Source organism: Parabacteroides chongii, from assembly GCF_029581355.1.
Taxonomy (GTDB): Bacteria; Bacteroidota; Bacteroidia; order Bacteroidales; family Tannerellaceae; genus Parabacteroides; species Parabacteroides chongii.
This window is the reverse complement of sequence record NZ_CP120849.1, coordinates 147,843-263,185: the sequence shown is the minus strand read 5'-3', so window position 1 is coordinate 263,185 and position 115,343 is coordinate 147,843. Positions and strand designations below refer to the sequence as shown.

General features: G+C 43.5%; 85 protein-coding genes and 5 tRNA genes (2 of these 90 cut by a window edge). 38 read left to right on the top strand and 52 right to left on the bottom strand.

Features of this window, described 5'->3' with window-relative positions; genetic code table 11:
- From P3L47_RS01180 to P3L47_RS01120, 13 genes are all read left to right on the top strand, one after another.
- A protein-coding gene (locus P3L47_RS01180) for a SusC/RagA family TonB-linked outer membrane protein (RefSeq protein WP_277782454.1) crosses the window boundary here: on the top strand, window positions 1-2,410 show its 3' portion. Its footprint begins 965 nt before the window's first position; only the last 2,410 of its 3,375 coding nucleotides appear in the window; the start codon falls outside the window, past its left edge; its stop codon occupies window positions 2,408-2,410.
- Between the two features lie 23 nt (window positions 2,411-2,433).
- Entirely contained in the window at window positions 2,434-4,068 is a 1,635-nt protein-coding gene (locus tag P3L47_RS01175) for a RagB/SusD family nutrient uptake outer membrane protein (protein WP_277782453.1), read from the top strand.
- A 112-nt stretch (window positions 4,069-4,180) separates the two neighbouring features.
- Window positions 4,181-5,749 (top strand): sulfatase family protein, encoded by a 1,569-nt coding sequence (locus P3L47_RS01170; protein WP_122362418.1) that lies wholly within the window; start codon window positions 4,181-4,183, stop codon window positions 5,747-5,749.
- 83 nt (window positions 5,750-5,832) lie between these two features.
- Entirely contained in the window at window positions 5,833-7,374 is a 1,542-nt protein-coding gene (locus P3L47_RS01165) for an arylsulfatase (protein ID WP_122362417.1), read from the top strand.
- Between the two features lie 28 nt (window positions 7,375-7,402).
- Window positions 7,403-8,842, top strand: a complete 1,440-nt coding sequence (locus P3L47_RS01160; RefSeq protein WP_277782452.1) for a sulfatase — start codon at window positions 7,403-7,405, stop codon at window positions 8,840-8,842.
- A 61-nt stretch (window positions 8,843-8,903) separates the two neighbouring features.
- Window positions 8,904-9,257, top strand: a complete 354-nt coding sequence (gene rpsF / locus P3L47_RS01155) for a 30S ribosomal protein S6 (protein ID WP_028726943.1) — start codon at window positions 8,904-8,906, stop codon at window positions 9,255-9,257.
- A 2-nt stretch (window positions 9,258-9,259) separates the two neighbouring features.
- Window positions 9,260-9,529, top strand: coding sequence for a 30S ribosomal protein S18 (gene rpsR / locus P3L47_RS01150; protein WP_007654155.1), 270 nt, complete (start codon window positions 9,260-9,262; stop codon window positions 9,527-9,529).
- A 21-nt stretch (window positions 9,530-9,550) separates the two neighbouring features.
- Window positions 9,551-9,994, top strand: a complete 444-nt coding sequence (rplI, locus tag P3L47_RS01145; RefSeq protein ID WP_122362415.1) for a 50S ribosomal protein L9 — start codon at window positions 9,551-9,553, stop codon at window positions 9,992-9,994.
- 239 nt (window positions 9,995-10,233) lie between these two features.
- Window positions 10,234-11,448: an N-acetylmuramoyl-L-alanine amidase family protein gene (locus P3L47_RS01140; RefSeq protein ID WP_277782451.1), complete on the top strand. Its 1,215-nt coding sequence runs from the start codon at window positions 10,234-10,236 to the stop codon at window positions 11,446-11,448.
- A gap of 23 nt (window positions 11,449-11,471) precedes the next feature.
- On the top strand, window positions 11,472-12,356 hold the full coding sequence (locus P3L47_RS01135) for an MlaD family protein (protein WP_122353848.1): 885 nt from the start codon (window positions 11,472-11,474) through the stop codon (window positions 12,354-12,356).
- A gap of 366 nt (window positions 12,357-12,722) precedes the next feature.
- Window positions 12,723-14,120: a chromosomal replication initiator protein DnaA gene (gene dnaA / locus P3L47_RS01130; protein WP_277782450.1), complete on the top strand. Its 1,398-nt coding sequence runs from the start codon at window positions 12,723-12,725 to the stop codon at window positions 14,118-14,120.
- A 255-nt stretch (window positions 14,121-14,375) separates the two neighbouring features.
- Window positions 14,376-16,913, top strand: a complete 2,538-nt coding sequence (locus P3L47_RS01125) for an adenosylcobalamin-dependent ribonucleoside-diphosphate reductase (protein ID WP_277782449.1) — start codon at window positions 14,376-14,378, stop codon at window positions 16,911-16,913.
- 125 nt (window positions 16,914-17,038) lie between these two features.
- Window positions 17,039-19,726 (top strand): 4-alpha-glucanotransferase, encoded by a 2,688-nt coding sequence (locus P3L47_RS01120; protein ID WP_277782448.1) that lies wholly within the window; start codon window positions 17,039-17,041, stop codon window positions 19,724-19,726.
- 36 nt (window positions 19,727-19,762) lie between these two features.
- Here the strand turns inward: P3L47_RS01120 and P3L47_RS01115 are convergent, their stop codons facing one another.
- The gene (locus P3L47_RS01115) at window positions 19,763-20,143 is read right to left on the bottom strand and encodes a bactofilin family protein (RefSeq protein ID WP_122353844.1); all 381 of its coding nucleotides are present in this window, start codon (window positions 20,141-20,143) and stop codon (window positions 19,763-19,765) included.
- A gap of 87 nt (window positions 20,144-20,230) precedes the next feature.
- On the opposite strand from P3L47_RS01115, the gene folB reads away from it, so the two are divergent.
- The 5 genes from folB to P3L47_RS01090 are packed head-to-tail and all read left to right on the top strand — an operon-like array spanning window position 20,231 to window position 24,726.
- The gene (gene folB / locus P3L47_RS01110) at window positions 20,231-20,593 is read left to right on the top strand and encodes a dihydroneopterin aldolase (RefSeq protein WP_277782447.1); all 363 of its coding nucleotides are present in this window, start codon (window positions 20,231-20,233) and stop codon (window positions 20,591-20,593) included.
- A gap of 56 nt (window positions 20,594-20,649) precedes the next feature.
- Window positions 20,650-22,086, top strand: coding sequence for a monomeric [FeFe] hydrogenase (locus P3L47_RS01105; RefSeq protein WP_277782446.1), 1,437 nt, complete (start codon window positions 20,650-20,652; stop codon window positions 22,084-22,086).
- 6 nt (window positions 22,087-22,092) lie between these two features.
- The gene (locus tag P3L47_RS01100; RefSeq protein WP_277782445.1) at window positions 22,093-23,334 is read left to right on the top strand and encodes a PNGase F N-terminal domain-containing protein; all 1,242 of its coding nucleotides are present in this window, start codon (window positions 22,093-22,095) and stop codon (window positions 23,332-23,334) included.
- Window positions 23,335-23,392: 58 nt separating this feature from the next.
- Window positions 23,393-24,037 (top strand): MarC family protein, encoded by a 645-nt coding sequence (locus tag P3L47_RS01095; RefSeq protein ID WP_277782444.1) that lies wholly within the window; start codon window positions 23,393-23,395, stop codon window positions 24,035-24,037.
- Window positions 24,037-24,726 (top strand): HAD family hydrolase, encoded by a 690-nt coding sequence (locus P3L47_RS01090; protein WP_427910561.1) that lies wholly within the window; start codon window positions 24,037-24,039, stop codon window positions 24,724-24,726. Before P3L47_RS01095 ends, P3L47_RS01090 begins: the two co-directional genes overlap by 1 nt.
- Window positions 24,727-24,733: 7 nt before the next feature.
- Here the strand turns inward: P3L47_RS01090 and P3L47_RS01085 are convergent, their stop codons facing one another.
- From P3L47_RS01085 to mtaB, 3 genes are read right to left on the bottom strand one after another with little or no spacing between them, the layout of a single operon-like run.
- On the bottom strand, window positions 24,734-25,762 hold the full coding sequence (locus P3L47_RS01085; RefSeq protein WP_277782442.1) for a glycosyltransferase family 2 protein: 1,029 nt from the start codon (window positions 25,760-25,762) through the stop codon (window positions 24,734-24,736).
- Window positions 25,755-26,642, bottom strand: coding sequence for a lysophospholipid acyltransferase family protein (locus P3L47_RS01080; protein ID WP_277782441.1), 888 nt, complete (start codon window positions 26,640-26,642; stop codon window positions 25,755-25,757). Before P3L47_RS01080 ends, P3L47_RS01085 begins: the two co-directional genes overlap by 8 nt.
- A 1-nt stretch (window position 26,643) precedes the next feature.
- Window positions 26,644-27,972 carry a tRNA (N(6)-L-threonylcarbamoyladenosine(37)-C(2))-methylthiotransferase MtaB gene (gene mtaB / locus P3L47_RS01075; RefSeq protein ID WP_277782440.1) on the bottom strand — a complete coding sequence of 443 codons (1,329 nt, stop codon included), beginning with the start codon at window positions 27,970-27,972 and terminating at the stop codon, window positions 26,644-26,646.
- Between the two features lie 235 nt (window positions 27,973-28,207).
- Here mtaB and P3L47_RS01070 point away from each other — a divergent pair, with 235 nt between their 5' ends.
- A complete protein-coding gene (locus P3L47_RS01070; RefSeq protein WP_277782439.1) occupies window positions 28,208-29,365 on the top strand; it encodes a 6-bladed beta-propeller in 1,158 nt (385 codons plus the stop codon).
- 108 nt (window positions 29,366-29,473) lie between these two features.
- Entirely contained in the window at window positions 29,474-31,138 is a 1,665-nt protein-coding gene (locus tag P3L47_RS01065) for an AMP-binding protein (protein ID WP_122362401.1), read from the top strand.
- Window positions 31,139-31,264: 126 nt separating this feature from the next.
- On the opposite strand, the gene P3L47_RS01060 is transcribed toward P3L47_RS01065, so the two are convergent.
- From P3L47_RS01060 to P3L47_RS01015, 10 genes are all read right to left on the bottom strand, one after another.
- Window positions 31,265-32,974 carry a RagB/SusD family nutrient uptake outer membrane protein gene (locus P3L47_RS01060; protein WP_277782438.1) on the bottom strand — a complete coding sequence of 570 codons (1,710 nt, stop codon included), beginning with the start codon at window positions 32,972-32,974 and terminating at the stop codon, window positions 31,265-31,267.
- 90 nt (window positions 32,975-33,064) lie between these two features.
- Window positions 33,065-36,085, bottom strand: a complete 3,021-nt coding sequence (locus P3L47_RS01055) for a SusC/RagA family TonB-linked outer membrane protein (protein WP_277782437.1) — start codon at window positions 36,083-36,085, stop codon at window positions 33,065-33,067.
- A gap of 73 nt (window positions 36,086-36,158) precedes the next feature.
- Window positions 36,159-38,189: a glycoside hydrolase family 36 protein gene (locus tag P3L47_RS01050; RefSeq protein WP_277782436.1), complete on the bottom strand. Its 2,031-nt coding sequence runs from the start codon at window positions 38,187-38,189 to the stop codon at window positions 36,159-36,161.
- 76 nt (window positions 38,190-38,265) lie between these two features.
- Window positions 38,266-39,138, bottom strand: a complete 873-nt coding sequence (locus P3L47_RS01045) for a DMT family transporter (protein WP_122362397.1) — start codon at window positions 39,136-39,138, stop codon at window positions 38,266-38,268.
- 13 nt (window positions 39,139-39,151) lie between these two features.
- Window positions 39,152-40,240, bottom strand: a complete 1,089-nt coding sequence (locus P3L47_RS01040; protein WP_233577169.1) for an amidohydrolase family protein — start codon at window positions 40,238-40,240, stop codon at window positions 39,152-39,154.
- Entirely contained in the window at window positions 40,237-41,325 is a 1,089-nt protein-coding gene (locus tag P3L47_RS01035) for an amidohydrolase family protein (RefSeq protein WP_277782435.1), read from the bottom strand. Before P3L47_RS01035 ends, P3L47_RS01040 begins: the two co-directional genes overlap by 4 nt.
- A gap of 28 nt (window positions 41,326-41,353) precedes the next feature.
- Window positions 41,354-42,178, bottom strand: a complete 825-nt coding sequence (locus tag P3L47_RS01030; protein ID WP_122362394.1) for a class II fructose-bisphosphate aldolase — start codon at window positions 42,176-42,178, stop codon at window positions 41,354-41,356.
- Between the two features lie 22 nt (window positions 42,179-42,200).
- The gene (locus P3L47_RS01025) at window positions 42,201-43,157 is read right to left on the bottom strand and encodes a carbohydrate kinase family protein (RefSeq protein ID WP_122362393.1); all 957 of its coding nucleotides are present in this window, start codon (window positions 43,155-43,157) and stop codon (window positions 42,201-42,203) included.
- Window positions 43,154-44,383, bottom strand: a complete 1,230-nt coding sequence (locus tag P3L47_RS01020) for a class II D-tagatose-bisphosphate aldolase non-catalytic subunit (protein ID WP_277782434.1) — start codon at window positions 44,381-44,383, stop codon at window positions 43,154-43,156. The genes P3L47_RS01025 and P3L47_RS01020 overlap by 4 nt, the downstream gene beginning before the upstream one ends.
- 11 nt (window positions 44,384-44,394) lie before the next feature.
- Window positions 44,395-45,561, bottom strand: coding sequence for an SIS domain-containing protein (locus P3L47_RS01015; RefSeq protein ID WP_277782433.1), 1,167 nt, complete (start codon window positions 45,559-45,561; stop codon window positions 44,395-44,397).
- Between the two features lie 231 nt (window positions 45,562-45,792).
- On the opposite strand from P3L47_RS01015, the gene P3L47_RS01010 reads away from it, so the two are divergent.
- The 3 genes from P3L47_RS01010 to P3L47_RS01000 all read left to right on the top strand — a co-directional run bounded on the left by P3L47_RS01010 (window position 45,793) and on the right by P3L47_RS01000 (window position 49,175).
- Window positions 45,793-46,593 (top strand): DeoR/GlpR family DNA-binding transcription regulator, encoded by an 801-nt coding sequence (locus P3L47_RS01010; protein ID WP_122362390.1) that lies wholly within the window; start codon window positions 45,793-45,795, stop codon window positions 46,591-46,593.
- A 187-nt stretch (window positions 46,594-46,780) separates the two neighbouring features.
- On the top strand, window positions 46,781-47,002 hold the full coding sequence (locus P3L47_RS01005; protein WP_277782432.1) for a hypothetical protein: 222 nt from the start codon (window positions 46,781-46,783) through the stop codon (window positions 47,000-47,002).
- A gap of 76 nt (window positions 47,003-47,078) precedes the next feature.
- Entirely contained in the window at window positions 47,079-49,175 is a 2,097-nt protein-coding gene (locus tag P3L47_RS01000) for an outer membrane beta-barrel family protein (protein ID WP_277782431.1), read from the top strand.
- 88 nt (window positions 49,176-49,263) lie between these two features.
- On the opposite strand, the gene P3L47_RS00995 is transcribed toward P3L47_RS01000, so the two are convergent.
- The 16 genes from P3L47_RS00995 to P3L47_RS00920 form a co-directional block, all read right to left on the bottom strand.
- Window positions 49,264-50,553: an NAD(P)/FAD-dependent oxidoreductase gene (locus tag P3L47_RS00995; RefSeq protein WP_277782430.1), complete on the bottom strand. Its 1,290-nt coding sequence runs from the start codon at window positions 50,551-50,553 to the stop codon at window positions 49,264-49,266.
- 718 nt (window positions 50,554-51,271) lie between these two features.
- Entirely contained in the window at window positions 51,272-52,225 is a 954-nt protein-coding gene (locus P3L47_RS00990; RefSeq protein ID WP_075558714.1) for an N-acetylornithine carbamoyltransferase, read from the bottom strand.
- Window positions 52,226-52,306: 81 nt separating this feature from the next.
- On the bottom strand, window positions 52,307-53,848 hold the full coding sequence (gene preA, locus P3L47_RS00985) for an NAD-dependent dihydropyrimidine dehydrogenase subunit PreA (RefSeq protein ID WP_277782429.1): 1,542 nt from the start codon (window positions 53,846-53,848) through the stop codon (window positions 52,307-52,309).
- Between the two features lie 20 nt (window positions 53,849-53,868).
- Window positions 53,869-56,814: a hypothetical protein gene (locus tag P3L47_RS00980; protein WP_277782428.1), complete on the bottom strand. Its 2,946-nt coding sequence runs from the start codon at window positions 56,812-56,814 to the stop codon at window positions 53,869-53,871.
- Between the two features lie 101 nt (window positions 56,815-56,915).
- The gene (locus tag P3L47_RS00975; RefSeq protein WP_277782427.1) at window positions 56,916-59,714 is read right to left on the bottom strand and encodes a hypothetical protein; all 2,799 of its coding nucleotides are present in this window, start codon (window positions 59,712-59,714) and stop codon (window positions 56,916-56,918) included.
- Window positions 59,715-59,805: 91 nt separating this feature from the next.
- Window positions 59,806-61,590, bottom strand: a complete 1,785-nt coding sequence (locus P3L47_RS00970; protein ID WP_242506907.1) for a helix-turn-helix domain-containing protein — start codon at window positions 61,588-61,590, stop codon at window positions 59,806-59,808.
- A gap of 95 nt (window positions 61,591-61,685) precedes the next feature.
- On the bottom strand, window positions 61,686-63,530 hold the full coding sequence (locus P3L47_RS00965) for a hypothetical protein (RefSeq protein WP_277782426.1): 1,845 nt from the start codon (window positions 63,528-63,530) through the stop codon (window positions 61,686-61,688).
- A gap of 140 nt (window positions 63,531-63,670) precedes the next feature.
- Window positions 63,671-65,665, bottom strand: coding sequence for a DUF5686 family protein (locus P3L47_RS00960; protein WP_277782425.1), 1,995 nt, complete (start codon window positions 65,663-65,665; stop codon window positions 63,671-63,673).
- A 158-nt stretch (window positions 65,666-65,823) separates the two neighbouring features.
- Window positions 65,824-66,210, bottom strand: a complete 387-nt coding sequence (locus tag P3L47_RS00955; RefSeq protein ID WP_075558709.1) for a helix-turn-helix domain-containing protein — start codon at window positions 66,208-66,210, stop codon at window positions 65,824-65,826.
- Between the two features lie 150 nt (window positions 66,211-66,360).
- Window positions 66,361-67,959, bottom strand: a complete 1,599-nt coding sequence (locus tag P3L47_RS00950) for a DUF6850 family outer membrane beta-barrel protein (RefSeq protein WP_277782424.1) — start codon at window positions 67,957-67,959, stop codon at window positions 66,361-66,363.
- A 16-nt stretch (window positions 67,960-67,975) separates the two neighbouring features.
- Window positions 67,976-69,169, bottom strand: coding sequence for a DUF4876 domain-containing protein (locus tag P3L47_RS00945; protein WP_277782423.1), 1,194 nt, complete (start codon window positions 69,167-69,169; stop codon window positions 67,976-67,978).
- 10 nt (window positions 69,170-69,179) lie between these two features.
- Window positions 69,180-71,681, bottom strand: a complete 2,502-nt coding sequence (locus P3L47_RS00940; RefSeq protein WP_277782422.1) for a Plug domain-containing protein — start codon at window positions 71,679-71,681, stop codon at window positions 69,180-69,182.
- Between the two features lie 156 nt (window positions 71,682-71,837).
- Window positions 71,838-73,088 (bottom strand): glutamate-5-semialdehyde dehydrogenase, encoded by a 1,251-nt coding sequence (locus P3L47_RS00935; RefSeq protein WP_277782421.1) that lies wholly within the window; start codon window positions 73,086-73,088, stop codon window positions 71,838-71,840.
- 139 nt (window positions 73,089-73,227) lie between these two features.
- The gene (gene proB / locus P3L47_RS00930) at window positions 73,228-74,313 is read right to left on the bottom strand and encodes a glutamate 5-kinase (RefSeq protein WP_122362378.1); all 1,086 of its coding nucleotides are present in this window, start codon (window positions 74,311-74,313) and stop codon (window positions 73,228-73,230) included.
- 14 nt (window positions 74,314-74,327) lie between these two features.
- Complete coding sequence (locus P3L47_RS00925) at window positions 74,328-75,983, bottom strand: AMP-binding protein (RefSeq protein ID WP_122362377.1); 1,656 nt, start codon at window positions 75,981-75,983, stop codon at window positions 74,328-74,330.
- 12 nt (window positions 75,984-75,995) lie between these two features.
- Window positions 75,996-76,550 (bottom strand): helix-turn-helix domain-containing protein, encoded by a 555-nt coding sequence (locus P3L47_RS00920; protein ID WP_075558702.1) that lies wholly within the window; start codon window positions 76,548-76,550, stop codon window positions 75,996-75,998.
- Window positions 76,551-76,799: 249 nt separating this feature from the next.
- Here P3L47_RS00920 and P3L47_RS00915 point away from each other — a divergent pair, with 249 nt between their 5' ends.
- The gene (locus tag P3L47_RS00915; RefSeq protein WP_277782420.1) at window positions 76,800-77,267 is read left to right on the top strand and encodes a helix-turn-helix domain-containing protein; all 468 of its coding nucleotides are present in this window, start codon (window positions 76,800-76,802) and stop codon (window positions 77,265-77,267) included.
- A gap of 422 nt (window positions 77,268-77,689) precedes the next feature.
- Here P3L47_RS00915 and P3L47_RS00910 read toward each other — a convergent pair.
- From P3L47_RS00910 to P3L47_RS00895, 4 genes are all read right to left on the bottom strand, one after another.
- Window positions 77,690-77,762: transfer RNA gene (locus P3L47_RS00910), tRNA-Gly, on the bottom strand.
- Between the two features lie 26 nt (window positions 77,763-77,788).
- Window positions 77,789-77,871, bottom strand: a tRNA-Tyr gene (locus P3L47_RS00905).
- Between the two features lie 55 nt (window positions 77,872-77,926).
- Window positions 77,927-78,409, bottom strand: a complete 483-nt coding sequence (gene ribH, locus P3L47_RS00900) for a 6,7-dimethyl-8-ribityllumazine synthase (RefSeq protein WP_122353820.1) — start codon at window positions 78,407-78,409, stop codon at window positions 77,927-77,929.
- A gap of 76 nt (window positions 78,410-78,485) precedes the next feature.
- Window positions 78,486-79,169 (bottom strand): tetratricopeptide repeat protein, encoded by a 684-nt coding sequence (locus tag P3L47_RS00895; protein ID WP_277782419.1) that lies wholly within the window; start codon window positions 79,167-79,169, stop codon window positions 78,486-78,488.
- A 138-nt stretch (window positions 79,170-79,307) separates the two neighbouring features.
- Here P3L47_RS00895 and recF point away from each other — a divergent pair, with 138 nt between their 5' ends.
- Window positions 79,308-80,411, top strand: coding sequence for a DNA replication/repair protein RecF (recF, locus tag P3L47_RS00890; protein WP_277782418.1), 1,104 nt, complete (start codon window positions 79,308-79,310; stop codon window positions 80,409-80,411).
- Window positions 80,408-80,701, top strand: a complete 294-nt coding sequence (locus P3L47_RS00885; protein ID WP_007654102.1) for a DciA family protein — start codon at window positions 80,408-80,410, stop codon at window positions 80,699-80,701. The genes recF and P3L47_RS00885 overlap by 4 nt, the downstream gene beginning before the upstream one ends.
- On the opposite strand, the gene P3L47_RS00880 is transcribed toward P3L47_RS00885, so the two are convergent.
- The 4 genes from P3L47_RS00880 to P3L47_RS00865 form a co-directional block, all read right to left on the bottom strand.
- Entirely contained in the window at window positions 80,691-81,212 is a 522-nt protein-coding gene (locus P3L47_RS00880; RefSeq protein ID WP_427910560.1) for a 5-formyltetrahydrofolate cyclo-ligase, read from the bottom strand. The genes P3L47_RS00885 and P3L47_RS00880 overlap by 11 nt on opposite strands.
- On the bottom strand, window positions 81,169-82,890 hold the full coding sequence (locus tag P3L47_RS00875; protein WP_122362371.1) for a S41 family peptidase: 1,722 nt from the start codon (window positions 82,888-82,890) through the stop codon (window positions 81,169-81,171). Before P3L47_RS00875 ends, P3L47_RS00880 begins: the two co-directional genes overlap by 44 nt.
- 12 nt (window positions 82,891-82,902) lie before the next feature.
- Window positions 82,903-83,337, bottom strand: coding sequence for a dCMP deaminase family protein (locus P3L47_RS00870; protein WP_007654099.1), 435 nt, complete (start codon window positions 83,335-83,337; stop codon window positions 82,903-82,905).
- 85 nt (window positions 83,338-83,422) lie between these two features.
- Window positions 83,423-85,498, bottom strand: coding sequence for a M3 family metallopeptidase (locus P3L47_RS00865; RefSeq protein ID WP_277782417.1), 2,076 nt, complete (start codon window positions 85,496-85,498; stop codon window positions 83,423-83,425).
- A gap of 595 nt (window positions 85,499-86,093) precedes the next feature.
- On the opposite strand from P3L47_RS00865, the gene P3L47_RS00860 reads away from it, so the two are divergent.
- From P3L47_RS00860 to P3L47_RS00850, 3 genes are read left to right on the top strand one after another with little or no spacing between them, the layout of a single operon-like run.
- Window positions 86,094-88,034 carry a glycogen debranching enzyme N-terminal domain-containing protein gene (locus tag P3L47_RS00860; protein WP_122362369.1) on the top strand — a complete coding sequence of 647 codons (1,941 nt, stop codon included), beginning with the start codon at window positions 86,094-86,096 and terminating at the stop codon, window positions 88,032-88,034.
- A 14-nt stretch (window positions 88,035-88,048) separates the two neighbouring features.
- The gene (locus P3L47_RS00855) at window positions 88,049-89,317 is read left to right on the top strand and encodes a glycosyltransferase family 4 protein (RefSeq protein WP_122362368.1); all 1,269 of its coding nucleotides are present in this window, start codon (window positions 88,049-88,051) and stop codon (window positions 89,315-89,317) included.
- 17 nt (window positions 89,318-89,334) lie between these two features.
- Entirely contained in the window at window positions 89,335-90,639 is a 1,305-nt protein-coding gene (locus P3L47_RS00850) for a glycoside hydrolase family 57 protein (protein ID WP_122362367.1), read from the top strand.
- A 64-nt stretch (window positions 90,640-90,703) separates the two neighbouring features.
- On the opposite strand, the gene P3L47_RS00845 is transcribed toward P3L47_RS00850, so the two are convergent.
- A complete protein-coding gene (locus tag P3L47_RS00845; protein WP_122362483.1) occupies window positions 90,704-92,083 on the bottom strand; it encodes a DUF4270 domain-containing protein in 1,380 nt (459 codons plus the stop codon).
- 14 nt (window positions 92,084-92,097) lie between these two features.
- Complete coding sequence (locus P3L47_RS00840) at window positions 92,098-92,916, bottom strand: glycogen/starch synthase (protein WP_122362482.1); 819 nt, start codon at window positions 92,914-92,916, stop codon at window positions 92,098-92,100.
- A gap of 101 nt (window positions 92,917-93,017) precedes the next feature.
- Between P3L47_RS00840 and panC the strand changes: the two genes are divergently transcribed.
- The 6 genes from panC (at window position 93,018) to P3L47_RS00810 (ending at window position 98,302) form a co-directional block, all read left to right on the top strand.
- Window positions 93,018-93,857: a pantoate--beta-alanine ligase gene (gene panC, locus P3L47_RS00835; protein WP_277782416.1), complete on the top strand. Its 840-nt coding sequence runs from the start codon at window positions 93,018-93,020 to the stop codon at window positions 93,855-93,857.
- 169 nt (window positions 93,858-94,026) lie between these two features.
- On the top strand, window positions 94,027-94,377 hold the full coding sequence (panD, locus tag P3L47_RS00830; protein ID WP_122362481.1) for an aspartate 1-decarboxylase: 351 nt from the start codon (window positions 94,027-94,029) through the stop codon (window positions 94,375-94,377).
- A 111-nt stretch (window positions 94,378-94,488) separates the two neighbouring features.
- Window positions 94,489-95,811 (top strand): MATE family efflux transporter, encoded by a 1,323-nt coding sequence (locus P3L47_RS00825; RefSeq protein ID WP_122362365.1) that lies wholly within the window; start codon window positions 94,489-94,491, stop codon window positions 95,809-95,811.
- A 79-nt stretch (window positions 95,812-95,890) separates the two neighbouring features.
- Window positions 95,891-97,216, top strand: a complete 1,326-nt coding sequence (gene ffh / locus P3L47_RS00820; protein WP_122362364.1) for a signal recognition particle protein — start codon at window positions 95,891-95,893, stop codon at window positions 97,214-97,216.
- Window positions 97,217-97,234: 18 nt separating this feature from the next.
- A complete protein-coding gene (folD, locus tag P3L47_RS00815; protein ID WP_122362363.1) occupies window positions 97,235-98,131 on the top strand; it encodes a bifunctional methylenetetrahydrofolate dehydrogenase/methenyltetrahydrofolate cyclohydrolase FolD in 897 nt (298 codons plus the stop codon).
- 97 nt (window positions 98,132-98,228) lie between these two features.
- Window positions 98,229-98,302: transfer RNA gene (locus P3L47_RS00810), tRNA-His, on the top strand.
- Between the two features lie 26 nt (window positions 98,303-98,328).
- Here the strand turns inward: P3L47_RS00810 and P3L47_RS00805 are convergent.
- Window positions 98,329-98,916 (bottom strand): Crp/Fnr family transcriptional regulator, encoded by a 588-nt coding sequence (locus tag P3L47_RS00805; RefSeq protein WP_122362362.1) that lies wholly within the window; start codon window positions 98,914-98,916, stop codon window positions 98,329-98,331.
- Window positions 98,879-100,237: an MATE family efflux transporter gene (locus tag P3L47_RS00800; protein ID WP_345799064.1), complete on the bottom strand. Its 1,359-nt coding sequence runs from the start codon at window positions 100,235-100,237 to the stop codon at window positions 98,879-98,881. The genes P3L47_RS00805 and P3L47_RS00800 overlap by 38 nt, the downstream gene beginning before the upstream one ends.
- 323 nt (window positions 100,238-100,560) lie before the next feature.
- On the opposite strand from P3L47_RS00800, the gene P3L47_RS00795 reads away from it, so the two are divergent.
- Window positions 100,561-103,053 carry a TonB-dependent receptor gene (locus P3L47_RS00795; RefSeq protein ID WP_122362360.1) on the top strand — a complete coding sequence of 831 codons (2,493 nt, stop codon included), beginning with the start codon at window positions 100,561-100,563 and terminating at the stop codon, window positions 103,051-103,053.
- Window positions 103,054-103,269: 216 nt separating this feature from the next.
- On the opposite strand, the gene P3L47_RS00790 is transcribed toward P3L47_RS00795, so the two are convergent.
- The 4 genes from P3L47_RS00790 to P3L47_RS00775 all read right to left on the bottom strand — a co-directional run bounded on the left by P3L47_RS00790 (window position 103,270) and on the right by P3L47_RS00775 (window position 107,730).
- Window positions 103,270-103,974: a LytR/AlgR family response regulator transcription factor gene (locus P3L47_RS00790; protein ID WP_122362359.1), complete on the bottom strand. Its 705-nt coding sequence runs from the start codon at window positions 103,972-103,974 to the stop codon at window positions 103,270-103,272.
- Between the two features lies 1 nt (window position 103,975).
- Window positions 103,976-105,025: a sensor histidine kinase gene (locus P3L47_RS00785; protein ID WP_277782414.1), complete on the bottom strand. Its 1,050-nt coding sequence runs from the start codon at window positions 105,023-105,025 to the stop codon at window positions 103,976-103,978.
- A gap of 18 nt (window positions 105,026-105,043) precedes the next feature.
- Window positions 105,044-107,476, bottom strand: a complete 2,433-nt coding sequence (locus P3L47_RS00780) for an outer membrane beta-barrel family protein (RefSeq protein ID WP_277782413.1) — start codon at window positions 107,474-107,476, stop codon at window positions 105,044-105,046.
- 181 nt (window positions 107,477-107,657) lie between these two features.
- Window positions 107,658-107,730, bottom strand: a tRNA-Phe gene (locus P3L47_RS00775).
- A gap of 186 nt (window positions 107,731-107,916) precedes the next feature.
- Here P3L47_RS00775 and P3L47_RS00770 point away from each other — a divergent pair.
- A tRNA-Pro gene (locus tag P3L47_RS00770) sits at window positions 107,917-107,990 on the top strand.
- A gap of 46 nt (window positions 107,991-108,036) precedes the next feature.
- Here the strand turns inward: P3L47_RS00770 and P3L47_RS00765 are convergent.
- The 6 genes from P3L47_RS00765 to P3L47_RS00740 all read right to left on the bottom strand — a co-directional run bounded on the left by P3L47_RS00765 (window position 108,037) and on the right by P3L47_RS00740 (window position 114,341).
- A complete protein-coding gene (locus tag P3L47_RS00765; protein WP_277782412.1) occupies window positions 108,037-108,942 on the bottom strand; it encodes a GNAT family N-acetyltransferase in 906 nt (301 codons plus the stop codon).
- A gap of 215 nt (window positions 108,943-109,157) precedes the next feature.
- On the bottom strand, window positions 109,158-110,783 hold the full coding sequence (locus tag P3L47_RS00760; protein ID WP_277782411.1) for an RluA family pseudouridine synthase: 1,626 nt from the start codon (window positions 110,781-110,783) through the stop codon (window positions 109,158-109,160).
- A complete protein-coding gene (locus tag P3L47_RS00755) occupies window positions 110,780-111,454 on the bottom strand; it encodes a DUF4476 domain-containing protein (protein WP_122362354.1) in 675 nt (224 codons plus the stop codon). The genes P3L47_RS00760 and P3L47_RS00755 overlap by 4 nt, the downstream gene beginning before the upstream one ends.
- Before the next feature lie 82 nt (window positions 111,455-111,536).
- On the bottom strand, window positions 111,537-112,172 hold the full coding sequence (locus tag P3L47_RS00750; RefSeq protein WP_122362353.1) for a nucleotidyltransferase domain-containing protein: 636 nt from the start codon (window positions 112,170-112,172) through the stop codon (window positions 111,537-111,539).
- Window positions 112,173-112,275: 103 nt separating this feature from the next.
- Window positions 112,276-113,091 (bottom strand): SDR family NAD(P)-dependent oxidoreductase, encoded by an 816-nt coding sequence (locus P3L47_RS00745; RefSeq protein WP_277782410.1) that lies wholly within the window; start codon window positions 113,089-113,091, stop codon window positions 112,276-112,278.
- Between the two features lie 326 nt (window positions 113,092-113,417).
- On the bottom strand, window positions 113,418-114,341 hold the full coding sequence (locus P3L47_RS00740) for a helix-turn-helix domain-containing protein (protein ID WP_277782409.1): 924 nt from the start codon (window positions 114,339-114,341) through the stop codon (window positions 113,418-113,420).
- 214 nt (window positions 114,342-114,555) lie between these two features.
- On the opposite strand from P3L47_RS00740, the gene P3L47_RS00735 reads away from it, so the two are divergent.
- Window positions 114,556-115,343: the 5' portion of an efflux RND transporter periplasmic adaptor subunit gene (locus tag P3L47_RS00735; protein WP_277782408.1), read on the top strand. The gene runs 316 nt beyond the window's last position; only the first 788 of its 1,104 coding nucleotides appear in the window; its start codon is at window positions 114,556-114,558; the stop codon falls past the right edge of the window.

The following is a 115,343-nucleotide window of genomic DNA, read 5'->3' as shown; positions in this document are numbered from 1 at the left end:
GATCTCCTACAATGGTTATGTCGGTTTTAACCGGGCAACGGAACTGCCTCAATATGTAGATTCATGGGATTATGCCCGCTTGTTGAATCAGGCTGAAGGTATTACCCGCTTTACCGATGCAGAAATCCAGGCCATGCGTGACGGTAGCCAGCCGGACCGTTGGGCTAATGAGAAGTTTGTCGATGATATTTTCTCCGGAAACGGTATTCAAACCGGTCATGATATATCTGTTACGGGCGGTAACGATCGCAGCCAGTATTTTACCTCATTCGGCTATTTGAGTCAGGATGGTATTGTTCCGGGGAATAACTATTCCCGATATACGGCTCGTGTAAACCTGACATCCAATTTGACTGATAATCTGAAAATGACGGTCCGCATGCGTGGTGATCATGCAACGACCAAAGAGCCGGGTACGGCAGGTGCAATCGATGGCGACGGAATGTTGTTGCTGATCCAGCAGGGATTACGTTTTCCTGGATATCGTCCCTCCATGCTTAGCGACGGGACCTGGGGGCCGGGTGTTAAAAACTTTGGTACTCCGAAAGCCTGGCTGGCTTCCGAATCTTTTTCGGAAAAACCCGTTAAACGCTTTAACGCTACTGTCAGTTTGGATTATGAACCGATAAAAGGGTTGAAGTTGACTGCTACCGGTGCATATAATTTTACGAATGCACAGGAGAAAGATTATAAAGCAACTCTTCCGGTGAATATCGATGGGACGATCAATACGTTAGGCCCGTCTAAATTGAAGGAGAAGAACACCAATACGGAATATAAGTCATTCCAGGCGACAGCTAATTATGTGAAGACTTTTAATGAACTGCATAACCTGGATGTATTGGTCGGTTATTCCTGGGAAGACGAAAGAGAACGTGACCTGGAAGCAGGACGTCAGAACTTCCCGAATAACAACTATCCGTATCTGACGGTTGGTTCGCCGGATGTACAGACGAATACCGGCGGTGGTAAAGATTGGGTGATCCAGTCTGTTTTCGGACGTGCTCAATATAACTATGCGGAACGTTATCTGGCAGAAGTAACCATGCGTTATGACGGTTCTTCGCGTTTTCCGTCGGATTCCCGTTATGCATTTTTCCCTTCGGGGGCTATTGGCTGGCGTATTTCGGAAGAAAACTTCATGAAGGAAAATGAAAAACTATCGTTCATTAGCAACCTGAAGTTGAAAGCTTCTGTCGGTATCCTGGGTAATAATAATATAGGTAATTATGCTTACCATTCTGTGTATGTGCTGGGTAATGAATATAACTATCCGCTTGGAGGTGTTATACAGCAAGGGGCACAATTGGTCAACTATACGGATCCTAAACTGAAATGGGAAACAACACGTACGGTCGATGCCGGTTTCGAGTCTATTTTGTGGAATGGCTTGCTGAGTGCCAATATCTCTTATTTCCATCGTTATACATACGATATTTTGTTTAAGCCGAATGCCAGTGCTTCTTCCATTTTCGGACTTAATATGAGCGAAGTCAATACCGGTGAAGCGCTCAATCATGGTTGGGAGTTTGAAGTAGGACACAGGAATACGATCGGCGAGTTCAGTTACGGCGTAAATGCTAATTTCAGTATTATCAATAACGAAGTGAAATCACTGGGAGTGGGTAATGTGGACCAGCCGAATGGTATGGTTGGTAACGGTTCTAATCTGTTCGTAGGCTATCCGATGCAAATGTATTACGGTTATCTGACTGATGGCGTATTCACGGACCAGGCTGATATCGATGCATGGTTTGCCCATACGGACCAGTCTGCTTTCGGTAGAAACCAGGCAAATACGAAGCCGGGTGATATCCGTTACAAAGATATTTCCGGTCCGGACGGTGTTCCTGATGGAAAAGTGGATGCTACCTATGACCGTGTTTATCTGGGTTCCAGAATCCCGAAATATACATTTGGTGTTTCATTGAATGCTGCTTATAAGGGTTTTGACCTGAATCTTTTCTTACAGGGCGTTGCCGGTGTGAAAGGTATGTTGAATAATTATTCTGCCTGGGCATTCTTCTCTGAAGGTAATGTACAGAAATGGCAGATGGAAGAAGCTTTCGATCCGGAAAATCCGAATCGTTATGCGAAGTATCCGCGTCTGGAAAATATCGGAACTGCAGGCGGACATAATACACAGACATCCGACTATTGGGTTCGTAATGCTTCTTATCTGCGTGTCAAAAATATACAGTTGGGATATACGCTCCCGAAGAAGTTGTTGCAAAATTCGGTGATTTCAAGTTTACGCATTTATGCGGCTGCAGAAAACCCATTTACATTCCATAGTTATCCGGATGGCTGGGATCCTGAAATTAACTCGGCTAAAGACGATGCCTATAGTGGTGGACAATTCTATCCTGTCTTGCGTAATTTTACATTTGGCGTGAATCTTAAATTTTAATGGAGGTTATGAGTATGTATACAATGATTAAATCAAATAAAATAATAAGAACGATTGGTCTGACGGCAGTTTCTCTGTTATTGCTGGGTGGTTGTGACATGGATCGCTATCCGTTGACTAGTTTTAGTGAAGAGACTTTTTACCATGATGAGGCGAATGTAAAATTAGCTTTGAATGGTTTATATCGCGGAGGTATTACTTTGGGAGTCGATTACAATGTCTCTGACTGGTGGGCATATAGCGCAACGATTCTTTTGGATGGTATATCCGATATAGGTTATGATCGTCGCGGTTTTAATAATGCGATAGGACAGTTGACTGCCGGAACAATTACGGAAACCAATCAGTGGATAACCAATCTTTATCAGAAACCTTATAAGCGAATAAGCGCTTGTTGTCGTTTTATCGATGGTTTGGATGCATTAGCCAATGAGAGTGCAGAGATGGAACGAATGAAAGCTGAAGCTCGTTTTATCCGTGCGGTTCAGTATTTTTATCTGGCTTCTTTTTATCGTGATGTTCCTCTTGTAACTAAAACAATGACCCTGGAGGAAGCGAATAGCGTGACGAAATCTACTCGGGCTGAGGTATTGAAATATGCAGCAGATGAGCTGAAAGCTGTTTCTGAAATACTGCCCCGTCATAAAGATTTACCTTCTGCGGAGCAGGGACGAGCTACGGCTCAGGCCGCATTGGTTTATCTTGCACGTACCTATCTGGTGATGGAAGATTTTACGAATGCTGCGGCTGCTTGCGAACAGATTATCTCCTGGGGTGATAATGCGCTGGATTCGAATTATCAAACTTTGTTCTATCAGTCCGGAGAAGGTAGCAGCGAACATATTTTCGCGACTCAGTTTGTCGACGATCTTGCCGGAACGGGTTTGCCGCAGCATGCTTATCCGATCAAAGACGGTGGTTGGTGTTTGATAAATATCTCGAACCATTTGTTTGAAGCATACGATTTTCTGGATGGAACGCCTTTCAGCTACGAGGATGCACGTTTCAACAAGGCTAATTTCGGAGCGAATCGTGATCCTCGTCTGGATTATACGCTTTATTATGAAGGTGCTACTTTTAGAGGTACTGTGTATCATTGTAATCCGGAGAGCACGACTGCTGATAAAATCGGACCGGGACAGACAACGCAAACGGGATATCTTTTACGTAAATATCTGGACGAGTCCTGGAGTGGAAATGTAAACTCTTATGGTGTGAATGTTCCGTTGGCGCGTTATGCCGATGTCTTGTTAATGTATCTTGAAGCCAAAGTTCGTGGTGGTGAAGCGATCACGCAGCAGTTGTTGGATCAGACGATCAATGCAGTTCGGGGACGTCAGAGTGTAGGTATGCCGGCATTGACAGAAACGAATCCGGATAAGCTGTTTAAACTGATTCAGAAAGAAAGAATGGTTGAGCTGGCTTTCGAAGGATGGAGATTGTGGGATTTGTTCCGTTGGGGTATTGCTGAAGAGAAGTTGAATGCTGATATTTACGGTTCGCCGTTTTATGTGTCGGATCAAAGCTTGATGAAGATGAAAGACGGGCAACCGGATCCGTATAACCGTTGGTATGTAAACACACGTAGTTTCCAGAAAGGACAGGATATCTGGCCGATCCCATTGGCTGAAAAGAATATTAATCCGAATTTACGTTGACACCTTTGAAGACTGATTTTGGATGATGATAGGAATCAAAGGCTGTCTCATGAGAGTGGGACGGCCTTTTGATTATAAAGAAAAGAAATACGAATAAAAAAATAGAGATAGTATGAATATTAAATTGGAGTTAATATACGGATTAAGCTTGGTCTCTCTTGCAGGCTGTGGTGGTTCAGCTTCCAAATCCGGTGAAAGTAAGCAGGCGAAAACACAACCCAATGTGATCTTTATTGTGGCTGACGATTTAGGATATGGTGATATGAGTTGCTATGGTGCCCATCGTATCAGTACACCGAATGTAGACCGGTTGGCTTCTGATGGGTTACGTTTTACAGATGCACATGCGGTCGCATCGACCAGTACTCCTTCCCGTTATTCTTTGTTTACAGGCCTTTATAGCTGGCGTCGCAACGATACCGGGATTGCGACAGGAGATGCGGGCATGGTCATTCGTCCGGAACAAACGACAGTTGCCGATATATTCAAGTCTGCCGGTTATACTACCGGTGCGATCGGTAAATGGCATTTAGGGATGGGAGCAGAAGCCGGTACGCAGGACTGGAACGGCACGGTGACACCCGGACCGGGTGATCTGGGCTTTGATTATTCTTATTTGATGGCTGCAACAGGCGACCGTGTCCCCTGTGTGTGGATGGAAAACCAGAAAGTCGCTAATTATGATCCGTCGGCTCCTATATCTGTCAGTTATAAAGAACCTTTCCCCGGAGAACCTTTAGGTAAAGATCATCCGGAGCTTTTAACCAAGTTGAAACCTTCTCTTAACCATGGGCATGACATGGCGATAGTGAACGGTATCTCTCGTATAGGTTATATGAAGGGAGGCGGTACGGCTCTTTGGGAAGATGAAAATATTGCCGATTCGATTGCGACTAAGGCTGTCCGGTTTATCGACCTGCATAAGGATGCTCCTTTCTTCCTGTATGTCGGAACGAATGATGTCCATGTTCCGCGTTATCCGCATGAACGTTTTCGTGATAAAAGCGGCATGGGGTATCGGGGGGATGCAATTCTGCAATTCGACTGGACTGTCGGTGAAATTATAAAAGCACTTGAAGCTGCCGGTATTTATGAAAACACGATGATTGTACTAACGAGCGATAATGGTCCTGTTGTCGATGACGGATATGCGGATCGTGCTGTGGAACTTTTGGGGGATCATCGTCCGTGGGGAGATTTTCGCGGTGGTAAATATAGTAACTTTGAAGCAGGAACACGCGTTCCATTTATTGTTTGCTGGCCCGAACAAGTAAAACCGGGTGTGTCCGATGCCCTATTTTCCCATATAGATATGTTCGCATCGATGGAAAAGCTGACAGGTCAGGAGATGAGTGCGGAAGCTGGATCGGATAGCCATGACTACCTGACGGTATTGACCGGCAAAAGCCAGAAGGGACGTGAATATGTAATCGAATCTTCCGGTTCATTATCTATCAGTGACGGCGAATGGAAATACATTACCCCGAACAATGGGCCTGCATATAATAAGCTGACAAATACGGAACTTGGCAATTCAAAAGAAGATCAGCTTTATAATCTTCGTGAGGATATTGGTGAAAAGAACAACCTTTCGTCTCAGTATCCTGAAAAAGTCTCGGCTTTCAAAAAGATACTTGAGCAAGAAAAGCAAAAAGGATTTCAGGAAGCATGGAAAAATTAAGATATAAGCTGAGGTTTTAGTTATGCACCATAAAATTCAGGCAGATATGTACTAAATCATATCTGCCTGTAAAAATTATTACCATGAAAAAAAACATATTATACTATACGGCTATTGCCGGTTTAGTTCCTTCCGGTGTGTTATGTAATACTCTTGACCTAAAGGAAAGTGAACAAACTAAACCCAATATTATTTATATTCTTGCCGATGATCTGGGATATGCAGAGTTGGGGTGTTTTGGACAGGAAAAAATAGAAACTCCGAATATCGACCAACTGGCTGCTGAAGGCATGCGTTTTACGAACCATTATAGCGGACAGGCTGTATCAGGACCATCGCGTTGTTCCCTGTTTACAGGACTCCATTCCGGTCATGCTTATATTCGCGGCAATGATCCGGTCGCTTCACGCGGAGATGTCTGGAATTATAGAGCGATGGTCGCAGATTCGACTTTAGAAGGCCAACGGCCTGTTCCTGCAAACACAATCATGATCCCCCGCAAGTTGAAGGAAGCTGGTTATGCCACTGCTTGCATCGGCAAATGGGGGCTAGGCTGGCCCGGGTCGGAAAGTACACCCAATAAAATGGGATTCGATTTCTTTTATGGGTATAACTGTCAGCGGATGGCGCATACGTATTATCCTCCGTTCTTGTATCGGAATGAATCCAGGGAATATATAGATAACGAGTTAGTAGTTCCTGGTACTAAACTGGATGAAGGAGCAGATGTATTGAATGAAGAGAATTATCGTAAGTTTACGCAGTCGGAGTATACTCCGGATCTGATGTATCATGAGTTACTGAACTTTGTGGAACATTCGGCAAGTGAACCTTTCGCATTGTTTTGGACAACGCCGGTTCCGCATGTTCCTTTGCAGGCTCCGGAACGTTGGGTAAAGTATTATGTGGACAAATGGGGAGATGAGAAACCGTATTTGGGAGAGGCTGGTTATTATCCATGCCGTTACCCACATGCGACGTATGCAGCAATGATCAGCTATTGGGATGAACAGATCGGTGGTCTGGTCCGGCAGTTGAAGGAGTTGGGTATATATGAAAACACAGTAATTATCTTTACCAGTGATAATGGACCGACTTTTAATGGCGGAGCAGACTCTCCTTATTTCGATAGTGCCAAGCCTTTTAAAAGTGAAGCAGGCTGGGGTAAGGCTAATTTGCGGGAAGGTGGAATCCGTGTGCCGATGATAGCTGTATGGCCCGGACATATAGAATCGGGGGTAACTTCTGATCTGTTGTCTGCATTTTGGGATATGATGCCGACAATGTGTGAGATAGCCGGTGTCGACTGTCCGCCGACGGACGGCATTAGCATGTTACCGGAAATGACCGGAAAAACTGAACAACAGAAAAAGCATGAGTTTCTTTACTGGGAATTTCCGGAGTCCGGAGGTCAACGGGCTGTTCGTATGGGAGAATGGAAAGCTTTTGTTGGTGATATAAAGAAAGGAAATCGGAACATAGAATTATATAATTTGACGAAAGATCCCCGCGAACAGCAGGATGTTTCTTCTGAACATCCTGATTTGGTAGAAAAGGCGTTAAACATATTCCGTTCACAACATACCGAACCGGTTGTTGAGGGATTTAGAATGCCAGTTTGGTAAAGAGTCAACTATTATACAAATTAATATTATGGGAATAAATAATACTTTACACCCTTATTTGTACTTCTGGGTCTGTTCTTTAGCTGCGGTTCCTAGTCTCGCAGTAGCATCCGATCGTCCGAATATCATATTGATCAATATAGATGATTTGGGATGGACAGATATGAGTAATAACGGAAGCCAATATTATGAAACTCCAAATATCGACCGTCTTCGTGAAAAAGGTATCTGGATGAATGAAGCGTATGCTGGTGCAGCGAACAGTGCTCCCAGTCGTGCTTGTTTACTGACCGGAAGGTATACACCTCGGCATGGTATTTATACGGTCGGGGAACCTAACCGTGGTGATGCCAGTAAACGTAAATTGGTTGCAATTCCGAACCGGACATCATTGGAACCGGGTATCCGGCTTTTTCCGGAAGTATTAAAAGATTCCGGTTACCAGACTTGCCATATAGGGAAATGGCATGTAACTGAAAATCCGTTACTAAATGGTGTTGATATTAATATTGCAGGAAATCATGCCGGACATCCTAAAAGCTACTTTTCTCCTTATTATAATGAAGATTTGACAGATGGTCCGGAAGGGGAATATTTGATGGATCGGTTAGGTTTGGAAGCTGTTGATTATCTTCGGAAAGTAGATAAGAGTAAACCATTCTTTCTATATTATGCGACGTATGCAGTGCATACTCCTTTACAAGCAAAAGCTGACCTGATTGATAAATATAGAAAAAAGCCGTCGACATCGGCTCACGATAATCCAGTTTATGCCGCTATGGTGGAGAATATGGACTGGAATATCGGAAGAGTACTTGATGAGGTACAGGCTTTGGGAATAGAGGAAAATACTTTTATTGTATTTACTTCAGATAATGGAGGAGTATATGGAATATCACGTCAGTGGCCTTTAAGAGCAGGAAAAGGTTCTTTTTATGAAGGAGGAATTCGAATACCGATGGTTATTTATCAGAAAGGTAAATATGAGAAACGGGAAATTTGTAATATACCGGTCATGCAGCTCGATTTGTTTCCCACATTTTTGGAAATAGCCGGAGTAAGACAGTCTGATTTACTGTTGGATGGAGTCAGTCTTCTTTCGTTATTGGCGGGGAATGAAACAGGTTTTAAGGGGAGGCCGTTGTTCTGGCATTTTCCTGCTTATTTAGAAGGGAATGAAAAAGAAACGGTTGAGACTGGTAATGATGGTTTCCGCACACGACCGGTTTCTGTGATCCGAGTGGATGATTGGAAGCTAATTGAAAATTATGAGACTGGGAATGTTGAACTGTATAATGTCCGGACGGACGTGTCTGAAAAGGAGAATCTGGCTTTGCAGAATAAAGACAAGCGAGATGAATTGTTCGATTGGTTGCAGGTATGGAAACAAAAGGTAGAAGCTCCGATTCCTACAATGCTTAATCCTGAGTATGAATGTAGTTTTTTTGAAACAAAGTTTGCAGAATAAAAAAAACTCCTTACCTTTGCCCCGCAAATTTTTAAGTACTAACAATATAAAACAGCGTTTTATGAACAATTATGAAACCGTTTTCATTTTAACTCCCGTTTTGTCTGACGCACAGATGAAGGAAGCGGTAGAAAAATTCACGAACATCTTGAAAGAACAGGGTGCTGAAATCGTGAACGAAGAAAATTGGGGATTGCGCAAATTAGCTTATCCTATCGACAAGAAAACAACAGGCTTCTATCAGCTGGTTGAATTCAAGGCAAATCCGGAAACTATCGCTACTCTGGAAGTTAACTTCCGTCGTGACGAACGTGTGATCCGCTTCCTGACTTTCCGCCAGGACAAATATGCAGCAGAATATGCCGCTAAGAGAAGAAATCTGAAATCATCTAAAGAAACAGTAAAGGAGAATTAATCATGGCAGCAACTCAATCAGAAATCAGATATTTAACTCCGCCTTCAGTAGACGTTAAGAAAAAGAAATATTGCCGTTTCAAAAAGAACGGTATCAAGTATATCGATTACAAAGATCCTGAATTCCTGAAGAAATTCCTGAACGAACAGGGTAAAATTCTTCCGCGTCGTATCACTGGTACTTCTTTGAAGTTCCAGCGTCGTATCGCTCAGGCTGTAAAAAGAGCTCGTCACTTGGCGTTGCTTCCTTACGTAACCGATTTAATGAAATAATAAAAAGAGAGGAGACAGAATATGCAAGTTATTTTGAAAGAAGACGTAATCAACTTAGGTTACAAAGACGATATCGTAACAGTAAAAGACGGTTACGGACGTAACTTTCTAATCCCCCAGGGTAAGGCAGTAATCGCTTCTGAGTCTGCTAAGAAAGTATTAGCTGAAAACCTGAGACAGCGTGCTCACAAATTGGCTAAGATCAAAGAAGATGCTCAGGCATTGGCTGCTAAGTTGGAAGGCGTTGCATTGACTATCGGTGCAAAGACCAGTTCAACAGGTACAATCTTCGGTTCTGTTACAAATATTCAGGTTGCTGAAGCTTTGGCAAAGGCCGGTTTTGAAGTAGAACGTAAGATCATCTATATTAAGGATGCTGTTAAGGAAGTAGGTAACTACAAAGCAATCCTTAAACTTCACAAAGAAGTTTCTGTAGAAATTCCTTTCGAAGTAGTTTCTGAATAATTCAGTAAACGATATAAAGTGAAAAGGGCAGTCCTTCGGGATTTGCCCTTTTTTATTTTCCGTCATTTCTTTTTATAAAACTGATTTGTTGCTTTCATGTTATTGGGCTAAATTTGTTTTCTAATATTGGATTCTCTTTGTTGTAAACAAGAGACGACCAATTATTTATAGAAAAAGACTTCGCTTAATCAGCAAAAAAATACTACATTTGCCCCGAATTTGCATAAAAATACTGTAAAATGGCTAGGATATCTTTTCTATGTATTAATCTGCTGATGGTCTTGTTTTTGACCCAGCCTGTACTTCAGGCGAGGGAGAAAACGTTTACTGTCGTGATTGATGCTGGTCATGGCGGAAAGGATCCGGGAGCGAGAGGTACGGTTATCAATGAAAAAGAAATCAATCTTTCAGTAGCTTTGAAACTGGGAGATAAGATATCTGCGAGCCACGATGATGTAAAAGTTATTTATACCCGCAAGACTGATCGCTTTATTGAGTTGGATGAACGTGCAAATATCGCGAATCGGAATAAGGCGGATCTTTTTATTTCTATCCATACAAATTCAGTTAAAAAGGGTAGTACAGCTCGGGGAACGGAAACATATACGTTGGGTTTGGCTCGTACTGATGAAAATCTGGCGGTGGCTATGCGTGAGAATTCGGCTATTTTACTGGAGGATAACTATGAACAAAAGTATGAAGGCTTTGATCCGAATTCTTCTGAATCCTATATTATCTTTGAGTTTATGCAAAATAAGCATATGGAACAAAGTATAGGTTTTGCCTCGGAGATACAAAAGTGTTTTGTGTCTGCTAAACGGGCTGACAGAGGGGTAAGACAGGCTGGCTTTTTGGTTTTAAGGAAAACGAGTATGCCGAGTGTATTGGTAGAACTGGGATATATTTCGAATCGCGATGAGGAACATTTTATGAAATCATCAGATGGACAAAATAAACTGGCAAATGCTTTGTTCGATGCATTTACTCGATATAAAAAAGAATATGACCGAAAGCAAGGAGGAGTATCGGGAGGAAATTCTTCTTCCGGAAGCGTAACGACATCGGTAGAAACTTCTTATTTTGCAGATGAGCAAGTAGAAGAAGGGGGAGCACCCGGTAGCGAACAGGATATTCTAAATAGAAAGAAGAAGTCTTCCGTCTCTTCACAAAAAAGGCAGAGTACAACTACCGCTGCGGGAACAAAATCAGTCACAACAGGTAGAATTGTCTATAAAGTGCAAATTCTTACCTCGGATAAAAAACTTTCTTCGGGGGCAAAAGTGTTTAAAGGATATAAGAATGTGGATTACTTCGTGGAAAAAGGAATCTATAAATATACTTGTGGTGAAACGACTGATTTTGATTCGATCAGGAAGTTGCGCAGGCAGGTAGCTAAAGATTTTAAAGATGCGTTTATCGTAGCTTTTAAAGATGGCAAAAAGGTGAAATATTAAAGAGAAACATATAATTTAAAGGGATGAAAAGTATATTGACCAAAGAGGCAAAGATCGGACTTGTGAGTATAGTCAGTCTGGCATTGCTTTATTTCGGGATTAATTATCTGAAAGGTATAAATTTATTTAAACCGGTAAATCATTATTTTGTCACATTTCATAATGTAAAAGATGTAACAGTCTCTAGTCCTGTTTTCATTGACGGTTTTAAAGTGGGGTTGGTGAGAAGTATTGTTTATGATTATGAGAATACTGATAAAATAACGGTTGAGATCAGCCTTGACGATGAGATGCGGTTGACTTCAGGGAGTTATATAACTATTATAAAGACGCTTTTAAGTGGTGGAGAGCTTCATATTCATCTAAATAAATATGTACAAGACTATTTGAAACCAGGTGCTACAATCGAGGGGCGCATGGAGGAGGATATGATGCAGGCCGTACAGGAAAAGATCTTGCCGGGGGTAGAAGTGCTTTTGCCTAAGCTGGATTCGATATTGGGCGGCTTACAGGCCTTGATCAATCATCCGGCAATATCTCAGTCCCTGGATCATATTGCGAAGACCACAGGGAACCTGGAGGTTTCCACCCGCCAACTGAATAGTTTGCTGAGTAAAGATGTTCCGGGTATCGTTTCTGACCTGAAAGTAATAACCGGTAATTTTAATGAAGTGAGTTCCGGATTGAAGGAGCTGGATTTGGCCACCACGGTCAATTCGATCAATGCAACTTTGGCGAACCTGCAACTAACTACAAACAAGCTGAATCAGAAGGATAATACATTGGGCTTATTGTTGAATGACAGGAGTTTGTATAATAATTTGGATAGTACGATGCTGAATGCTTCCAGGTTGTTGCTGGATCTGAAGCAGAATCCGAAAAGATATGTTCATTTTTCTGTTTTTTGACCAAAAAGATGATTAAAGAGTCTAATCTTATTTAGAAATTTTCCAATTAAGGAAAAATATATATAAACATAATTGTAGGCATGCATAAGGCCTTTAGATAGAGGAAAGTAACTTACTCTATAGGTCCTTTTGCATGGAAAATAGTGGGATAGCGTAGTTAATAAAAGTGCCCCAAAATAAAGGCTTCGTGAATAGATAAGTAGGTAAGTGGCTGTAAATCAGTTTTGTTTTTTATAACTGCTTGAAAGTAAATGGGATATTAAACATTCAAAAGAACCAAATAATTCGGCACTTTTTTTTTACGAATTAATTTCTAAACTTTGTAGTCGGAAAAATAAAAAAGTATAGTTGGGAGAGTAATAAATCATGCAAACTGAATATCAGACATTGTGGAATAAATGCCTCGCTGTCATAAAAGACATCGTGCCGGAGGCCGCTTTTAACACATGGTTCATGCCGATCGTCCCGTTATCCTACGAGGATAATAAGTTCACGATCCAGGTGCCAAGCCAGTTCTTTTATGAATATCTTGAAGAGAAATACGTCAATGTACTGAAAGTTACATTGTATCGTGTGATTGGTCAGGGTACAATACTTAACTACCGTGTGATGGTAGATAAGACAACTGGTGGTACGGTGGATTATCCGGCAGAAAATGGTTCAGTAGCAGTAAAGAAAATAACTCCCAAAGATGCAAATAAGGCTCCTAATCCATTTATTCAAGCTGCACCGCAGGATTTAGATCCTCAATTGAATCCCAAGTATAACTTTGATAACTATTTTGAAGGAACCAGTAATAAGTTGGTGCGTACAGCTGGTGAAGCCGTTGCTCAGAATCCTGGAAAAACAACATTTAATCCGCTGTTCATTTTCGGACCGTCTGGCGTTGGAAAGACACATTTGTGTCATGCTATAGGAACCCGTATCCGCGAACTCCATCCGGAAAAGAAGGTGTTATATGTTTCTTCCCACTTGTTTCGTGTACAGTTTACTGACGCGATCCGTAAAAATACGACGAATGACTTCTTGAATTTTTATCAGAATATCGACGTGTTGTTGTTGGATGATATCCAGGAATTGATCGGTATGGATAAGACTCAGAATACATTCTTTCATATATTCAATCACCTCCATCAGTTAGGTAAGCAGTTAATCCTTACTTCGGATAAGGCTCCTGTCGACCTGCAGGGTATGGAAGAGAGATTGATCACCCGTCTGAAATGGGGACTTACTGCTGAGTTAAGTCGTCCGGACCTGGATCTTAGAAAGAAAATCCTGAAGAATAAGATCAACCATGACGGTATCGTTATACCGGATGAGGTATTTAACTTCATTGCAAATAATGTAACGGAAAATGTTCGTGCCCTAGAAGGAATTCTTGTTTCGTTGATGGCAAATGCTGTTATCAATAATAAGGAAATAGATCTGCCTTTGACTAAGCGTGTCGTTAGTCAGGCTGTTCGCTTGGAAAAGAAGCAGCTTTCTGTTCAGATGATCCAGGAGATAGTTTGTAATTACTTCAATTTGGACCAGGCGGTTATTCAGACCCGTTCCAGAAAACGCGAAATAGTACAGGCTCGACAGATAACGATGTATCTTGCCAAAAAATATACGGATTCTTCATTCTCTCACATCGGTAAGATTGTCGGAAAGAAAGATCACGCAACTGTACTGCATGCATGTAAAACGATCAAAGATCAGATGGAAACGAGTAAATCTTTCCGTTCTTCGGTAGAAGAGATCGAAGTGAAGTTGAGAGGCTAATAAATCTCTACATATAAAGATTAAAAAGGATGTTATTTTTATAGCATCCTTTTCTGTTTTGGAAAACATAGGATTTGTCGATGTTTTCTTTTTGGAAAATAAATTTGATGATGTAAAAAGTTATTTTATTGATAATCATATGGTGTATAAAATGAAATGGAAAACCTTATATTTGTTTTGATTTTAGTTCTTGAATAATTTGGTCAATAAATAAAGTATTCTTAAACTTGCACTATTATTAATACAGTATTTATCGTGAACCATAAAACTTACACATTCGATGAAGCATTTAAAGCTTCACTGGAGTACTTTACAGGCGACGAGCTTGCCGCTAAAGTATGGGTAAACAAGTATGCCTTGAAGGATGCATTCGGGAATATTTATGAGGAATCTCCCGTAGATATGCACCATAGGTTAGCTAATGAAATTGCTCGTGTTGAGAAAAAGTATCCTAATCCATTATCGGAGCAGGAACTTTATGACCTATTTGATCATTTCCGTTACATCGTTCCTCAGGGAAGTCCGATGACGGGAATTGGCAATGACTACCAGATTGCCTCACTCTCTAATTGTTTTGTTATAGGATTGGATGGATCAGCAGACTCATACGGGGCAATTATCCGTGTTGATGAAGAACAGGTTCAGTTAATGAAGCGCCGCGGAGGTGTAGGACATGACTTGTCTCATATCCGTCCGAAAGGTTCTCCTGTGAAGAACTCTGCATTGACATCGACAGGATTGGTGCCGTTTATGGAACGTTATTCCAATTCGACACGTGAGGTTGCACAGGATGGGCGTCGTGGTGCGTTAATGTTAAGTGTATCGATCAAACATCCGGATTCGGAGTCTTTCATCGATGCAAAAATGACAGAAGGCAAAGTCACAGGTGCCAATGTATCTGTAAAGATTGACGATGATTTTATGAATGCTGTGGTTAGCGGCAGTCCGTATAAACAACAATACCCGATCGATTCGAATGATCCGACAACGGTGAAAGAAATTGACGCACCGGCTTTGTGGAAGAAGATCATCCATAACGCATGGAAGTCTGCTGAACCCGGTGTATTATTTTGGGATACAATTCTTCGTGAATCAGTTCCGGATTCGTATGCAGATCTTGGTTTCCGTACGGTTTCTACGAACCCTTGTGGTGAAATACCTCTTTGTCCGTATGATAGTTGCCGTTTGCTGGCTATCAATCTTTATTCTTATGTTGTGAATCCGTTTACAAAAGATGCTTATTTTGACTATGATCTGTTTAAAAAGCATGTAGAACTGGCACAGCGTATTATGGATGACATTATCGATCTGGAATCAGAAAAGATCGAAAAGATCCTGGAAAAGATCGACTCTGATCCGGAATCAATGGAAGTGAAGGAAACTGAACGTCATTTGTGGGAAAAGATCCAGAAGAAGACATTGCAGGGACGTCGTACAGGTGTGGGTATCACAGCTGAGGGCGATATGATTGCCGCTTTAGGTCTGCGTTACGGAACAGAAGAGGCTACGGAATGTGCAGAGAAGATCCAAAAAACGTTAGCTTTGGCAGCTTACCGTTCATCGGTAATGATGGCGAAAGAGCGTGGAGCTTTCGAAATTTACGATTCAAAACGTGAAGAGAAAAATCCGTTCATTAACCGTCTGCGTGAGGCTGATCCGGAACTGTATGCCGATATGCTAAAATACGGTCGTCGTAACATTGCCTGTCTGACGATTGCTCCGACTGGTACGACCAGTTTGATGACACAGACAACTTCCGGTATTGAACCTGTATTCCTTCCGGTATATAGACGCCGTCGGAAAGTAAATCCGAATGATGCGGAAGCCCGTGTCGATTTTGTGGATGAGACAGGAGACGCATTTGAAGAATATGTAGTATTCCATCATAAGTTTGTTACCTGGATGCAGGCCAACGGTTATTCCGTTACTAAGAAATATACACAGGAAGAAATTGATGAGCTGGTTGCTAAATCACCATACTATAAGGCTACATCGAATGATGTGGACTGGTTGCAGAAAGTCCGCATGCAGGGACGTATTCAGAAGTGGGTAGACCATTCTATCAGTGTAACCATCAACTTGCCGGCTGACGTGTCGGAAGAATTGGTAGATTCTCTGTATGTTGAAGCATGGAAGTGCGGCTGTAAAGGCTGTACGGTTTATCGTGACGGTTCACGTTCCGGTGTATTGCTGGCAACCGAAAAGAAGAAGAAAGACGATTGCAACTGTATGGAACCGCCGGTGATCGTTTCAACACGTCCGCGTGAACTGGAAGCCGATGTGGTTAAATTCCAGAATAATCGTGAGAAGTGGATCGCTTTCGTCGGTTTGCTGAACGGTCGTCCGTATGAGATCTTTACCGGGCTTGCAGATGATGATGAAGGTATTATGTTGCCGAAGAATGTTTCTAAAGGTACGATCATCAAGAGCTACGATGAAGATGGAAAGAAACATTATGACTTCCAGTTCAAGAATAAACGTGGTTATAAGATGACCATCGAAGGTTTGGACGGAAAGTTCGATCCTGAGTTTTGGAACTATGCAAAACTGATCTCCGGAGTATTACGTTACGGTATGCCTATCGACCAGGTTATCAAGCTGGTTCAGGGAATGGAACTGAATAATGAATCGATCAATACCTGGAAGAACGGTGTTGAACGTGCCTTGAAGAAATATCTGCCGAACGGTACGGAAGCAAAAGGACAGAAATGTCCGAACTGCGGTCTGGAAACCCTTATCTATCAGGAAGGGTGCCTGATCTGTACAAACTGCGGAGCTTCAAAGTGCGGATGATGGAAATTGAGAATTGAAAATTGAAAATTGAAAATGAGAGAAGAAGGTGCTTTCTTCCTTTAATTTTCAATTCTCAATTTTCAATTAATTTCATATCTTCGTGGCTGGAACTAAATTTGATACACATGAAAGTCACCTTTAATATAAACTTCCATACCGTTTGGGGTCAGAAGTTATGTGTGGTTGGATCTATTCCCGAGCTTGGCTCATGGGAGCCTGCTTTGGCGAAAGAAATGAACTACAAAGGGGATGGAAACTGGCAGCTTGAGCTGGAACTTACATCGCCTCAGCAGACCATAGAATATCGCTACTTTTTAAGTATAAACGACAAACAGATATTTGAAGAATGGGAGAAAAATCATCAGGTAACATTTGAAGGACATGCCAATCATTATACGCTATATGATTACTGGCAGATACGTCCGGCTAATCTGGCCTTTTACTCTTCGGCTTTTACCAAAAGCCTGTTTGCACATCCCTGCAATACATATGAAAGAGTTGTAAAAAGCGGAAAGAAACTGACCATTAAGATATCGGCTCCCCGTGTAGAGAAATCGCAAAGTATTGCCATTACCGGGAATCAGGAATGTCTGGGAAACTGGCATCCGGATAAAGCGTTGATACTTAGTTGCGATACATTCCCCGACTGGCACATCGACCTGGATGCGAATGACATCACTTATCCGTTGGAATATAAATTCCTGGTATATGACAATGATAAACATCAACCTTTATACTGGGAGGAAGATGAGAACCGGAAACTCGACTTGCCTTCGCAGGATTTCGGAGAAACGGTAATGATCTCCGGATTGTATTTCCGTGATAATTTACCTTTATGGCGGTGTGCGGGAACAGTTATCCCCGTATTTTCTTTACGTTCCGAACAAGGGTTCGGTGTCGGTGATCTGGGAGACTTGCGGATGCTGGTCGATTGGGCGAAGAAAACCCGCCAGCGTATTATTCAGGTATTGCCTATGAATGATACGACAATGAGTCATACCTGGATGGATTCTTATCCGTATAGTGCCATCTCCGTGTATGCCCTTCATCCGATGTATATCTGCCTGCCGCAGATGGGAGAGCTGAAGGATGCAGGCCGTGCCGCTTTTTATAAAACAAAACAAGAGGAACTGAATGCAAAAGACTTCGTCGATTATGAAGTTGCAGTAGGATATAAGCTGGCTTATTGCCGTGAGTTCTTCAGTCAGGAAGGACAGTCTGTTCTGTCGACTCCGGAATATCAGGAGTTTTTCGAACAGAACCAATCCTGGTTGATTCCTTATGCCGCTTACAGCTATCTGCGTGAAAAGTATGGAACGTCCGACTTTAACAAATGGGATAAGAATGCGATCTATAATAAATCTCAGATACGTGAATTATGTTCGGAAGACAGTGGAGCATATCCGGAAATATCGTTCTATTATTTTCTGCAATATATACTCCATGTACAATTCAAGTCGGTGTCCGACTATGCTCGTAAAAACGGTATTGTCCTGAAAGGTGATCTTCCGATCGGAGTGAACCGGACCAGTATCGATGCCTGGACGGAGCCGCAGTATTTTAATATGAACGGTCAGGCCGGAGCACCTCCCGACGACTTCTCTATGGACGGACAGAACTGGGGATTCCCTACTTATAACTGGAATATCATGGAGAAAGACAATTTCTCCTGGTGGAAGAAACGTTTCCGTAAGTTGAGCGACTATTTCGATTGTTTCCGTATCGACCATATATTAGGTTTCTTCCGTATATGGGAAGTGCCGTTGGATTATATCCAGGGGCTTTGCGGTCATTTTAATCCGGCTTTACCTCTTACCGAGGACGAGATAGAACAATATGGTATGGTATTCAACGAAGCCCGGTTTACGACACCGCATATTAACCGGAAGTTCCTGCCCGAACTATTTGGCGATTTAGCTGAAGAAGTGGAGGGAACCTATTTGGCTCAGTCTTCATCCAATCATTTTGTCTTGAAATCGTTCTGCGATACACAACGAAAGATTGAAACCCTGTTTTCCGGTAAAACAGACGGTGTTTCTTTGCGGATAAAACAGGGTTTGTTTGCCATAGCCAATGAAGTTCTGTTTTTGCGTGATCCGCAGGAAAAGGAAAAGTATCATCCCCGTATTTCCGCCAGTCATTCTTATATGTACAGTGAGTTGAATACTTCCGATAAGTATGCATTCGACCAGTTGTATTGGGACTTCTTCTATCACCGTCATAACGATTTTTGGAAAGCACAGGCATTTAAGCGTCTGACGCCATTGGTTGGAAGTACCAATATGTTGGTGTGCGGTGAGGATTTGGGAATGATACCTGATTCCGTACCCGATGTCATGAACAAACTTCAGATCCTTAGTCTCGAAATAGAACGGATGCCCAAGAGTCCGCAGAGTGAGTTCACCGATATGCATAACCTGCCTTATCATTCCGTTTGTACGACATCGACGCATGATATGTCGCCACTCCGGAACTGGTGGAAAGAAGACCGGGAAAAGATACAACGCTATTATAATAATGTATTACATTATGAGGGACAGGCACCGGAAGAATGTTCGTCGGAGATTGCTTCCCGTATTGTGGAAAATCATCTGGCGACAAACTCCATGCTGACCATTATCCCGTTACAGGATTGGTTTGCCATCGACGATACGGTAAAAAGGAAAGATATCGAATCGGAGCGGATCAATGTACCTGCCAATTCCAATCATTACTGGCGTTACCGGATGCATATCCCGTTGGAAAGACTGTTGTCGGAAGATCGTTTTAATGACAAGATTGCAGAATTGATTACTGCTTCAGGAAGAAAATAAGAACAGGATATAACAATAAAAAAGCCCGGTAGTAATTTACTGGGCTTTTGTTTTCTTTGTCGTATCGGGTGACATATTACAAACTCCGTTGAAACGGGCATTCGGTTCTATTTCGAGTGACTGTGCAAACACATCCCCTTTGATATTTGCCGTAGCTTTCAGGACTAATTTTTCACTGACACGTACGGAACCTTCTACTTCGCCCAGGATCTCGGCATTGGAAGAGACAATATTACCGATAACTTGTCCTTTCGGTCCGACAACGATCTTGCCGTTACAACTGATATCGCCTTCTACCTGGCCGTCTAATCTGAAATCGGTTTCTGTAATAATATTACCTTTTACGGTTGTTCCGGTGGCAAGGGTGTTATGTAGGCCACCAGCAGAGTTTTCGTCTTTTTGTTTTATTCCCATCATGATACTTTGTTGCTTGAATCGCAAATATAGACTATTTTTTTGCAGAAAGGTTTACTTTATCTACTTTTACAGATAAAATAACGAAAAATGACAGTACAAATAGAGCTGGAGGCCATGAAATTTTACGCTTACCATGGTGTCGCCCCACAGGAGACACGGGTTGGTAATACGTTCGTGGTGAACCTTGTTTTAACGGCACCTCTTGAAAAAGCGGTAGCCGACGATACCCTGGAAGATACGATAAATTATGCCGTTGTCTACGAGGTTGTTAAGAGAGAGATGGCAATTCCATCCAAACTGATCGAACATGCTGCCGGACGTATCCTGGCGGCATTAAAGGAAACGTTCCCCCAACTTCTTATGATCGAACTGAAACTCTCCAAACTGAATCCCCCTTTTGGCGGAGATGTTTACAGTGCCTCTGTAATTCTTAGAGAGACCTACAGTTAGTTTTTGGAGAACTTTCTCTATCTTTGCATAATTAAAGCACAAATAAACAAAACACCATGGCATTTACCAACAACGTAATGATTGTGCGCCACGGATTGATGGCGAAGTTAGTGAAACTTTGGAAAGAGAATCGTCTCCTGGACGAGATTGACCGTTTGCCCATAGAATTAAGTCCCCGTAAATCGAAAGTGATAGGCCGTTGCTGTGTACATAAGGAGCGTGCTGTCTGGAAATACAAGACACTTCCTCTGCTGGGATTCGATATGCAGGATGAAATAGACGAACTGACTCCGTTGTCCGAGTATGCAAAACAAGCTCTGTTGCGTTCGGAAAACAAGAAGGAAAACCTGATGTGCGTTGTTGATGAGGCATGTTCTTCCTGTGTACAGGTAAACTATGAAATTACAAACCTATGCCGTGGCTGTGTGGCGCGTAGCTGTTATATGAACTGTCCGAAAGACGCCATCCAGTTCAAGAAGAACGGACAGGCGCGGATAGACCATGATACCTGTATCAGTTGCGGTAAATGTCATCAGAACTGTCCTTACCATGCCATCGTATATATTCCGATCCCTTGTGAAGAAGTTTGTCCGGTGAAGGCGATCAGTAAGGACGAATATGGCGTGGAGCATATCGACGAATCGAAATGTATCTATTGCGGTAAATGTGTGAATGCCTGTCCTTTCGGTGCCATCTTCGAGATATCGCAGGTGTTCGATGTCTTGCAGCGCCTGCGTAATAAGGAGCAGATGATCGCCATTGTAGCTCCTTCTATCCTGGCACAATTCAGTGCGCCGGTGGAAAATGTATATGGTGCGATCAAGGCGATGGGATTCACGGAGATTGTTGAAGTAGCCCAGGGAGCGATGGAAACGACCCGCCGGGAAGCAGAAGAGTTGAAGGAGAAACTGGAAGAAGGACAACCCTTTATGACGACCAGTTGCTGTCCTTCTTATGTGCAGTTGGCGGAGAAACATATTCCGGATCTGAAGAAATATATCTCTTCTACCGGTTCCCCCATGTATTATACTGCCCGCATCGTCAAAGAGAAATACCCCAATGCCCAGGTTGTCTTTATCGGTCCGTGCGTAGCCAAGCGCAAGGAGGTGAAGATGGACCCGGCAGTCGATTTCACACTGACATTCGAAGAGATTGGTTCTATTTTGGAAGGACTGGATATCAAGGTAGAAGAAGCAAAACCCTTCTCCGTTCTCTATAATTCTGTGCGTGAAGCGCATGGCTTTGCCCAGAGTGGCGGTGTTATCAATGCCGTAAAAGTGTATCTGAAAGAGGAACAGGTGAACGCCGTACAGGTAGCCAACCTGACGAAAAAGAATGTCGCCCTGCTTCGTGCCTATGCCAAAACAGGCAAAGCCCCGGCACAGTTTATCGAAGTCATGGCTTGCGAAGGCGGTTGTGTAACCGGTCCTTGCATTCATGCGGATAAGGTTGCGGGACAGAAACAGCTGATCAAAGAACTTACTAAATTCTAAACAACAATGACAAAGAAAATCTTATTCTCATTTTCATTGGCAGGTGCCCTGTTGCTGACGGCATGCGGGCACCGCGAACTACCGGCAATGGGTGACTATTCCGTTCAGGTATTCCATGACACGCCGGTGAAGTTCACACCGGATCAGTATGCCGGTTATAGTGAGCCGGGACCGGATAGTATCTATCATCTGGTAAACGGACGTATCATTCTGAAAAAGGTCACGTTGCCTGACTATAAGCGCAATGTTTCTGTCAACCTGAAAGTGACGATCGCATCCAACGGCGACCGTTGGGATAAGTCGGGTTCCTGCTTTATCCTGCCGAAAGAGTCAGCGATCAATTTACTGAATATCGCTAAAGGGGAGAAACAATTTCCGGCTGTAGACAGTACGAAGCTGGAAAATATGATCGGTATCGTTTCCGGAGAAGATTATGAACCGACCGTCGAGCTGATGCGTTTTATGACACCGTTCGGGGTGGGCCATTACAGCAGTCCCGACGACTCGTTGAGCAGCAAACGCAAACCGGTTTATATCGACCAGTGGGCTGACAGCGTAAGCTGGGAGCAGAATATCACCGACTTGTATCCTTTGTTTGAAGGAGGCGCTTACGTAGGAATCTTTATCGATACCTGGACAGCCGAAGGTTATATTGCCAGTGTGACGATCGATGTAGATGAGTCGGATATTTCTTGCGATGCTTTGACGAAAAGACATGTCGAACCGTTGATGAATACGGTTTATTATATCGGCCAGTCTTATCCGGATATCTTTGCCCGCAAAGACGTCTCGACCGGTTTTACTATCCCGGAAGGTGCAAAGAACGTCCGCCTGAAATATATCGTAACTGGGCATGGCGGTCATAACGGTGGTGACGAGTTTGTCCAGAAGCAGAATGTTATCTCGGTAGATGGAGAGGAAGTTCTGAACTTCATTCCTTGGCGTAACGATTGCGCCTCTTTCCGCCGTTTTAATCCGGCGACAGGTGTTTGGCTGGAGAAACGTCTGGCTTCTTATATCGGTCCTAAAGGGTATGCCGAAAAAGAGGTGGAAGAGCCGGTCGCTTCTTCCGACTTCTCCCGTTCCAACTGGTGTCCGGGTTCCGATGTCGTTCCCGAAGAAGTGGAACTGACGGATATCCAACCTGGCGAACATACATTGATGGTCAGCATCCCCGAAGCTCAGGAGATAGACGGCAACAAGCTCAACCATTGGCTGGTTTCCGCTTATTTGGTGTGGGATGAATAAACATACGTAGGGGCGGGCAAACCCCGCCCCTACATAAACCTATTAAATCATTGTTATTATGGACACCTTACTCCCTTTCGCCCTTTTGTGCTTCACTTCCTTTTTTACATTGACAAACCCGTTGGGCACTATGCCGGTCTTTCTGACCATGACGAACGGGATGAGTGACGACGAACGTAAAACCATCGTCCGCCGTGCCACGATCGTGTCGTTTATCACCCTGATGGTCTTTACCTTCTCCGGACAATTCCTCTTTAAATTCTTTGGTATTTCTACGAATGGTTTCCGTATTGCCGGAGGTATTATTATCTTTACCATCGGATTTGACATGCTTCAGGCACGTTATTCCAAGGCAAAACTCAAAGACGAGGAGGTAAAAACCTATGTAAACGATATCTCTATCACTCCGCTTGCCATCCCGATGCTTTGCGGTCCGGGCGCTATCGCCAACGGGATCATGCTGATGGAAGATGCGAATACATTGATAAAGAAGATACTGCTGGTCAGTGTGATCGCATCCGTTTATTTTATCACCTTCCTGATCCTCCGGGCATCCACCCGGCTGAATAAGTATATGGGGGAAACAGGCAACAACGTGATGATGCGTCTGATGGGCCTTATCCTGATGGTTATTGCTGTGGTATGTTTTGTAAGCGGATTCAAACCCATAATGATTGACATACTACAACAAGCTAATTTATGATAGAAGGAATACAGGTCATCGGTTTCGATGCCGATGACACGCTTTGGGTGAATGAAACTTATTTCCTGGAGACGGAGCAGAAACTCCGTCTTTTATTGGCTCCTTATGTGGATGGGGAAACTGTTTCGGCCGAACTTTTCAGGACGGAAAGCCGGAACATGCCTCTTTATGGTTATGGGGTGAAAGCTTATATCCTTTCTGTGCTGGAAACGGCGATCCGTATCACGGACGGGAAAGTCCCGACAAACGTATTGGAGCAGATTCTTCTTTTGGGAAAAGAACAGCTGTCCAAACCGGTAGAACTTCTGGACGGAGTGGAGGAGACGTTGAATGCCCTTGTGGGCCGCTACCGCCTTATTGTGGTAACGAAAGGTGACCTGCTCGATCAGGAGCAAAAGTTACGCCGTTCGGGGATCGAACATCTTTTCCATCATGTAGAGATTATGAGTGACAAGACCGACAGGGAATATCGTCTGTTATTGAAACATCTCGACATACAACCCGAAGAGTTCTTGATGATAGGAAACTCTGTCCGTTCAGATATCCTTCCTCCGCTGGAACTGGGAAGCTATGCCATCCACGTACCTTATCAAACGACCTGGGCGCACGAAAAGGTAGATGAGTCCGTTGTCAGCCCTCGTTTTTTTACCGTCGATTCTTTATGGGATGTGATATCCTTGCTACCCTAAGCCCGGACTAAAGGTCGGTGAACTTCTTTTTCCCTTTCAGGTAGAAAGAGAGAATAAGGCTGTTGCGCATCAGTTCCGGGATAGTAGCTAGTGTTGTTTTAGCAAGGTTCTCTTTCCTTTTGACAACATAATCCGGCTTCATTTCGAAGAATGCTTTCCGGGCTTCATATACCGCTTTGGCATTCTGAATATGCCCGCATAGCAGGAATTTGGTGGCCGCAATATAATCCAGAAAGAAGCGCGCACGCATCACATGCTTCAGGTCTTTTTCGGAAAGATTCTTGTAAATCATCAGCAGGTTGTTTCGGAAATTGAGGAAGGTCTTCCGGGGACTTTCCACCTGTAAGGTAGCACCTCCAACATGATAAACAACCGATCCGGGCGTACATACCAGTCGATACCCGCGGGAACGCAGGCGCCAGCACATATCGATCTCTTCCTGATGGGCGAAGAAACCGGCATCCAGTCCGCCTACCTCCTTATAAATAGCTGTACGGATGAAAAGACAGGCACCCGTAGCCCAAAGGATATCGGCAGGTGTGTCGTATTGGCCATTATCTTTCTCTACAATATGCAGTACACGGCCCCGGCAGTAAGGATAGCCGTAAATGTCCATATAACCTCCGGCAGCTCCGGCATATTCGAAATATTCCTTATTACGCTGTGCCCTGATCTTTGGTTGAGCGGCTGCTATTGTCGGATCGGCTTCAAGAGTTGCCAGAGGGGCATCGAGCCAACTAGACGTAACTTCGACATCACTGTTCAGTAGAACGGTGTATTCATTGTCTATCTGCTTGATTGCCTGATTGTATCCTTCGGCGAAGCCGTAATTCTTATCGAGCTGAATGATTCGTACGGATGGGAACTTTTCTTTCAGCATAGCAATAGATGCATCCGTAGAACCATTGTCGGCAACGACTACTTCAGATAGTTCGGAAGGACTGTAATCAATGACGGACGGAAGGAATTTCTCCATCAGCTTGCAACCGTTCCAGTTCAATATAACAATAGCGACTTTTTTTGAATTACTATGCATCTTCTCGTTTGTATTTCCAACGTTTGTGAGTCCAGAGCCAATAAGCCGGATTACGAAGGATCATCTTCTCCGTCATGCGGGCATACGATTCGGTAATCTCGTTTTCGGCAGTTTGCTTGGCATGGGCTGTCATTAACTTCATTTCAACCGTGTAATATCCGCGCTTCACTTTTTGTACATCGAGGAAGATAACCGGCAGATCCAGTTTTCGTGCGATACGTTCGGCGCCGTTCAGCATCGGAGTGTCCTGGTTCAGGAAGTTTGTCCAGTAATGCAGGTTCGCCTTGCTTGGGGTCTGATCAGCAATGAAGATCACGATGTTCTTGTTGTTTTCGCGCTTCAATGTCATCATGTCGCGTACCGTGTCATTCTTTTTCATACCATACGAACCGAAGCGAGTGCGGAGAAAGATGAACAGGCGGTCGACTGCCTTATTGTTCAGGGGGCGGTAGATTTGCCATAGTCTGGATTCCGTGTATACCAGGCTGGAGGCACTGAACCATTCCCAGTTTCCGTAATGTCCCATCAACATCATAACCGTATTTTGTCCTTCCGCCTGTAGCTTGGTTGCGACTTCGGGGTTCTTGATGTGGGCACGGCGTAACACTTCCTCCGGCGATATGTGCGCCAGTTTGATCGTCTCGACAATATAGTCGGAAAAGTGATGATAGAAGGCTTTCTCCAGCCTGCGAAGTTCTATTTTGGACTTTTCGGGAAAGGAGGCTTCCATATTGCGGCGGACTACCCTTATCCTGTAACGGATTACCCTATAGATAAGTACATACAGGATATCTGACAGTACATATAATACCGGCATGGGCAGGAAAGCATGAACTTTGGCCCATGAATAGATCAATCCGTATTGAATTTTATTCCACATATCAGCTGTTTGTTACTAATTCACAATTCAGTGCGGTACGGTCTTCATTCCAGCCGGTCAATGTTACCCGTCGGGTCTCGTTTACCAGCGAACTGTCGTAAGGTATCTCTACTTTGATATAATTTTCCGTGAAGCCATGCATCATGCCTCCTTTCCGGGTATGTTCGAACAGAACTTCCGCCTGACTGCCGGTATGGGCATCATAGAAAGCATGTAGTTTCCTGTCGGAAATGTCCAGCAGTTGCTGGCTGCGGGCATGTTTTACTTTCGGGTCTACCGAATGGGCGATCTTCAAAGCCTGTGTTCCCGGACGTTCCGAGTAACTGAACACATGCAGTTGACTGATGTCCAGGCTGTCGATAAAGCTGCGTGCCTCTTCGAACAACTCGTCCGTCTCTCCTCGGGTACCGACAATCACATCCACACCGATAAAGGCGTGCGGCATGATCTCCTTGATCTTCTCGATCTTATGGCGGAAAAGGGCCGTGTCATAACGGCGGCGCATCAGTTTCAGAACTTCATCGCTTCCGCTTTGCAGGGGAATATGGAAATGAGGGGCGAATCGTTTGCTGGAAGCGACGAAGTCGATCGCTTCGTCTGTGATCAGGTTCGGTTCGATGGAAGAGATGCGGTAACGCACGATACCCTCCACTTCGTCGAGTGCACGGATCAGGTCGATGAATGTTTCACCGGTCGATTTACCGAAGTCACCGATGTTGACTCCCGTCAGTACAATCTCTTTACCTCCTTTGCGGGCTACTTCCTGTGCCTGTTCCACCATGCTGGCGATGGTACCGTTGCGGCTCCGTCCGCGGGCAAAGGGAATGGTACAGTAAGAACAGAAGTAATCGCATCCGTCCTGCACTTTCAGGAAATGGCGTGTACGATCGTCTGCCGAGCAAGAAGGGGAGAATGTGCGTATATCTTTCGTTTGTGAGGCGATCACTGCACCGCCTTCTTCTTTTTTCTTCAGGTCGTCCAAATACATTAATATATCCAGTTTCTGTTCGGCACCGAGAACCAGGTCGACACCTTCTATATGAGAAACCTCTTCCGGCTTGAGCTGTGCGTAACAACCCGTTACAACGATAAAGGCTCCCGGATGTTGTTTACTGATCCGGCGGATGGCCTGGCGGCATTTCTTGTCGGCAAGCTCTGTCACGGAACAGGTATTAACAACACAGATGTCTGCTTTCTCACCCGTACGGGCTTTGCGTACCCCCTGTTCGGCAAGGACCTTTCCTATTGTGGAGGTCTCTGCGAAGTTGAGCTTGCAGCCCAGGGTATAATAAGCAGCTATTTTGTTTTCAAATACGGTTTTGTCTATCATTGCGATTGAATTATCGCGCAAATTTAGCGAAAATATTCGGATAAAGTTTCTTGCGTGAGGAGTGAGAGACTTCTTTATGATGTGATGAGGTAAGTCTAACAATAAAGATTGTTAAAGGTTACGAGTGAAACAGGGATTAAGTTGTTTGTCTTTCGAATAGTACGTACATTTCGTACGAAATATCCGTATAAGTGTAAAGGTGTTCGTAGTATTTTATTATAACAAACAGAAAGAAATGAAAAAGTTAAATGCAAGTCTGGTAATGATTCTCCTTTCAATGGCAGGATTCACAGGATGCCAGCAGTCCGGTAGTCAACATGACGATCTTATCACAGTGGATGTCAGTGCCAGTTATCCCGAGAAGGAACTGGTTCTACAGGATTTTATGGATGTGGAATATGTTCCGTTGGAAACGAATGACGAATTTATTACGCAGGGCATTGTGGAAGCCATCGGTAAGAAGGTCATAATAGTAAGGAATATGCGGGATGGGAATATTTTCGTTTATGACAGGGCGACCGGGAAAGGGATAAAGAAGATAAACCGCTTTGGACAAGGTGCAGAGGAATATTCAAGTATTAACTCTATTATATTGGATGACGATAACAGTGAAATGTTTGTCTCTGACTATCCTGCACGAAAAATATCGGTGTATGATCTGTCCGGAAATTATAAGAGAAGTTTCAAGTATGCAGATACCGGCTATTATGACGATATCTTCAATTATGATCGTGATCATTTGATTTGTTATAAGAAATATTCGACACCGAAAGAAGATGAACAGGCATGCCATTTACTTGTTTCCAAGCAAGACGGAAGTGTCACCCGTGAAATCCGAATTCCTTTTAAAGCGTATAAGACACCGGTCATTACGAAAGATGATATGACGGTTGTGCCTGAGTTTCACTTGATGTTCCCCAATCAGAATAATTGGATACTTGTGAACACCTCGTCCGATACGTTGTACAACTATTTGGCTGATGGCAATATGTATCCTATCATTGTGCGGACTCCCTCCATCAATACCATGGAAACGGAAGTCTTTCTTTTCCCGACCGTTATTACCGATCGTTATTATTTTATGCGGGCTATGAAGAAAGAACTTGACTTCAAAACGTTTAGAGGATTCCCTGGTACCGATTTGTTCTATGACAAACAGGAAAAGACTCTCTCTCAGTTTACCATGTATAATGGTGATTATTCAAATAAGAGATCGATTTCATTCCTTTTTAAACCCCGCAACTCCGAAATTGCAATCAGCCAGTCTTTGCAGGCTCCTGACCTCGTCGAGGCTTATGAGAAAGGACAGCTGAAAGGCAAACTGAAAGAAATTGCAGCGGGTTTGGATGAGGAAGCCAATCCGGTGATTATGTTGGCAAAGTACAAAAAATAAGAATATAAACCGGCAGATGAATGTAGCGGTTAAGGGTTAAACTCTCCCTATCTGTTGTGTATCTGCCGGATAGTCCGTATTTTTGCCCGAAATTTAAGCATCTGTGCTATGATACAAGAGAACTTCATTAAGATATACGAGAACAGTTTCAAGGAAAACTGGTCGTTACCCGCCTTAACAGATTACAGCAAGAACGTCACTTTTACATTTGAAGATGTTGCGAAGGAGATTGCACGCATCCATATTCTGTTTGAGGAATGTCAGATACGTCGGGGGGATAAGATTGCCCTGATTGGTAAAGACAGTGCCCGCTGGTGTATTGTTTATATGGCGGCTGTAACCTATGGTGCTATCATAGTACCGATCCTGCAGGATTTCAATCCGAATGATGTGCATCATATTATCAACCATTCCGAGTCGGTGTTTCTGTTTGTCAGCGACCGTATCTGGGATTCGTTGGAAGAAGATAAGATCGAAGAGATACGCGGTGTATTCTCTCTTTCCGATTTCCGCTGCCTGCATCAGCGTGACGGCGAAAGTATTCAGAAGCTGATGAAGTCGATGGATGAAAAGATGGCAGAGAAGTATCCGAACGGATTTTCCAAGAACGATATTAAATATGCGGAACTGGATAACGACAAGGTTGTCCTGCTGAACTATACTTCCGGTACGACCGGTTTCAGTAAAGGCGTTATGCTGACCGGCAACAACCTGGCCGGTAATGTTACTTATGCCAAGACACTGGACTTGTTGTTCCGTGGCGACCGTGAATTGTGTTTCCTGCCGTTGGCGCATGCCTATAGTTGTGCTTTCAACTTCCTGGTACCTATGGCTGTCGGGGCACATGTATATATGTTAGGGAAAGTTCCTTCTCCGAAGATTTTGCTGAAAGCATTCGAAGAGGTGAAGCCGAACCTGATCCTGACCGTTCCGCTGATTTTGGAAAAGATCTATAAGAAAATGATTCTTCCCCAGTTGAGTAAGACGACGATGAAGCTGGCACTGAATATTCCTTTGCTGGATTCCCGTATCTATGCACAGATCCGTAAACATTTGGTGGATGCTATGGGTGGTCGTTTCCGTGAAGTGATTGTCGGTGGAGCTGCTATGAATCAGGAGGTAAGCGATTTCCTGTATAAGATCAAGTTCCCGTTTACGATCGGTTACGGTATGACGGAATGCGGACCGCTGATCAGCTATGACAATAATCGCGAATATGTACCAGGTTCTTGCGGGCAGATACTGAAAGGTATTATGGAGGTACGTATCGATTCTGATGATCCGTATAATAAGGTAGGGGAGATTCAGGTTCGTGGTGAGAACGTCATGAAAGGCTATTATAAGAATGAAGAGGCGACTAAAAATGTTTTTACCGAAGACGGCTGGCTTCATACCGGCGACCTGGGAACGATCGACCACGATAATCGTATCTTTATCCGTGGCCGCAGTAAGACAATGATCCTGGGTGCCAGTGGACAGAATATTTATCCGGAAGAGATTGAATCGAAGATAAACAACCTGCCTTTTGTCATGGAAAGTATCGTTATCGAGAAAAACGGTAAGTTGGTGGCTTTGGTTTATCCGGATTATGATACGGTGGACGGAACCGGTATTTCTCATACCGATCTGCCGGTCATTATGGAACAGAACCGGATTGAGTTGAACAAGCAGCTGGCTTCCTATGAAGTGGTATCTGAAATACAGTTATACCCGACCGAGTTTGAGAAGACTCCGAAGAAAAGTATTAAAAGATATTTATACAGTAACTATTGATAAATATTCAGGATAATTGCATCTAATATATTCGTTTGGATTTTATAGAAAAGAGAGTATGCTTAAAAGTTCTTATTGATATAAATTTTTAAGATACTCTCTTTTTTATGTATTTACCTCTCAGTATTATCTGGGATTAGGTAAGACACCGGGATTGATCAGTGTCTCGTCTCCGGATATCTGATGTGGTATTCGTAAGTCGCTTGGCTGGATAACCTCCCAGGGATGTGTACCGGCGTAACGACGATCCATCGGTTTATTATTACGGAAAAGATCTTTCCAGCGGAATCCCTCATAAGCTAGTTCAAGGCGACGCTCGTCAAGAACCACATCCAATATATTCGTATATCCCCGAGCCGTCATATTACTGGTTGTCATTAATTGCCCGCCGGAAAGACCGGCACGACTACGAATTGCATTCACGTCAGCTAATGCAGCTGTGGAATTGTTCAATTTTGCATAAGCTTCTGCTCGGTTTAAGATCACTTCTCCCCATCTGATCATTGGATAAGAACATAACATGGCGTCACCATCCTGATATGAGAACTTCGTGTTGAATATTTTTCTGTAGCTCATACGATTATTGGTTACAGGGGTAATCGTTACATTAATCTTATTCCCATTGTATGTGAAGAAATATTTGGGATAAGTATTTATTATTTCTTCCTCAATATATATTTTAGCACTAGTGTTAGTGAAATAATCATCAGGGACAGGATTGTTTAATCCGGGATTATTACTGAAGATAATATATTTTCCCCTGGCATCTTCTGCGAGATAACGATATTGAGACCCATAATACCAACTAGTGGGATTTGGAACCGGCCAATTGGCCATCCATTTGACGTTTTCACCATTGAAAGTAACTCCAGGAGTTGGGATCGGCTGGAAAAGATGGAAGTCTTTCCAACGTATATCATCGTCTGCATATCGGTTGAATAATTCGTACATAGGATCAGACGGGTAAATCTCACCCCAACCGGCACCACTTACCGGATCATTGAGATACATGGAGGCTACAGAACTGTTCCCTTGAGTTTCGTTGGCAAGATATCCAATGCACCAAAGTGTTTCCCGTGAGGTTTGTGTCCGTGTGAAGTAAGTGGCAAGATCAGGATCGAGAACGTCTTCCGGAGTTTTACCATTTAGCATTTCATTTACGATATTTACAACATCCTGATTTCGGCCCATATAGAGATATAATCTGGATAAAAGACCTTGAGCAGAACCTTTCCATGCGTAACTTGTATTGTCTGAACGACGATAATTACCCATTAGTTGAATTGCCTTATTAAGATCTTTTTCGATTTGGGCATAAACTTCTCTAATAGATGCTCTTGTAATTTCACCGGTTATAGGTTCTTCTGTACGAAGTACGACTGCGGGATTGTCTGCGCCTTGGGAATATGGACGAGCAAACAGGTCGCAAAGATTCATATATACTAGGGCGCGTAGAAAATAGTTTTCTCCAAGAATATGATCATTTTTTTCGGACAGTCCTTCTGTTCCTATTCTAATATTTGTATTTAAAATATTCAGTATAGAATAAGAAGAGTACCACATATAACGACATGTCGCTTCAGTATTCTGATCCGTATATTCATATGATTTCATAAAAGGGTCGGTGGTAACTCCGGCGATAAAAACGTTGTCACCACGGAATTCGTTCATTTGAAACCAATTTCTTGCATAAACGTCTCTACTGGATGAACCACCGGCCATTCCCGAACGATTTGTTTTGAACCATCTGTAAGCACCTATAGTAGCATATTCGATACCTGTCGGATCATTCGCCAATTGGTCTGAAGTCATAGTTGACTCAGGAGTCAAATCCATATCCACACAAGATGACAAGGATATGCCTAAAATAGTGGTTGCTAGTATTAAAAATTTATTTTTCATGATAAATGATCATTTTAGTTTATATTAGAAATTTAATTCAACACCGAGTGAAAAGGTACGGTTAGACGGGTATATATAGTTAATAGAACCTGCGACATCGGAAATACCACTTGCTGTAAGATCTGTTTCCGGATCAGGACCTGAGAATTTGCTGAATGTTAGTAGATTGTCACCACTGAGAAATACTCTGGCATTTTTGATATACAACTTGCTTAATACCTTTTCCGGTATATTGTACCCAATATTGATGTTACGTATACGTAAATAACTTCCATTTTCCAGGAAACGGGATGAGGGGTTTGTGGAATTTTTGTTACCTCCATAAACCGGTAACGGGTGAGTGGCAATATCTCCGGTTTTTTCCCATCTGCTCCATCCTAAACCATTATCTAATGACATCTGATTATATTGGGCTTGACGACCGTCGTTATCCATGGAAGCGCGTGCTCCGTTATAAATCTTATTTCCATATACGAATAAAATGTTCATACCGAAAGTGAAGCCTTTATAAGATAAGTTATTTAGTAAGCCTCCTGAAAATTTAGGAGTAGGAGAAGAGCCCAGCCAATCAATTTTAGCTTTTGAATAGTCATTGGTTACGCCTCCATCTTCTGTAGTCCAAAGGGGATCTCCGTTAGCCGGGTCTACTCCACGCCATTCCGGCATATACCAACCATATAATTCGTGTCCTTCTTCCAATCGTTGCCGTGCAGCGTCTGCCGCACCGACCATGATAGGTGTACCGGGTTTTCCTGGTTCACCTCCGGGTAATTTTTCCACTCGGTTTTTATTGAACCCGATATTGAATGAGCTTGTCCACTTTAGGTTTTTATTTTCAATATTTGTGCTGGTTAATTGAACTTCAATACCCTTGTTGCAGATCTTTCCTATATTTCTTAAGTAACTGTAAAAACCTGTGCTGGGAGCTTCTGGAGCACTAAACAGAAGATCCGAATTGAGGTTTCTGTAAAGATCAATGCTACCTTCAAGCCAGTTGAAAAGTTTAAAATCTATACCTCCTGATGTCATTAAACATTTTTCCCATCCAAGGTCTGGGTTTGCAAGGCTCAAGGGTTGAGCTCCCGGATTACCTAGATAAGTAACACCTGAAAATGTGTAAGCGTCCATATAGGCAAAATCACCAATATCGGCATTACCTGTTAAACCAAAACTTCCGCGAATTTTGAGGAATGTCAAAACTTTGTTCCCTTTCAGAAATTTTTCGTTGGAGGCTAGCCATCCGACACTCATGGATGGAAAGAAACCGACACGATTATTGGGGGCAAAACGACTGCTTGCATCTGCACGAAATGATGCTGTTGCGATGTATTTATCTGAATAAGAGTAGTTTAGCTGCGTAAAGACAGACCAGGTTGCTCTCGGAGTTGCATAACCTCCTGTTGCACGCATAGTGGTTGCCGCACCGGCAGATACAATTTCCATTCCTATTGGTTGTTGATCGGCAGTTGCTCCAAATCTATAATCCCCTTTGTCTTCACTGAACTCATATCCTACAAGACCTCCCAAATCATGGTTTCCTATGCGATGTGAAGCTTTGAGGAGCGTTGTGTTTTTATAACCACCTAGCGGATAGGAGGAGTTATCTTCTATGTGACTTCCTTGAGTGATACCGTTCCAAGTCTGGCTGGCATCTCGTGAATCATAATAAACTTTTTCCCAATGTTGTGCCCGTTCTAAACGTACGGTATTGGTCGCTGTTAACCATGGGAAAATATGCCAATTAAGCACAAGATCAAGGTTCATACGCGTGCCGCCTTCCTTGTTATAATTATATTGATAACCATGCCAGGGATTCTGGCGGTTCGCATAAAACCATCTTTGGTCTGCTGTCGGTATCCCTGCAATATTGACAGGATCGCCGTTTTCGTCAAATGGGTTATCCCAGGGAATACCGCGATAAGCCATTTCACTGAATGTGTTTGACCAAAGGTTGTTTTTTTTGTTTTCACGCATGTTCATGCGAACGCTTAGATCAAGAGTACTGGAAAGTTGTGCGTTGAAATTTAAACGTATGTTGCTTCGTTTATAGGATGTACCGGGCATTGTCCCTTTTTGATTGTAATGATTGAGACTGACCATATACGAGGTGTTTTTTGTTCCACCTGTAACTGAGGCATAGTAATCCTGGGCATTACCTGTTTTGAATGTGTTACCTAACCAATCATAATTCCGTTGTTTGAGAGTTTGTGGAAAGTCTGCTTCGAAATTAGGTATCCCCCATGATTCCCATAGATTGTAGAGTTCTTCTCCATCCATGGGCTTGAATCTGCCGAAAAGAGCTTGAGTAAGGGCAGCATTCACTCTTACTGTTATTTTGGGTGTCTGATTCCGTTTTCCTTGTTTGGTGGTAATTACGATAACACCGTTTGCTCCTTCTGCTCCATAGATGGCAGTAGAACCGACATCTTTTAAGACTGTTACTGTTTCTACGTCGTTGGGATCGTAGGTACCCCCCGGGATACCGTCGACTACGAATAAGGGACTTTTCCCCGCGGTAATAGTTCCCACACCGCGAATAACTAAATTGGCCTCCGAACCAGGGGCACCACTACTGTTGGTTACCATCAATCCTGAGACTTTGCCTTGAAGCATTGAGCCGAAGTCTGATGTAACGTTGTCAGTTATGGCTTCGCTGTTCAATGTGGTTGCCGAACTTGTCATTATAGCTTTTCTTACGCTTGTATATCCGATAACGACAACTTCATCCAGAACTTCACTGGACCCCATGACTACATCGATTGTAGTCCTGTCTCCTACGATTTCTTCGACTGTAGTGTATCCGACATATGAAAAGACTAATGTCGCATCAGAAGGTACATCACTGAGTGTGTATCCTCCGTCAATATCTGTAACTGTTCCAGAAGAGGTTCCTTTAATTAAAATATTAACTCCGGGTAAGGTTTCGTTCCCATCGGACGAAGTAACCTTTCCTGTTACAGTTTTCTGGGCAAATGCAGTTCCGATTGTAAGGACAAGAATTCCTATACAAATTAAATGCACTTTTCTGAATAATTGTAGATCCATGGTATTAAATTTAGATGGTTTATAAATAAAGTAAATAATTGATTCTCGGATTTTATGATAAGGATGTATTGTATCAATATACTTCTATCAGGTAGTTTCTAGTGAAATTGGGGGTTATCACAGGATTTTCTCCGTCAATTTCGTAAGTTTTCTTTTCATCGGAAGTATATTCGCAAACGGTATATTTACGTTTTTCCAAACCACGTAATTCGATAGGCTCGCCATTCCATTGATCGGCATAAAATGCGTAATACATTTTCCCATCTTTATTAATTACATGGGTTTCCGGCTTATCATATGCAATATCATACAGGTTGATATAGTTTCCTGTAGAGATCATTTTGTCATTATAAATACTTACCCATTTTTTGTACAACTTTTCTTTTTCTGGTGTCAGAACGTAACTTTTATGAACATTGGGGTTATCTTTGGGATAAGTAAATTTTGAACCGATAACACCTCCGATTCCGATCTGGGTACCAAAATCATCTCCATTGTCACTCAATTCGACATGATCGGCATAGTATGCCAGTTTATCAGAAATCGCTCTATAGGTCTTTGCTTTATGCCGTATTTGCCAACTGGATGTAGGATCTGATGATACTGCCTGATTCATAAATGGAATCATAAAGTAGTTGATTGCACAACCACACGGACAAAATTGTACGACTGCATTGGGTTTGTATGCTCGTGCTTTTTCGTAAATGTTTTGGAAATATGTAGGCATTAGCTCAGACGATTGTTCAGGATATTCCAGTTTGCTGGTGCGATTGTAATCCGGTAAACAACAATTCATGTGCTGTCCATCGAGTTTAAGACCGTCAAAGTTCCATGTAACAATAAAACGTTCTAACAGATTGTTTGTATATTTCTCCGTTATAGGATTAATAGGAGATAAATAATAACTATCCCACCATGTGATATATTGTGGAGATCCCCATTGGGTTTTAAGTTTTATTCCCGGGTTTTCTTGTAAGACCTTTGTTCCCGGGTCTGCCGCCAAGGGAGCCCACCATAATTTGGCTTTCATTCCATACTGATGTATTGCATCGGTAATTCGACGCATGTCTTTGTCACCTCCTGGGAAACGAGAATTTGTTTCCCAGTCTCCTTCTGCTATCTGAAATCCGTCATCTACATCAACCCATTTGAATCCTAATTCCTTAACTTTAGGAAGAGTCCCGATTATTTCCTCAATAGTAAATGTGCGTTCATATCCCCATGCGCACCAAACTGCTTCATAAGCTTCAGGTTCGGGCTTGGGAAAGACTATGCCTTGAGTTTCCATATAACGGGAAAAACGATCCAGAGGTTCGTAAAAATCTCCGGTGTGAATGCCGATAAATGAATTGTAAGTCCGTAGGGTATCACCAGCAGCAAGTATTTCACGTCCTTCTTTTGATTCGTAAGTTAACGCAATAGATGCATAATTATCATGGGTGAGCCATTGGACAGGCATTGATATCATTTTCAATGTTTTCTCAGTCAATCCTGTTACGATACCACCATCACGACGCCAGAGATCGATCATTGGTATACCACCTCCGTAATCAGAATCGTTCATTCCTAGGAAATTTTTTTTGTAATATCCGGGTTTTACTTCTAGAATCCAATCCATTCGACGACTGGTGGATGTCGGTTGGAATGACCAAACGGATGTATCGGCTACATCTATATGTAATTCATTCATTTTCCAGCCATTTACAGTAATATCTTTACTCCCTCTGTTTATGTAATAGGTTTCGATCAGGAGTATTTTTTCTAAATTTTCCGGAATAGTTATTTTTTGATGTTTTTCGATACAAAAGCCATCTTTGTTATAAGTTCCTGTTAATGAATAGCCGGACGTATTTCCTTCTTTAAATTCTGATACATTTGTTAATTTAAAGAGTGAGGCTGTAAACTCTGCGGCTATTAAAGCATCTGATTCGATGAATTTATTATGAAAAGATGAGGTCGAATTATTGAGAGATGTTAACCTGGCTCTCATCATCTCATCTATCTCCAGTTGCAAGTCGCCGTTTTTTATTATTACGCCTTTACTACAACCTGTACATAGCACTATTAATAATAAAAGCGATATAATGCTTCGTTGTTCTTTCATGATTTATTCTTTTTAATTTGTTTGCTTTATCTCTGTTTGTTCTCTTAAATACATCACCGGAGGACTAAAAAGCGCTTTATTCTATCGACATAGTAATCATCGCTAAAACAGCTAGCCCCATGCCAATCTGTGTGACGATATCCGGAACCACCGCATATATGATAAGTGACAATACCATGGTAAATAAAGGAGCCAAGCCTTCCATTGGAGAAACTAGAATGGCTTTTCCATATCGATAAGCATAAACTAGTGTTAACGCACCAATGGCATTGAGTAACTGGATTAAAAAACTTTTTATCGCCCATTCCCAACTGAGGTTGATCCCTTCTGCTTGCCAATTGGTCATATAATAAGCGACAGGAATTAGGCATATAGCGGTGAGGGCCATATAGACGAAGATACTTTCGGCCTGCATTTCGGTCTTATTCGCGAATTTCATTGTAAATCCCTGAATACCCCACATGATAAAGATCAATAAGGCAAAAAACAGCCATAGATAACCGGTTATGTGACTATCGGACTTCTCACCCTGCAACGAAAGGAAAAGAATTGCACAGAGTGCTGCTGCAATACCGAATAATTGTATACGGCCCGCTCGTTCTTTTAAGAAAACCATCGAAAGCGTGATCGTCACTACAGGAGCCATGGATATAAAAGGAAAGACAATATAAGCAGGGCCAAAACGGAGTGCCTCGAAAAGAAGTAATTGCCCACCCGCACCGAGGAAACCGATCATACAGCCGAGTAGAATTGACCGGGCATTAAAATCGAATTTCCATTTAGCTATACAAAGGGCACCAATGGCGCATGGGATCATGGCCAAAGCCCAGGCAATATAGGTAAAAGTGGCAGGAAATCCCACTTTTTCAGGAATTTCGCTGAATGCTCCCCAGATACCCCATGTTATCATTGTGATACAGATGAATAACAACCATTTACGATTCTTCATATTATTAAAACTCTTACTGTTGTTTTCGTTTTAATAGTTTAACCGCATTCTCCCAATAGATCTTTTTCAAGACATCGTCGGGCAGATAAAATCCACTCAAAGGCCAGTAATAGCTGTTTCCAGGGCGGATGATGTGTTCATCAGCCGTTTCCAGTATCCGATAGACGGAGCGATACATGTTTACGCTCATTCCGTTGTCGGTACCGAACAGGATCCGGTCGGCATATTTCAGGATAAATATGCGGGTTGCTCGCGGAGTGGCTGCCGATTCCGATACACGGGCCGCTAGATCGACATACAGGTTGGGATATTTATCGAGCAGTGCACTGAGGCGCGACAGATCGTGACTCATATTGAGATAATGGCAGGCAATAAAAGTCGTTTTCGGATTTGCTGCTACGGCACGTTCAAAACTTTGCATCAGTCCTTCGTATCCTAATTCTACCTGAGTCGTATCTACTTTCCACCGTGAAGCGTTCATTAAGCCGTCATTCGTTTTGTCGATTGGTAAGTACATCCAAATCGGATCAGCCATATGAATGCTGATTGGCATACCGAGCTCTCCACATTTTTCGAGCAAAGGTTTCAGCCGCGGATGGTCCAGATGAACGCCCTTCCCTTTTGTCGGAAAGGCATAAAGGTCGCCATCACCTTTGTCACCCATTTCTCCGATTCCGACAGCTCCCATACGATGGTTTCTTTCCAGTGCTTGTATAGCTCTTTTTTCCCAATCCGGTTCATCAAAACCTGTATAATCGAAACTGCACCATAATGCAAAGCGATCTTTGTAATCGCTATATTTTTCGACCAATACCTCGAATGCTTCCCCCTTGCTGTTATTGAGGATACTTGTAACTTGAACTCCCGCAGCATCCATGGATTTTACCCATTCCGCAACTTCTTTTTTATCTTTCGCATAATTGTGCGAATGCGCATCGAATACTGGATACTTGGCCTTTTGAGGAAAGGTTGCAGGAATATTGAATACGGAAACCGGTTTGTAGTCTTTCAACAACAAATGTTCCACATCCTGACCCGATATTTGGTTCAGGGACCCCCCTAATAGGGCACAGATAAATAACTTAATTGAAAGCATTCTCATAATGATTTAATTTTAAAAAGTTTTTCAGCATTACTTCTGTAAATTTTCTTCAGTACATCGTCGGGCAGCCCGAAACCACTCAACGGCCAGTAATGGCTGTTGCCGGGAGTGATGATATGTTCGTCGTTACTTTCCAGTATTCGAAATACTGATCGATACATCTGTGCACGTCGGCCGTTATCCGTACCGAAAAGAATGCGGTCGGCATATCGGATAATGAATTCGCGCGTGGCACGAGGGGTTACTGCCGATTCCGATACACGGGCCGAAATATCGAGGTAGAGATTGGGGTACTGGTCGAGTAGTCGTCCCAAACGTGGCAGATCATGATTCATATTCAGGTAATGACAGGCGATAAAGGTTGTTTTCGGGTTTGCTTTCAATGCATTTTCGAAATGTAACATTAAGCCGTCATATCCCAAGCAATTTGTTTTAGTAGTATCGATCCGCCAATTGGCAGAGTTCATTAATCCGTCGTTGTTTGCATCTATCGGCAGGTACATCCATATCGGTTCGCCCACATGAATATTGACTGGCATACCAAGGCTGGCGCATTTTTCAAGCAATGGCTTCAATCGTGGATGGTCTATATGAATACCTCGCCCTTCTACAGGATAGCCATAAAGGTCGCCCTCTCCTTTATCTCCCATTTCTCCTACGCCGATCACTCCTAGTTTATGGTAGTGTACTAGTGAAGCTATTGCTCTTTTTTCCCAACCCGGCTCATCGAATCCTGTATAATCTAAACTACACCAAAAGCCGAAACGATCCGGATAATCACGATATCGTTCCATAAAAACATCGATCGGTTCACCTATCCAGTTGCAACTCATAATATGAGTAAATGCGATGCCTACCGAATCCATGGTATTGACCCATTCATCTACCTCTTCCTTACTCTTGGCATAATCATGCGAATGGGCATCTATCACCGGATATCGGGCTCTCTTTACTTCTACCTGTGGTATGCGGAATGCAGAAACCGGACGGTAATCTTTCAGTAGCAGGTTCTCCACATTCTGTGCCCTTACTACCCCCTGGTGCACTATAATCAGCAGGTAAAAAATCCAAATAGTTTTATTCATAAAAAATCTGTATTTCATTTCTTGTTAATTATCGAAGGTTTACCATTTCGTATTTCTTTTTCAACATTTCGACTACCGGTGCTACTGCTGCAGGAAATACTTTACGTAAATCTATTTCCTGACTGTCCGGTAAAATTCGCTTGAGTGCTTGCATGAAAAGGTCTTTTATTTCGGTAGCCAGGTTTACTTTGCATATTCCGTGACGAATAGCCTCTCTTACCTGTACAGAAGGGATGCCGGAACTTCCGTGTAAAACAAGTGGAACTTCTGTCGCCTCACGGATTTCGGCTAATCTGTCGATTGCAAGCTGTGGTGTTTCTTTATAAAATCCATGCGCTGAACCAATCGCAATCGCCAGTGCATCAACTTTTGTAAGTGCTGCAAATTTCCGGGCCTCTTCGGGGATAGTGAAGCCACCTTGTCGCGGTTGCCCGAGTTTAGCAATATACCCCAGTTCCGCCTCTACATTTGCACCATACGGCTGGGCCATTGCCACTACAGTCTTGGTAAGGGCTACATTTTCATCGAAATCTTTTTCACTGGCATCGATCATCACAGAATCGAATCCGGCATCAAGACATCTTTTTATAAAGGGAACGGAATTGGCATGGTCCAAATGTAACCATCCTTGCAAACCGAAATCGGCAAGTCCCTGGCGTCCCATCGTAACAGCCATCTCAAGTCCCATGTAGTCGATCGAGCTTTTAGTAAGTTGTAAAATAACAACCGACTGCATTTGGGATGCCGCTTGCAGAATAGCCCACAATGTTTCGTAATTATAGAAATTGGTAGCCAAAACAGCTGATCGGTTTTGCCGGCATGTTTTCAGTGTTTCCTGTATGCTGCTTTTCATGTTTCTTTGTGGAAAATAAAAGTTATAACTGAATGGTTTGACCGAAGATTTCCAAAGCTCTTTTTTCGATCTCATTTTTATCGGTAAAGGCTCCAATGCCACCGGCTGCGGTTGTATTGATCGCTCCGGTCAGATTTCCCAGCTGCTGACATTCTGCCAGAGAATATCCTTTTACATAACTGTAAACAAAGCCTGCATTGAAACTGTCGCCAGCACCGATCGTATCTATCACTTCTGTATTGAGGAAAGAAGATGCTTCTAGGGTTGTTCCCTCTTTTTGGAACAGAATGGAACCTTGACTACCACATTTTACAATACAGGCTTCTCCAATATATGGACGGATCTTTTCGATTGCTTCATGTAAGTTTGAAGTACCAGCCAAACCTTTCAATTCGGTTTCATTTGGCATAAAAAGTGTAACATAAGGCAAAATCTCAGTGTAATCAAGGTCCCATTTTTCCATTGGGTCCCATTGGGTATCGAGTGAAACAGTTATGCCGCGCTCTTTTGCTAGCTTGAGTATGCGAAGCAAATCGCGTTTGAGCCCTGATTGAATAAATATCGATGAGATATGGATATGTTTCGTGATTTCGAAAACCGATGGATCAATATCATTGAATCCCATTGTGTCCATACTACCTTGATAGGTAATATTGGCCCGGTCTTCTGCGTACGCCAAGACAATCGTCGCTCCGGTAGCGTATTGGTCTGTTTCGATTAAATAACGGGTGGAGACAGATCGTTTTTCTAGGCTTGTTTTTACCAGTTCGCCAAAGTTATCTTTCCCGATCATTCCCACAAAAGCTACTTTCATGCCTAGGGAAGCAGCATTGGCTGCAAAAATCGCAGTGGAACTGCCCAGCGTAAGGAGCATATCGTCTGCAAATATTTCTTTGCCAATAACTGGCATGCTTTGGATATGATTTAGAATCAGATCTACATTGAGTTCACCAATCGCTATTATATCAAACTTTTTCATAACAATGAGTTATTTAGGTTTACCAAATTAAAAGCTTGAAAATATTTATCCATATCATGTTCAATACGGCAGGAGAGGGTCGTATGTGGGTCCATGCCAAGACGTGTCAAGTTATCGAAAAGAATTTGACGGGCCATAAAGGCTTCAGGGTGTTGCCAGATATATCGACAACAGGTTTTTATGATCCACGCGCGGCGGTCTGCTTGGAGCTCTTTAAAACTGCAGAGTTTTTCCTCGGGCTGAAGCCATTTTTGCCAACGACCGGATTCTCCAACCAAACGCTCGAGTGTTGAAGTTATATTGGATAATTGAGCGATCTGTCCCTCCTTATCCCGTGCTCTCTCTATTTGTTCCAGCTCTGCCAACCCTTCATATTCACTGATTGTAAATTCGGGTCCGACATTTGCTGCTCCGACCCCGGCTAATGGGTATGCTTCCGGGTTTGAAACTCCATCAGTATAATGCCCCTTTATATAGCTACCCAGTGGTCTTACTTTTTTTGTGAGTTTACGGGCTACGGATGTGTCAAAGGTAGTGGTGTGCAGATCTGTACCGACTTTGCCGACAATAAAACAGGGCCATACATCAGAAAGACCACAAGAGTCCAGACCTGCTTTCAGATTTTCAAGAAAAGTATCGAAAACAGCTTCGTTTGCCAATCCTCCATGTACTTCTTCAGTTCCTACTTCGTACGATATTGCAGGTAAAGATCGGGCACGTCGGAATCGTTCCGTATGCTCAATAAGTTCCACTGTCCGTTCGACAACGACTTTTATATCGATCGTTTCTCCGTCCGGGAGAAAAATATCGACGGTAGGATCTACATGGATCAGATCGTAGCCGGCCAATATAGCATCCTCAAACGATTTTTTAACGCCATTCATCGCTTTTTCCAAACTCCAGTGTTCTTTGGATTGGATATCCTTCAACCATGGACCTCCATGATCGATCGCTATAATATAGGTACCGTCGTAATCGACAGCAGCGGCTTCCTGTGCGAGAAGTTTTACAAATTGCTTTTGGGTTAGACCGGTATAACCTCCGTCACTATCTACTTGATTTAGGGTTGCTGCAAAATAGATTGGAGCATTATTCCGTTTGGCCGAGCGAAAAGAAGCTTTAATAACTGCTGTTGAGTTTGGGCATACGGCGAAAATTGTTCGTTTAACTCCTGTCTGCTGTTCGAGTTCTGAAATCTGGTTTAATAAATGTTCTGTCTTTGTCATATTAGTTTTTATTATAGGTTGTCATACAAGATAACTCCTTCCACGATCCTTGAAATATTTCCGGAAACAGAGGGAGTGTCGGGGTTGAGGCCGATTTCAAGCGATTTGTAGAATCCCATCAGTTGTGCTACGATAACGTACGGAATACAGTCGTATATGGATGGACTATCGCCTTCACTGAAAATCACTTCGAGATCAGATTTTATACCTGTTGTCTTTACCGGTGTTTCCGAAACTATAATCTGTGCCGTCACTTTATTATTTGTGTTGATTTGTTTCACAAGGTCGGTTTCATACCGACGGATATGTTCATCTCCGGAAAATAGATAGACCAGGACCGTTTCTTTGTTAATAATAGCTTTTGGTCCATGACGGAAGCCAAGGAAAGAATCGAATTGGCAAACAATTTTTCCATCGGTTAATTCCTGTAGTTTCAGTCGTGATTCTTCTGCGATTCCTTTCAACTCTCCTGATCCTAAGAAGACTACACGTGAAAATTCACGTTTCATGATTTCCCGGATAATCGGAGCATAAGTGGACAGTACTTTTTGAGCTTTTAGGGTCAGTGACTGGATATAGGGCAATTGGGTATCTATATGTTGTATATTTGCGACTAGCAGGGCTGTGAGGAGCATACTTGAAAAGCTGCTGGTCATCGCTAAGCCCAAATCGTTTGTTTCGGGAGGTAACAACAGGAGCAAAGTATTCTCTTTGTCTGCATTTTTTGCAAGTTCCCCTTCTTTGTTGCATGTAATGTAAATATGTGCCGTATGTTTACAGTGTGTATTTACAATTTTGATCGCTCCTGCACTTTCCGGACTATTTCCTGATCTGGCAAATGAAATCAATAAAACAGGTTGATTTTCATTAATGTAAGCATGGTGGTTAGTGATAAGATCTGTGGTAGAAACTGATCTTGCTCCCCGAAAATTACTTTCCGACAAGACTATCTCTAAGATATTCCCGATATAGGCTGATGTTCCGGCACCAGTATAGATAATCTGGTAGTTCCGGTCGGTATATTGGGAAATAAAAGACTCGATCCCCACACGTTGTTGCAATACTAATTCATATACTTTCAACCACATTTTTGGTTGTTGCATAATTTCTTTGTAAGTAAAAAATTGATTGTCTTTCATCTTTTTATTATTGTTTTCTTTTGGGCAAAAATATTTCATTTCTTTACAGCAGAAGAGGCAAAACATTTGTTTTTTTATTTCGAAAAATTAAACAATCCCTTTTGTTTGTACGATAATGTGTTGCTAATGTGTGTGTTGGTCGTTTTTGTTCGATAAAATAAAAACATTTCGAAATGTTTCGAAATTAATATTGTATTTGTTCTTTTTGCTCGATAAAATTATTATTTTTGCAAATAAGTCTTATTTCTAACAACAAAAATTGTAATAATAATGAAATCAATAGGGTCGGCAAAAGAGCGTAGAGCTACTATTTTACAGGAATTGAATGAGAATCCAGAGATTTCTATCGAAAGTATGTGTAAGAAATTTAAGGTTTCGGAAGTTACCATTCGAAAGGATTTGAATATTCTTCATGAACGAAATCTTTTGTTACGTACTCGAGGCGGTGCGATCCGGTTACCAAATACCAACGGAAAAAATAATGAAACATCCTTAAAATTAAAGGGATTGTATAATTTTAAAGAGAAATTGGCCATTGGAAAATTTGCAGCTTCTTTGATTCGTGATGGCGAGACTATTTTGCTTGATTCAGGAACCACAACTTTCGAAATTGCTAAAAATCTTCATCATTTAAAACATTTGACAGTTATTACGAATGCTCTTGATACTGCAATTGAACTCTTAAAGTATAAAAGATTTAATGTAATCTTGCTCGGAGGTCATTTACGCGAAGTCTCGCATTCTACTGTCGGTCCTTTAGCTGAATCAAACCTGAAAGTTTTTTATTGTGACAAACTCTTTTTGGGAGTGGATAGTTTTAACATTGAATTTGGGTTATCTACACATGATATTGAAGAAGCTAATATTAACCAGACTATGTTTTCTATGTCAAAAGAGGTCATTGCTGTATTAGACTCAAGTAAATTCAATAAACGTAATTTTGTATTTATAGCTCCCGTAAACAAAATCCATACAGTTGTGACTGATAATAATATTCCATCAAATATCAAAACACAAATCAAGTCGATGAATATAGCCTTATATACAGTGGAGCCATTAAGTATTCCGTAGAATTTAGGTTAAGGTACATATGAATAAAATAGCTATGGAATTTGTATTGAAACACAGTTAATTGCGGCTATACTAAAAAATAGTTGAAAAAAAAGTCTCTTATGTTGTACAACATATTTGATTAATACATACATTTGCATCGTTTTAAGACAAGAAGATATTATAGACCGTTTAAATTAAAGACAAAATGAAAAAGTTAGTTGCATTTGCTGCTATCGTTGCAGCCGTTTCTTTCACATCTTGTGGTAACAAATCTGCAGAATCAAATGCTGAAGTTGCTGAAACAGAAACTACAGTAGAAGAAACTCCTGCAGTTGTTGAAGAAGAAACAGTAACAGAAGAAGTTGCTCCTGCTGAAGGTGATTCAACTACTGTTGCTACTGAAACAGAAGCTGCTCCTGCTGAATAATATTCAGTAAACAGTTAGAAGGACAGTCTGTATGCTTACACATACAGACTTTTTTTGTTTATAACGGTATATCAATATGAAAAGAAATCTACTCATTATCCCAGTTGTCGCGTTGTTCAGCCATGCGTTGTCAGCCCAGAATCCGGTCGACATGAATCTGTTGTTACAAAATGTAGAAATACAGGGAAAGCGTTTTTCCGGTTTGAACGGGGGAGAGGTCAAACGTCTGCAGGTTGATAAGAACCTGAGTAGTGTGACGGGGACTGTCTCGGAAGCCTTTCGCCAGATGCCTTCGCTGGTCACTGATATTGAAGGGGGAGTGACTTATCGCGGTTCCAGTAAGGCGGGGATGCTGATCAACGGTATTCCTTACGGATTGCTGGAAGAATATAGCGGAGATGTCCTGATCCAGTTGCCTGCTTTGTTCTTCAACCGTATCTCCATGTCTGCCTTACCTGGTATCTCGCTGGTTCCCGACGGTGATGCCGGTGTACTGAATCTTTCTTCTGCCAACTATACGAAATCCGATTCTCCTTTGACGGTTACATTGGGGGCCGGGTTACAGGAACGGTATAATGTCGGTGCGGTTGTAAATCTGCATCCGGGTAAATTTCATATTGTCGGAAAATATAATTATCGCAAGGAGTACCGTGAACGTTCATTCGATAAGACTACATGGACAGAGGCGGGTACGACCCTAATGAACAACAATGCGAAGGCACGTCCTGATGTTCATCTGGCGGATTTGAGCGTTGGTTACGATCTGACTTCAAATGACCTGCTGACGGTATATGGACTGTATCATTTAATGGATTACAGCCGTTATGGCGGGATCAATAATAAGGTCTTGAATCCGGACGGGACTGTGAAGAATCAGATGACGCGCCACCGTTACAACGACCAGCGTCAGGATGCTTATGCTGTGGAAGCGAGATGGAATCATCGTTTTGCCAATCCGCTGGACCAGTTGAGTGTGACATTCAATTACAATGATTTTAGTTACGACGAGGATAATCAGTATGAGAATGAAAAGCCGGGCACCGGAAATATCCTGAAGAAAGATAATATGTTCGCCAATCAGGACAAACATAATTATTATTTGTCTGCCGCATTCAGTAAATTGTTTACAAACGATTGGTATTTCAAAGCCGGTTATATCGGACGTATAAAAGATGAAAAGTACAGGACTGAGACGAACGATATCAGCCTGGATGACGATATCTGGACTCCGGTAGATAATAAGACATATGATTATTCTTTCAACCGGAATACTCATTTGCTGTATGCTTCTGTAGATAAGCGATGGAATCGTTTTTCAGCCGAGGCTGGTTTACAGGCGGAGATAAATGCACAGGAGTTTAAGACTTATGTCCCGGAAGTGGATAAGTCGGAGACTTCGGATTCGGAAAGAAGTCATACTCGTTTCCATCTCTATCCACGTGTGAAACTGTCTTTGCAAACCAGTAAATCCGGTAGCCTGTCGTTGAGTTATCTGCAACGGGTGATCCGTCCTTACGGAGCGGATCTGAATCCTTTCATTCAGTATGGCGACCCGACGCATTTGACACAGGGAAATCCTGACCTGAAAGATGAGTTCATTCATTCTTTGGAGTTGTCTTATTTATTGGTGGCGGATCGTTTCCGTTTCTCTCCGGCTATTTATTACCGGAATAAGTCAAACCGGATCATGGAAGTGGTGAATGATGAGTCTGTCTGGCAGAAAGAGAATATCGGACACAGCCAGTCATTCGGTTTTGAACTGTCCGGCAACTGGAATCCTATCCGTATACTGAATATCGGCTTTTCCGGAAATGTCTATAAAGATGAGATCGACGGGCGTACGGTCGGCTATGATGAAAAGAAATCGATGGTTTGCACGGATTGGAAGGGGAGTGTAAGCATTGCCATAACACCGACCACCGAGTTTCAGTTGGATGGTTTCTTTATTTCGGACCAGTTGACACCGCAGGGAAAAATAAAGAGCCATAGCAGTGTGAATGCCGGACTCTCACAGTATTTTATGAATCGTAAATTGCGTGCTAACTTAAGTATCAATAATATCTTCGACGGTTTGGAGGAGACAACGATTATCGATACGAGCAAAATGCATATGGAGCAAATCCGTAATCGGGATGCCCGGGTTACGTGGTTAACGCTTACCTATAGTTTATAATCGAAGATGTGTCAAAAGACGATATTTATCGTCTGCGAGATCTGCGTCTGGTAAATATCGTCTTTTGACATACTTTCTTGTCCTCATTTTATATCGTATCCTTTTTCTTTTTGGGTATATAAAGTATCAAACGAATAGACTGATCGTAAGTAAAGTAGCTCCATACCCATTCTATCAGTACCATCAGCTTATTCTTGATCCCCAGGATAGAACGTAAATGAACCAGCATCCACACCATCCAGGCAATAAACCCTTGTAACTTCAGCTTTTTTAGATCGGCGACAGCTTTGTTGCGTCCTACGGTTGCCAGTGTTCCGAGATTTATGTAATGGAAGGCTTTCAATGTCTTCCCCGATTCCAGGCGTTTGAGGTTATCTGCAAGCAGATTTCCCTGCTGGATAGCTACTTGGGCTACTTGCGGATGACCGTTCGGGTATTCTTCTTCTGTCTGGAAACAAACATCGCCGATAGCAAATACGTTTGTCATCCCTGGCATCTGGTTAAATTCATTGACTGTGATCCGGCCACCCCGGTTCAATGCTTCTTTATCGATATGATCAAAATGTGTGGCGGTTACACCACTGACCCAAACGAGGGTTTTGGTTGTGATAGTGGAATTGTCGTCCAGTATGACTTTTCCATCCTGATAGTCTGTTACCCGTTTATTCAGTATGATATTTACGCCCATCTCTTTCAGGAATTTCTCTGCGTTCTCGGATGCTTCGGTAGACATTACTCCGAGTAACCTGGGAGAACCTTCTATCAAATAGATATTCATATCCGACTGTTTCAGGTCCGGATAATCCTTCGGCATAACGAATCTTTTCATTTCAGCCAGTACTCCGGATACCTCTACGCCAGTGGCTCCACCACCAACGATAACCACATTCATCAGTGCTTGTTTTTCTTCCGGATCGGTAGAGATTGTAGCCTTTTCAAAGTTGGAAAGCAGGGTATTCCTTAGTTCGAGAGCTTCCTGGATCGTTTTCATCGGCAATGCTTTTTCTTCAATAGTCTTGTTACCGAAGAAGTTTGTGATGGTACCGGAGGCTATCACCAGATAGTCGTAGCTCAGTTCACCGATCGATGTCTCGATCAGGTTCCGTTCGACGATAACGGCTTTCACTTCTGCCATTCGGAAGTAGAAGTCTTTCTGTTTCTGGAATATCTTTCGGAAAGGAAATATGATTGATCCCGGCTCCAGACCGGATGATGCTACCTGATACAATAAGGGCGGGAACTGATGGAAATTGTTCTTGTCTATCAAGACTACCTGGAAGTTGCTTCCTTTCAGTTTATTGGCCAGCTTTAATCCCCCAAAACCACCACCAATAATAACAACCCGTTTCTTATCTGTTTTTGTAATGTTGAAGCCCATGATGTTATTGTTTATGAATTCTTTTTATTATAAAACAATTCATAAACAGATAAGTTTGAAGGTAAGGCGTCATAATAAAGAGGTTTATGGAAGTTCGGTAGTAGCTCTTACTTTGAGTGTTTCTTATCCTATTGAAATAATTTAAAATATACTATCATACTATCATTATTCGCTCGTATAGCATGTATATCAATGTGTATGGCTATGATAGTTGACGTTTTGAACTATCATTCATCTATCATAGAACTATCATAAACCCTCATTTACCTCTTTTTTGAACGAAAATAGAACTGCTTTATCCGTTAAAAAGGGGCTGTAACCGATAGGTATCGCTCAATTTAATCGTTTCCTGCCTACCTTTTTTTCAGAAAACTATGACTTAACTTCGTGGGAATGCTTACTTTTTGTTGCCGACATGCCCGTATTGATCGGTTTTATACCCGGGTCCCGACGATACTCACACCCGGGTGTCGAGGTCTTCGAGACCCGGGTGGTAAACATCTTTATTCCTTATCTTCTTGAGTTTTAGTAATATACTTAGTGAAAAAAGGCAGTATATTTCCTGTTTTTATCGCAGGTTATGATAGTTCTATGATAGATTAATGATGGTTCAAAATAGTAACTGTCATAGTCTAACATGTTGTATAAGTGATGTTTGTGTCGGTTTATGATGGTATGATAGTTGATATTGAAAATGAGTCTGGTAGAACCATAGATATTATAATCCCATCAATATCTTTTTCAGTACCGTCTGTGCCGAAATTTCACGATTGGCGGCTTCCGGGATCACGATGCTTTGCGGGCTTTCGATCACGTCGTCGGTAACGATCATGTTACGGCGAACCGGCAGACAGTGCATGAAATAAGCATTGTTGGTTAACGCCATCTTTTCCGTATCGACAGTCCAGGCGCGATCTTTGCTTAATACCTGGCCGTAGTTCGGATCGGTATAAGCGGCCCAGTTTTTGGCATAGATAAAGTCTGCACCTTCGAAGGCTTTCTTCTGATCGTATTCCACACGGGCATTACCTACGAATTTAGGATCCAGTTCATAGCCCTCCGGATGAGTAATCACAAATTCATAATCCGTGGCATTCATCCATTCGGCAAAACTGTTGGGAACTGCCTGCGGAAGAGATTTTGGATGCGGGGCCCAGGTCATAACCACCTTTGGACGGGCTGTTTTCTTATATTCCTCGATTGTGATCAGGTCGGCGAAACTTTGTAGCGGATGGCGGGTAGCCGCTTCCATACTGAATACCGGACGACCGGAATACTTGATAAATTCAGAGATGATCTTTTCGTTGTAATCGTCTTCCTTGTTTTCGAAGCGGGCGAAAGAACGTACACCGATGATGTCGCAGTAGCAACCCATGACCGGAATAGCTTCCAGCAGGTGTTCCGGTTTGTCTCCATCCATGATGACGCCGCGTTCGGTTTCCAGTTTCCATGCTCCCTGGTTCACGTCGAGAACCATCGTGTTCATCCCCAGGTTCATCGCAGCCTTCTGGGTAGAGAGGCGCGTACGCAGACTGGAGTTGAAGAATATCATTAACAGCGTCTTGTTCTTGCCAAGTTCTGTGAACTGAAAGCGGTCTTTCTTGATCTCGAAAGCTTCGTTAAGCGCCTGCTTCAGGTCGCCTAAATCCTGTACACAAGTGAAATGTCTCATAATTGTCGCGTTATTGTTTGACCGGACAAAGATAGCGACTCGTGACGGATTTATACCTATTTCGGGAAGAGAATGTAACTGTTATGAATGAACTTTCCCTATTCGCTCTCCCTGTCGGATGGCTCCTGTAGGGCAGACCAAGCTACATAATAAACAACCTACACATTGTGCTTCATCGATAGCCGGACGGCGGGAGGGAGGAAAAACGATCGCCTGGTGTCCTCCGTCCTGGCAGGAAATGTAGCATCGGCCGCAACCAATGCAAAGTTCCCGGTCGATCACGGGACGGCAGATTGTCGTGCGGTCGAGCGATTCGGGTGGTACGATGTTCGATACCGCCAGCCCGATCAGTTGTGACAGGTTGGTATAGCCTTTCCGTTGCATGTAGAGTTGCAATCCTTCACGCAGGTCGTCTATGATACGATAGCCGTATTGCATGACCGAAGTACATATTTGAAGGTTCGTGCAGCCCAGTAACAGAAAATCGAGCGCATCGCGCCATGTTTCGATTCCTCCGATCCCGCTTAAAGGTGCTTGTCCGATAATTGGGTCGGACGCAAGTTCGTGTATAAAGCGGAGGGCGATAGGGCGTATTGCTTTTCCTGAATAACCCGACACACTGCTTTTTCCATTGATAACGGGTAAGGCGGTCATCGCCTCTTCATCGATACGGGTAATACTTTTGATCGTGTTAATCGCGGCAATACCGGTTGCTCCACCTTCGCAGGCGGCCCGGGCTACCGGTACGATATGAGTCAGATTGGGTGTCATTTTGGCGATCACGGGTAAATCTGTTCCCCGACAGGCGGCGGCTGTGAAGCTGCGTACCAGCGACGGGTTTTGCCCCACGTCGCATCCCATCCCTTCGCTGGTCATTTGAGGACAGGAAAAGTTACACTCTATGATATCCGCTCCGGCCAATGTGGAGAAATGAGCCAGGTGAGTCCATTCTTCTTCCGTCCGTCCCATGATGGATGAGATGATCAGTTTGTCGGGATAGTGCTGCTTTAAACGATAGAGTATGTCGAAGTTTGTGCGGATTGGTGCTTCCGACAGTTGTTCCATATTTTTGAAGCCGATAAAAGGGACTCCTCCCTGTTGCACCTGGTCGAAGCGTGGTGAAACTTCTTCCACCGGATAATAGGATATGGTTTTGAAACAGATACCGCTCCAGCCTGCATCGAGCGCACGGGCACACATTTCGTAGTTGTGTGCTATTGGGGAGGAGGCGAGAATAAACGGATTCTCACAGCGGATACCGCAGAAGTCGAGAGACAGATCGGGCAGAGAGTGTTTTCCGGTAGGAAGAGAGTCGGTCGCTTTTTGTTCGGATGAACTCTCTCCCTGTTTATACAGGTAACTGAATATATCGTGTATCTTCACCGCTTGCCCGTTACGTCCGCGCAGGCAGGCTTTTTCGCAGGCACGGGCCGTGCAAGTCAGGCAGCCCTCCATCTGCCGGGCATGACGGGTGGCACCGGCTTCATTCTCCAGACGAAGGGAGCGGAGCATGCGTGCCGGTTGCATTTTGCTTTTGCAGGCAGCAGAGCAAACCGGAGCATGACACATCCAGCAACGGTTGGCTTCTTCCCGGATCATATTCTTCGTGATACAGTCTTTCATACTATTAGTCTTTCTGTTAATTACTGATTCGTCTCCCTATTTTCTTGAAGCTCAGGCATCGACTTCATCACCCATGTGCTGGTGAAATCCCAGCCTTTGAAGTTACTTTGCGTACCCAGGCCGGCATTGGAGTTTTTCGTGCAGTCCGAGTTATCCAGCTTGTCGGTGGTGGCACTTTCCTTTGAGTAATGGCATTTAACGAAGGTCACTTCCGAACCTACCATCGTGAAATAGCGTCCGGCAATACCCCAGCCGGTACGCTGTGTCCCGCCGCTGTAGCAGTATTCGATACGACTGTATGCATTGTTATCGATACATCCGACGATGCCGGCACAACTTGTGGATCCGTCGTGTCCGATTTCTCCCTTGTTATACGAATTTTTAACCGTGGCATGGCTCCAGCCAAAGAAGCGTCCGACAATCCCACCCACTTTATCCGGCGCATCTATCCGCCCGGTGTTGAAACATTCGTTGACGAGTCCGTTGGGATAATAAGATTCCGTACCGTATATACAACCGGAAATACCGCCTGCACTACGGGTTCCGGTGATGGTTGCCTTGTTGGAACAGCGGTAAATCTGTCCTTGGATGAGGCTGCCGACGATACCACCCACCTCGTCTTTTCCGGTTATATTCGCGGTATTATGACAGTTGGCAACCTGGATATTCGAGTCTTTGTCGCTGCGGTGGCCTCCGATGATACCGCCTGTCTGGTCGCCGCCGGTTACTAATGCGTGATTGTTACAGCCGCTTATCTGCAGGTCGTCCGGCTGCTTGTCTACGTAACCGACAATACCGCCTGTCAGGTGTGCTTGTTGGGTATTGGTCACGGTCGTATAGTTATTGCATCTGGTGATGGACGTATGGGTGATGCTGCCGGCTATGCCACCTACTTCTCCAGTTTCGTTACAGAGTATGCGGTTTTCCGAACGGGTTGTACAGTTCTCGATTTTGCCCCCTTTCTGATAACCGACGATGCCGCCTGTCTTTTCGCCTCCCTGTACGGAACCGGTGAAGGTACATTGACTGAATTCGCCATTGTCGAGCAAACCAATCAGACCACCCGTATATTTAGTCGTCGCAGCCGCTTCTCCTACGATATACCCTAGTTTTACGTCGCTCACCGAGGCCTTGACAGCATATCCGGTCAGTCCGCCTATCGCCTCGTTGCCGGATACGGTACCGGCAATGGTGGGCTGGTCAATTAGTTGGGCCGTCAGGTCAGCTGCATACCCGATGTATCCGCCACTGTATTTCTTACCGGCTGTCACGTTTGCCTGGCTACGTCCGCCTGACAACTTGATCTTGCTAGCCTGTCCGATGAAGCCGCCGGCATAGCTGTCGGTAGCCGTTACGTTCCCTTGGTTCACACAGCTGCTGTTGAAGCTGACGCTTTCGGTAGCCTGCCCGATCAATCCACCGGCACACATGCCCAATGCCTGAATATTACCGCCTTCATTCCTGCAGTTTTCAATGGTTACTTCAGATGCACAGAGACCGATCAGACCGCCTACCTGGTCGAAGCCATACGTGTTGGAAGTGAGACTGCAGTTGATTAGCTTGACACCTTGTCCGGCACGTACGTAGCCGATCAGCCCTCCCGTATGCGATCCGCCGTCTATATATTTCTGCGATGGGTCGGGTTGGGTACCTGCTTTGTTTTTACCCGACTGGCAATTATCGAGAAGGACAGCCCCTGTGGTGGAGATGGCTCCCACGATACCTCCGAAATCCCTTCGGTCGTTTCCTTGTGTATCGATGACCGAGCGGTTACTTGAATTCTTCAATGTGAGTGGCAGGGTACATCCGCCGATGATACCGCCAACGCTTCTTTCTCCGGTTATATTCATCAGTCCCATCGCCAGATTTTCCAACGTCAGTGAATAGGAAGCATCGGAGGAACTGATGAAGCCGATCACACCTCCTATATTCTCATTCCCAATAACTTTGGAATTGCTTCGGATATCTTTTATATGTATCGTTGCTCCCTGGGATACTTGTACGGCTCCGATCATACCGCCGATACAGTCGGTGTAAGGGTTGTTCTGCATGTTCGACATCACATCGCAATCGTCACTCTCACAGTTAGTCACAGTGCCGCTTTCCATCCGTCCGATCAGTCCGCCGACATTCTTAATGCCACTGATCCTGCCATTTGTGACGGAGCAGTTTGTAACAGAAGCATTGCCTCGCATTACAGCGACCAGGGCAGCTATATTCTCATGTGCTTTCTCTATAGTGACCGCATCTATCCGTAGACTGTCGATTGTTGCGTTGCCGTCGATTACACTGAACATTCCGATATTGTCTGTCGTGCCGGAAGCGATGAACTTGAGTTTGTTGATCGTGTAACCTTTCCCGTTGTAATGCCCTTTGAAAGAAGATGAGAACCCGATCGGTTTGATCCCTCCGTTCTTCTCATTATATGTTTTGTTTATGCCTTCGTCACATTTGATGTCACATATCTGGATAAACCAGGTGTCTTCCCATTTCGTATCATCACAGAAACCGGAGATTGTCGCTATGTCTTTCAGCGAACTGATCTTATAGGGCCACTCTTTGGTTCCTTTACCGAACAGTTCCAGATCTTCGTCCCATACATCTTCACAAGTGATGGTTCCGCTGGCATCCAGTGTGATAGTGAACCCCAGATCATAGCTTTCCGTCTGTTCCGGATTGGTGACGTACTTGACGGTATAGGTGATGCATTTGTCGCCTTCTGAAAAATCCAGGTGAAGGTAGGTACCGTCTTTTTTTTCACCGGCCGATCCGGGAATCAGATACTCGTTGTCATCCTCGTCAGCCAGGCAGAACAGCCAGTCGCCCGGAGGTGTCGCACTGGTTGCCGAGAAGAGTGGGATGGAGGCGGATACATTGCGGGTCAGCACGATCTCGTTTTTTCGTTCGGTTGGCCGGGGATATCCGTATCGTCGTCGTCCTTGCTGCATCCGCTTAATAGCAGGCATCCTGAAAGGAGGGTAAAGGTGAGAAGTTTCTCTATATTGCTATTGATTACTTTCATATTTGATAGACTGTTTATGGGTTGAACATTTGTTATTTTCTCCGTTTATTCGAACTGCGATCTGTTTAAGAGGGGCAGTCGGACGCTGGTGTTCCAGGTCCAACGATTATTGAAGTCAAGCATATTGTATGTGTTTTGAGTGTTCAATTCTTTGTCGTTGCCGGAGATGTCGAGGTTGTTCTTTACCGTGTCATGGAAGATACATTCTTTATAGAAAGGGATACTCTGTGTTTGTAGATTGACGGAATGTTCTACGGCAGGGAGGTGTCCTCCTTTGCCGAAGAGGCTTCCGGCCTGTTTCCCTTTGATCGTACCCAAGTTTGCTGCATCGAGGATACGGGCGTAGTCGTGCAACTCGCCGGCGATACCTCCTGAGTAGTAACTGTCTCCTCCCTGCACTTCACCGTAATTGTATGACTGGAGGATGCCGACGCGGTTGTAGCTATAGTCCGTCAAGTTCATCACTAGGTTGTAGATGGCTACTATAGCGGTCATTACTATGCTTACCGGGTTGGGTACCTTGCAGAATCCGATGATATCACCGATGAAAGCGATCGTTTCACCGACATGTCCTGCCACTTCGCGCATTTCTTCACGGCTGTGCATCTTGTCTTCCACATCATTACGCCATTCGTTCAGATTATCCTGGTATGGGCTTTTTTCGCCGCTGATGCGTGTGAGGAAGTCTTTTTGTTGCCTCTGTTGTTGTTCCATGGTATTGAAGAGATTCAACGTTTCGCTTCGTCCCAACTGCATGGTCTGTATCCTGCTGTAGTGGTGGTTTTCGAGTGCTTGACTTGATTTATATTCCAACTGCTTTAATGCTTCCGGTGAGAGGTCGGCTTCTTTCATGACGCCATTGGCGATCGTCCAACTCAGGTCGTTGACCGAGACAAAAGTGTTGAGTACTTTGCTGGCATTGCCTATCCGCAAACTTTGGGCTTCCATCTTGGCTGTTTTTTTCTTTTTACCGGTTTCGCCGGGTATTTCAGAGGCCGACATGCCTATGGAAGCCACGCTTAAGGCTGTACCCAGTACCATGTCTGCAATCATCTTGTCTGTCATATTCTTCGGTTTACCGGCGCGACCGATAATACCACCAGCCGAACCTTCCTTCGCCTTGATGGTCCCGAAGTTACCGCAATAAGAAACGATACCCAGCAGGTCGCATCCGCCCAGGATACCGCCAACCGTACCTTTTCCGTTGGGGTTGCTGACAGTCCCGAAGTTGTTGGAACCGGTAATCACGTAGTCTTGAGCTGAACCCAGTACACCTCCCGTAAAACCATCTTTGTCCGATCCGGAGCATGTAACATCGCCATCGTTACTCGAACCGATGATGATTGCCATCGGACCCAGTCCTGCCAGTCCGCCGACATTCTTTTGAGACGCCTGTACGGTTGCAAAGTTGTAACTGCCTGAAATCAATATCTGGGCGGCTCCCGCCAGACCTCCAACTTCGCTGTTCCCTGTTATCGTTCCATAATTACCGGACGCATAGATATGCGTGTCGCCATATACCTTTTGCGATGAGTTACGAGCGGTCGAGCCGATAATGCCTCCTACCTCGCGATCGCCTTCTACAATACCTCGGTTTTCACTGAAACTCGTTATGACATTCAGACCGCCGCCGACCAGTCCGCCGGTGCCGATAGAGCTGTATCCGCCGGTTATCTTTCCTGAGTTTTTACAGTCATTGATCAGAAGTGTGTCAGCCGATCCGACCAGTCCGCCAACGATTCCTGAAGTTCCACTGATGGCTGCCGTATTGGAACAACCGTCGAGTGTAACGGAAGAGGCAAAGAATGCGGCTCCGACCAGCCCGCCTACTCCCTGGTGAGCCGCTGATACCGGCATATTGTTCGTGCACTCGCTCATTACCAAACGCGCATTTTGGTTGACACCGCCTACTAGTCCGCCTACCAGGTAAGGTGCCTGTATCTTACAATCTTTCGATACGCTACAGTTTCTCAGTCCGGAGGTCAGGCGCATATCGCCTGTCGACACTACGGCACCGACCAGCATACCTGCTACGGCAAAATCGCTTTCGATCGTCGAGCTTTCCAACTTCACATTACAGATACTGCTGTTGATGATGATGCCGAACAATCCGGCCGGCTGGGGCACGATGTCGCCCGTACGTTTGACCGTCATATTCTTAATCTTGTAACCCTGCCCGTCATAATGCCCGGCAAAAGGTCGGGTGATATGGTTACCGATCGAGTTCCAGCCGTTGTTGAGGTTGGCACAAGGCACCTTCAACGAGAGGTTGGCTGTTTGTATATAGTATTTATCACCATACTTCTTATTATTTTCCTCTGTGGAGTTGATCATAGTCATCAGGTTCTCCAAATGCACATAAGAAGATATACGGTAAGGATCATCTTTTGTCCCTGAACCAAAACATTCCAGGTTTTCATCTACCGTCTCTTCCTTGAGGATGCAGGATTCATTGGTTATACTAACCTGGCATCCCAGGGGAACATCAAATCCAATTTCCGTTTCATTAGCCGGCAAGTCGCTTTTTACCAATACGGCTCGGTTGAAGTAATAATCGCCGGTACGTACAGGCGACTCGGGGATAAAGACCACTTCCCCTTCTTCGGAATAGACTATAGCAGCTACTACCAGTTCTGATTTATCTTCCTGGTTGGTGAAGTAACATTCATAGGCTCCCGGTGCCATCTTCCTGTGGAAATCTACGAATCGCAGCTCTCCGTCATAGTAAGACCCACTGGTAAGTTGTTCATCTTCTGCTTCATTTTTGTCTTGACATGCAGTTCCCATATATAGGAGAAAGCATAGGAACAGCCATAGCCATCCCGGTTGTGTCCGATTCTTCATTGTGCCTTGATTATGATTGTTTAAGTGGCAAATGTATCAATCCGTTGATAGTTCTGCAATGGGTGGACTCAAATATTGACGATTTGGTACTCTATTCGGACTTTATGAAACAAGGGCGATTCCGTTGTGTCTTGTATTGCCTGGGGGTAAGTCCGGTTACCAGGCGGAACTGGCGGAAGAAGGTGGTTCGTGAGGGGAAGCCGGAAAGCACGTATAGTTCATCCATACTTTTGTCCGGGAAAAGTTCAGTTTGTTGGATCAGGTCGTTCACCCGGTATTCGGCTAACCAGTAGCTGAAACCGTTGGGTGTTTCCCGGTTGATTAAAGAGGATAGCTGGGAACGGTTTGTTGCGGCTAGTTGTGCCAGAGTTACCAGGTCGAATGACGGATCGCGGTAAGGTTTCCGGGTATCCATCAGATGGAGTATGCGGAGGAAGAGCTGGGATGGCTGCCTTACTTCTATAACAGGTATTTCCGGTGCTTCCGGTTCATTACTTTTCTCCGAGGTCGGTTCAACGGGTAGGGGTAGTATGCCGGGGGGGAGAATATCCTCGGTTTCATGCGCCTGCAACCAGATAGTATGCTGTTCCATCAATACCTCGTATAACTGGCGAAGCCGCCGCTGATGGCGCTGCCATGCCAGCAGACCGGCAATGATCACTATCAGCAGGCAACTTATGATAGCATAAAGCAGATATTGTATTTGCCGGGTATGGACGGCTGCCTTTTCCAGCTCGACCAGGTTACTGCTGAGCATGGTGTTTCGTCGTAATTCGTGCTTATAGTTTATAAAAGATATACTACCCCGTTTGATTTCTGTATGTTGAATAGAATCGAGTGTTTGTAGACAGCGGGTGGCAGCCTGCAATTGTCCTGTTGCCTCATAGCATTCGCTTAAGAGGTGTAAACAGTTTGGTAACAATAATGTATCGTTGTATAGATTGTTTTTAGAAGTATATAATATTGGGTACTTGTGCGGTTGTAACTCTTCCAGATGTCTGATCGCCCAGTCTGTTTGTCCTTGTTGATGATGCAAAAGAGCGGCATGGTAGATTGTCTGTATTTGTTGTTTGCTGTATGTTGCGGAGCCTTTTTGTTTATGGACGGTTTCTATTTGTTCAGTTGCTTTGGCATACCAGTCGAGTGCCTCCTTCTTGCGGTTGGTATGAAGGAGTACCTGACCGTGGAAGTCGAAATAGGGCGTGTTACTTTTCGTTACTTTTTCAGGGAATACGATCCGGATACTGTCCGTGTATAGCTGCGCTTCGGAGTAGGCTTCCACCTTCAGAAGCGACTGGCACATCTGTAAATACCAGGCATATACCGACTTTACATGCGGGCGAGCTTTCTTGAGCCAGTAAAGAGCCTGTTGCCATTCGCCTTGTTTCTGGTAGTAGACAGCCATACCCATATAATAAAATCCCATATCTTTGAGGTGGTGGAGGGAAGGAGGCAATTGCTCTTGTTGCCTGATGACATGGAGCATGCGGGTCGTATCTCCGTTGCCCTGAGCCAGCAGGAAGATCTGTATCCGGGCAGTGCATAAAAGCGTATCATTACCTATACGGAGAGCTAAATCATCTACTTTGTCAGCTATTCGTGTTGCTTGCGGAATATTATATCCATTAAATAGATATAGTTGCAATAGTTTGAGCCGTAGTTGTTGAGTAGGAGTGAAGTTGTAAAGCTGTTCAGCTTCCAGAAGATTGGAATAACGGCTGATAAGGAAAGTATCTGCGGGATATTTATTACGGGAATTATAGTTTTCTTCTTTTTGAAGAAAACGTTCCCCTTCTTCTGCCGATCGTCGTGGGTGGCAGGCACAAAGAAGGCTTATAAGCAGCAGGAGTAATATGCAGTGACCGTATTTCATCATCGCAAATATAAGCATTATATCTAAATCAGCACGCCTGTGTTAACAGAGGGAATACAGGCGTGCTATATAACGTAACATTATAAAATGCCTGCCGCTTAAAACAGAATATCGACCTCCATATTACTGATCCATTCCACAGGACGCCCTGCTGCTTTGTTGCAGGTGACGGCGAATTTCAAAGGTAGAATGATCCCCAAAGGGATACGTAGCCATCCCGGCATATTGAATTCATGTAGTCCTATCAACGATCCCAACTGTATACCGGCAGAAGGCGCTACCAGAAAACGAGTTTCATTATTACGACGGTCGGCACCCATTTCCATATAGCCATATAGACCGAGGAAACGGCGGGGAGAAACAAATATATCAGCGGCATAGTTTACACCCGCCTTGATGTTCCAGTTTTTCATCATATAAGAGCTAGTGGGGGCATGCATATAATAGCCGGATATTGTTGGGTTGATCCATTGGGCGACATCGCCTGGTTTCATGACCATCGTTGTTCCGTTCCCGAATTTGTGCCAGTTGAACATACTGGCGTTCAGGCGTGCTCCGTACGCCATTACCCCCTGTCGGTTTACATGGATTGGCACACCGATAAGGAACATGAATGAGTTGGCTACCCTGGAGCGGATGAAGTTACGGGTGAAAGGCTCTTGTACTATCAGTTGCAATTCCTCTTTGCGTTGGTCTGTCAGATCGTTTATCGGAAGGCTGTTGATATCCGTACCGAACGGGAGTGGGAACTGGCGCACAACCGGGAAGTTGGCATATATAAAATCGGGCAGCTCTTTACCGTTTGCGGGTAGTTTTTCCAGTATGTTATAGCTATTCCCCGAAGATGCTTTATGATATGCCATCCATACTTCCGTCAACGACTGGCAGGTAGCGGTAACTACCTGATAGAACACTTGTGTTTCACGTTCATAGCTGTCACCCTTATCCAGCGTATAAGCATGCCGTTTGGTAACGCGGATATTCAGGTAGTCATCCGCATTCCTATAGTTCATAGGATTCTGGTTCAGTCGCTTATCACCGTAGGCCGACCAGGTTTCACCCTTCATATTGGCAGTTTGTACGGGAATTGTATTGTAGAAGTCGTGCAAGCTCTTATTATTGGAGACAGCCGATGCCGAGAAGCCGCGGCGCACCATCTGGTGGCCCGATGCGAACGAGTCCTGTAGGAAGTGTTCGGCAAAGGCTTCATAGAGGGTAGCATAGAACATAAGGTCGTTCGAGGCTGTTCGGTTGCCTGCGTATAACTGTTTGCCTGCTTCTTCTGCGAGGTAAGCGGCAAAGATATGTATGCAGAAGTACTTCGAGAGCGAAGGTAGATGGTTTAGCCTGGAGAAGACATCGTTCACCTCCGAAGGTTTCCGTAACCGGCGGATCAGTTCCGGGTCTATCATACGGAGGTGTTCGTTCAGCCCTTTCCCATACGCGTAGAAGTGAGAGAGGTCTTTAATGGCAAGCAGGCCGTAAGCCAGGTTGATATCGAGTAATTCTTTGCTGGAAGCACCGGTCAGGAACTCGTTCATGGCCTTGAATTCAAGAGCCAGTGTCCGGTTCGTCTTGGAGAAATGGGTTTGCAGACCGGTTTCGAGCAAGAGAGGGTTTTCAACATGGTCGCCTGCCAGTCCGCACAGCGTACCGTAGGTTACGATGTTGGGTAACTGTGTCAGCTCGTTCATGGCATAGGCATTCGTTCCTTCCATGTGCGACATGTTCAATATGGAAAGTATAGCCTTGTCTGCTTCCGCTTCATTGGCAAAAATACCTTCTTCGGCCAGTCGTGCGGGCAACAGGCTCATGGCACGGTCACCTATCTTACGGTGTTCGGCGAAATCCCATGCGAAGCAGGGCATCTGAAGGAGTGAAAGGACGGTAATTGCCAGTAACGGTAATTTTCGGCGGATTTTGTCCGGGTAATGTGTATTCATACTAATGCTGGGTGTTTGTCTGATTTTGCAGTAAATGTATTACAGAAGAGATTGATAAGCAATAGAGGAGGTGAAGTTTGAACGATCTGGTACTTTGTTCGGATGATTTGGTATAGGGCGGTATTCAGTTGTCTTTTTCTTTAGTGGAATAGCTCCAGGGTAAACTTCACCCCTATACTGTGGTAGTGCCCCCGTTCGAATCCGGCAAAGATACCTACATTAAACAGGTCGCTGCCCACACCGTATCCCAGCTCGGTGTAGCAGGGAAGATCCGGTGTCCAGAGTTGACTGAAATAGAGGCGTTCGGAAACGACATACCGGACATGTCTGGTTTTTATCAGCTGAAACAGGAGCAACGGACTTTCGAACATCAGGTGACACTGGGCATAGCTGTCGGATATGTTGTAGTGTATGCCTGGCAATTGATAGAATACACCACCGAAGCTATCGTTCCACGACTCGGGAAAATAATGCCGGGTGAAGTACCGGAAGTCCGCGAAATAGAGTGCTTTCCGGTTGAAGTATCCCCCGCCGCTCAGGTGATAGTTGAATCGTTGCGACAGGCCGATACGGATACTTTGGTGCATATCGGCTTCTACCCGTCCGTAATTACCCGCGTTGCGACCTGTCCCGGGGATGGCCTGCACCACCTCGATGGAGAAGGTCGGGTAACGAGAGTAGAGATACTCTTTCCGATAACCATCCATCCAGTAATATTGCCGGGGGGTATACGTCAGGCCGACCGCCGGTGTGAAGTCGTGAAAGGCATGCTTATTTTTCTCCGCCGGTATTCTCCGGTGAAAGGAGAGACCGGCAGCCAGTTTCAGCCCGTTTGCCAGCTCGATATTATTCCTGAGCTCTATGTAATAATGCCTGAATTTGTTGTGCAGGTTTTCGGTAGTCAGAAAAGAGCTGTCCTGTAGTTGTTGCCCGATCCGTTGTATCACGCCGGCAGGGTAACTCGGGTTGTCGTTGGCGGCGGTCAGGCTGAGAATACCTTGCCGCTCGGGAAGGTACTCCCAATCCCCCGCCAGTTTGAAGAATAGCTGTCGTCGCTTGAACAGATAACCCAGTTCGGGACGGAAGCGCAGTTGGCGGTCACGGTCGAAGGTCTTGCTGATACGTAATCGTTGATGGTAAGTGAAGCCGTTGTTTCCCGAATACCCCAGCTGGAAAGGGTTGAGCAGGCCCGAGTATTTGACACGAGTGGTTTTGTAGTCGAGGTTCATAGTATTTGTCAGCCGTTCGGTGATTTTCAGGTAAGGAGTGAAGTTGTTGGTGTTGGTCACAGGCTGTTGGGGTGTAAGGTGGTAGACCTGTAATTCATCGGGTGTAAGACCTGTATTGCGTTTGGCCTGCCAGTAAGCCGTATCGTGGATGACAGGTATCGTGTCGGACGACAGGCTGAAGTAGCGTGTCTGGTCAAGCGGTTTCCGCTGAGGTGGTTCGTTGTTCTCCTCTATCCAGGTGACCGATTTGTAACGGTAAGTCGCATGGTAGTAGTTTGCCAGCTTGTTACCCACTGCGTGGAAACGGACTTTCAGGTTCGCTTCTTCCGGTAGGAGGAAGTAGCGACGGTCACGGTTGAAACGCATCCGGAGGGTGAACTCCGAGAGAGTGGAGTGTCCGTTCATCTCCGCCCGGTCTATTGTCCAGCTTCCGTCTACGATGTAGAGATGTCCGTCCAGCAGTTTCTGACTCCACTGCTTCGGGGTGAAACGAATGGTATAAATGCGGATGCCGGCCGTATCCTCCACATTCTCCAGGCTGAAGTTGTAGTAACGGAAAGCTTCCCGGGCAACAGGCATGATGATCCCTTTATTATAAATGGTAGGCGAGTAAATGTTCATGTTGATGAACGACAGTACCTCCTTTTGTTTGGCAGTTCTGACCGGACGGTTACTGTTCATCGCCTCGATATTATGACGGTAATTATTGGGAGCATCGTACCGGAAGTTGCTCACCATTTCGAAAACTGTCTCTTTTGGGTTAGATTCGACCGGAAAGATCAGGTTGGAAAAGTGGATAAGGATATTCTTTTTTTGTACCGCTGTGTACCCTTTCACATATACTTCGGTTTCATAGGATGCCACCGCATTTTCGTAAGCGGTGGCATTGGCTATTACGAGATGCATAACGGAATCGGCACGGTTACTTTCTCTTATCTGTTTGGCCTGCGACGGTAGGGTAAGGAGGAGCAGACTACAATATATAGATATTCGGAGAAGAGTGCGTGGTGAAAAGAAACATATAAAAAGCAACAGGAAATGATATGTATACAATGTAGTATAAATTATAAATGATTTGGGGTCGTTCTTTCTTCTTGCATTTTGAGATATTCTCTAGGTGTCAGTCCGGTAACAAGATGAAATTGGCGATAAAAGGACGTTCGGGAGGTAAATCCTGACTTTGGATATAGTTCGTCAATACTTTTATCAGGGGTACAACGAATTGTTTCCAACAGGTGGTTTACCCGGTAAGTTGCTAGCCATTTATTGAAATTCATCTGCGATTGGCTATTCAGAGTCGTTGAGAGGAGCGTGCGGTTTGTTCCGATAAGACGTACCAGTTTCCTTAAGGTCAACCCAGGGTCGAGGTATGGCTTTTCATTTTCCATAACATTTAATATATGTGCATACAAGCGTTGCATCACAAAGAGTGAATTCGTCTTTTTGTCCATAGTTTATTAAGTGCTTATCAATGTATCATACAAATTTCACTCTTCAAAGGTATGAACACCCGAAGCAAGTTTCCTAAGGTGTCTGTGAGATACGGACGATATGGAACTAATTATGAACGATGTGGTACTTCTGTGCCGGGAGGGGAAGTGTCAGATCCAGACGATAAGCGAAAAAGTAATGCCTCCACCAGTTTTATCCGTCCGGTAATTGGTTTTATTTCGGATGATCTGTTCAATCTCCGCCTGTATGCGTAATCCTCCGTCTGTTTTGTCTATCAGTGGGCGACGGTATTCCATCAACATACCTAGTTGTAAACGTGTAGCGGTGAGGGCGGCGAAACGGGAACTGACACGTTCGTAATTGCGGAGGGTTCCCATTTCAACTTCGGCTTTATTTTCTTCTCGGGTGATGTGTTCTTCTGTACCGTAGCCTGTCTGTAAGGATACGGATGGGCGTACCATCAGATGTCTTGCATGCGGTAGGTCGAGATGGCGGAGGAAGGCTGTTTCGATCCGGATGGTGCCGGTAAGTTGGGAGATCGTGTAAGGATAACTGTAATATTTGTCACGGAGATCCATCAGGGAGGCTGTCAGTTGCCAGGCGCGGGAAGGACCGTCCGGAGTGTAATCGTGTGCCAGTTCATAACCGACCGATACTTTTGCCGTATGGCGTGCGGCGAAACGAAGCAGGGTCGATGATTGCAGGATACGATCGGATCGGGTACGTTGCAGGGAAAGAGCAGGGGTAAGGAGATGGACCCATCGTCCGTGAGGTATCGCCAGTCTACTGTGGTAACCAAATGTAATGGCCTGCTCTTTCCAACCGTACAGGAAGGACGTATAATCAGGACTTATACTGCGGCATTCATATCCGGCATTCAGCTCGTTGAACCATTTCCGATTGGCTTGTATCCATTCCGCTTGTAAAGCAGCTTGCCCTCCATTGGTTATGCTGCGATATTGACCTGTGCTCTTTGTAGAACTTCCGGATGTTCCCTTGGTTCCGAAACTGAATTCTGTCATAGGAATGAAATAACCCGACGGGAAAGTGTAGAGGCGTTTATTGTTATCACTACCGGAGCTGAATGATTCTGTCCGGTGTTCAAAAGAGGCTGAAAGACCGGTACGGATGGATTGCACGGTATAGATCAGGCCGATCGAGAAGGTGGTTATATATGCATTGCCGCTGTATCGTCCTTCCGGTGAGGCATCTTTGTTCTTGGTTGCAGTGTAGGCACCGCTCAGCCCAGCCAGGAGTCGGGAGGAGAAGGCATAAGCTGCCTTTCCGTAGATGCTGTATTGCTCGAAGTGGTGTGGAACACTCAAGGAGTCGCCTGCCGTAACCAAGCTGCCGGGGTATACGAGGTAGTTCCAGCTTTGTCCTTTCAGGCGATCTTGTTGCCAACCCATACCTCCACAGAGTTGTAACTTGCCTAATCGTTTGTAACCTTCTGCCGTTCCACCGTATTGCATGGTCTTGTCTGGTTGATCGACAGCTGCAAGTACATGATGTCGATTGCTGTATATGATCCGGGTTTCCAACAAACTGTCGATGGGTGTATACTGGATTCCTGCCGGGTTGAGAGAGCTTTCCCAGGAGTTGAAATGTTTGCGGTAGCTGATGCCTGTGCAAGTAATTTCAGATAATTCAGATTGTTCGGTCGAATTGTCTTGTCCTCTTGCCTTAAATAGTGAGGCTATAGTAAGCAGGCAATAAAATAGTAGTTTATGTAGTTGTCTGATCGTCATCGTAAAAAGTTGTTACTTAGTTTGTACCGGAATTGTCTTTCATACTTGGTTGTTGCCGACTGAAGTCACGAGAGGTTCCTCTTCCCGTTTCCCAAACGGTACGGTTTCCCTCTTTCCGGTGCTCTCTTCGCCAGGCAAAACCGCTACCGGTAGGGCCGGCCAAGCCGGGGGACGGATCCATCGTGAGGGGGATACGACTGTTGGCTGTCTGTACCGCAGAGGTGACGAAGTTGGCGACATCGATTACCCATTCGGCTGGGATATATAAATATTGTAACTTGGAGGTAGTCTCCGGCTCAGTTCCTATGTGACTGTTGTCGGCAACCCAGGCGGTCATATCACTTTGGGGCAGGAAGAGCAGTATGGTCGGACCACTGACTGTCAGGGCATATACTTTTGCACTACCATGCCAGACCAGATTCAGAGGGCGTACACCGGCGGTGATTTGGCTCGAGGTCAAGGCGGCGTTCCAAAAAGCCCATTCTACATGCGAGAGATCCAGTGATGCGGCAACACCTGCCGGACCGGAAGTATGGTCGACTGCATTTGTAGCGATAATTTGTCGCTGACCGGGTTCGAGCGGATTGTCGGTACCGTTGCCGGGGAACTGCCAGCACATCATCGCGAGAGGAATCTCCTTCATGTCAGTCAATTGCATCCAGCTTGACGGTTTTGCTGTCGTGTAAGGAGCGGCCTGAGCGATACAGAGGCCATCGAGGTAAACGGTCTGGTCGGAGTTATTTGCAATCGCCAGATACTGATCGGAAGTATAATGGGTTTTATCGTCAATTCGCATACAACCGCTGAAATAGAGTTCTTCTATCACCAGCTGTGGGGCGGTAGTCTGGGAAACTGGTAGTTCCAGATATAGATCCTGGTTTCCAGGCTCTACCGTGAGACTTGCCAATCCTCCACTGAGGTTATAGGTAGTCATGCCTTTTGTCAATCGGTGGGAGAAACTGACGGAACAGATTCCCGGAGAGATCTTAATATCTGCTTTCCCGTCGATGTCGGTCGCTTGCGTGTATGAGTTGCCGATGGTTTGGTTTTTTATGACGATCGGGATATTATTGAGCGGAAATTCCGGAGTATTGTCCGTTGTCACGAGGCGGATGTGTATGACCCGGCTATCGAAAGGGGCTTCCGAACATCCTGCTGTAAGCAGTAGGAAAAGCAGGCATAGTTTTATGTATTTGAGTTGTGTTGTCATATCTCTATATTTATAGTTTTATTTGCATTTCCAATCCGAAGAAAGGAGAAGGATTTTGGCGCAGATAATTTCCCGTGCTAGCAACGAGGCGCACCGGGCGCATATCCCCAAGGTTGTTGGAGAAGAAAGACAGGGTGACATAGCGGCTGAACTCTTTGCTGACACGGAGGTTGATCAAACCGTAGGGTTTGTATGCATCCTGTAAAAAATCATTGGGATTACCGATTATGAGTAATTTAGAGAAATCGGGATCGGCTTTCTCTGTTTCGGTGAACGGGTGGCGGATACCGTCCGCTCCGCACCAGTAGACGGGCCAGATTTCTGTTTCGTTTCCATCGTTGTAGTACCATCGGGAACGTTGCATCCAAACCATTTGCAGGGTAAGTGTCGTCACCAGCCCAATACGGGGTATGCGGGTAATGAAACGGCAATTGGTGCTGAGTTGCTCAGTGATCAACTTATTACCTCTGGAGTTGTATCCTTTATCATAATAGCCGACATATGCATAACTTTCTCCGTTAATCTCGCCTGATTCGGTATGGGCCGTCAACAGGTCGGTTTTGTTGCTGATACGGAGCCATTGCGCGTCTATAACCAGAGAGGTAAGCAGGGGATGGAACGTACCGAAGTCGGCGGTCATTTCGACACCATGCTTGGTTGTTGTCTCTGCATTTACTGGGGTGCTGACGGCTGTAAAGCTGTGTCGGTTCCGGTAGGGAACCGGTTGCCCGTTTACCCATACCTGCCCGTTACGGTATTCGGGATGAAGTCCTGTTTCGCTTTGGTATTCATACGCCCGGTACGTATAAGGTCGGTAATCGGTCATAAAGGTGAAACCTCCTGTTTTCCGCTCATAGAAACCTGTCAGGTCGAGATTTACCAGGGGAGATCCGAGAATGAAACCGGTCTCGAATTTCCGGTTGATCGTGGGGCGGAGACTGGTGTTTTTTCTATCATCCGATACATGGGTATAGACAATGGCGAGTGAGTTGCCTTCCTTTGGATCGTTATAGTAAAAACTTGTACGGTCGTTGTAAACCGGCGAGGGATAGAGCATTTCGTTGGTTGGCATATATCCCATCAGTCCGGCGCCCCCTTTCAGTCGTAGTTGGTAGCGGGATGAAGAAAAGGCTGTCCACGATAGGTTGAGGCGGGGTTCGACACTTCCCAGCCAGCCGTAATCCTTGCACCCGAGGCCGTGGTAACGTATTCCGGCCTGTACCGTTGCATAAGGTCCGTGGAAGACTGCTTCAGCAAAAGCCGCACCGCTATGCAAGAAAGGTATTTCTTTATAGGAACGGGGACGGGGGGAGTCGCTCGGCGGGCGTTCGAAGTCGAATTGTAATCCGTTACCTCGGTTACCTTCGCTGCGCCAAGTGATTCCGGTGCTTAGCTCTATCCGGCTTCCGGATGAAGGCAAAGGACGTTGTGTGATGGCATGTATTTCCATTTCGGTATAGACCGGTAGCCCTTCGCGTAGTTCGCGACAGATGTAACGGGCAGGCAATACCTGTGCTACGCTTTCACCAGTGACGGTCGAGTGGGTGTAGACTTGCTGGGCAAACGGTACGTAATATTTGTCCTCCACCGTTTTAGAGGCAGAGAAGTCGGCACGGAATGAAAGACTTTCGAGTAATGGTTTACCGGGTTTCCATTCTCCGTTGAAGGTCAACCGGTGGTTTTGCAATTTTTGTCGGATATGGTTTTCTTCGCTGGCATAGCTTTTTAGATTACCTATTCTTACGTAATAATCGAATCGTGCTGTTAGCGGATGACCTCCCGGTTGCCAGTGGTAGGTATTAGCCAAACGAAGCCCTCCGGTGTGGAAATTACCTTGTGCAGTATAGTCGGCCAGCAGGTTCAACGTGTGTCCGGGAGGAGAAATGACGAAGCCTTTTCCTGCTGTGTATTGCTTCATGTTTGGGTTGTAGCGTATACCGGCAGTAAGAGGCATTTTACCACTACGGGTTTTTAGCAACAACATTCCATTGGTGAGATTTCCGTAACGGGCCGAGGGAATACCACGGACAACCTCTGCCTGCTCTACTTCATTCATGGAAAGGAAACGGGTATCTGCACCGCTGAACGGATTTCCAATGTCCGTATTGCTATGTAGTGGTGAACCGTCAAGCACGATCTGTACCTGTTCAGCATCCTGAGGGTACAGGTTATTCAGTCCATTGTTCAGTGTAATTTCCCTGATTGCAAAGTATTGAGGTTGACCAAAAGAAGAATTGATCGTCAGTCCTCCCGGTAGGAGCTGCATCAGGTCAGCGGCGCTGAAAGGTTGTACATGTTCTATGGCAGAGGAAGGCAACAACGACACACTTCCCACTCCTTTCCCTTCAATGGCGGTCACTACAACGTCAGGTAGGTGGAAAGAGAGTGTGTCGACAGGTTGTGACAGACGAGATTCCTCACTATATCCCGGCGTATAAGAAATAAGTAATAATAAACCGGACAAGACGAACCGGTAGAATATCATGTGGGATGTCTGCATATAATAATCCATATCTTTACTAGTGTCCTCGGGATAGCAAATATATGGATAGAAATTGAGATATGATGTTAGTCGTAAGATAAAAGTAAATCTCCCTTAGCTGGAAGAGGAAATAGTCCGGGTAAGGGAGAAGTTGTCGTATTGATCTGAGGAAAGGTATTTCTAGGTTCAGGATTTCCTTATCTGTCCGTCTCCTTCGATAATATACTTATAGGTAGTCAATTCCGGTAAAGCCATCGGTCCGCGGGCATGTAGTTTTTGCGTACTGATACCGATTTCTGCCCCGAAACCGAACTGTGCGCCGTCAGTGAAAGCGGTCGATACGTTGGCATAGACACAGGCTGCATCTACCTGTTGCTGGAACAGGCGGATAGCTTCGAATGATTCGCTGACGATACTTTCACTATGTTTGGAACTGTAACGGGCGATATGTTCCAGTGCTTCTTCAAGCGATGCTACGGTACGGATACTCATTTTGTAGTCGAGGAATTCGGTACCGAAGCTGTCTTCGTTGGCAGGTTGCAGCAGTGCTGACGGATATTGTTCCGACAAAGCGGTGAAAGCCTGCTCATCCGCATAGATCGTGACATTGCTATCTTTCAGTTTATCGCAGATAAAGGAAAGATCGTTGAGCCGTTCCTGATGGATGATCAGACAGTCCAATGCATTGCAAACGCTTACCCGGCGGGTCTTGGCGTTGTTCACGATAGCCTGTCCCTTTTCTTTGTCCCCATCCTTGTCAAAATAGGTATGGCAGATACCGGCTCCTGTTTCGATAACCGGCACGCGGGCATTGTCGCGTACGAAATTGATCAGCGAACTGCTGCCACGGGGAATGATAAGGTCTACCAGGCCGACGGCATTCAATAATTCCGTAGTCGCTTCCCGTTCGGGAGGCAATAAAGTACAAACGGCCGGGTTGATACCGTGGCGTTCCAATACGGAATGGATGATAGCAACCAGTGCACGATTGGAGTCGTCGGCATCCGAACCACCTTTTAGTACACAGGCGTTTGCGCTTTTGAAACATAAAGAGAATACATCGAAAGTGACGTTCGGACGTGCTTCGTAGATAACGCCTATCACTCCGAATGGTACCGATACTTTACGGATCACCATGCCGTTCGGACGGGTAGCTTTACTAATCACTTTACCGAGCGGAGAGGGGAGTGAGGCTACATTCCGCATGTCTCCGGCAATGCCAGCCAGACGGTCGGCTGTCAGTTTCAGACGGTCGTATTTGGGGTTGGTGGGGTCCATACGGGCGAGGTCTTTCTCGTTTGCCGTAAGAACTTCTGCTTGCCTGTTTATCAGCTCGTCTGCTGTATCAGTCAGTATACGGTTTATCGCTTCGTCACTTAACGTGATAAGTTGACGGGATGCTGTAACGCTTTGCTTTAATAAGTGATTGATTACCATGTCATGTTTATTAACCGGTTGTAACTTTTCCCCTCTTGAGAGGGGAAAGGGGGTGTGTAATATTTGTTTGTTTGCCTGAAAATAACACACCCCCCTACCCCCTCTCAAGAGGGGAAAGGTTACTTTCAGTCATAATCTGTTAATCCAGATATAAGTAATCGTAGTGAACAAGCGGTTTCAAATCGCGTTGACCGATCAGACCGGTAGCTTCCCGGCTATCGTATCCGGCACACCCGACACCGATCTGTACGCCTGCTTCATTGATGATCTTTACAATATCATTCTTCTCGAAGTCTCCGATGATAGCGGTGACACCTACCAGTAATAGGCTGGTGGCCTTGCTGCCGGTCAGGGCTTCTTCTGTTCCCCGATTGATATGTATCTCTCCTTTGGCAAAGCCTTCGGAGTGGGCGATCCATTTCTTAACACTGCTGACAGGTTTGGCTGCCGGTATAAAACGGGTGCATACAGTCTGACTACCTTTGGCCAGTAACGCAGGCAGGATATTCTCCTTTTTGCCGTTTGCAATGATCACGGTGATACCTTCGTCAGCTACTTTCTGTGCAATAGAACATTTGGTCAACATGCCGCCGCGTCCGAAAGAAGACTTGCTGGTCTGTACATATTCTGAAAGATCCTGTTTGCCACCGTCAATCTCCCGGATAACCGTTGCTGTCGGATCAGCCGGATTGCCATTGTAGATACCGTCGATATTACTCAGGATAATAAGCGCATCCATCCCCATCATAGTAGCGATCAGGCCGGACAATTCGTCATTATCGGTAAACATCAGTTCTGTAACGGATATTGTATCGTTTTCGTTTACAATGGGTATCACTTTATTGTCAAGCATTACCTCCATGCAATGTTTCTGGTTGAGGTAATGCGTGCGGCTGCCAAAGTTCTCCTTTGTCGTGAGAACCTGGCCGCAAGCGATCTTATGTTCGCGGAATAACTCGAAGTAACGATTGATCAATTTAGCCTGTCCTACTGCTGAATAGAGCTGGCGGGCAGAGACGGCATCGAGCTTCTTTCCGGGTTTCACTTCGCTTCTTCCGGAGGCTACTGCTCCGGAAGAAATCAAAACCACTTCTACCCCGTGTCTATGTAATTCCGCGACCTGATCGACTAATGCCGACATACGCGTGACATCGAGGGAACCGTCTTTTCTTGTCAGTACGTTACTTCCTATCTTTACTGCTATCCGTGTAAACTGATATGTCATTTTCGTGTAATCTTCTATTTCTTATCTTTATCCCTGATTTCCACACGACGGATCTTTCCGCTGATGGTTTTAGGCAATTCTTCGACAAATTCAACTACACGGGGATATTTATACGGAGCTGTAACACGTTTTACATGATCCTGTAACTCTTTGATCAATGCTTCGCCTGCCTTTTCCTTGTAATCCTTCGCCAGTACAATCGTCGCTTTTACCACCTGTCCGCGAATTTCGTCGGGTACCCCTGTAATCGCACATTCGACAACAGCCGGGTGTGTCATCAGTGCGCTTTCCACTTCGAACGGTCCGATACGGTAACCGGAACTTTTGATCACATCGTCGGCACGGCCGACAAACCACAGATAACCATCTTCATCACGCCAGGCAACGTCGCCTGTATAATACATGCCATCATGCCAGGCTTCGTGAGTCAGTTCGGCATCGCGGTAATATTCTTTGAACAGACCGATCGGTTTGCCTTGGGTCGTATGGATAACGATTTGTCCCTGCTCGCCGTCTTCTGCGCGACTTCCGTCCGGTCGGATCAGATCTACATCATATTGTGGGTTAGGTACACCCATAGAACCGGGTTTCGGTTCCATCCATGGGAATGTGGCAACTGTCAGTGTCGTTTCCGTCTGACCGAATCCTTCCATCAATTTGATGCCTGTCAGTTTATAGAATGCTTCAAATACGGCCGGGTTCAGTGCTTCGCCGGCAATCGTACAATATTGCAGGGAAGACAGATCGTACTTCGTCATGTCTTCGCGGATCAGAAAGCGGAAGATCGTAGGAGGTGCACACAAAGAGGTGATCTTGTAATCCTGGATCATCTGCAACATATCGGCAGGAGTGAATTTCTCATGATCGTAAACGAATACGGTCGCTCCGGCAATCCATTGTCCGTATAGTTTTCCCCAAACAGCTTTTCCCCAACCGGTATCGGCGATAGTCAGATGGAGGCTGTCACGATGCAGGTTGTGCCAGAAACTACCGGTTACGATATGTCCCAGCGGATAAGTGAAATCGTGTGCTACCATTTTCGGATTACCTGTCGTTCCGGATGTAAAATACATCAATGAAATATCATCATTACTGTTCGGATGAGACGGGCGAACGAATGGCGCAGCATTCTCGATCCCTTTATGGAAATCTTCGAAACCTTCCGGTATTTCCGGACCTACGGAAACTAATTTCTCAATAGTCGGAGATTCCGGCAGTGCATCGATAATATGTTTGGTGATAATATCTTCGCCGGCACAAACGATCATTTTTATATCGGCTGCATTATTGCGATAGACAATATCTTTTTTTGTTAACAAGTGAGTGGCCGGGATAACGACTGCCCCTAACTTGTGTAGTGCGATGATCGAAAACCAAAATTCGTAACGGCGTTTCAAGATCAGCATGACCATATCGCCATGTCCGATGCCTAAAGATTGAAAATAAGCAGCCGTCTGATCTGTATATTTTTTCAGGTCAGCGAAAGTGAAATCAATATGTTCGCCGTGGTCATTTGTCCAGCACAAAGCTTTTTTTCCCGGCTCTTCTGCGGCCCATGCATCTACAACGTCATATCCGAAATTGAAGTTTTCGGGTACTTTTATTTTGAAGTTATTTATAAAATCTTCCTGCGACGAAAAGCTCGTCTGATCTAAGAATCTTTCTAACATGACTTTTTGTATTTATAAAATGATAGCCAGGAAACTGACTTTTTCTCCGTCCAACGCTTTCATACCATGAGGCAGTTCGGAATTAAAATAGATACTGTCTCCTTCTTCCAGGATCAAATCTTTGTTATTGATCTGCAGGAGCATGCGGCCCTTTAATACCAGATTATATTCCTGCCCGGGATGCGAATTCAGATAGATAGGCTCATTTTCCGGTTTCGGATGAACGGTAACCATGAACGGGTCGGCTTTACGTCCGGCAAATCCGGCGGCCAGCGATTGGTATTTGTAGGCCTTGGTACGTTCAACAGCGATACCTTTTCCTTTGCGGGTAATAAAATAAGAACTCATTTTAGGTTCGTCACCAAACATCAAGGTAGTAAGTTCCACCCCGTATGCCTGTGAAATCTGATGTAAAAGGCTGACTGAAATATCGACTGTACCGCTTTCCAGTTCCAGGTATTGCTCTGTGGTCAGGTTACAGACCTTGGCGATCTCTTCAGGAGTAATCTCCAGTGCGTCCCGCAATCCCGCCAGACGCTCAGCTATCTGTTTTATCTGTTCGTTCATCTCCGTAGATTATTAATATATTTATGTTGGCCCAAAGTTATAAATAAAAAGCAAAATGACTACGAAAATATGGGATAGAATGATATTTAGATATTTTCTTTGGAAATAAAGATGTTAAATATTATATTTGTTTTAGTCATAGGGTATGAATTTATTATCGCTAAACCTAAATCTAATATTAGTATGTAGTGTTTACTATAAGCTATACTGGGTCTGCCCTTAAAATTTTCTGATTAACATGGTGAACATATGAATGAAAAAATAGAATTTCGTTTTTTGGAAATTAAAGTCTCAGACAACTATTTTTGTGTACTAATATTGAACTGGCATATACCGCAATATAAAATATCTGAGCCTTCAGACAATACAGAATACGTAGAAATATATAATAAGATTCATCGATATGTGGTGACAGAAAAGCATTTTCTGGATAAAGATATAAATGTAAATATTATTGTTCGTCAATGCGATGTCAAAAAGAAGTCATTGAATAAAATTCTTCGACTAAAAGATGATGTAGCTTTTCATGGATACATAAATAGGCAGCGCGTTATTTATGCATCCACTCTTTTATTGGATCCCTCTAATAAGTTGATTGAAGTCGTAGCATCAGAAGCCAGCTTTAATAATTCCCGGACATTCGTGCGTAATTTCAAGGCTGTGTATAATATGACGCCAAGCGAATACCGTCGTCGTAACGGGTTAAAGAATATTTGATTGACTGGTAAATTGTTCTTGGAACGGACAAAAACGGTTTTGTCTTATCTATGAAACGATTTTGTCGCTTGCACGCTTTGTTTTTCTTTGGCGGATGTCTTTTTTTGCTCTTTATTTGCATCAGAGAAATAGATGAAGCGAAAAAGGAGGTATAACGCATCTTAAATAGATAGGCATACCTTATCTATGAAGAAAGAAAGAAGAAGTGATTCTTCTTTCAGGTAGTCTGATAAAGACGTTTGTCGGACTACTTTTTCTAAGAGAGTGGGAGCTATGGAAAGGTTTGCGTTTTGATAATGGTTGATCAACTTGATTTTCGTAATTTTTCATAAGTTTTGGTTAAATCGGAAAATCCCGGCTTGTGAAAGTCGGGATTTTTATATACAAAAAAAGGATAACCTTTCGATTATCCTTTTCTTGAGAGCGGAAGACGGGGCTCAAACCCGCGACCCTCAGCTTGGAAGGCTAATGCTCTATCAACTGAGCTACTTCCGCAATTTTAATTGCTTTTGAAAAGTTAGTGGGCAGTGATGGATTCGAACCACCGAAGTCGAAAGACAGCTGAGTTACAGTCAGCCCCATTTGGCCACTCTGGTAACTGCCCCTATTATTTTCAATTGCGATGCAAAGGTACGATTATTTTTGAAACCTGCAAGCGTTTAGTCAGAAAAATGTATCATTTTTAATGCTGTCACTGCTGCTTCATCCCCTTTATTTCCGTACTTACCGCCTGCACGATCTTCTGATTGCTGCATGTTGTCAGTAGTTAACAGACCGAAAATGAATGGAATATCATACATCAGATTCAGTTCGGTAATACCTTGGGTAACGCCTGAGCAAACATAATCAAAATGCGGAGTGTCGCCTCTCACGACGCATCCTAAAACGATCACAGCGTTCACATCTTTTGTTTCAGCCATACGTTTTGCACCGAAAGTCAGTTCAAAACTACCCGGTACACGTTTAACATATATATTCTCCGGTTTCACGCCATGTTTTTCCAGTGTGTTGCAGGCACCTTCCAGTAATTTCTCTGTGATGTGCTTATTCCACTCTGCGACTACAATACCGAAGGTCATTTCAGAGCCGTCCGGAACGCTGTTGAAGTCGTAATCTGATAAATTTTGATAAGCTGTAGCCATAACTCTATATTTAAAATAAAAGGATGCCTTTTTTGACGGGACATCCTCTTATATAGTTTATATCGTATGAATTATATTATTTAGCAGCAGAAGCGCGGGCGATATACTTATCGATATCGGCAGCCTCCATTGAATTGAAATATTTTTCCTTGATAGTCGTGTATGCTTTAACTGCATCGCTATACTGTTTTTGGTTTTCGTAAGCGATACCGGCTTTCTTCAGGTAAACCGGGCTGATCACTTCGTTGTCTGCTTTCTTGGCAGCTTTTTCGAAATAACTGATGCCTTCTTTGATGTTACCCATATTTACATAACAGTCACCGATCAGACCGATGATAACCGGAGAAATCATGTTGTCGTCTCCGCTGAATGATTTCAGTTTGTCAAGAGCTTTTTCCGTATCACCCATTTTGAAATAGCAGATACCTGCATAAGCTTTTGCCAAATTGCCGGAAGTCGTGCTTCCATATTGGTCGATGATTCCTTCAAAACCGTCGAAGTCGGCGCCATTACCGTTCAATGCCAAATTGAAAGAGTCCTTAGCAAAATACTGTTCTCCTTTAAACATAGCAGCGGCTGCTTTCTTTTCCTGGGGAATCAAATAACCGTGTTTAATTCCTAAAACAGCTCCAACAACGAGTGCGATAGCTATAATTCCGTAAATGATCTTTTTTGAATTGTTTTCAATGAACTGTTCCGACTTCGAAACAATTTCTTCTACTTCTAACTCCGTGTTGGTGTTTTTTTCCTTAGTAGCCATAATGTGTTATAGTTATTTATTATTTTTATCTACTGATTTATGCCAATGGCAATTCAAAGCGCAAAAGTAGTTTTTTTTACTGATATAATCTATACTTAGAAGTATATTTTTTAATTTTGTACGATTAATAAAGTGCAGATGATACTCAAAAAGCTTTCTATTCTCAATTATAAAAATATCCTTCAGGCGGAAGTCGCTTTCTCACCCAAAATGAATTGTTTCTTTGGAAATAATGGGATGGGGAAGACGAACCTGCTGGATGTGGTCCATTATCTTTCGTTTTGCAAGAGCCATATAAATACGCCTGATACACAGATCATCAACAACGATCAGGATATGTGTGTCATTCAGGGAGCGTATGATTATGAGGGAAGGACGGAGGAAATCTTCTGTGCTATCCGTCGTCGGCAGCGGAAACAGTTCAAACGGAATAAAAAGGAATATGATAAACTGTCCGAACATATCGGGTTGCTGCCTTTGGTTATGGTTTCACCGGCGGATTCGGATTTGATCCGGGGTGGAAGTGATGAACGCCGCCGCTTTCTAGACCTGATCATTTCTCAACAGGACAAACAATACCTGCATGCCCTGATACAATATAACAAAGCGTTGCTTCAACGGAATGTACTTCTCAAAAATCAAAGTATGGATGCCTCGTTGTATGAAGTGCTGGAAATGCAGATGGGAATGTACGGACGGATGGTTTTTGAAAAGAGGCAGTTGCTGGTCGAGAGTTTTATTCCTATCTTTAATGAATATTACCAGACGATCTGCCGTTCGACGGAACGGGTCGGTTTGCGTTATATCTCGCAGTTGGAGGAGAAAGATTTGTCGGAATCGCTGGCTGCCAACAGGGAACGTGACCGGATTTTAGGATATACTTCCAATGGAATACACAAGGATGAGCTGGAAATGACTTTGGATGAGAACCTGATTCGCAGGGTCGGCTCTCAGGGACAGAATAAGACGTACCTGATCGCTTTGAAGTTGGCTCAGTTTGCTTTTCTGGCTCAGAAAGGGAATACGACTCCGATCTTGTTGCTGGATGATATCTTTGACAAACTGGATGCCTCACGTGTGGCGGAGATCATTAAGCTGGTGAGCGGCGATGGTTTCGGGCAAATATTTATTACGGATACGAACCGTAAATATCTGGATGAAATATTGCAGGCGATGAATCATGACTATGCTTTGTTCAAAGTAGAACAAGGTGAAGTGCAACCTATGGAGGAGGCGGAATGAAGCGGAAGAATACACAAGCAATCGGTGAAGTTCTGAGAGATTTCTTTGAAGATAATACGGAACTGTATGAAAAGATCCTGGAGATCAGGGTTGAACGTGCCTGGAAAGAGGTGCTCGGACCGATGGTTATGCAGTATACGCGCAATATATATGTACGCGATCATATATTATATGTATCGCTGACTTCTGCCGTATTGAGGAGTGAGCTTACTTTATGCCGTGAGCGGCTGGTGAAGAGCCTGAATGAATATGCCGGCGCAACTGTTATCCATGATATCATTATCCGGTAATAACTTCCTTTTCTGTAATGATCATGTCCATTTTCTTGTCGAAAGGTTCGATTGGAATCATGTCCTGTAGCTGAAAGTCGAAACAAATTCCAATTTTAGGCACTTGTAAAGTTGATAATAACCGGTCGTAATATCCTTTGCCGCGTCCCATGCGGTTCAATTGGCGGTCGAATGCCACGCCGGGTACAATAATCAGATCGATATCCGTTTCCGGAACTGTCGTTTTCGGATCGATCGGTTCCAGAATGCCGAAAGCTCCGGGTTTTAATGTATCGAGACCTTTGTAAGGTAATAAACGCAGATCGTTGCCGACAACTAACGGCAGGAGAAGTTGTTTTTTATCAAACCATTTTTCGAGTAAACCGGCAGTCTGCACTTCTCCGGGAATGGCATTGTATAAAGCGATGCAGCGAGCCTGCCGGAAGAGTTCAGTCTCTTCCAGCCGCATCTGTATTTTATCTGAAAAATCAAGCAGTGTAGTCTTCTCGTACGAGCTCTTTAGCGAGGCTATGTATTTTCGAAGGTGTTGCTTGGATTCTTGCAATTCCTTTGTCTGCATCTTTTTTCTCTAAAGTAGGAATGGATTTCCCTTCGTTTATGATCTGGATGGCACGAAGTAAGGTAGGATCGTCTTTCAGGAAGATCGGATAGAATCCGGCTTCGTCGAAGAAGTTCCGTACGATATAGGCCTGCAGTTGGTTTTCAATCAGTTTGCCGGAGATGTTGATCAGGTTCGGACGTTTCTTGATACCTTTGGATGCTGCAAAGTTCGTGAAGTCATACAACAAGGGTTGAGACTGTAAATATTTGTACAGATCCTGATAAGTCTTGAATGATGATAACTTTTCACGATTCTGATCAGAATATTCCAAAACATACAGGTAAAGTGTTCCGCTGTTCACAATGCTGGTGAAATAGGTTGTGATTCCACTTGTGTCACGCGGAATGAAAATATCCGGCATGATACCGCCGCCGCCGTATACAGTTCGTCCGATCATGGTGTGATACTTTTCTGTGTGCGTATTTTTAATACTGTCGGCAGAATCAAATTCACCATGAATGAAACGGTTATACAAATCCTGGTCATAGTCGGCAGAGTCTCCCAATTTATAATCTTTTTGGATGCTTCGTCCCGACGGTGTATAGTAACGGGCGATGGTCAGCCTGATCTCAGAGCCGTCGCTGAGTTTGATCGGCGATTGAACCAGGCCTTTTCCATAGGTACGGCGGCCGACGATCAGTCCACGGTCGTTATCCTGAATAGCTCCGGAGAAGATTTCGCTGGCGGAAGCCGAGAACTCGTCTGTCAGGACAACGATCGGAGCTTCCTTGCAGGTGCCGGTTCCATTGGTATATACGTCGTTTCTAGGGAAAGCTTTACCTTCCGTGTAAACGATGAGCCGTCCTTCCGGCATGAACTCGTTGACCATATTGATGGCAGCATCCATATAGCCGCCGGTGTTTCCGCGCAAGTCGATAACGAAGGAGCTGCATCCTGCTTCTTTCAGCTTGGCAATTGCCGTGATAAACTCGTTATAGGTTGTCCGTCCGAATTTGCTGACTTTGATATACCCGATACCTTTGCTGACTTCGTAAGAAACATCCACGGAATTAACCGGAACGTCGCCGCGTGTCACATCAAAATAAAGCAGGTCGGGAACGCCTCCACGCTTTACGCCTAGCTTAACCGTGCTGTTCTTCGCACCGCGCAGGGTACGCATGATTTTCGCCTGGCTGGTATTGTTGCCGGAATAAATAGAGTCGTTAATCGTGATGATACGGTCAAACGGCAATAATCCGGCCTTTTCGGCTGGACCTTTAGGGATGACGCTGATCACCAGGATAGTATCTGTCTGCATATTGAATGAAACCCCGATACCGCTGAATGAACCTTCCAGGTCTTCGTTTACGATCGTTGCATCTTCGGCAGGAATATAAACGGAGTGAGGATCCAGTTCGCTGAATATTTTAGGTATTGTGCCTTCCACCAGCTTCCCCATATTGACTGTATCGACATATTGTTCGTCGATAATATCGAGTATGGCATTTATTTTATTTCCACTGGAAAACATCCGGCGTTTGCCATGTTGAGTAAGAGAAAGATAATTGTTCCCGATAAAGATACCGAGGGCAATACTTGCTGCAATGATAACAGGTAACCAAATGGTTAACCTTCTGTTTTTGTCCATAAAAACGTATATTTATTCGTTTATATCAATATAATCTATACTAATACCGGCGCGCTGCAATAAATTACATCCGTCTTCCATCCGGTATTTTTCTGAATATACAACACGCTTAATGCCCGATTGGATGATCAGTTTGGCACATTCTATACAAGGTGCCGAAGTCACGTAGATCGTAGCTCCTTTGCTGCTGTTAGAAGATGCTGCCACTTTTGTAATGGCATTCGCTTCCGCATGTAACACATAGGGTTTGGTTACATTGTTTTCATCTTCACAGACATTTTCAAAACCGGCAGGTGTTCCGTTGTATCCATCGGAAATAATCATCTGGTCCTTAACTATCAGTGCACCGACCTGTCGCCGTTTGCAATATGAATTTTCGGCCCAGACTGCAGCCATTCTCAGATAACGTTTATCCAGTTCATATTGCTTCTCTGTTTTTTCGCACATGGTTTACCTGATTTTGTACTTATTATTTTAGCTGGCAAAGGTAAATATAATTGATTTAACTATTGTATGTTTAGCTATTTTTATATCAATTGCCATTCGCTTTCGGTTCAGCCTGTTTGATGCCGTTTCTGATGAGCAGTGCGTCGATGGTCGGTTCCTGTCCGCGGAAACGTTTATACAAGACTGCCGGGTCTTCCGTTCCTCCTTTGGAAAGGATATTTTCCCGGAATGACCGGGCTGTTTCGCGGTTGAATATCCCGTTTTTCTTGAAGACGGAGAATGCGTCGGCATCCAGTACTTCAGCCCATTTGTATCCGTAATACCCGGCAGCGTATCCTCCGGAGAAGATATGTCCGAAACTGCTGCTCATCAATGTACCCGGGACTTCAGGGACAATAACGGTGCGTGCCCATGCCTGTTTTTCGAAAGCGATCACATCTCCTTCAAACGGTTCCGTCTGTGTATGCCATGCCATATCGAGCATGCCGAAACTTAACTGGCGGCAACAGAAATACCCTGTGTTGAAATTAGAAGCATCGACCAGTTTACGGATAAGTTCCTGCGGTATCTTTTCTCCCGTTTCGTAATGTACGGCGATCTGATCTAGAAATTCTTTTTCCGTCAACCAGTTTTCCATCAACTGGGATGGGAGTTCGACAAAATCACGGTACACATTGGTTCCGGAAAGGCTGGCATATTTTCCTTTGGCCAGCATTCCGTGCAAGGCATGTCCGAATTCATGCAAAAGTGTATTTACTTCATCGAAAGTCAATAGAGACGGTTTGGTCTCCGTCGGGCGCGTGAAGTTCATCACGATGATGATCTGGGGACGGCTGTCATTACCGTCGGCCTCGCTATATTGTTCCTTGATGCTGTTCATCCAGGCTCCCGATTGTTTCCCGTCGCGCGGATGGAAGTCGGTATACAGGATGGAGAGAAACTTACCGTCGGCATCATATACTTCGTAGGCATCGACTTCCGGATGGTAAACGGGTATTTCCTTGTTTTCCTTGAAAGTGATACCGTATAACTGTGTGGCAAGTCCGAATACTCCGTTTTTAACATTGTTCAGTTCGAAGTACGGGCGCGTCATCTCATCGTTTACATTGAAACGGATATCTTTCAGTTTTTCGGAATAATAGCTCCAGTCCCAGGGCATAACGGTGATGTTCTCCTTTTCAGCTCCCATGGCAAAACCTTGCACGGCATTGTATTCGTTGACGGCAACCGGTTTATAGGCCTCCAGCAATTGTTCCAGTAAATGGTAAACATTGGCTGGCGTTTTAGCCATTGTTCTTTTAAGCGAATATTCGGCGTATGTGCTGTGTCCCATCAGCCGGGCTATTTCCAGCCGGATATTGACGATCCGGCGAATGAGTTCTTTGTTGTCATATTCATCGCCTTTGTTTCCGACACTCATATATTCCCGGTACATCGTTTCGCGTAACGGGCGTAAAGCCGAGTAGCGCATGAATGGAACGTAGCTGGGAGCAGTCAGGTTAAACAGCCAACCTTCTTTCCCTTTCTCTTTTGCCCGGTGGGCCGCAGCTTCACGTATGCTTTCGGGCAGTCCTGCCAGGTCTTTTTCATCGGTAAGGAGTAATTCATACCTGTTTTTATCTTTTAGCGCGTTTTGATCGAAAGTCAGGGATAGTACGCTCAGGTCTGTACTGAGTTTGCGGTATTTCTCTTTATCATCCGCGCTCAGGTTGGCACCGCGAACAGAAAATGATTCGAAAGTATCTTCCAGTAATTTAGCATCTTCGGGCGAAAGAGCGAGTTGTTCTTTCTGTTCGTAAACAGTTTTTACCCGTGCGAATAATTTTTCATTGAGAAATATATTGTTGGAGCTTTCCGACAGCTTTGGGGATACTCTTTGTGAAATATCCATCATTTCGTCATCTGCTTCTGCATTGAGTATATTAAAAAAGGCCGAACTCACTTTGTCCAGTAGTTTGCCGCTACGCTCCAGGGCTACAATTGTATTCTCAAAAGTAGCAGGTTGGTTGTTATTGGCAATATCCTGTATTTCCTGATCCAGTTGCCGGATGCCTTCCTCAAAAGCCGGTTCGTAATGAGCCGTCTTTATTTCGTTGAAAGGCGGAGTTCCGAAAGGGGTATTGTATCTTTGAAAGAATGGATTATTTACTGTCTGTGTCATATTTCTTATACATTATATATTATATAATCGTTTCTTCTTATGAATAGTTTATTTGTGAGTACAAAGATGGAAAAAAATACCTGTTTTGACGAAACAAACATCTATGGATTTATAGATTTATAATTCGATATAATTTGTTGTCGATAATTGTGGGCAGGCTTGTTGACAGTTGTCGACAGGCTTGCCCATAATTGTCAACAGGCTTGCCCACAATTATCGACAACCAGTTATATCAGCAGAAAATATTGTTTAGATCCTTTATTTTGTATCCTTTCCAGGGGAATTGTTGCTCTTGAGTTCTCGTGCTCATTCGCGGGTTGTCTCTCTAATGCTTCTTTTTTTCGATACTCTAAGATATTCATTGAGTATAGCCTTTTCTTGTTTTAACATTTATTTATGTGTTTGATAACACATTCAGAGTCGTGGCTTGATTTCTAAATGGTTATTTATCAATGTTTCCAGATATTTTTTTTAAAGGAGTTTCTAAATAAATATGAAAGTGAGTTTGTTTTTTTAGTTTTTATGTGATACATTTGATCGGAATATCATGACATTTTAATTATATAAGCATAAACTTAAAACCAAATATAAAATTATGAGTTATCTTAAATTTGACAAGACTCTTATGACAAACCTGGAGGAGTCTCTACCCAGGGAGATTCTTCGTACGAATCGTTCGGGAGCCTATCACTGCACAACTATCGCGGATTGTAACACGCGAAAGTATCATGGATTACTTGTCATTCCGGTGCCAGAACTAGATGATGAAAACCATGTGTTGTTATCATCGTTGGATGAAACAGTTATACAACATGGGGCTGAATTTAATTTAGGTCTTCATAAGTATCAGGGTGATAATTATAGTCCGAACGGACATAAGTACATCCGTGAGTTTGAATGTGAGAAAGTGCCGACCACTATCTATAGGGTAGGTGGAGTTGTTTTGAAAAAAGAAAAGCTTTTTGTTCATCACGAAAACCGAATTTTGATTCGATATACGCTGCTGGATGCACATTCTGCTACAACGTTGCGCTTACGTCCGTTTTTGGCGTTTCGCAGTGTACGTCAGTATACGCACGAGAATGCCCAGGCCAGTCGTGAGTATCAGGTTGTCACAAACGGTATCAAGACATGTATGTATCCGGGATATCCCGAATTGTATATGCAGTTAAATAAAAAGAATGAGTTTCATTTTCAACCGGACTGGTATCGAGGTATCGAATATCCGAAAGAGCAGGAGAGAGGATATGATTTTAATGAAGATCTCTATGTGCCCGGATATTTTGAAGTAGATATAAAGAAAGGTGAAAGTGTCGTTTTCTCCGGCGGTGTTTCCGAGACGAATACACGTGCGTTGAAAAAGACATTTGAAGAAGAGATGGAAGAGCGTACTCCGCGCGACACATTCAAACATTGTCTGATCAATGCTGCCCACCAATTTTTGAATAAGCAAGGTGGTGAATATTATATCCTGGCCGGTTATCCCTGGTTCAAGTGCCGCGCTCGCGACATGTTTATATCTTTGCCGGGACTGACGCTGGCTATCGACGAAAAGTCTAAATATGAAGTCGTGATGGAAACAGCCCGTAAAGCTGTGTATGCTTTCATGAATAATGAGCCAAGCGACCTGAGAATCTATGAAATGGAGCATCCTGACATTTTGCTTTGGGCTGTGTGGTGTATCCAGCAGTATGCTAAAATGGTGTCGCGTGATGCATGTCGTGAGAAATACGGTGTATTGTTGGAAGATATCATGGCATTTATTCGCAGCAACAAACATCCTAATTTGTCTTTACTCGACAACGGTTTGCTGTATGCTCGCGGAACGGAGAAGGCCGTTACATGGATGAACTCTACCGTCAACGACCGGCCTGTAATACCGAGAACTGGTTTTGTCGTAGAAATAAATACTTTATGGTATAACGCCCTACGCTTTACCGGTGAATTACTGGGCGAAGCCGGAAATGAAAATTTAAGCACAGAATTGTCTGCTTTGGCAGAAAGAAGCGGCAAGTCGTTTGTGGAAACATTTTTGAACGAGTACGGTTATTTATTAGACTATGTGGATGGAAATATGATGGACTGGAGTGTACGTCCTAATATGATATTTGCCGTAGCTTTTGATTACTCTCCTTTGAATGCCAGTCAGAAAAAAGGAGTGCTTGATATTGTAACGAAGGAATTGCTTACGCCAAAAGGTCTTCGTTCGTTGAGTCCGAAGAGCGGAGGTTATAATCCGAATTATGTAGGTGCTCAGATTCAGCGCGATTATGCTTATCATCAGGGTACTGCATGGCCTTGGTTGGCAGGTTTTTATTTCGAAGCTTATCTTCGTATTTATAAAATGAGTGCCCTGGGCTTTATTGAACGCTATTTGATTGGTTATGAAGATGAAATGTCATCTCACTGTATCGGTTCTATTTCAGAACTGTTTGATGGTAATCCTCCTTTCAAAGGACGCGGTGCTGTTTCTTTTGCTATGAATGTGGCAGAAATATTGCGAGTGTTATATTTATTGAGTAAATACAATTATTAATAGGAGGAGCCAATATGAAAGTATTAATGTTTGGATGGGAATTTCCTCCCAAAATATATGGTGGTCTTGCAGTTGCATCTTATGGTATCACTAAAGGATTGAGTTTGCAGGGAGATGTGGAAACGACTTTCTGTCTTCCGAAGCCGACCGGAGAAGAAGAAGGCTTTTTGAACATCATAGGTATGAATCAGGTACCTGTTGTGTGGCGTGATGTTGATTATAATTATCTCAAGTCGCGACTGCCTCATTATATGACCCCGGAACAGTATTATGCTTTCCGCGACCATATTTATGCCGATTTCTCTCACATGCATGTCAATGATCTGGGATGTATGGAGTTTGCCGGAGGTTATCCGGGGAATCTTCATGACGAGATCAATAATTTTTCTATCATAGCCGGTGTTATTGCGCGACAGCAGCAATTCGATATCATTCATGCACATGACTGGTTGACCTATCCGGCAGGCGTACACGCCAAATTAGTGAGCGGGAAACCTTTGTGTATCCATGTTCATGCTACCGATTTCGACCGTTCACGCGGAAAGGTGAATCCAACCGTATATGCGATGGAGAAGAACGGTATGGATCATGCAGATTGTATCATGTGTGTATCGGAACTGACTCGTCAGACGGTTATCCGTGAATATCACCAGGATCCTCGTAAATGTTTTGCTATGCACAATGCGGTTTATCCGCTTTCGCAGGAATTGCTGGATATACCTCGTCCGGAGCATCCGAAAGAAAAAGTGGTTACGTTCCTTGGACGTATTACCATGCAGAAAGGACCGGAATACTTTGTTGAAGCAGCGGCTTTAGTGTTGAAGCGTTCACGCAACATTCGCTTCGTAATGGCGGGTTCGGGTGATATGCTGAATGCCATGATCAATATGGCTGCCGAACGTGGTATTGCCGACCGTTTCCATTTCCCGGGTTTCCAGCGCGGACGCCAGGTGTATGAAGCGTATAAAAACAGTGATGTGTTCGTGATGCCTTCCGTTTCCGAACCTTTTGGTATTGCTCCGTTGGAAGCTATGCAGTGCGGAACGCCTTCTATTATCTCAAAGCAGTCCGGATGCGGTGAAATTCTTGATAAAGTGATTAAAACGGATTATTGGGATATCAATGCAATGGCCGATGCTATTTATTCTATTTGTACGAACGAGTCTCTTTTCAAATATCTTCAGGAAGAAGGAAAGAAGGAGGTCGACAGCATTACATGGGAAAAAGTCGGTTTGCGAATCCGCGCACTTTACGAGGATGTTTTAAAGAATTACGGTAAATAATAAAACAATAACTAGATATGAAAACAATCTGTCTTTATTTTGAAATACATCAAATTATTCATCTGAAACGTTATCGCTGCTTTGATATAGGTACCGATCATTACTATTATGATGATTATGAAAACGAACGCAGTATCAGTGATATTGCAGAACGTTCGTATATTCCTGCTCTGACAACCTTGCTTGAAATGGCAAAAGAAAATAACGGAGCATTTAAAGTGGCATTTTCAATCTCAGGTGTGGCAATGGAACAGTTGGAAGTGTATGCTCCCAGAGTGATCGAATTGTTGCATCAGTTGAATGAAACCGGTTGCTGCGAATTTTTGTGTGAACCTTATTCACATGGCTTGTCTTCATTGGCTAACGAGGAGTGTTTCCGGGAGGAAGTAGACCGTATGAAGAAAAAGATCAAACAGGTATTCGGACAGACTCCGAAGGTGTTCCGTAATTCAAGCTTGATTTATTCGAATGATATCGGTGCCTTGGTTGCCAGCATGGGATTTAAAGGTATGCTGACGGAAGGTGCTAAGCATGTATTAGGCTGGAAGAGCGCTCATTATTTATATCATTGCGCATACAATCCTAATCTGAAGCTTCTGCTTCGTGATTTCAAGTTGTCGGATGATATCAGTCTGCGTTTCTCTAATTCTGACTGGAGTGAGTATCCGTTATTTGCTGATAAATATATGGATTGGGTTGCTGCATTTCCTGAAGAAGAGCAGGTGATCAATATTTTTATGGAGCTTGGTGCTTTGGGTATTGCACAACCGTTGTCTTCTAATATATTGAGCTTTATCAAAGCATTGCCGGCATGTGCGAAAGAAAGAGGTATTACATTCTCTACACCGACGGATATCATTACAAAGTTGAAATCAGTAGATCAGATCGATGTACCTTATCCAATGTCATGGATAGATGAAGAAAGAGATACTAGTTGCTGGTTAGGTAACGTGATGCAGCGTGAAGCATTCAATAAGCTGTATAGTGTAGCAGAACGTGTCCATCTGTCTGACGATCGTCGTATCAAGCAAGATTGGGATTATCTGCAGGCAAGTAATAATTTCCGTTTCATGACTACAAAGAATACGGGTATTTGGTTGAATCGCGGTATTTACGATTCTCCGTACGATGCATTTACGAACTATATGAATATCCTGGGTGATTTTATAAGTCGTGTCAATGCTCTGTATCCGATCGATGTGGACAATGAAGAATTAAACTCTCTGCTGACAACGATCAAGAATCAGGGAATAGAGATCGAAACGCTTCAGAAAGAAGTTGATAAGCTGAAGAAAAAGCTTGCTAAGAAGTCTGAAAAATAAAATTATGCTATAAAAAAACGGATAATCTTTTTAGATTATCCGTTTTTTTATGACTTTAAAATTACTACTTGTAATCTGTTGTTGTTATAATGATCCGTGTAGCATCCTCTGTTTTAAGCAACTTTACACCGGAAGGCAATAAATAGTTGTTTATTGCCGTTGTGTACGGTTGGGAATTTCCCCAGTAACTATCATTTTGAGCTGTAATGCGTTCAACAGGCACCAAAAGCAATACCATATCTTTATCCGGATTGTTCTTTATATGTTCCTGCATCAAATTAGAGACGTTTCCAAATGAATAAGAACGACTGCTGGAGTTATAGCTGGCACGGAATGCTGTTTTGCTGTCTTCTATTTTATTATTGACAAAGAAAGTTGCTAAAGAGTCTTTAGGCAACAATAATAAATTAGCCGGAGCACTCAATGCCCATTGCCAGTCTTCCTGAGGCAACGCTTTTATTGTCAAAGGTATATTATTGATAACGCGGTCTCCAATTCTCTCTACAATATCCTTAGCCGGAATAGTCAACTGCGTATATACACCGGCAGGAGTTTTCAGATAGGTGATCGAATCATTTGGCTGCAACAGCGGAGTCAAATCTGTATTCTTGAAACGATTCAACTGTAAAACTTCTTTGGTTACATTGAACGTTTCACTGGCACGTGCCGTGGAATCCTGTCCCTGGCTACCCTTCAATGAATATTTGTAATAGATAGAAATCGAAGAATAGCTGATCTGCAGAATATTTCCACTACCATATGTGTTTGTTACATATAAGCCCTGGAAGAATTTATTGAAATTTTCCTGGCTGGAGAATGTTCCGGGATTATTGACTGATTCATCATAGAACTTCTGACCAAAGTCCTTCGGCATTCGGATTGTAATGGTCGGAATATAAGTAGAATCACCTTGTGAATTCACAGCATAACGAACACTGTCGGGCACCGAGTTGTCGTATGCCGTATACGTCTGCATACCCAGTGACTTCTGCATATCGCAATATTCCAGCGGATCGAAGTTTGTATAAAAATCCCTTTCCGGTTCTTTGTTTATCTCATATATTTGAACGCGCATAGGAGCTAATGAATCACCCACCCAAGCTCCGTTTTGATAGATAATATTAAATTCGACAGAGTCAATCTGCCCGTTGATTGGTTTCTGTTGGAATTTGAAATCATCCGGACAGTAGAACTGGCAGATGTAATCAGATTTCACATTACCATATAACGGGTCATAAAACTCGCCGAGCAGTCCATTAGTAGTTCTTGCATATACCGAATCCATCAGCAAGGTTGTCGCTTGCATCTGAAAGGTATCTACATATACGGGCATTTGGTCTCCGTCAGGCTGAATTGTCGAGCCAACCAGATTCAAATCATCACTACACCCACTCAGGATTGTTATTCCCAAGCCCAGGCCAATTAATAAAGGCTTGATATTCATCATTTTTCTCTCACTTATTTAGAATCTAATACGACATCGTAAAATTCGTTGAATGCATCCATATAAGTTTCCGGTGATTGATAAGGAAGGAACGGAGTGTCCTTTTTAGTGGCGATATAATCCAGAATATCCTGGTTGATCGTTTCACTGCCTTGTATCACACCGTCTGCCATATCGATAGCCAGTTTAGTCAGGCCGACAAAGCTGGTATCAGCTTTGATGCCTTTCAGATCGCTGTCTTTTGCACCGTCAGTTTTCAGCTTGTGAGCCAGTTCTTTTCTTAACGGTGAATTAAAGTCATCATTATAAATAGAATAGACTATTTTTGCATTTTTAAGACATGGATCGTCTGCGTACATTCTTTTTATGTATAATGCAGTCAGCGCAGACATCCATCCGTGACAATGAATCACATCCGGGATCCAGCGAAGTTTTTTCACTGTTTCCAATACACCACGTACATAGAAGATAGAACGGTCGTCGTTATCCTCATAATCATTCCCATTTTCATCGCAAACAGTATGTTTACGCTGGAAGAAGTCTTCATTATCAATGAAGTACACTTGCATGCGTGCGGCCTGAATGGATGCTACCTTAATGATCAACGGATGGTCCGTATCATCAATGATAAGGTTCATACCCGACAGGCGGATCACTTCGTGCAACTGATTGCGTCGCTCGTTGATATTTCCGAATTTGGGCATGAAAGTTCTGATCTCGCGACCACGCTCCTGAATGCCTTGCGGCAGATTCCTGCATATCGTTGCAATCTCAGATTCGGGAAGGTAGGGTGTTATTTCTTGGGCTATAAACAAGATTTTTTTTGCATCCATTCTGTAAACTAGTTTTATAAAGACGGCACAAAGATAATAAATTTCTTTCATTTACGGTAATTATTTATTTGCTTTGCACCGTCAATAAGCATCTAAAAAAGATGAAAATAGTAAACAGCATCCAAGAATTGAAGCGTTATCTTGCCGAAGAAAGGCAACATAACAGGAAAATAGGCTTTGTTCCCACCATGGGAGCATTACATAACGGACACTTGAGCCTGGTTAAGCGTTGTGTAGAAGAAAACGATGTATGCGTTGTCAGCATCTTCGTGAATCCGACCCAGTTTAATGACAAAAATGACCTCGCCACTTATCCGCGTACGTTGGATAATGACTGTGCATTATTGGAACCGGCCGGTTGTAATTATGTATTTGCTCCGACGGAAGCGGAAATGTATCCTGAACCGGATACACGTACTTTTGACTTTGGAACCGTATCGGCAGTAATGGAAGGAGCTCGCCGTCCGGGACACTTTAACGGTGTTGCCCAGATCGTCAGCAAACTCTTTTATGCCGTAGAACCGGATAATGCTTATTTCGGGGAAAAGGATTTCCAGCAGATCGCCGTGATCCGTGCGATGGTGAAACAGTTGAACATTCCGGTAAAAATTAATGCCTGCCCGATCCTTCGTGAAGCCGACGGGCTGGCCCTGAGCAGCCGTAATGTCCGATTAACGCCAGAACAACGTCAAAAAGCGCCCCTGATTGCACGTACGTTAAAAGAAAGTACTAACTTTGCAGTCGGAAAAAGCGTGCAGGAGGTGATTGATTATGTAGTGAATACGATCAATGCGGATCCTGTTATGCGTGTTGAATACTACGAGATCGTAGACGGATACACGATGGAGTCGATTAAAAATTGGTCAGATACGACTTATCCGGTAGGATGTATCACTGTATATTGCGGGGATGTTCGTCTGATCGATAATATTAAATATTGAAAGTTGATATAGGATTTGTTTTGTTTCCTCCCGAAGAAACTATTGTTTTGTGCGGGAGAAAATATAGTTTCTTCTAGGAGAAAATATAGTTTTGTCCGGAGGAAACATTTGAAACAAGATGGCTCGTAGTTCTATATCTGTGGATTTGAAACAAAAAAAGTCATATCGTATGTTTATAGAGGTAGTTAAATCAAAGATTCACCGGGTGACGGTAACGGAAGCCAATCTGAATTATATCGGTAGTATCACTATCGATGAAGATCTGCTGGATGCCGCCAATCTGATTCCGAATGAAAAGGTAGCTATTGTGAACAACAATAACGGTGAACGTTTTGAAACGTATATCATTAAAGGCGAGCGAGGCTCAGGCGTGATTTGTCTGAACGGCGCAGCAGCCCGAAAGGCCCAGCCTGGGGATATCATTATTATCATGTCGTACGCCATGATGGATTTTGAAGAAGCCAAAACATTTAAACCGGCTGTTGTGTTTCCTGATACAGCAACCAACAGACTGATATAGAGCATCGGAGCAGCAATTGAAATGTTTTAGAAACAAGAATAAAAAAGCTCGCCGGATGCCGGCGGGCTTTTTTTGTGACCCTGTGTTTTCTTATTGAAATTATTATAGAGTATGTATACGAACAAACAAATCTGGAATGTCAGTTACCCTATCTTTCTAAGCTTATTGGCACAGAACATTATTAATGTGACCGATACGGCTTTCCTGGGAAGGGTAGGCGAAGTTGAGTTAGGAGCCTCCGCGATGGGCGGACTCTACTATATATGTGTGTTTACAATTGCATTCGGCTTTAGTACCGGATCGCAGATCGTGATGGCACGAAGGAATGGGGAACGACGGTATAAAGATGTGGGACCGGTCATGATACAAGGTGTATTTTTCCTTTTGTCACTGGCTGCCGTGATGTTTGCTTTGTCCCGTTTCTTTGCGGGTGATATTATGCGGGTGATGATCTCTTCCGATACGATCCTGATGGCAACGGAAGAGTTTCTCGACTGGCGTGTGTTCGGTTTCTTTTTCTCTTTTGTGAATGTGATGTTCCGTGCCTTGTTCATCGGTATTACCCGGACAAAGGTACTGACATTGAATGCCATTGTGATGGCTTTGACCAATGTGTTGCTCGACTACCTGTTGATATTCGGGAAGGGAGGTTTTCCGGAAATGGGCATTAAGGGAGCGGCTATCGCTTCGGTGGCGGCAGAAGGAGTGTCGATTGTTTTCTTTTTGGTCTATACCCGTTTGACGGTCGATATAAAGAAGTATGCACTGAATCAATTCCGGTCGTTCGATGTCAAATTGTTGAGACGTGTGTTGGATATATCCATATTCACTATGTTGCAGTATTTTATATCGTTAAGTACTTACTTTTTGCTTTTCGTAGCCGTAGAACACTTGGGGCAACGGGAACTGGCGGTCGCCAATATTGTCCGCAGTGTGTATATCGTCCTGCTAATTCCTGTCAATTCTTTATCTACGGCAACCAACTCTTTTGTGAGTAATAGTATCGGTGCCGGACATAAAGATCAGGTTATCCCGATCATTCGCAAGATTGCCGGTATATCATTAGGAATTGTAGCCGTCTGTGTTTTTATCGCCTGTATTTTCCCATCGGCTATATTGTCGATTTATACGAATGATGCCTCTTTGGTACAGGCGTCCATTCCTTCTCTTTATGTTATTTCCGGCGCCTTGTTGATCGCTGCCGTCGCCAATATCGTATTTAACGGGGTGACAGGTACGGGGAATACCCGTTCGGCTTTTGCGATGGAGGTGGTGACGCTTATCTTTTATACGCTCTTTATCTATGTGGCAGGGATGCGTTTACACCTTCCGGTGGCGATTTGTTTCCTGACCGAGGTGATTTATTATAGTGGTTTGTTATTGGCTAGTGTAATTTATTTGAAAAAAGCAGCGTGGCAGAATAAAAAGATTTAGAGGATTACATCCTTTTTCTTACCTTTGCACCCTATTACGTTAGAAATTAGAAAGAAAAAAATAAATACACATACAAATTATGTTTGAAAATTTAAGCGAAAGGTTAGACAGATCGTTTAAGCTGTTGAAAGGTGAAGGCAAGATCACCGAGATCAATGTGGCTGAAACGCTGAAAGATGTGCGTAAAGCCCTGCTTGATGCCGACGTAAACTACAAGGTGGCTAAGTCATTTACCGATACGGTAAAAGAAAAAGCGTTAGGACAGAACGTACTTACGTCCGTTAAACCCAGCCAGTTGATGGTTAAGATCGTACATGATGAACTGGCCAGCCTGATGGGGGGGACAGCTATCGACATCAACCTGACAGGCTCACCAGCCATCATCCTTATGTCTGGTTTGCAAGGTTCGGGTAAGACCACTTTCTCCGGAAAGTTGGCGAATATGCTGAAAACCAAAAGAAATAAGAAACCGTTGCTGGTAGCTTGTGACGTGTATCGTCCGGCCGCTATCGAACAGTTGCGTGTGGTAGGTGAGCAGGTAGGCGTTCCTGTTTATATGGAACTGGAAAATAAGAATCCGGTAGAGATCGCTATGAACGCGATCCGTGAAGCACGTGCAAAGGGTAACGATGTCGTGATAGTCGATACTGCCGGTCGTCTGGCTATCGATGAGCAGATGATGAAAGAGATCGCTGCCATCAAGAGCGCCATCCAACCGGACGAAACATTGTTCGTTGTGGACTCCATGACCGGACAGGATGCCGTTAATACAGCAAAAGAATTTAACGAACGCCTGAACTTTGACGGTGTTGTACTGACTAAGCTTGACGGTGATACCCGTGGTGGTGCCGCCCTTTCTATCCGCACGGTCGTTGACAAACCGATCAAGTTTGTCGGAACCGGTGAAAAGATGGATGCACTCGATACATTCCACCCGGAACGTATGGCCGACCGTATCCTCGGTATGGGTGATATCGTTTCTTTGGTGGAACGTGCACAGGAACAATACGACGAAGAAGAAGCCAAGCGCTTACAGAAGAAGATCGCCAAGAACCAGTTCGACTTCAATGACTTTATCGCTCAGATCCAGCAGATCAAGAAGATGGGTAACCTGAAAGAACTGGCATCCATGATTCCGGGTGTCGGTAAAGCCTTGAAAGATATCGATATCGACGACAATGCTTTCAAGAGCATCGAAGCGATCATCTATTCAATGACTCCGGACGAACGTGTCAATCCGGCTATCCTGAACGGATCACGTCGTACGCGTATTGCGAAAGGTAGCGGTACGACGGTGCAGGAAGTAAACAAACTGATCAAACAGTTTGATGAAACACGTAAGATGATGCGTATGCTTACTGCCGCTAAACCGGGAAGTAAGAAATTTCCTTCATTCAAGAGATAAACATTAAAGATATATAGTATGGAAGACAATAATTATCAATTACTGGACGGAAAAGCGGTCTCTGCTCAGATGAAAAAAGAGATGGCAGAAGAAGTCGCCCAGATCAAAGCGGCAGGAGGTAAGATCCCTCATTTGGCAGCCATTTTGGTAGGTCATGACGGAGGTAGTGAAACTTATGTGGCCAGTAAAGTGAAAACTTGCGAAGAGATCGGTTTCAAGTCTACATTGATCCGTTATGAAGATGATGTGACCGAAGAAGAATTGCTTCGTCGTGTGGATGAACTGAACAACGATCCGGATGTAGACGGTTTCATTGTGCAGCTTCCGCTTCCGAAACATATCTCAGAGCAAAAGATTATTGAGGCGATCGATTATCGTAAAGACGTTGACGGATTCCATCCGATCAATGTGGGACGCATGTCGATCGGTCTTCCTTGTTTTGTTTCCGCTACTCCTGCCGGTATCCTGGAATTGCTGAAACGCTACGAAATAGAAACAAGCGGTAAGCATTGTGTCGTGTTGGGACGCAGCAATATCGTAGGTAAGCCGATGGCTACCCTGATGATGCAGAAGTCATATCCGGGTAACTGTACGGTAACGGTTTGCCACAGCCGTTCAAACAACTTGAAAGAAATGTGCCTGAGTGCGGATATTATTATTGTCGCTTTAGGGGTTCCTGAATTTCTGAAAGCCGATATGGTGAAAGTAGGTGCAGTGATCGTCGACGTGGGTACTACCCGTATGCCGAGCAGTGTGACTAAGAGCGGATATAAGTTGACAGGCGATGTGAAGTTTGACGAAGTAGCACCGAAATGTTCTTATATTACTCCGGTTCCGGGAGGTGTTGGTCCTATGACAATCATTTCTTTGATGCGTAACACGCTGTTAGCCGGGAAGAAAGCGATTTATAAGTAAAATATTTGTATTTTTTCTTTGAAAAACGCTTGCAGAATAATAAAAAACATCTATCTTTGCACCGTCTTAAAGAGAAATACTCAATGAGACTGAAATGGTGAGCGTAGCTCAGTTGGTTAGAGCATCGGATTGTGGTTCCGAGGGTCGTGGGTTCGAGTCCCATCGTTCACCCAAGATAGAATAAAAAAGCCATCCTGTTAAAGGATGGCTTTTTTATTTTTATTCAGTCCCGCCCGGATCCGGCTGAGTGATTGGGGAGTGACGCCTATATATCCTGCAATCTCTTTCAGCGGCACGCTATTGAACAGTTCCGGCATCTTCTTAATAAAAGCCAGATACCGGTTTTCTGCTTTGGGACTCGACAGGTCGATCAGCAAATCGTCTTCATTGATAAGTATATTCACCAAAAGCTCCTGCATCCATTTCAGAAAAGCCGGAGATGAATCCGACAGTTTTTGTATGGTACTGTTCCTCATTTCGATGGCAATGCTGTCGCTGGATGAACTGATGGTATAGCGGGATGGATGCCCGCGGAAATAACTCCAGGAAGAAAATACAGTTTCACCCGGAATGGAGAACCAAAGCGTTTGCTGTTCTCCGTCGCGTTCGATGTAAGCTCTCCACACACCTTTCTGTATAAAGTAGATCGAATCGTCTGTCTTTCCTTCTCCGATGACCGTGCTCCCTTTCGGGAAATGCAGCGTACGGAGTGCTTGGCGGAGCAATGTTATTTCCGTTTCCTTCAGTTCACACTGTTTGCTGATTCCTTCTATAAATGTTTCCATTGTCACGTACTTTATCCATGATTAATAAACATACAATTACCAGTGTCGTGGTGATATCGCCGGCTGCAACGGCCAGCCAGATACCTTTGACCTCCATCAACAAAGGTAATGTGAAAAAGAATACCACCGGCAATATCCCTCTCAGAATGGTCAGGGAGATGGCCCGTCTTAACCGTTCGATACTCGTATAATACCCGATCATGATGATGTTGATACCGAAAAACAGATAGTCCGTTGCGAATAACGGAAGACCGGTTACTGCATATCTCCATGCGTCGCTTGCCGTATCGGGTATGAAAAGCGATACGATGTTACGGGAAAAACAGGCGAACAAGCCGGTGATGACCAATGCGAATATCAACGTGAATGTCATCGATAAACGCAATGCATTGTCTGACCGTTTCATTTGTCCGCATCCGTAGTTGTAGCTGATAATAGGCTGTGCCGATTGTACCGTCGCATTGAACACCATGAAAATGATCGGGAACAGGTAGCAGATAACACTGTAAGCCGCTACACCGTCAGCCCCGAGGTGATCCATAAAGACATAATTGCCGGCAATGATCATGACCGATAATGTGATTTCGCTGATGAATACAGAGAAGCCGAGTTTGACCATATACCCCACATTCCGTAGTGTCAGCAATAAACTCTTGAAACTCATCTTCAGCCAGACGAATTTCACGGTTACCAAACGTGAACGTCCGAACAGATAAATAAGCATGATCGCTGCCCCTACAAACTCACCGATATCAGTGGCTATTGCCGCCCCGAACAACCCCCATTTAAATACAAAAATGAACAGATAGTCCAGTATGATATTCACAATTGTTGCGGCGAGCATTGCCCACATGGATATTTTCGGATTGGCAAGCCGTGTAAAAAACGGCAAAGCAACAACGAGTACAGTGAATGGCAGGCTGATAGAGAACCAGAACAGGTATTCTACAACCATATCTTTCAGATATTCGTCGGAACCGAAAAGGGTCGCTATCCGATGCGGAAACAGGGTAAGCAGCAGTGTTATAATTAAACTGACAACTATCAAGGCTATGACCGATTGAGTCATATTGATATTGGCCACTTTGTATTTGCCCTGTGACAAGTTGATGGAAGTGAGTATCCCGCCACCCATTCCGAACATCAAACCGAGTCCGGCGATGAACATGAAAATAGGGGCTGAGATATTGACTGCCGCCATGGCGTCACTCCCGATCCCGTTCCCTACGAATATGCCGTCGACCACAGTGAACAGTGCTGATGCGGCCATTCCTAAAATAGTAGGAAAGAGTAGTCTGGTGAATAACTTTCCTACATCCATTCTTTTAAAATCAAGGCTATCCCTCTGCATATCAATTCGTTTTTAATAATGACGGGCGCAAAGGTAGGACTTTAGATTTCGGCAAAACTTACCAATTGGTAATAAATGAAATATGAAATAAAGTTGTTTTTTCTATTAGAAAAACAGATTTTATAGATTCGGTTTTTTGCTTTAAAAACAAGGAGTAACTGGAGCTGTGTTTGAGAAACGCTATCAAAAGGTGGCAAATATTTACTTATTTTATCATTTTCTGAATAAACCATTTCTTTTTGTTTTAGTCAAACAGAACAATTGATAAAACGGGAAAAAGATTGATTTAGACAATGATGAAAAAGAAGGTAAGTTTTTTGCTGGCCGGTATGCTTATGTGTATGGCACCGGCTGTGAGTGGAGCAACAATAGACGGAGGAATTAAAGGTACTGTAATAGATGGAGAACTGGGTGGTCCCCTGGAGTTTGTAACTGTCCAGGTAAAGGCAAAAGGTTCAGATAAAATTTTGCAAGGATCTGTCACCGGTAGTGACGGAAATTATACTATTGGCGGGCTGAAGAAAGGGGAATATGTCGTTACCTTTTCTTATATCGGTTATGGAGAAATATCCAGGAATATATCCATTGGGGATAATAGTCAGGTGCTTAATTTGGGGGAGTTGACACTGGAAGAAGATGCCAACCAGCTGAATGAAGTCGAGATTGTTGCCAAAAGACCTCAGATGCGTTTTGAGATCGACCGGAAAGTATTCGATGCTACACAGGATATTGCTTCCGAAGGTGGTTCTGTCAGTGATCTTTTATCAAATATTCCTTCCGTGGAAGTTGATAATGAGGGGTCTGTTTCATTGCGGGGAAATTCCAGCGTAACGATTTGGATCAATGGTAAAGCATCCGGGCTGACATCTGATAACCAGGCAGATATTTTGGAAATGATGCCTGCAGGGGATATCAAACAGGTAGAAGTGATTACCAACCCTTCTGCTAAATACAGCCCGGAGGGTACGGCGGGTATTATCAATATCATTTTAAAAGATGACCGCAAGCCCGGTTATTATGGAAGTGTAAAGGCTGGAGCCGATACGGATGGTGGTTATCAGGCGAGTGGCAATATCAATTATAGCAGTAGCAAGGTTGATGCTTATGCAAACCTGAACTATCGGAATCGTGAATTTAAAGGGGGTGGTATCACTAGCCGGGAGAATACGACAAATAGCAGTTTTCTCGATCAGACGAACGATTCCAAGCGGCAGCATAATAACTGGTTCGGTCGTTTCGGTGCTACCTGGCATATGACTAAAAGCGATGATTTGTCGCTAAATGTGACTGGTATGACCGGAGGAGGCGATAATAGTGAAACGATCCATTATATTTCTACTGACAGCCAAAGGAATACGCTTTATACCAGCGACCGTACAACGAATGGCGACTCGGATATGAAGATGTATAACCTGGAATTGAATTACGTCCATAAGTTCTCGGATAAAAGCAATATTGACCTGACAGTCAGTAATAATCAATGGAAACGCGACGGAGTGGACATTTTCCAGCAATCGACAACATATACTGATCCCTCCCAGTCTGCGGATCCTATCTATCAGACCCAGGAGAATGACATAAAAGATAAAACCTGGGAAGTACAGGCTGATTACAGCAATAAAATATCCGAAATGTCACGTATCGAAGCCGGTTATAAAGGAGCTTTCCAGCGTAATGCCAGTCCGGTAGATACCTATACCGGAACGACTGCCGGAAATATCCAGCAGGATCAGACATTATACAATCGTTTCTTGTATAATCAGGATGTACATGCCCTTTATATGACGTATGGTGGCAAGTGGGAGAATCTTAGCTATCAGGCTGGTCTGCGTGGAGAATACTGGCGTGTGGATACCCGTTCGCTGGATTTTGACCAGGAGTTTAACGGTAAACCCTCTGAGAGCTTTGAAAAGGATTATTTTAAACTGTTCCCAAGTGCTTTCATTTCTTATTCTTTACCTAAAAATAATGAATTACAAGTGAATTATACGCGTCGTTTGCGTCGTCCCTGGGGAGGACAGTTAAATTCGTTCCGGAATATCTCCGATGCTTCCAATATCTCTTTCGGTAATCCGGAACTGACTCCGGAATATTCCCACTCTTTTGAATTGAACTATATCAAGTCATGGGAATCAGGACATACGTTATCACTCTCCGGTTACTATCGTTCGACAGATGATGTAATCCAGCGTATCCGTTTCCTGAATACAGAAGATAATGTGATGTATACGACCAGTGAGAACGTAGCAAAATCGCAGGCAAGCGGTCTGGAGATCGTCGGTAAAGACAAATTGTTTAAGATACTCGATCTGACGACAACGGTCAATCTTTATTATTCTAAATTGGATGGCTTTACTTATCTTCCGGCAGGAGCATCGATACCGGTTACCGGAGAGACGGACGAGAGTTTTGCCTGGGATGTTCGTATGATCGCTAATTTGAGTTTGCCGTGGGGAGTGTCTTTGCAGGGGACAGGTAATTACAATTCCAAACGTCTGATGGCGCAAGGATATCGTAAACCGAATTATTCGGTTGATCTCGGCTTGCGCAAGTCGTTCCTGAACGATAAACTGACATTGAGTGTTAATGCCCGTGACCTTTTGGATTCCCGTAAATTCCGTACGATTACTTCCGGTGACGGTTTTTGGCAAGACTCTGAAAACTGGCGTGGTGGCAGACGTGTCGGCTTTACCCTGACTTACAATTTCGGAAATATGAACAAAAAGAAAGATAAGAGCAAGAGCAGGGATAGAAGCGACGATTCAGAAATGTTTGAGATGGAATAATTACAGTTCACCAATAGAAAGTGACCGTTTGTCAAAAAAATAGCATAGGAATGTAAAGAGGAATAGCTTTGTACTGTATTTCTGAATCAGGGTTTAAAATTAAAATAACTCAAATATGCAAAGCACATTCAAAAATTTACTTTACATTCCTTTTCTCCGGATTGCGTTTGTTTGTTCTGTTATTTTTATCCCGGTCGTTTGGGGGAGTAAATGTTTTTAGTTTTTGCTTATTAATCGGTTATTGAGTATCAAATGAAAGATTTCATCTTTAAAATTTCGGGCCACGGGTATTTTATATGAATTTATGTTCAACTGATTTCCGTCAATGGCATTTATCTGGTTGATATTTACAATATATGAACGATGGGTTTGATAAAAAATGTTCGAGGGTAATGATTCATAGATTTGTTTCAAAGTCGTATACACAACTTCTTTAGATGAGGTTGTCTGAATGATAACATAATTTTCCATGCTTTCAATGAAGAGAATATCTTTGAACATGATTTTCTTTAACTGCTTGTCGCTTTTCACAAATATATAATCATCGCCTTCCTTTTGTTCCGTTTGGAACAGGTCATGAACCCTATTGACGGATTTAAGGAAGCGGTCAAAAGATACGGGCTTCAGCAAATAATCCACTACATCAAATTCATATCCTTTGAGGGCATATTGTTCATAAGCTGATACAATAATCACTTTAGGAGAATTAGTGAGATTTGACAATAATTCTATTCCTGTCATCTCGGGCATTTCAATATCGAGAAAGATCAGGTCAACCTGTCTGGTCTTCAACATGGCGTTTAGCTGAATGGCATCTTCGCATTCCCCGATCAATGTGAGAAACTCTATTTTATCGATATAACCCCGTAAGCCTTTTCTAGCCATGGGCTCATCATCTGTAATAATACATTTTATTTTCATATCAATCTGTATTTATGGTCAATTTAGTGGTAAACTGACTTTCAGTTTGTGTAATATTTAAGTTGTATCTGTTGGGATACAGGAGATCGAGCCGTCGCTTCAGATTCTCAATTCCTATCCCTTGACCCTTTTTATTGCTGGAATTTTGGGATGGAGATATGGAATTTGTTATCTCGAACTGGATTTGATCTCCCTTTAATTTCATTTCAAGCTGTATTTTGTATTCACCCCTTACATATTTAAATGCATTTTCGATCAAAGGCTGAAACAAAAGAGGATGTATTTTCTGCCCTTTCAATCCCGGATCAAAATATAGATCTAAAACAAGCCTTTCACTCATTCGTAGCTGCTGAAAAGCGATGTACGACCTCAGATAATTTATTTCCTGCTCCATGGTCACTTCCTGTTCTATACTATAGAGTTGATAACGCAACAGGTCTGATAACTGCTCGATACTGAGCTTTGCTTCCTCGTTTTTATCATCTACCTGAAAATAAATGGTGTTTAAAGCATTGAACAGAAAATGTGGGTGGTATTGCGATTTCAGGAATTTCAGCTCGGTTTCTAATTGATCTACTTTAACCTTTTCCAATTGATGGTTTTGTTCAATAAAACTTTTGAATAAAACCCCATTGCGTATTATCGTATAGTAAAGAAGTAAAAGGACAGATCCCATCACGTTGATCAAAGCAGATTCCCTCCATCTGAAAGAAGCCTCATCAAACATATGAGTGATATAAGCCATAATAAATATATGCATGATATTTAAGAGGATGATATTCATCAAAAAAACAAACACATACTCTTTCCAGTTTGCTCTTTTTTCATCTTTGCTCTTATTTATAAAAAAGTGAGCTATTCGCCGAAAAAGATAACTTCCCAGATAAAATGAGACCATCGTTACCCCAAAAGCCTGAACACGGGCTTTTAAAGTAAAAAAACTGAACTCCCATATTCTTTCATCATAGGTGATGTCCACAATAATAAATAAGCAGACTGAAAGCGTTAATGCTAAAAAGAAGGGAATGACCCATTCATGCTTTAAGTTCATGTGTTTTTATTTTTGATGTTACAAACCTATTCGTTTACTTTCTTCTATTCGATCTCCTGTTTGAGATTTTTTTATTTCCCTGCCTCGATTGAATCGATAACCGAGCGATATTCCTATCATTCTTGTGTCGCTTTTTTCTTTCGATGTATAATACAGATAGTTACTATCTACAGATACATGGGGACGATTAGAATGGAAGATGTCGTGTGCGTAAATATACAAACTTAATTTGTCATTCAACAGGTTCTTGCGAATACCGAGCGACATTGTCCATAAAGGTTTTACTTTGGTTTGTCCTTCAATCATCTTGCCGCTGTAAAATCCGAAAGCCTCAGCTCTCCATCCACAAGGTAATGTAAATTGGTTGTTGATATGGATCATGGGTGTTATTACCTCATTTTTAAAGGTTTTCCCAGACATCATCCAATCGAATTTTTTATAAGTTAAAGAACCGTTTATGTGAGCAGTCCACCAGTTGAAAAGGGGTATGCCATTTAATCCTAATCTTAATCCAAATGAATTGTTGCCCGATAAATTCAGCGGCATAACCAGGACACGGCTATTGTCCTCGACCATAAAACTTAATGAAATAGGATCGCTCCTATGTGAGTAGAAAACATTAAATGAACATATTTTTCTGAATATCAAAGAGATTTCCATATTGTCAATCAACTCGGGTTTCAATTCAGTGTTTCCTTGCTCATATAAGAACTGATCTCTGACCTCAACAAAAGGATTCATATTCCTGTAATTGGGGCGGATAATACGACGACCATATATCATGGACAAATCATAGTTTTCGGAGAGCTGATATTGCGTCATGAAAGTAGGAAAAAGGTGCAGGGTATTTTTACTGAAGGTTGTATCCTGAACAGTTGAGCTATAATGACTTTTTGTGTATGTGTTTTCCAGTCGTAGGCCAATTGCTGTTGAAAATCGAGGAGACCATTTGGTGTTTAATTGAAAATATCCTGCGTTAATGTTTTCTTTATATTTGAAATTGCTACTGAGATTATTGTCTCTTAACCAACTGCCGTTAATCAGTTTTTTATACAAAGCATTACTGCCGGTATTTACGAAAACGGATTTGAGTCCGGCTTCGACACCGAACTTCCCGGATATATCGAAACTCAGATTTGTTTGCCCACTGTATATTCTAATATCTCCCTTTGTTTTACCGGATAATGTATCTTCTTTTACCGGATTAACATGTGTCAGAAAAGAAGATTTTAACAGATGGTCATCTTTTTGGTCAAAAAGCTGGTAATCAAAAGCAGCATCCCATTTTCCTGTTTTCGCAAATTTGTATACAATACCAGCTCCTCCTGTGATGTTGGTGTAATTGTGATCTATTACACTTATAGCTGTCAAAGTGGAGTCGCTTTGAGGTTTGTTATTGTTGAAAAATTCCGATATGGTCACTTCATTTTTATCTCTTTTATACCAATTTGAAGAGAAGTAGGATCCCATAGTGATCTTGTCCGATAAATCATAATCTATCCCTGTTTTTAGATTATGTCCTACGGATTGCCTGGCTATATTGCTTACAAAATCTTTTCGAAGCTCAAGCGGTTCTGATGTTACCGGATCCAAATAATGCCCGGAGACTGATAGCACTATGAGATTTTCTCCCCAAACATTGGAGTAGTCGGCATACATATTCAATTTGTTATGTCGAATGTTCAGGGATAAACTTTCGTTTCCTCTGGCATACTTTCCTCTTTCCACAGCGGTCGATACAGCTATATTGATACCTTGTTCTTTTATTTTCTTTTTTTGAATATTGATGATGCCTGAACTACCCGAGGCATCGTATTTGGATGACGGCTGGGCTATCAGTTCGATATTTTCTATTGAACTGGCAGGGATAGAACTCAGATAATTGATCAGGTTTTCTCCCGACAGGTAAGTTATTTTGTCATCGATTAACACATTTGCTCCTGATTTGCCGTTTAATATAATCGTCCCATCATTTTGAACGATGACTCCCGGTAATTTCCTTAACGCGTCGAGTATATTGCCATCTGTACTCAATAAGGCAGATGAGAGGTTGACAGTTATTTTTCCAGCTTCAATTTTAACAGGAGGTCTTTTACCGGTAACGTATATAGTAGATAATCCGTAAGATTCTTCATCCAGGACTACATCGCCCAGGTCATTCTTTGTGTTTTGTCCGACCTGCTGTTGCCTGTAGATTTTTCTAAATCCTATCATAGAAAATGAAAGGATATAGTTGTCTGGTCTGATTTTCGGAATTTCAAACCGTCCGTCTTTATCTGATGCTGTGCCCGTAATATAGGTGGAATCTGCATTGTTCAGTAATAATACTGTTGTACTGGCTATAGGCTCACCGTTTTTGTCTATTATTTTACCTGATATAACTGATTGTGCTAATATACTGATCGATTGAATCAGCAATACAACCAAGGCATACATTTTGTTGTATTTCATAATTTTATCTTTTAGATTTCGGGTTCAAAACTAATCTGAAGCAATGGGGCTTTCAAATTAATCTGACGAACGGAGGGTTTTACTTGACGAAATGAGAAAAGCTTGATCTTGTATTAAGTGGAAGGTAACTTGATAGACATAAAAAAAGCAGTCATCTTTTAGATGACTGCTTGATTTTCAGTGGTACCACCAGGAATCGAACCGGGGACACAAGGATTTTCAGTCCTTTGCTCTACCAACTGAGCTATGGTACCGTTTGTTTTGTTTAACGGGTGCAAAGGTAGGGAAAAAATGATACACTCCAAACGTTTCATGAAAAAAATGTCGAAAAAAATGTATTAAAAGAATTTGAAGGGGTGAATGCACTTTTTTTTGAAAAAAAATAGCAAAAGTGTTTGTGGGTTCAAAAATTGTTGTACCTTTGCAGCCGTAATCAAAAACGGGATGTAGCACAGTTGGCTAGCGCGCCACGTTCGGGACGTGGAGGTCGGAAGTTCGAGTCTTCTCATCCCGACTACAAAAAAAAGGAAAATCAGAAATGATTTTCCTTTTTTTTGTATTTATGAATCTTGAGTAAAGAACTTACGCATTTTGAAATTACTCATTTCGATATTCTTTATTTTAACGACTTGCTCTTCTTCAACAATGAATCCATGTTTCTCAAAGAAAGGGCGTGCCGTGAGGCTGACTTCTGCAAAAAGAGATGGGAGTTGGTTCCGGTGTGCGAAATCTTCTGCATAATCCAATAAGAATGTGGCGATCCCTTTCCTCTGGAATTGAGGTAAAAGAAACATACTGTGTAAATATCCCTGCTGATTGAATGACGTAAATCCTGTGATCCGAAATGAGTCTGTTTCTTCTGCAATGACGAACTGCAGATCGCTACTGAATAATTCCTTCCAACGTTCGGGGGATGCACGGTTTATCCAGGCATCTATTTGTTCGGGAGAATAATTTTTACAGCAGGAGGTTCTGACACTTTCTTCGAATACACATTGCAGTTCCGGAAGATCTTCGGGTTCTGCTTTTCTTAACCGGACCGGTTTTAATTGCATATGCAGGATCGGATAAGGTTTCCCTTGACCGTCGATGGCATCTCGGGAAATAACCTCAAACCCTCGGTTCAGATAAAAATGCAAAGCCTGTTCATTCTGTTCGTTTACGTCTACTTGCCGGATATTCTTTTTCCGTACGGCAAATTCAACCAGTTTCTTTCCATATCCTTTGCCTTGTTGAGAAGGGTGGACAAAAAGCATTTCAATCAAATCTTCACTTAACCCCATAAACGCGGCGATATGCTGTGTTTGTTTGTCTCTGATGATGTGTAGTTCTACTGCCTGGAAATATTCGTTACGTATCAGAGGTTTGTAATATTGTATATCTTCCTCTGTCAGGAAGTGATGCGTGCTCCTTACGGAAGCTTCCCATAACTGTAGTAATTCGTCGTAATCTTTTGCTGAAATCATATTAGTTTTGAATATATATATGTGGAGAACAAAAGTACGAAATTAATCTATAGGTGACAGAAAGTCCATTGTAGCGGAAATTTTTCCCCATCCCAATGGGGAAAACTCCCCGTATACATGGGCGAAAATCCCCACCTATACGGGGGAAATTCCCCACTATCCCTGTGGATGTGGGGAATTACCGTTCTTGTCGAAATACAATAATAACTTAATGATTAAAAATCAGCTTTCTTTTCGATCCGGATTATTTCTCCGGAGATTGGATGCCGGAATTTCAGAAATTCAGCGTGCAGGTAGAGACGGTCGGCTCCTTTCCCGTATAGTTCATCACCGACAATAGGTGTATTAAGACCTTGCGGATGAGAAGCATGTACACGTAACTGGTGTGTACGGCCTGTAAGCGGGTAGAAAGCAATGCGTGTTTGATTCTTATTATAGGAAAGGACCTGGTATTCTGTTATGGCAGGTTTTCCGTATTCTTTGCTAACGATCTGGCGGGGACGATCTGACGGGTCGAGGCAAAGAGGTAAGTCGATAATTCCGTTATCAATTGCAATTACACCATCGAGTAATGCCGTATAACGCTTTTTCACTGTCCGGTTTTTGAACTGCGCCTGTAAATTCTGATGTACCTCTTTGGTTTTTGCAACTAATAAGATTCCGGATGTAGCCATATCGAGCCTGTGTACGATCATGGGGCCGGTAGCATCGGGATACCGTGTTTTTAATCGTTGATAAACTGAATCGGCATCGGTTTTACCGGGAACGGATAACATTCCTGCCGGTTTATTGATAGCCAGCAGCCAGTCGTCTTCAAACAATATTTCAAGTTCCGTATGGCGGTGTAAGTCTGTCAGTAACGGGTTATCCTCCACATCCAATCCCTGCAACATATGTTTCAGTATCGGCTCGCATTTTCCTTTACAGGCTGGATAGAAATATCCGTGATGACGAATTTCCATTTTGGGTGAATCGCCCCACCAAAATTCAGCCATGGCGATCGGTTTCAGTCGGTTCAGATAAGCATATTGTAAAAGCTTGGGAGCAGCACACTCTCCGGCCCCGGCAGGCGGAGTTTTCTGTGCCGTCTCTTTAAAAATGTCACATAAATCTCTCACCTCTCCTTTGGCATTGAGTATTTTGAACTGTTCAAAAAGTTGTTGTTGCAAAGCTGCCGAACGGGTTTTACGTTCCGTTTTCAGTTGTTCTATTTCAGATTTGAATGTCTCCGTTTCTGCCCGGATGGCAGCAATACGCTCATTCCACTGTTGTTTCAGTCGTTTTAGCTCCGCTTTCTGAAACTGGCTTTCATGTATCATAGCCGAAAGTTCGTGCTCGTCCGGATTGTTGAGGCGTCTTTCTTCACGTCTCTGCTGAGCTTTCTTTAGTTCCTCTTTGGCAACATTAATCTCTTTGGCAGCCAAAGCAACAGCTTCGTCCAGTTTCTGACAGGCAGCCAGGTGATCAGGGGAAGACTGAAGCTGTTCGATACGGCTATTTATGGCAGAGATCCGCTCTTCTCCGATACTGAAGAATCCTTGTGGCTGCTGCAGATCATAGATGGGGGGAACGAAATACTCATGCAGGTTTTTTCCAGCCAGGATACCGGAAAAAGCAGCCAGGTACCCGACCTCCCCTGCAGATGTTTGTACGATCAGGACACCGAACATCTTGCCTTGCTTCAGATCGCTTTCCCAGTCTTTTTTACATTGCAGGTAATTTTGTACTTCTTCTGCAGCCATCCTGCATAATGGATGGGGCGTGTAATGAAACGGATAGGTGAACTTCTCCGGTAGCGGTACATGCGTGACCGCGGAAGAAAAAAAATGGAATTTATTCATTTTCTTGCCCGGCGTAGTATTTTTTCAGCTTTCTCTTCGCTGGAAATAAAACTCAGAGATTTGATGATTTCTTCCTGATTTTCGAAGTCGATGATTTGGGGAGCAACTATATTCAATACCTCCAGTTTGTCGTCATCGAATGTATAAATAGACATAAGACGTACACACTGCTTACAAGTAAAATATTTATTGGAAACTCCCATTTCGAGAAGTTCCAGCTGATCGTCTTTAAAAGGTTTCTGTTTGACTTTATTGTATAGTTGCTGAAACTCTCTTTCATTTACGGCTCTCGAAGGTCTTCCGTGACCATTCGGGTGCGGAGGATATGGTTCTCCGTAATTGCCGTCATTGGGAGGGAAAACGGCTACAGGAGGAGTAGGATAGTTGTCACCATTGAAAGAGTTCATATTACTGACCCTTTCATTGATAAAGTCAACTATGACAATGGTTGTTTCCGACGTGAGTGCATTTATCTTTTTATACTCCCATTCTTCCATTTGTTCGTCGAAGCGCCGGAAATCCGGTTCTCCAAGTAAACTGACAACCTCCTTTTTGGTCATCCCCTTTTCTATCTTCATGATAGCACTTTTGCTGGTCATGTAACTTCCGCAACTACAAAAAGAAATGGAGCAAATGATCAGTGCCAGTGCTATGAATGTTTTCGTTTTCATGATCTTCGAACTTTATATATGATACATACTGTTTATTTGCAGGAAACAAATATATAAAGGAATCTCAGATATCAGGTGATTTTCAGGGATAAACTTGCTTGGTTTTTGTAATCTTCAGTATAGCGTCGTCCATACGGTGGAGACTGATGTATCGGCTTTTGTTTTTCAGTTTAAGTATTACAACACGTTCGGTATATCCTATCTGGTCGATAAAAGATGTAAAAGTTTTTCCGGCAGCTTCGGCTTCGGCAAGGCGCAGGTCGTTCAGTCTATCGAATTCTTTGTGATTTTTTATTTTAGGACTCAGTTCGAAAGCAATGTCTATGTCTGAATAGTCTGTCTTTTCCGGATCGATATAACTGCCGAACAGGACTATTTTGGATACTTTATACAAATAATATTCATTTGTATTGACCTCTTCAACCCGCTCCATAAATTCTTTAAAAAGTTTGTCTGCTTTGGCTTTGTTAAGGGGAGAGGTATACCGGGCTACACAAAGGGCATGCCCTTTAATTGTCAGTTGGTATTTTCCTTCTGACGGCTCGATGTATTCGTTATTTAACAGTTCCTGTATCAATTCGTCAGTTTGTTCCTGGTTTAATTCAAAATGCTCGCGGATCATATCTGGTGAAATCTTGGCGGGTCTGATGTGATCGAAATAATCCCTGATCTTTAGAATGGGGATGTTACAGATTGTTTGTTTGCGTGTCAGTCTCATATGTACATAATATTTAGTGTTGGGGACAAAGGTACGATGTTTTAAATAATAAATCGTCAGATTTGTTGTTTTTCAATGTAACTCAATAGGTTTTGTTGTTTTTTTAAAAGCAGTTAAACTTTTTTGTCATGCCTCCGTCGATTGTAATGTTTTCCCCATTGATAAAGTCGTTTTCTTCCTGGCAGAGAGTTAAACATATACGTGCAATGTCTTCCGGCTTCCCGACCCTGCCGAAAGGATGCTGGGCTTGATCTTCAGGGCGAAGATCTTCATAACCGCACATTTGTATCCAACCCGGCATAATAGAATTGACTGTAATATGATAGGGGGAAAGTGACAGGGCAAGTGTCTGGGTTAAAGAATAAATGCCCCCTCTGGAGGCTGCATAACCTTCATTTCCGGATTCATTTTGGTTGCGTGGAGAGCAGATATTGATAATTCTTCCGTAAGGATTGGGAGTCGCCTGAGACTGACGATGGATTGCCAATAATCGCGATGTGAGGAAGGTCGAGCGTAGATTGACTGACAGAATCCGCTCAAAATCTTCCACACTGCTTTCTGTGATCGGTGAATATCCGATGGTGCCGGCATTGTTGATCAGGATATCCAGATCGCCCCATTCTTGCAGGATATGGCGCATGCAGTTGTCAAGTGCTTCTTTATCATAAATGTCGGCATGATAAAAGGTTGTCCCTGTTTTTTCGGCAGTCTCTTTTCCCAAAACCTCATTGGTATCGCAGAAAGCTACACGGTTACCCGCCATTCGGAATGCTTTGACAATTGCTTTACCGATGCCATCGGCTCCGCCGGTCACGAATACCCTCCGCATTTTGTGAATGGAATTTGTCTTTTTCTTACCAGCTCCGTTTTTTCTCGCCTGAAACTCTTCATACTTTTTCTCAAGATAATTATCTGCCATAATGTCTATCGTTTTTATCGGATAAGTTCATTGTTTTATAGGGCCTGTTTGCCCTTTCAAAGGTACGGATAAATTTCTTAAAAATGGTAAATGGTAGAAAATGGAACATTTATGAGGAACTATTCGTTGCTATGCCGGCATGTTTCCCCGTTATCTTTGTACTAGATTATAAAGACACACTAGGGGATTAATGCAGGGCACTATACTTTGTGAAGCATTTATTATTCATAATTAAACTGTAGGATTGTTTGGAAAGGGATTTTAGGACAATCCGGCTTTTATTTTAAGAGGTCGCACATTAACCAGGCGGCCTCTTTTCTTCATTTTCAATAAATGCCTATATTTTCCGGCACATCCCGGTATTTGGTAGGCGATACACCTAAATGTTTCTTTACATATTTTCCGAAGAAAGATAAGTTGGAGAAATTGAAGTCGTCCGCTATCTCTTTGATCGATTTGTCGGAATGTTTCAATTGATACTTTATTTGTTCTATGGCAGAGTCGTTTATCCACTCTAGAGCGGTCCGTCCGCTGGCTTGCTTGACGACAAAGGATACGTATTTGGGCGAATAGCAGAGACGGTCGGCGTAATAGGAAACCGACCGGTGGAATCCGTTGTCTTTCGAGACCTCCATAATGAAACATTTGAAAACATAAGAAGCCCTTTTTATACCCGTTTCCGGTTCCTCTTCATTCTCCAGTTCGGTGTCTGAATATTCATAGATTGCGGCCATCATCTCGCAGAATATGGCTGAAAATAAATAATGTAACACATCTTTCTTATAATGGATAGACGGATCGTTTATTTTCTTTATAATAAGGTCCTCATATAGTTTAACCGGCGATTTGTCTTTTTCTTCAATATGCCGCAGGGGATTTTTATGAATATGAGACAAGATATTGTTGGATATTTCTTCTCTTTTTACGACACGATGTAAAAAGTTGGTAGAAAATCCCATAATCCTGAGCTTATGGCCGGAACTGAATTTTGTCTGGCTCAGTATCGCGGTCGGCAGACAAATAATAATGTCATCTTTGTTAAGTAAATAGGTCTTATTGTTCATGTCTAGCTGGATACATCCTTCTACACAGGAAATAATAAGGAAGAAATTCAATCTGATGGTAATATTATTGTAAGAAATATCTTCCAGATTGCGGGCAGCTACAACATCCTCGTCTACATAATCTATCATGTGACTAAAGTCCTTGAAATCCTCAACGTCTATCGTTGTTATTACATTATTATCCATACTGTTTGCATTTATCGGTGTAAAGATGAGCATTAAATGAGTAACCGGGATATTCTATTTCTCATCTTTTTTATTCCAAAAGTCTACTGATTGACGTTTAGGCTATTAAAAAACTGTAATACAGAAAATGGGACAGTATTCGGGAATTTTGTGTTATTAAACATCTATCGGCATCGTCTACTTTTGATGCAATTTTTATAAAGAATAATATAGTATGCTAAAAGTAAATGGGAATTGGATACGACTGATAGGGATTGTCGGTTGTACGATGTGGATGACATCCTGTAAGCAAGCACCGGATGTACAAGTGAAACCTTCTTATTCTGTGATGAAAGTGGCGTTGGCTGATAAAGAACTTTCAACTTCCTACTCGGCGACTATCCGGGGGCGGCAGGATATCGATATCTATCCGCAAGTATCGGGAACTATTGAGAAGCTCTGTGTGTCGGAAGGGGAGAAAGTGCGTCGGGGCCAAGTACTTTTTATCATAGACCAGGTTCCTTATAAGGCAGCTTTGCAAACGGCTATAGCCAATATGGAAGCGGCAAAAGCCGGATTGGGGACAGCAGAATTGACGTATGACAGTTCGAAGGAACTATATGCGCAGAAGGTTGTTTCGGAGTTTAGCCTGAAAACGGCTGAAAATACGTTTCTCACAGCCAAGGCACAATTGGTGCAGGCGGAAGCACAGGTCGTGAATGCCCGTAATAATCTGTCTTATACGGAGGTGAAGAGCCCTACGGACGGTGTCGTAGGAGCTTTGCCATACCGTGCCGGAGCATTGGTCGGACCGACCCTCCAGCAGCCGTTGACGACGGTGTCTGATAATTCGGATATGTATGTCTATTTCTCCATGACCGAGAACCAGCTTCTGGCTCTGACCCGGCAGCACGGGACGATGGACGATGCCCTGGCAAATATGCCGGAAGTGGATCTTCAGTTGAATGATAACTCGTTGTACGGGATGAAAGGTAAAATAGAATCTATCAGTGGCGTGATCGA

Coding starts and splice junctions, on each gene's coding strand:
- P3L47_RS01175 (WP_277782453.1), top strand. CDS start 2,434: ATGATTAAATCAAATAAAATAATAAGAACGATTGGTCTGACGGCAGTT.
- P3L47_RS01170 (WP_122362418.1), top strand. CDS start 4,181: ATGAATATTAAATTGGAGTTAATATACGGATTAAGCTTGGTCTCTCTT.
- P3L47_RS01165 (WP_122362417.1), top strand. CDS start 5,833: ATGAAAAAAAACATATTATACTATACGGCTATTGCCGGTTTAGTTCCT.
- P3L47_RS01160 (WP_277782452.1), top strand. CDS start 7,403: ATGGGAATAAATAATACTTTACACCCTTATTTGTACTTCTGGGTCTGT.
- rpsF (WP_028726943.1), top strand. CDS start 8,904: ATGAACAATTATGAAACCGTTTTCATTTTAACTCCCGTTTTGTCTGAC.
- rpsR (WP_007654155.1), top strand. CDS start 9,260: ATGGCAGCAACTCAATCAGAAATCAGATATTTAACTCCGCCTTCAGTA.
- rplI (WP_122362415.1), top strand. CDS start 9,551: ATGCAAGTTATTTTGAAAGAAGACGTAATCAACTTAGGTTACAAAGAC.
- P3L47_RS01140 (WP_277782451.1), top strand. CDS start 10,234: ATGGCTAGGATATCTTTTCTATGTATTAATCTGCTGATGGTCTTGTTT.
- P3L47_RS01135 (WP_122353848.1), top strand. CDS start 11,472: ATGAAAAGTATATTGACCAAAGAGGCAAAGATCGGACTTGTGAGTATA.
- dnaA (WP_277782450.1), top strand. CDS start 12,723: ATGCAAACTGAATATCAGACATTGTGGAATAAATGCCTCGCTGTCATA.
- P3L47_RS01120 (WP_277782448.1), top strand. CDS start 17,039: ATGAAAGTCACCTTTAATATAAACTTCCATACCGTTTGGGGTCAGAAG.
- P3L47_RS01115 (WP_122353844.1), bottom strand. CDS start 20,143: ATGATGGGAATAAAACAAAAAGACGAAAACTCTGCTGGTGGCCTACAT.
- folB (WP_277782447.1), top strand. CDS start 20,231: ATGACAGTACAAATAGAGCTGGAGGCCATGAAATTTTACGCTTACCAT.
- P3L47_RS01105 (WP_277782446.1), top strand. CDS start 20,650: ATGGCATTTACCAACAACGTAATGATTGTGCGCCACGGATTGATGGCG.
- P3L47_RS01100 (WP_277782445.1), top strand. CDS start 22,093: ATGACAAAGAAAATCTTATTCTCATTTTCATTGGCAGGTGCCCTGTTG.
- P3L47_RS01095 (WP_277782444.1), top strand. CDS start 23,393: ATGGACACCTTACTCCCTTTCGCCCTTTTGTGCTTCACTTCCTTTTTT.
- P3L47_RS01085 (WP_277782442.1), bottom strand. CDS start 25,762: ATGCATAGTAATTCAAAAAAAGTCGCTATTGTTATATTGAACTGGAAC.
- P3L47_RS01080 (WP_277782441.1), bottom strand. CDS start 26,642: ATGTGGAATAAAATTCAATACGGATTGATCTATTCATGGGCCAAAGTT.
- mtaB (WP_277782440.1), bottom strand. CDS start 27,972: ATGATAGACAAAACCGTATTTGAAAACAAAATAGCTGCTTATTATACC.
- P3L47_RS01070 (WP_277782439.1), top strand. CDS start 28,208: ATGAAAAAGTTAAATGCAAGTCTGGTAATGATTCTCCTTTCAATGGCA.
- P3L47_RS01065 (WP_122362401.1), top strand. CDS start 29,474: ATGATACAAGAGAACTTCATTAAGATATACGAGAACAGTTTCAAGGAA.
- P3L47_RS01060 (WP_277782438.1), bottom strand. CDS start 32,974: ATGGATTTGACTCCTGAGTCAACTATGACTTCAGACCAATTGGCGAAT.
- P3L47_RS01055 (WP_277782437.1), bottom strand. CDS start 36,085: ATGGATCTACAATTATTCAGAAAAGTGCATTTAATTTGTATAGGAATT.
- P3L47_RS01050 (WP_277782436.1), bottom strand. CDS start 38,189: ATGAAAGAACAACGAAGCATTATATCGCTTTTATTATTAATAGTGCTA.
- P3L47_RS01045 (WP_122362397.1), bottom strand. CDS start 39,138: ATGAAGAATCGTAAATGGTTGTTATTCATCTGTATCACAATGATAACA.
- P3L47_RS01040 (WP_233577169.1), bottom strand. CDS start 40,240: ATGAGAATGCTTTCAATTAAGTTATTTATCTGTGCCCTATTAGGGGGG.
- P3L47_RS01035 (WP_277782435.1), bottom strand. CDS start 41,325: ATGAATAAAACTATTTGGATTTTTTACCTGCTGATTATAGTGCACCAG.
- P3L47_RS01030 (WP_122362394.1), bottom strand. CDS start 42,178: ATGAAAAGCAGCATACAGGAAACACTGAAAACATGCCGGCAAAACCGA.
- P3L47_RS01025 (WP_122362393.1), bottom strand. CDS start 43,157: ATGAAAAAGTTTGATATAATAGCGATTGGTGAACTCAATGTAGATCTG.
- P3L47_RS01020 (WP_277782434.1), bottom strand. CDS start 44,383: ATGACAAAGACAGAACATTTATTAAACCAGATTTCAGAACTCGAACAG.
- P3L47_RS01015 (WP_277782433.1), bottom strand. CDS start 45,561: ATGAAATATTTTTGCCCAAAAGAAAACAATAATAAAAAGATGAAAGAC.
- P3L47_RS01010 (WP_122362390.1), top strand. CDS start 45,793: ATGAAATCAATAGGGTCGGCAAAAGAGCGTAGAGCTACTATTTTACAG.
- P3L47_RS01005 (WP_277782432.1), top strand. CDS start 46,781: ATGAAAAAGTTAGTTGCATTTGCTGCTATCGTTGCAGCCGTTTCTTTC.
- P3L47_RS01000 (WP_277782431.1), top strand. CDS start 47,079: ATGAAAAGAAATCTACTCATTATCCCAGTTGTCGCGTTGTTCAGCCAT.
- P3L47_RS00995 (WP_277782430.1), bottom strand. CDS start 50,553: ATGGGCTTCAACATTACAAAAACAGATAAGAAACGGGTTGTTATTATT.
- P3L47_RS00990 (WP_075558714.1), bottom strand. CDS start 52,225: ATGAGACATTTCACTTGTGTACAGGATTTAGGCGACCTGAAGCAGGCG.
- preA (WP_277782429.1), bottom strand. CDS start 53,848: ATGAAAGACTGTATCACGAAGAATATGATCCGGGAAGAAGCCAACCGT.
- P3L47_RS00980 (WP_277782428.1), bottom strand. CDS start 56,814: ATGCCTGCTATTAAGCGGATGCAGCAAGGACGACGACGATACGGATAT.
- P3L47_RS00975 (WP_277782427.1), bottom strand. CDS start 59,714: ATGAAGAATCGGACACAACCGGGATGGCTATGGCTGTTCCTATGCTTT.
- P3L47_RS00970 (WP_242506907.1), bottom strand. CDS start 61,590: ATGATGAAATACGGTCACTGCATATTACTCCTGCTGCTTATAAGCCTT.
- P3L47_RS00965 (WP_277782426.1), bottom strand. CDS start 63,530: ATGAATACACATTACCCGGACAAAATCCGCCGAAAATTACCGTTACTG.
- P3L47_RS00960 (WP_277782425.1), bottom strand. CDS start 65,665: ATGCATCTCGTAATAGCCAATGCCACCGCTTACGAAAATGCGGTGGCA.
- P3L47_RS00955 (WP_075558709.1), bottom strand. CDS start 66,210: ATGGACAAAAAGACGAATTCACTCTTTGTGATGCAACGCTTGTATGCA.
- P3L47_RS00950 (WP_277782424.1), bottom strand. CDS start 67,959: ATGACGATCAGACAACTACATAAACTACTATTTTATTGCCTGCTTACT.
- P3L47_RS00945 (WP_277782423.1), bottom strand. CDS start 69,169: ATGACAACACAACTCAAATACATAAAACTATGCCTGCTTTTCCTACTG.
- P3L47_RS00940 (WP_277782422.1), bottom strand. CDS start 71,681: ATGGATTATTATATGCAGACATCCCACATGATATTCTACCGGTTCGTC.
- P3L47_RS00935 (WP_277782421.1), bottom strand. CDS start 73,088: ATGGTAATCAATCACTTATTAAAGCAAAGCGTTACAGCATCCCGTCAA.
- proB (WP_122362378.1), bottom strand. CDS start 74,313: ATGACATATCAGTTTACACGGATAGCAGTAAAGATAGGAAGTAACGTA.
- P3L47_RS00925 (WP_122362377.1), bottom strand. CDS start 75,983: ATGTTAGAAAGATTCTTAGATCAGACGAGCTTTTCGTCGCAGGAAGAT.
- P3L47_RS00920 (WP_075558702.1), bottom strand. CDS start 76,550: ATGAACGAACAGATAAAACAGATAGCTGAGCGTCTGGCGGGATTGCGG.
- P3L47_RS00915 (WP_277782420.1), top strand. CDS start 76,800: ATGAATGAAAAAATAGAATTTCGTTTTTTGGAAATTAAAGTCTCAGAC.
- ribH (WP_122353820.1), bottom strand. CDS start 78,409: ATGGCTACAGCTTATCAAAATTTATCAGATTACGACTTCAACAGCGTT.
- P3L47_RS00895 (WP_277782419.1), bottom strand. CDS start 79,169: ATGGCTACTAAGGAAAAAAACACCAACACGGAGTTAGAAGTAGAAGAA.
- recF (WP_277782418.1), top strand. CDS start 79,308: ATGATACTCAAAAAGCTTTCTATTCTCAATTATAAAAATATCCTTCAG.
- P3L47_RS00885 (WP_007654102.1), top strand. CDS start 80,408: ATGAAGCGGAAGAATACACAAGCAATCGGTGAAGTTCTGAGAGATTTC.
- P3L47_RS00875 (WP_122362371.1), bottom strand. CDS start 82,890: ATGGACAAAAACAGAAGGTTAACCATTTGGTTACCTGTTATCATTGCA.
- P3L47_RS00870 (WP_007654099.1), bottom strand. CDS start 83,337: ATGTGCGAAAAAACAGAGAAGCAATATGAACTGGATAAACGTTATCTG.
- P3L47_RS00865 (WP_277782417.1), bottom strand. CDS start 85,498: ATGACACAGACAGTAAATAATCCATTCTTTCAAAGATACAATACCCCT.
- P3L47_RS00860 (WP_122362369.1), top strand. CDS start 86,094: ATGAGTTATCTTAAATTTGACAAGACTCTTATGACAAACCTGGAGGAG.
- P3L47_RS00855 (WP_122362368.1), top strand. CDS start 88,049: ATGAAAGTATTAATGTTTGGATGGGAATTTCCTCCCAAAATATATGGT.
- P3L47_RS00850 (WP_122362367.1), top strand. CDS start 89,335: ATGAAAACAATCTGTCTTTATTTTGAAATACATCAAATTATTCATCTG.
- P3L47_RS00845 (WP_122362483.1), bottom strand. CDS start 92,083: ATGAATATCAAGCCTTTATTAATTGGCCTGGGCTTGGGAATAACAATC.
- P3L47_RS00840 (WP_122362482.1), bottom strand. CDS start 92,916: ATGGATGCAAAAAAAATCTTGTTTATAGCCCAAGAAATAACACCCTAC.
- panC (WP_277782416.1), top strand. CDS start 93,018: ATGAAAATAGTAAACAGCATCCAAGAATTGAAGCGTTATCTTGCCGAA.
- panD (WP_122362481.1), top strand. CDS start 94,027: ATGTTTATAGAGGTAGTTAAATCAAAGATTCACCGGGTGACGGTAACG.
- P3L47_RS00825 (WP_122362365.1), top strand. CDS start 94,489: ATGTATACGAACAAACAAATCTGGAATGTCAGTTACCCTATCTTTCTA.
- ffh (WP_122362364.1), top strand. CDS start 95,891: ATGTTTGAAAATTTAAGCGAAAGGTTAGACAGATCGTTTAAGCTGTTG.
- folD (WP_122362363.1), top strand. CDS start 97,235: ATGGAAGACAATAATTATCAATTACTGGACGGAAAAGCGGTCTCTGCT.
- P3L47_RS00805 (WP_122362362.1), bottom strand. CDS start 98,916: ATGGAAACATTTATAGAAGGAATCAGCAAACAGTGTGAACTGAAGGAA.
- P3L47_RS00800 (WP_345799064.1), bottom strand. CDS start 100,237: ATGGATGTAGGAAAGTTATTCACCAGACTACTCTTTCCTACTATTTTA.
- P3L47_RS00795 (WP_122362360.1), top strand. CDS start 100,561: ATGATGAAAAAGAAGGTAAGTTTTTTGCTGGCCGGTATGCTTATGTGT.
- P3L47_RS00790 (WP_122362359.1), bottom strand. CDS start 103,974: ATGAAAATAAAATGTATTATTACAGATGATGAGCCCATGGCTAGAAAA.
- P3L47_RS00785 (WP_277782414.1), bottom strand. CDS start 105,025: ATGAACTTAAAGCATGAATGGGTCATTCCCTTCTTTTTAGCATTAACG.
- P3L47_RS00780 (WP_277782413.1), bottom strand. CDS start 107,476: ATGAAATACAACAAAATGTATGCCTTGGTTGTATTGCTGATTCAATCG.
- P3L47_RS00765 (WP_277782412.1), bottom strand. CDS start 108,942: ATGATTTCAGCAAAAGATTACGACGAATTACTACAGTTATGGGAAGCT.
- P3L47_RS00760 (WP_277782411.1), bottom strand. CDS start 110,783: ATGAATAAATTCCATTTTTTTTCTTCCGCGGTCACGCATGTACCGCTA.
- P3L47_RS00755 (WP_122362354.1), bottom strand. CDS start 111,454: ATGAAAACGAAAACATTCATAGCACTGGCACTGATCATTTGCTCCATT.
- P3L47_RS00750 (WP_122362353.1), bottom strand. CDS start 112,172: ATGAGACTGACACGCAAACAAACAATCTGTAACATCCCCATTCTAAAG.
- P3L47_RS00745 (WP_277782410.1), bottom strand. CDS start 113,091: ATGGCAGATAATTATCTTGAGAAAAAGTATGAAGAGTTTCAGGCGAGA.
- P3L47_RS00740 (WP_277782409.1), bottom strand. CDS start 114,341: ATGGATAATAATGTAATAACAACGATAGACGTTGAGGATTTCAAGGAC.